Annotated in this window: 104 protein-coding genes and 1 tRNA gene (1 of these 105 only partly in view); 64 read left to right on the top strand and 41 right to left on the bottom strand. The window is 67.3% G+C overall.

Annotation, left to right across the window (positions count from 1 at the left end; genetic code table 11):
* Both BW39_RS20930 and BW39_RS20925 read left to right on the top strand, forming a co-directional pair.
* Positions 1-430, top strand: partial view of a DUF6351 family protein gene (locus BW39_RS20930; RefSeq protein ID WP_043824017.1) — the final stretch only. Its footprint begins 1,895 nt before the window's first position; only the last 430 of its 2,325 coding nucleotides appear in the window; the start codon falls outside the window, past its left edge; it ends in the stop codon at positions 428-430.
* 114 nt (positions 431-544) lie between these two features.
* Positions 545-1,237, top strand: coding sequence for a Crp/Fnr family transcriptional regulator (locus BW39_RS20925; RefSeq protein ID WP_043824016.1), 693 nt, complete (start codon positions 545-547; stop codon positions 1,235-1,237).
* A gap of 16 nt (positions 1,238-1,253) precedes the next feature.
* Here the strand turns inward: BW39_RS20925 and BW39_RS20920 are convergent, their stop codons facing one another.
* Together BW39_RS20920 and BW39_RS20915 are read right to left on the bottom strand one after the other, a co-directional pair.
* Entirely contained in the window at positions 1,254-3,536 is a 2,283-nt protein-coding gene (locus tag BW39_RS20920; RefSeq protein ID WP_043824014.1) for a sensor domain-containing diguanylate cyclase, read from the bottom strand.
* A 120-nt stretch (positions 3,537-3,656) separates the two neighbouring features.
* On the bottom strand, positions 3,657-4,292 hold the full coding sequence (locus BW39_RS20915) for a Crp/Fnr family transcriptional regulator (RefSeq protein ID WP_013803698.1): 636 nt from the start codon (positions 4,290-4,292) through the stop codon (positions 3,657-3,659).
* A gap of 140 nt (positions 4,293-4,432) precedes the next feature.
* On the opposite strand from BW39_RS20915, the gene BW39_RS20910 reads away from it, so the two are divergent.
* Positions 4,433-6,316 (top strand): EAL domain-containing protein, encoded by a 1,884-nt coding sequence (locus tag BW39_RS20910; protein ID WP_043824012.1) that lies wholly within the window; start codon positions 4,433-4,435, stop codon positions 6,314-6,316.
* A gap of 111 nt (positions 6,317-6,427) precedes the next feature.
* Here BW39_RS20910 and BW39_RS20905 read toward each other — a convergent pair whose 3' ends face one another.
* Together BW39_RS20905 and xdhC are read right to left on the bottom strand one after the other, a co-directional pair.
* Positions 6,428-7,759 carry a urate hydroxylase PuuD gene (locus BW39_RS20905; RefSeq protein WP_043824011.1) on the bottom strand — a complete coding sequence of 444 codons (1,332 nt, stop codon included), beginning with the start codon at positions 7,757-7,759 and terminating at the stop codon, positions 6,428-6,430.
* A 186-nt stretch (positions 7,760-7,945) separates the two neighbouring features.
* Complete coding sequence (gene xdhC, locus BW39_RS20900) at positions 7,946-8,830, bottom strand: xanthine dehydrogenase accessory protein XdhC (RefSeq protein ID WP_034391120.1); 885 nt, start codon at positions 8,828-8,830, stop codon at positions 7,946-7,948.
* Positions 8,831-8,960: 130 nt separating this feature from the next.
* Here xdhC and BW39_RS20895 point away from each other — a divergent pair, with 130 nt between their 5' ends.
* Positions 8,961-9,449, top strand: a complete 489-nt coding sequence (locus tag BW39_RS20895) for a hypothetical protein (RefSeq protein WP_043824009.1) — start codon at positions 8,961-8,963, stop codon at positions 9,447-9,449.
* A gap of 13 nt (positions 9,450-9,462) precedes the next feature.
* Here the strand turns inward: BW39_RS20895 and BW39_RS20890 are convergent, their stop codons facing one another.
* A complete protein-coding gene (locus BW39_RS20890; protein ID WP_043824006.1) occupies positions 9,463-9,852 on the bottom strand; it encodes a hypothetical protein in 390 nt (129 codons plus the stop codon).
* Between the two features lie 93 nt (positions 9,853-9,945).
* Here BW39_RS20890 and BW39_RS20885 point away from each other — a divergent pair, with 93 nt between their 5' ends.
* A complete protein-coding gene (locus BW39_RS20885) occupies positions 9,946-10,275 on the top strand; it encodes an Arc family DNA-binding protein (RefSeq protein ID WP_012204047.1) in 330 nt (109 codons plus the stop codon).
* Positions 10,276-10,340: 65 nt separating this feature from the next.
* Here BW39_RS20885 and BW39_RS20880 read toward each other — a convergent pair whose 3' ends face one another.
* On the bottom strand, positions 10,341-10,925 hold the full coding sequence (locus BW39_RS20880; protein ID WP_013803704.1) for a BPSL1445 family SYLF domain-containing lipoprotein: 585 nt from the start codon (positions 10,923-10,925) through the stop codon (positions 10,341-10,343).
* A gap of 318 nt (positions 10,926-11,243) precedes the next feature.
* On the opposite strand from BW39_RS20880, the gene BW39_RS20875 reads away from it, so the two are divergent.
* Entirely contained in the window at positions 11,244-11,633 is a 390-nt protein-coding gene (locus BW39_RS20875) for a DoxX family protein (protein WP_034391114.1), read from the top strand.
* A gap of 110 nt (positions 11,634-11,743) precedes the next feature.
* Here the strand turns inward: BW39_RS20875 and uraH are convergent, their stop codons facing one another.
* The gene (uraH, locus tag BW39_RS20870; RefSeq protein WP_012204044.1) at positions 11,744-12,094 is read right to left on the bottom strand and encodes a hydroxyisourate hydrolase; all 351 of its coding nucleotides are present in this window, start codon (positions 12,092-12,094) and stop codon (positions 11,744-11,746) included.
* A gap of 339 nt (positions 12,095-12,433) precedes the next feature.
* On the opposite strand from uraH, the gene ggt reads away from it, so the two are divergent.
* The gene (gene ggt / locus BW39_RS20865; protein WP_043824003.1) at positions 12,434-14,254 is read left to right on the top strand and encodes a gamma-glutamyltransferase; all 1,821 of its coding nucleotides are present in this window, start codon (positions 12,434-12,436) and stop codon (positions 14,252-14,254) included.
* Between the two features lie 96 nt (positions 14,255-14,350).
* Here the strand turns inward: ggt and glxR are convergent, their stop codons facing one another.
* The 3 genes from glxR to gcl form a co-directional block, all read right to left on the bottom strand.
* Positions 14,351-15,265 (bottom strand): 2-hydroxy-3-oxopropionate reductase, encoded by a 915-nt coding sequence (gene glxR, locus BW39_RS20860; RefSeq protein ID WP_043824000.1) that lies wholly within the window; start codon positions 15,263-15,265, stop codon positions 14,351-14,353.
* A 52-nt stretch (positions 15,266-15,317) separates the two neighbouring features.
* On the bottom strand, positions 15,318-16,118 hold the full coding sequence (gene hyi / locus BW39_RS20855) for a hydroxypyruvate isomerase (protein WP_043823997.1): 801 nt from the start codon (positions 16,116-16,118) through the stop codon (positions 15,318-15,320).
* Between the two features lie 241 nt (positions 16,119-16,359).
* Positions 16,360-18,150: a glyoxylate carboligase gene (gene gcl, locus BW39_RS20850; RefSeq protein ID WP_012204040.1), complete on the bottom strand. Its 1,791-nt coding sequence runs from the start codon at positions 18,148-18,150 to the stop codon at positions 16,360-16,362.
* A 121-nt stretch (positions 18,151-18,271) separates the two neighbouring features.
* Between gcl and BW39_RS20845 the strand changes: the two genes are divergently transcribed.
* Complete coding sequence (locus tag BW39_RS20845) at positions 18,272-19,189, top strand: LysR family transcriptional regulator (protein WP_043823995.1); 918 nt, start codon at positions 18,272-18,274, stop codon at positions 19,187-19,189.
* 83 nt (positions 19,190-19,272) lie between these two features.
* On the opposite strand, the gene BW39_RS20840 is transcribed toward BW39_RS20845, so the two are convergent.
* The 3 genes from BW39_RS20840 to BW39_RS20830 form a co-directional block, all read right to left on the bottom strand.
* Positions 19,273-20,595 carry a glycerate kinase type-2 family protein gene (locus BW39_RS20840; RefSeq protein ID WP_043823993.1) on the bottom strand — a complete coding sequence of 441 codons (1,323 nt, stop codon included), beginning with the start codon at positions 20,593-20,595 and terminating at the stop codon, positions 19,273-19,275.
* Between the two features lie 104 nt (positions 20,596-20,699).
* Positions 20,700-21,680: a tripartite tricarboxylate transporter substrate binding protein gene (locus BW39_RS20835; protein ID WP_013803711.1), complete on the bottom strand. Its 981-nt coding sequence runs from the start codon at positions 21,678-21,680 to the stop codon at positions 20,700-20,702.
* Positions 21,681-21,732: 52 nt separating this feature from the next.
* The gene (locus BW39_RS20830; protein ID WP_043823991.1) at positions 21,733-22,839 is read right to left on the bottom strand and encodes a tartrate dehydrogenase; all 1,107 of its coding nucleotides are present in this window, start codon (positions 22,837-22,839) and stop codon (positions 21,733-21,735) included.
* 124 nt (positions 22,840-22,963) lie between these two features.
* Between BW39_RS20830 and BW39_RS20825 the strand changes: the two genes are divergently transcribed.
* From BW39_RS20825 to BW39_RS29900, 13 genes are all read left to right on the top strand, one after another.
* A complete protein-coding gene (locus BW39_RS20825) occupies positions 22,964-23,887 on the top strand; it encodes a LysR family transcriptional regulator (protein ID WP_043823989.1) in 924 nt (307 codons plus the stop codon).
* A gap of 86 nt (positions 23,888-23,973) precedes the next feature.
* Entirely contained in the window at positions 23,974-24,651 is a 678-nt protein-coding gene (locus BW39_RS20820) for a GntR family transcriptional regulator (RefSeq protein WP_012204034.1), read from the top strand.
* Positions 24,648-25,604, top strand: coding sequence for an allantoinase PuuE (gene puuE, locus BW39_RS20815; RefSeq protein WP_043823987.1), 957 nt, complete (start codon positions 24,648-24,650; stop codon positions 25,602-25,604). Before BW39_RS20820 ends, puuE begins: the two co-directional genes overlap by 4 nt.
* A 6-nt stretch (positions 25,605-25,610) precedes the next feature.
* A complete protein-coding gene (gene uraD / locus BW39_RS20810; RefSeq protein ID WP_043823985.1) occupies positions 25,611-27,386 on the top strand; it encodes a 2-oxo-4-hydroxy-4-carboxy-5-ureidoimidazoline decarboxylase in 1,776 nt (591 codons plus the stop codon).
* Positions 27,383-28,672 carry a M20 family metallopeptidase gene (locus BW39_RS20805; RefSeq protein ID WP_043823982.1) on the top strand — a complete coding sequence of 430 codons (1,290 nt, stop codon included), beginning with the start codon at positions 27,383-27,385 and terminating at the stop codon, positions 28,670-28,672. The genes uraD and BW39_RS20805 overlap by 4 nt, the downstream gene beginning before the upstream one ends.
* 414 nt (positions 28,673-29,086) lie before the next feature.
* On the top strand, positions 29,087-30,574 hold the full coding sequence (locus tag BW39_RS20800; RefSeq protein WP_013803717.1) for a nucleobase:cation symporter-2 family protein: 1,488 nt from the start codon (positions 29,087-29,089) through the stop codon (positions 30,572-30,574).
* 185 nt (positions 30,575-30,759) lie between these two features.
* Entirely contained in the window at positions 30,760-33,057 is a 2,298-nt protein-coding gene (locus BW39_RS20795) for an NADP-dependent malic enzyme (RefSeq protein ID WP_012204029.1), read from the top strand.
* A gap of 100 nt (positions 33,058-33,157) precedes the next feature.
* Positions 33,158-33,245 (top strand) — tRNA-Ser (locus BW39_RS20790).
* 63 nt (positions 33,246-33,308) lie between these two features.
* A complete protein-coding gene (locus BW39_RS20785; protein ID WP_235264256.1) occupies positions 33,309-33,842 on the top strand; it encodes a hypothetical protein in 534 nt (177 codons plus the stop codon).
* A 273-nt stretch (positions 33,843-34,115) separates the two neighbouring features.
* Complete coding sequence (locus BW39_RS30555; protein WP_081816272.1) at positions 34,116-34,583, top strand: Panacea domain-containing protein; 468 nt, start codon at positions 34,116-34,118, stop codon at positions 34,581-34,583.
* A 2-nt stretch (positions 34,584-34,585) separates the two neighbouring features.
* Positions 34,586-34,963 (top strand): hypothetical protein, encoded by a 378-nt coding sequence (locus BW39_RS31265; protein ID WP_152547290.1) that lies wholly within the window; start codon positions 34,586-34,588, stop codon positions 34,961-34,963.
* 399 nt (positions 34,964-35,362) lie between these two features.
* Positions 35,363-35,575, top strand: a complete 213-nt coding sequence (locus BW39_RS31760) for a hypothetical protein (RefSeq protein ID WP_043823976.1) — start codon at positions 35,363-35,365, stop codon at positions 35,573-35,575.
* The gene (locus tag BW39_RS29900) at positions 35,572-36,012 is read left to right on the top strand and encodes a BRCT domain-containing protein (protein WP_200871536.1); all 441 of its coding nucleotides are present in this window, start codon (positions 35,572-35,574) and stop codon (positions 36,010-36,012) included. The genes BW39_RS31760 and BW39_RS29900 overlap by 4 nt, the downstream gene beginning before the upstream one ends.
* 275 nt (positions 36,013-36,287) lie before the next feature.
* On the opposite strand, the gene BW39_RS29895 is transcribed toward BW39_RS29900, so the two are convergent.
* From BW39_RS29895 to BW39_RS20675, 21 genes are all read right to left on the bottom strand, one after another.
* A complete protein-coding gene (locus BW39_RS29895; RefSeq protein WP_152547289.1) occupies positions 36,288-39,197 on the bottom strand; it encodes a hypothetical protein in 2,910 nt (969 codons plus the stop codon).
* A gap of 375 nt (positions 39,198-39,572) precedes the next feature.
* Entirely contained in the window at positions 39,573-39,764 is a 192-nt protein-coding gene (locus BW39_RS31260) for a hypothetical protein (RefSeq protein WP_152547288.1), read from the bottom strand.
* A complete protein-coding gene (locus BW39_RS20760) occupies positions 39,761-40,090 on the bottom strand; it encodes a carbohydrate-binding protein (protein ID WP_200871535.1) in 330 nt (109 codons plus the stop codon). Before BW39_RS20760 ends, BW39_RS31260 begins: the two co-directional genes overlap by 4 nt.
* A gap of 8 nt (positions 40,091-40,098) precedes the next feature.
* Positions 40,099-41,202, bottom strand: coding sequence for a phage major capsid protein (locus BW39_RS20755; RefSeq protein WP_052155402.1), 1,104 nt, complete (start codon positions 41,200-41,202; stop codon positions 40,099-40,101).
* A gap of 93 nt (positions 41,203-41,295) precedes the next feature.
* A complete protein-coding gene (locus BW39_RS20750) occupies positions 41,296-41,595 on the bottom strand; it encodes a helix-turn-helix transcriptional regulator (protein WP_017406401.1) in 300 nt (99 codons plus the stop codon).
* Between the two features lie 16 nt (positions 41,596-41,611).
* The gene (locus BW39_RS20745; RefSeq protein WP_043823973.1) at positions 41,612-41,875 is read right to left on the bottom strand and encodes a hypothetical protein; all 264 of its coding nucleotides are present in this window, start codon (positions 41,873-41,875) and stop codon (positions 41,612-41,614) included.
* Positions 41,876-41,885: 10 nt separating this feature from the next.
* The gene (locus tag BW39_RS20740) at positions 41,886-42,242 is read right to left on the bottom strand and encodes a hypothetical protein (RefSeq protein WP_017406399.1); all 357 of its coding nucleotides are present in this window, start codon (positions 42,240-42,242) and stop codon (positions 41,886-41,888) included.
* A complete protein-coding gene (locus BW39_RS20735) occupies positions 42,239-43,603 on the bottom strand; it encodes an AAA family ATPase (protein ID WP_200871534.1) in 1,365 nt (454 codons plus the stop codon). Before BW39_RS20735 ends, BW39_RS20740 begins: the two co-directional genes overlap by 4 nt.
* Positions 43,600-44,058: a CHC2 zinc finger domain-containing protein gene (locus tag BW39_RS20730; protein ID WP_043823969.1), complete on the bottom strand. Its 459-nt coding sequence runs from the start codon at positions 44,056-44,058 to the stop codon at positions 43,600-43,602. The genes BW39_RS20735 and BW39_RS20730 overlap by 4 nt, the downstream gene beginning before the upstream one ends.
* Before the next feature lies 1 nt (position 44,059).
* A complete protein-coding gene (locus tag BW39_RS20725; RefSeq protein ID WP_043823967.1) occupies positions 44,060-44,239 on the bottom strand; it encodes a hypothetical protein in 180 nt (59 codons plus the stop codon).
* Entirely contained in the window at positions 44,229-44,717 is a 489-nt protein-coding gene (locus tag BW39_RS20720) for a hypothetical protein (RefSeq protein ID WP_152547287.1), read from the bottom strand. The genes BW39_RS20725 and BW39_RS20720 overlap by 11 nt, the downstream gene beginning before the upstream one ends.
* Positions 44,718-44,720: 3 nt before the next feature.
* On the bottom strand, positions 44,721-44,972 hold the full coding sequence (locus BW39_RS20715) for a DUF3077 domain-containing protein (RefSeq protein ID WP_081816271.1): 252 nt from the start codon (positions 44,970-44,972) through the stop codon (positions 44,721-44,723).
* A gap of 3 nt (positions 44,973-44,975) precedes the next feature.
* A complete protein-coding gene (locus tag BW39_RS32055) occupies positions 44,976-45,422 on the bottom strand; it encodes a hypothetical protein (RefSeq protein WP_235264255.1) in 447 nt (148 codons plus the stop codon).
* Positions 45,423-45,484: 62 nt separating this feature from the next.
* Complete coding sequence (locus BW39_RS20705) at positions 45,485-45,673, bottom strand: helix-turn-helix transcriptional regulator (protein ID WP_043823960.1); 189 nt, start codon at positions 45,671-45,673, stop codon at positions 45,485-45,487.
* 82 nt (positions 45,674-45,755) lie between these two features.
* Positions 45,756-46,469, bottom strand: a complete 714-nt coding sequence (locus tag BW39_RS31255; RefSeq protein WP_152547286.1) for a hypothetical protein — start codon at positions 46,467-46,469, stop codon at positions 45,756-45,758.
* Between the two features lie 9 nt (positions 46,470-46,478).
* Positions 46,479-47,702, bottom strand: coding sequence for a tyrosine-type recombinase/integrase (locus tag BW39_RS20700; RefSeq protein ID WP_043823959.1), 1,224 nt, complete (start codon positions 47,700-47,702; stop codon positions 46,479-46,481).
* Between the two features lie 294 nt (positions 47,703-47,996).
* Positions 47,997-48,974: a VOC family protein gene (locus tag BW39_RS20695; RefSeq protein ID WP_043823957.1), complete on the bottom strand. Its 978-nt coding sequence runs from the start codon at positions 48,972-48,974 to the stop codon at positions 47,997-47,999.
* Between the two features lie 76 nt (positions 48,975-49,050).
* The gene (locus BW39_RS20690) at positions 49,051-49,887 is read right to left on the bottom strand and encodes a fumarylacetoacetate hydrolase family protein (protein ID WP_043823948.1); all 837 of its coding nucleotides are present in this window, start codon (positions 49,885-49,887) and stop codon (positions 49,051-49,053) included.
* Positions 49,888-49,964: 77 nt separating this feature from the next.
* Positions 49,965-51,080, bottom strand: coding sequence for a porin (locus BW39_RS20685; protein WP_043823945.1), 1,116 nt, complete (start codon positions 51,078-51,080; stop codon positions 49,965-49,967).
* A 145-nt stretch (positions 51,081-51,225) separates the two neighbouring features.
* On the bottom strand, positions 51,226-52,896 hold the full coding sequence (locus BW39_RS20680; RefSeq protein ID WP_043823944.1) for an FAD-dependent monooxygenase: 1,671 nt from the start codon (positions 52,894-52,896) through the stop codon (positions 51,226-51,228).
* A gap of 16 nt (positions 52,897-52,912) precedes the next feature.
* Positions 52,913-53,881: a Bug family tripartite tricarboxylate transporter substrate binding protein gene (locus BW39_RS20675; protein WP_043823943.1), complete on the bottom strand. Its 969-nt coding sequence runs from the start codon at positions 53,879-53,881 to the stop codon at positions 52,913-52,915.
* Between the two features lie 227 nt (positions 53,882-54,108).
* Here BW39_RS20675 and BW39_RS20670 point away from each other — a divergent pair, with 227 nt between their 5' ends.
* Together BW39_RS20670 and BW39_RS20665 are read left to right on the top strand one after the other, a co-directional pair.
* The gene (locus tag BW39_RS20670; RefSeq protein WP_043823942.1) at positions 54,109-55,026 is read left to right on the top strand and encodes a LysR substrate-binding domain-containing protein; all 918 of its coding nucleotides are present in this window, start codon (positions 54,109-54,111) and stop codon (positions 55,024-55,026) included.
* 251 nt (positions 55,027-55,277) lie between these two features.
* Positions 55,278-56,750 (top strand): glycosyltransferase family 39 protein, encoded by a 1,473-nt coding sequence (locus BW39_RS20665; protein ID WP_043823941.1) that lies wholly within the window; start codon positions 55,278-55,280, stop codon positions 56,748-56,750.
* Positions 56,751-56,779: 29 nt separating this feature from the next.
* Here the strand turns inward: BW39_RS20665 and BW39_RS20660 are convergent, their stop codons facing one another.
* Together BW39_RS20660 and BW39_RS20655 are read right to left on the bottom strand one after the other, a co-directional pair.
* The gene (locus tag BW39_RS20660; RefSeq protein WP_043823940.1) at positions 56,780-57,307 is read right to left on the bottom strand and encodes a hypothetical protein; all 528 of its coding nucleotides are present in this window, start codon (positions 57,305-57,307) and stop codon (positions 56,780-56,782) included.
* 21 nt (positions 57,308-57,328) lie between these two features.
* Positions 57,329-57,673: a hypothetical protein gene (locus tag BW39_RS20655; protein WP_043823939.1), complete on the bottom strand. Its 345-nt coding sequence runs from the start codon at positions 57,671-57,673 to the stop codon at positions 57,329-57,331.
* Positions 57,674-57,831: 158 nt separating this feature from the next.
* Between BW39_RS20655 and BW39_RS20650 the strand changes: the two genes are divergently transcribed.
* A complete protein-coding gene (locus BW39_RS20650) occupies positions 57,832-58,380 on the top strand; it encodes a hypothetical protein (protein WP_043824136.1) in 549 nt (182 codons plus the stop codon).
* A gap of 31 nt (positions 58,381-58,411) precedes the next feature.
* Here the strand turns inward: BW39_RS20650 and BW39_RS20645 are convergent, their stop codons facing one another.
* Entirely contained in the window at positions 58,412-59,071 is a 660-nt protein-coding gene (locus BW39_RS20645; protein ID WP_043823937.1) for a TetR/AcrR family transcriptional regulator, read from the bottom strand.
* 60 nt (positions 59,072-59,131) lie between these two features.
* Here BW39_RS20645 and BW39_RS20640 point away from each other — a divergent pair, with 60 nt between their 5' ends.
* From BW39_RS20640 to BW39_RS20585, 12 genes are all read left to right on the top strand, one after another.
* Positions 59,132-60,340: an arabinose transporter gene (locus tag BW39_RS20640; protein WP_043824134.1), complete on the top strand. Its 1,209-nt coding sequence runs from the start codon at positions 59,132-59,134 to the stop codon at positions 60,338-60,340.
* Positions 60,333-61,115 carry a siderophore-interacting protein gene (locus tag BW39_RS20635; RefSeq protein ID WP_043823936.1) on the top strand — a complete coding sequence of 261 codons (783 nt, stop codon included), beginning with the start codon at positions 60,333-60,335 and terminating at the stop codon, positions 61,113-61,115. Before BW39_RS20640 ends, BW39_RS20635 begins: the two co-directional genes overlap by 8 nt.
* A 123-nt stretch (positions 61,116-61,238) precedes the next feature.
* Complete coding sequence (locus BW39_RS20630) at positions 61,239-62,672, top strand: amidase (protein ID WP_043823935.1); 1,434 nt, start codon at positions 61,239-61,241, stop codon at positions 62,670-62,672.
* Between the two features lies 1 nt (position 62,673).
* Entirely contained in the window at positions 62,674-63,549 is an 876-nt protein-coding gene (locus BW39_RS20625; protein WP_013803733.1) for a polysaccharide deacetylase family protein, read from the top strand.
* 28 nt (positions 63,550-63,577) lie between these two features.
* On the top strand, positions 63,578-65,023 hold the full coding sequence (locus BW39_RS20620) for an MFS transporter (RefSeq protein WP_043823934.1): 1,446 nt from the start codon (positions 63,578-63,580) through the stop codon (positions 65,021-65,023).
* Between the two features lie 7 nt (positions 65,024-65,030).
* Positions 65,031-65,807: an SDR family NAD(P)-dependent oxidoreductase gene (locus BW39_RS20615; RefSeq protein ID WP_043823933.1), complete on the top strand. Its 777-nt coding sequence runs from the start codon at positions 65,031-65,033 to the stop codon at positions 65,805-65,807.
* A gap of 11 nt (positions 65,808-65,818) precedes the next feature.
* Positions 65,819-66,577 (top strand): SDR family NAD(P)-dependent oxidoreductase, encoded by a 759-nt coding sequence (locus BW39_RS20610; RefSeq protein ID WP_043823932.1) that lies wholly within the window; start codon positions 65,819-65,821, stop codon positions 66,575-66,577.
* Between the two features lie 182 nt (positions 66,578-66,759).
* Positions 66,760-67,089, top strand: coding sequence for a hypothetical protein (locus tag BW39_RS20605; RefSeq protein WP_043823931.1), 330 nt, complete (start codon positions 66,760-66,762; stop codon positions 67,087-67,089).
* Positions 67,086-68,210: a CobW family GTP-binding protein gene (locus BW39_RS20600; RefSeq protein ID WP_043823930.1), complete on the top strand. Its 1,125-nt coding sequence runs from the start codon at positions 67,086-67,088 to the stop codon at positions 68,208-68,210. The genes BW39_RS20605 and BW39_RS20600 overlap by 4 nt, the downstream gene beginning before the upstream one ends.
* Positions 68,211-68,233: 23 nt before the next feature.
* Positions 68,234-69,424: an ABC transporter substrate-binding protein gene (locus tag BW39_RS20595; protein WP_013803739.1), complete on the top strand. Its 1,191-nt coding sequence runs from the start codon at positions 68,234-68,236 to the stop codon at positions 69,422-69,424.
* A gap of 75 nt (positions 69,425-69,499) precedes the next feature.
* A complete protein-coding gene (locus BW39_RS20590; RefSeq protein ID WP_043823929.1) occupies positions 69,500-70,576 on the top strand; it encodes a GntR family transcriptional regulator in 1,077 nt (358 codons plus the stop codon).
* Between the two features lie 128 nt (positions 70,577-70,704).
* A complete protein-coding gene (locus tag BW39_RS20585; protein ID WP_013803741.1) occupies positions 70,705-71,094 on the top strand; it encodes a hypothetical protein in 390 nt (129 codons plus the stop codon).
* A 71-nt stretch (positions 71,095-71,165) separates the two neighbouring features.
* Here BW39_RS20585 and BW39_RS20580 read toward each other — a convergent pair whose 3' ends face one another.
* Both BW39_RS20580 and BW39_RS20575 read right to left on the bottom strand, forming a co-directional pair.
* A complete protein-coding gene (locus tag BW39_RS20580; RefSeq protein ID WP_043823928.1) occupies positions 71,166-72,680 on the bottom strand; it encodes a L,D-transpeptidase family protein in 1,515 nt (504 codons plus the stop codon).
* On the bottom strand, positions 72,680-74,023 hold the full coding sequence (locus tag BW39_RS20575) for a L,D-transpeptidase Cds6 family protein (RefSeq protein ID WP_404827613.1): 1,344 nt from the start codon (positions 74,021-74,023) through the stop codon (positions 72,680-72,682). The genes BW39_RS20580 and BW39_RS20575 overlap by 1 nt, the downstream gene beginning before the upstream one ends.
* A 478-nt stretch (positions 74,024-74,501) precedes the next feature.
* On the opposite strand from BW39_RS20575, the gene BW39_RS20570 reads away from it, so the two are divergent.
* The 22 genes from BW39_RS20570 to BW39_RS20465 all read left to right on the top strand — a co-directional run bounded on the left by BW39_RS20570 (position 74,502) and on the right by BW39_RS20465 (position 104,622).
* Positions 74,502-79,130, top strand: a complete 4,629-nt coding sequence (locus BW39_RS20570) for a hypothetical protein (protein WP_043823926.1) — start codon at positions 74,502-74,504, stop codon at positions 79,128-79,130.
* Positions 79,131-79,212: 82 nt separating this feature from the next.
* The gene (locus tag BW39_RS20565; protein ID WP_012204004.1) at positions 79,213-79,737 is read left to right on the top strand and encodes an OmpA family protein; all 525 of its coding nucleotides are present in this window, start codon (positions 79,213-79,215) and stop codon (positions 79,735-79,737) included.
* 112 nt (positions 79,738-79,849) lie between these two features.
* Entirely contained in the window at positions 79,850-83,065 is a 3,216-nt protein-coding gene (locus BW39_RS20560) for a Mur ligase (protein ID WP_235264254.1), read from the top strand.
* 99 nt (positions 83,066-83,164) lie between these two features.
* Positions 83,165-85,027: a peptidase domain-containing ABC transporter gene (locus tag BW39_RS20555; RefSeq protein ID WP_043823925.1), complete on the top strand. Its 1,863-nt coding sequence runs from the start codon at positions 83,165-83,167 to the stop codon at positions 85,025-85,027.
* Positions 85,024-86,400: an HlyD family type I secretion periplasmic adaptor subunit gene (locus BW39_RS20550; protein WP_043823924.1), complete on the top strand. Its 1,377-nt coding sequence runs from the start codon at positions 85,024-85,026 to the stop codon at positions 86,398-86,400. Before BW39_RS20555 ends, BW39_RS20550 begins: the two co-directional genes overlap by 4 nt.
* Positions 86,400-88,136: a TolC family protein gene (locus BW39_RS20545; RefSeq protein WP_043823923.1), complete on the top strand. Its 1,737-nt coding sequence runs from the start codon at positions 86,400-86,402 to the stop codon at positions 88,134-88,136. Before BW39_RS20550 ends, BW39_RS20545 begins: the two co-directional genes overlap by 1 nt.
* Before the next feature lie 105 nt (positions 88,137-88,241).
* Positions 88,242-88,418, top strand: a complete 177-nt coding sequence (locus BW39_RS20540) for a Flp family type IVb pilin (RefSeq protein WP_013803749.1) — start codon at positions 88,242-88,244, stop codon at positions 88,416-88,418.
* 92 nt (positions 88,419-88,510) lie between these two features.
* Entirely contained in the window at positions 88,511-88,687 is a 177-nt protein-coding gene (locus BW39_RS20535; protein ID WP_013803750.1) for a Flp family type IVb pilin, read from the top strand.
* 2 nt (positions 88,688-88,689) lie between these two features.
* Positions 88,690-89,259 carry an A24 family peptidase gene (locus tag BW39_RS20530; RefSeq protein WP_081816268.1) on the top strand — a complete coding sequence of 190 codons (570 nt, stop codon included), beginning with the start codon at positions 88,690-88,692 and terminating at the stop codon, positions 89,257-89,259.
* Between the two features lie 192 nt (positions 89,260-89,451).
* Complete coding sequence (gene cpaB, locus BW39_RS20525; RefSeq protein WP_043823922.1) at positions 89,452-90,498, top strand: Flp pilus assembly protein CpaB; 1,047 nt, start codon at positions 89,452-89,454, stop codon at positions 90,496-90,498.
* Positions 90,499-90,523: 25 nt separating this feature from the next.
* Entirely contained in the window at positions 90,524-92,023 is a 1,500-nt protein-coding gene (locus BW39_RS20520; protein WP_043823921.1) for a type II and III secretion system protein family protein, read from the top strand.
* A 4-nt stretch (positions 92,024-92,027) separates the two neighbouring features.
* Positions 92,028-93,533: an AAA family ATPase gene (locus BW39_RS20515; RefSeq protein ID WP_043823920.1), complete on the top strand. Its 1,506-nt coding sequence runs from the start codon at positions 92,028-92,030 to the stop codon at positions 93,531-93,533.
* Between the two features lie 7 nt (positions 93,534-93,540).
* Complete coding sequence (locus tag BW39_RS20510) at positions 93,541-94,863, top strand: CpaF family protein (RefSeq protein ID WP_012203993.1); 1,323 nt, start codon at positions 93,541-93,543, stop codon at positions 94,861-94,863.
* Positions 94,860-95,822: a type II secretion system F family protein gene (locus BW39_RS20505; RefSeq protein ID WP_013803755.1), complete on the top strand. Its 963-nt coding sequence runs from the start codon at positions 94,860-94,862 to the stop codon at positions 95,820-95,822. The genes BW39_RS20510 and BW39_RS20505 overlap by 4 nt, the downstream gene beginning before the upstream one ends.
* Positions 95,823-95,906: 84 nt before the next feature.
* On the top strand, positions 95,907-96,911 hold the full coding sequence (locus BW39_RS20500; RefSeq protein WP_043823919.1) for a type II secretion system F family protein: 1,005 nt from the start codon (positions 95,907-95,909) through the stop codon (positions 96,909-96,911).
* 2 nt (positions 96,912-96,913) lie between these two features.
* On the top strand, positions 96,914-97,939 hold the full coding sequence (locus BW39_RS20495; RefSeq protein WP_043823918.1) for a tetratricopeptide repeat protein: 1,026 nt from the start codon (positions 96,914-96,916) through the stop codon (positions 97,937-97,939).
* Positions 97,940-97,949: 10 nt separating this feature from the next.
* Entirely contained in the window at positions 97,950-98,390 is a 441-nt protein-coding gene (locus BW39_RS20490; RefSeq protein ID WP_043823917.1) for a DUF3613 domain-containing protein, read from the top strand.
* Between the two features lie 33 nt (positions 98,391-98,423).
* Entirely contained in the window at positions 98,424-98,939 is a 516-nt protein-coding gene (locus BW39_RS20485) for a TadE/TadG family type IV pilus assembly protein (RefSeq protein WP_043823916.1), read from the top strand.
* 113 nt (positions 98,940-99,052) lie between these two features.
* Positions 99,053-99,574: a TadE family protein gene (locus tag BW39_RS20480; protein WP_043824131.1), complete on the top strand. Its 522-nt coding sequence runs from the start codon at positions 99,053-99,055 to the stop codon at positions 99,572-99,574.
* A 16-nt stretch (positions 99,575-99,590) separates the two neighbouring features.
* Positions 99,591-101,867, top strand: a complete 2,277-nt coding sequence (locus BW39_RS20475) for a TadG family pilus assembly protein (protein ID WP_043823915.1) — start codon at positions 99,591-99,593, stop codon at positions 101,865-101,867.
* Positions 101,868-101,917: 50 nt separating this feature from the next.
* Positions 101,918-103,312 carry a sigma 54-interacting transcriptional regulator gene (locus tag BW39_RS20470; RefSeq protein WP_013803762.1) on the top strand — a complete coding sequence of 465 codons (1,395 nt, stop codon included), beginning with the start codon at positions 101,918-101,920 and terminating at the stop codon, positions 103,310-103,312.
* Positions 103,313-103,347: 35 nt separating this feature from the next.
* Complete coding sequence (locus BW39_RS20465) at positions 103,348-104,622, top strand: glycosyltransferase (RefSeq protein ID WP_175403303.1); 1,275 nt, start codon at positions 103,348-103,350, stop codon at positions 104,620-104,622.
* A 64-nt stretch (positions 104,623-104,686) separates the two neighbouring features.
* On the opposite strand, the gene BW39_RS20460 is transcribed toward BW39_RS20465, so the two are convergent.
* Both BW39_RS20460 and BW39_RS20455 read right to left on the bottom strand, forming a co-directional pair.
* Entirely contained in the window at positions 104,687-106,126 is a 1,440-nt protein-coding gene (locus BW39_RS20460; protein WP_043824128.1) for an EAL domain-containing protein, read from the bottom strand.
* 15 nt (positions 106,127-106,141) lie between these two features.
* Positions 106,142-106,699, bottom strand: a complete 558-nt coding sequence (locus BW39_RS20455) for a hypothetical protein (RefSeq protein WP_043781120.1) — start codon at positions 106,697-106,699, stop codon at positions 106,142-106,144.
* A gap of 300 nt (positions 106,700-106,999) precedes the next feature.
* Between BW39_RS20455 and BW39_RS20450 the strand changes: the two genes are divergently transcribed.
* From BW39_RS20450 to BW39_RS20425, 6 genes are all read left to right on the top strand, one after another.
* Positions 107,000-108,424, top strand: a complete 1,425-nt coding sequence (locus tag BW39_RS20450) for a sensor histidine kinase (protein WP_200871533.1) — start codon at positions 107,000-107,002, stop codon at positions 108,422-108,424.
* Positions 108,409-109,755: a sigma-54-dependent transcriptional regulator gene (locus BW39_RS20445; protein ID WP_043823914.1), complete on the top strand. Its 1,347-nt coding sequence runs from the start codon at positions 108,409-108,411 to the stop codon at positions 109,753-109,755. Before BW39_RS20450 ends, BW39_RS20445 begins: the two co-directional genes overlap by 16 nt.
* Before the next feature lie 215 nt (positions 109,756-109,970).
* On the top strand, positions 109,971-110,648 hold the full coding sequence (locus tag BW39_RS20440) for a hypothetical protein (protein WP_043824124.1): 678 nt from the start codon (positions 109,971-109,973) through the stop codon (positions 110,646-110,648).
* Between the two features lie 81 nt (positions 110,649-110,729).
* Positions 110,730-111,077: a DMT family protein gene (locus tag BW39_RS20435; protein ID WP_012203978.1), complete on the top strand. Its 348-nt coding sequence runs from the start codon at positions 110,730-110,732 to the stop codon at positions 111,075-111,077.
* Positions 111,078-111,088: 11 nt separating this feature from the next.
* Positions 111,089-112,300 carry an MFS transporter gene (locus tag BW39_RS20430; protein WP_043823913.1) on the top strand — a complete coding sequence of 404 codons (1,212 nt, stop codon included), beginning with the start codon at positions 111,089-111,091 and terminating at the stop codon, positions 112,298-112,300.
* Positions 112,301-112,440: 140 nt separating this feature from the next.
* Positions 112,441-113,406 (top strand): DNA/RNA non-specific endonuclease, encoded by a 966-nt coding sequence (locus BW39_RS20425; RefSeq protein ID WP_043823912.1) that lies wholly within the window; start codon positions 112,441-112,443, stop codon positions 113,404-113,406.
* The last annotated feature ends 132 nt before the right edge of the window (positions 113,407-113,538 follow it).

Raw genomic sequence — 113,538 nt, 5'->3', positions numbered from 1 at the left:
CGTGGAGCGCGACACCACCGGCGCTGCGCTGGCACAGAAAGTGGTGCGCAACAGGCCTTCGGATGTCAGGGATGGATGCATCGCCGCAACGGGAGCCGCCCCTTCGGATCTGGACAAAGTCCTGGCCCTGGACGACCCAGCCTGTCCCCTCAAGCCGACCCTGTCGCCACGCCAGGTGGCCGGAGGTCCGCTCGCGGAGGACATCTACCAGTGCCAGCTCAAGCCCCTTTCGTTCTCCAGCCCGGAGTACGCCGGCATCACCTTCAGCCCGGCCCAGCAAAAGCGCCTTGCCGCAGTGTTTGCGGCGGGAGTGTGCGACTGGAGCCAGGCCGGAACGGGCCAGAGCCGGGAGGCGGCCTTCCTGACCGATTTCAGTGCCGGCCCGGCGGGCACCAAGGCCGGGCCTGCGCCGGTCTCGCGCAACGATTGAGTTGCGCCCTGCGCGAAGTCCCGCAGGGGTCCGGGGGCCGGTGATCAGGGTTTGCAGCGTGCCAATTCATGCAATGAAGCAGCAGACTTTCATTGAAGATTTGCATCAAGCACCATGCAGCCGCCCACGATCAACGCCGTCCTCAAGTCCGCGCCCTTTGCGCCCCACCTGAGCAGGGCCCACCTGCTCAGGTTGCGGCGGGAGGTGCTGTTGCGGCACATACCGGCCGGCACCCCGCTTTGCCACAAGACGCACCGGGCCGGCCACTGGGCCGGCGTCGTCCAGGGAGCGGTCAAGATCCATGCGCTGTCGCCTACCGGGCGCAGCACCACGCTGGCCACCTTTACCCCGGGTTGCTGGTTCGGCGAGGGCACACTGCTCAAGCACGAATGCTGGCCGTTCGACGCGACGGCGATCGAGGATACGCTGGTGGCACTGATGCCGGCCAGCACCTTTCACTGGCTGCTGGAGCGCAGCCTCGGCTTCAACCGCTTCCTGCTGGACCAGCTCAATGCGCGCCTGGGCCAGTTCATCGGCCGCTGCGAGCATGCACGGCTGCACCATTCCAGCCGCCATGTGGCGCACTGCATCTCGGAGCTGACCGATTCGAGGCTGTATCCGGACACCGGCAACCGGCACCTGGGCATGTCGCAGGAGGAGTTGGCCAGCCTGGCCGGCGTGTCGCGCCAGATCGTCAATCGCACCCTGGGGGAGCTGGAGGACATCGGAGCCGTCCGCGTCTCCTATGGCGCATTGACCCTGATCGATCCCGAAGGACTGCGGCGCTTCAGCGAATCCTTCGAGTGAGGCACGGCCCCGGCGCTCAGGCGGCCTCCAGCACCTCGACGCGGTTGCGGCCCTTGCGCTTGGCCGCATAGCAGGCCATGTCGGCCGAGCGCAGCGCGCTGCTGACCGTGTGCTGGCGGGCATCGAGCACCACCATGCCGACGCTGGCGCCCATCAGGTAGCGCTGGCCCTCGTGCGCGCCTTCCCAGTCCTGCACGGCCATGCACAGGCTTTGCGCCAGCAGCATGCCCTGCTCCGCCGAGGTGCCCGCCAGCAGCACGGCGAATTCATCACCGCCCAGGCGCGCCACCCAGCCCAGCGGCCGGACCACGCTGTCGATCAGCCGGGCCATGTGGCACAGCACCTCGTCGCCCGCCGCATGGCCGCCCTGCTGGTTGACGTGGGCGAAGTGGTCCAGGTCCAGGAACAGGATCACGCCATGCTGCTGCAGGCCGACGGTCTCCTCCGCCGCCTCTTCCTCCGCCTCTTGCGCCTCCTCGATCGTGGCGACGGCGGTGTTGTCGCTCTGCTGCAAGGCGGATTCACCCTGCTGCAGCGCCTCGGCCGGCAGGCGCTGGGCGGCACTGCATTCCTGCAGCCATTCATGCAGGCGCATGGCAAAGGCCTCGCGGTTGGGCAGCAGGGTCAGCGGATCGTGCATGGCCTTCCAGCCCGGCTGCTCGCGCACCAGTCGCTGCATGGTCACGTCCTCGACCACCCAGACCAGGGTGGGGTCTGCCGGCACCACGGCGCGCGGCTCCAGGCCGCGCTGCAGGCGCTGCAAGCTCTGGCCGTGCAGGCGCACCCAGATGGGGCGGCCGTCCTTGCGGACAAAGCACTGCTCGCTGTCGAACTGGCCGTACATGTCCAGGTCCTTGCGCACGCGCTCCAGCAATTGGATGTGCGCCGCGTCGGAGGCGCACAGCTGGCGTATCGCCTGCCCCTGCAGCTCGCGCGGCGGGTAGCCGAGCATGCGCGCGGCCTGCAGGCCCACCAGCTCCAGATGCGCCGACCGCGTGACCACCAGGCCCACGGGCGCGTAGTCCATCAGCGTCTGCAGCTGCAGTTGCAACCGGCCGACCTCGTGCGCCTGCTCCTGCCCCATCTGCCCCAGGCGATGCAGGGCCTGCCACAGCGTGGAGGCTTCGCCCCAGGCATGGGTCCAGGGCATGCGCCAGCCGCCTTCCTCGGCATGGCCCGGCTCGGGTTCGGGCGCGGGATCGGGCTCCTCGGCCATCAGCCTGCCCTGGCTCGCCAGCCATTGGCGTGCAGTGCGGTGCAGGGCCGCCATGGGTTCGGTGACCAGGATCAGAAGCAGGACCAGCAGGCCAGCGACACCGGCCACGGCGGCCAGCAGCCACCACAGCACGCGCGGCGCCAGGCTGGGCGCGATGGCTTCCTCGGGGGTGATCCTGACCACCAGCCACTGCGGCAGCGGCATGCCTGCCGTCGTCACCAGGTAGCCCGCGCGCCGCTGGGTGTCGGGGCCCACCTGCACTGCGCCGGCCGCGGGGTCCTGCAGCCAGTCCGCGCCCAGGCCGGGCTCGGCCTCGGCGCGCGCCGACCAGCGCGAGGGGTCGGAGTGGGCCAGGATCTGCCCGTCGCGCTGCATGACCAGCAGGCGCCCGCCGGAGCGCGAGGGATCGATGCTGGGCGGCAGCAGTGCCTGGGCGGACATGCGCACGCCGGCCGACAGCACGCCGCTGACCGTGCCGTTGCCAGTGCGCAGCGGCACGGCGTACAGCAACTCCATCATTCCGGGATCAGCCCCCTTGCGCACCATGGTGGAGACCACGGGCCGGCCATCGGCCAGGCTGCGCCGCATCACGTCGCGCACGCCTTCGTCCAGATCGACCAGGGGCTCGGAACGGCCGCCGCGCAGGCTGAGCTGCAACTGGCCACGCGCGTCGGCCAGTTGCAGGGTGTCGAACAGCCGCACGGATGCGTCTCCGCGCAGCATCTCGCCCATCAGCCGGCTCGGGTCGCTGCCCTGGTCGGCAATGCCCTGGGCCAGCACCCACAGCAGGCGCTGCTGCTGCTCCAGCCGCGCGGCCAGCATGCGCGCCACGGTATCGACCTCGTCGGCCTGCCGGGCCATGGCGCGCTCCAGTGTCTGCTGGCGCATGTTGTGCGAGACCCACCAGGCACTGCCAAGGCCCGCCAGCAGCACGGCCGCAGCGGCCAGCGCCAGCACCGTGCAGCGCATGGCGCCCCAGCCTGTGGCCGCGCGCGGCCGCGAGGGTGAATCCGGCAGCTGCGGAGCATCCTGGGATGCCAGCAGTGCCTGGAAAAAGGGAGATCGGCGGGCGTCCAGTGACATGACGCCATCAATATATGCAGGCCCGAAAGCCGTCCCACTGGGTGGAACCCGCGAACCAGTGGATACCCCGCCCCGCAAGGCCCGGCGCTTGCAGGCCGGCACCCGTCAGCGGCGTGGGAATCAGCCTACTGCGAGCACTTCGAGGGCCGCCGGCTTGGGCAGATCGATGACATTGCCCCGGCCCGCGATGAGCCCGTGCTCACGCAACTGGCGCAGCACGCGCGAGAAGGTCTCGGGCGCAATGCCGAGCTGGGCGGCGATCAGCCGCTTGCGCAGGTGCAGCGTCACGCGCAGGCCACCAGCTTCGTGCGGCATGGCATGGCGCAGCAGCCACTGGGCGCAGCGCGCCTCGGCGTCCTTGGACAGGCGGCTCACCGCCAGCTCGGTCTGCGCGCAGTAGGCCTGGGCCATGTCCTGCAGCAGTTGCTGGGCGGGCGAAGGCAGCTGCGAGACGGCCTTCAGGAAGTCGGCCTGGGGAAGTTGCTGCACGCGGACATCGCTGTCGGCCAGCATGTCCAGGCTGCTGCCGCGCCGCTGCAGCACAAAGGCGGCATCCAGCCAGGCAGGCCCCTCCACGACACCGAGCTGGTGGCGCATCTGCCCACCCTGGCCTATGCCCAGGAGCACGCGACCGCGCTCCAGATACATCACCGTATCCGGCGACTGCCGACGCAGCCTGAGCCAGGTACCCGCGGCCAACACCTGGGCGGAACCCGGCGCGAAGGCGAAAGCTTGCAAGGAAGACAGGGCGAACATGCATGCAACTTTGCCGGCTTTGCTCCCGCCGCGTTTTGAGCCATGTCAATCCACCGCCAGCACACCGGTCCGCAGGCGGCATACTTGTCACAAGAATGTCACCAGTGAAACGTAATGTATCCAACTGAAAAGTTGAGCCCATGATCGATCCCCAGATGCTCGCCAGCCTGCCCGCTGCCGCGGCCGTGCTCTCCGCCGCCGTGCGGTCCGGCGCAGGCCCCGTGGCGCAGCTCATGCGCGCGGGCGGCCTGTACTGCGTCTTCCAGCCGCTGGCCGACTTGCGCAGCGGCAGCATCTACGCGCATGAGGCGCTGATCCGCGGCCCCCATGGAACGCCGCTGCACACGCCCGATGCCCTGCTCAAGGGCGCGGCGGCCGAGGGCATTCTTCGGGAATTCGAGCTGCTGGCGGTCTGCGTGGCGCTGCAGGACTGGGGCCGGCAGAGTGCGCCGGGCCGGCTGTTCGTCAACCTCAGCGCCCAGGCGCTGGTGCAGGCCGTGGGGGTCTGCGGCCCCGGCATGGTCGGGGACACGGTGCGCAGCTTCGGCGTGCAGGCCCGCTCCCTGGTGGTGGAGATCACCGAACACGACCATGTGACCGACATGCCCGCCGTCTGCGCCGCCGTGAAGGCCGTGCATGCCACGGGCGCGCGCCTGGCGCTCGATGACTTTGGCGACGGCCGCTCCAGCCTGCGCCTGTGGTCCGAGGCCAAGCCCGACTTCGTCAAAATCGACAAATACTTCATCCACCAGATCGAGCAGCGCCCGGCCACGCTGCAGCTGCTGCAGGCCATCAAGGGCATTGCCGAGGTCTTCGGCACCACGCTGATCGCAGAAGGCATAGAGACCGAGGACGAGCTGCGCACCCTGCGCGACCTGGGCATTCCGTATGGCCAGGGCTGGCTGCTGGGCCGCCCTGCCGAAACCGCCCAGCCCCAGATCAGCACGCAGGCGCGCAGCGTGGCCCAGGACCCGCGCGTGGCCGTGCTGCCCCACCAGGGACACAGCGCGCGCCCGGGGGTGCTGCGCAATCTGATGGTGATGCAGGCGCCCTGCGTGGTGCCCACGGCCAGCAACGACGAGGTGGCCGAGCTGTTCAAGGCCGGCCAGCAGCTGCATGCCATTGCCGTCGTGGAGGCCGGCCGGCCGCTGGCGCTCATCAACCGCCAGCAGTTCATGAACCACTACGCCACGCTGTACTTCCGCGAAGTGCACGGGCGCAAGCCCTGCCTGGCCTTTGCCAACGTGCAGCCGCGCATCGTGGAGCTCGATTGCGATGTGGACCAGCTCGTGGGCATCCTGACCTCGCAGGACCAGCGCTACCTGAGCGACGGCTTCATCGTCACCGACAACGGCCGCTATGTGGGCCTGGGCACGGGCGAGCAGCTGGTGCGCCGCGTGACCGAGGCCCGCATCGAGGCCGCGCGCCACGCCAACCCGCTGACCTTCCTGCCCGGCAACATCCCCATCAGCCTGCACATGCAGCGACTGCTGGACAGCGGCGCCGGCTTCGTGGCCTGCTACGCCGACCTCAACCACTTCAAGCCCTTCAACGACCACTACGGCTACTGGCGCGGCGACCAGATGATCCGCCTGGTGGCGCGGCTGGCCGTGGCGCACTGCGATGCGCGGCGCGACTTCGTGGGCCATGTGGGCGGGGACGACTTCATGCTGTTGCTGCAAAGCGAGGACTGGCAGCGGCGCTGCGAAGGCATTGTGGGCGCCTTCACCAGCGAGGCGCGCCAGCTGTTCGACGACCAGGCGCGCGAGGCCGGAGGCATCTGGGCCGAGGACCGCCACGGCATCCGGCGATTCTTTGCCTGCACCACGCTGTCCATCGGCGTGGTGCGCGTCGCGCCGGGCAGCGTGCTGGCACCCGAGGACATCGCCAACCTGGCGGCCCTGGCCAAGCAGCAGGCCAAGGCACAAAGCCTGCCGGGGCGCGGCGCCATCGCGCTGCACACGCCGCGCGATGAAGCGCGGCGCCCGGCCCTGCACGGCACCGCAGCAGCCTGGCCTGCCTGAAACAGAAAGCCCGCAGGCTCTTGCGAGGCTGCGGGCTGGTGGCTGGTGGCTGGTGGCTGGCCGCCGAACGCTGACAGCAAACGCCGACAGCGTCTGGGCGCGGCCCAGCGATCAATTCACCGATGCACCAGACTCGTACCAGCGCTTGACCATGCTGCGCTCGTCATCGTTCAGGGCACCCGGATTGCCAAAGGGCATCTTGCGCAGTTGCACCACCTGCTGGTAGATCTGCTGGGCGTGGGCCTTGACCTGCTCGGGCGAGTCCAGGCGCACATTCTTTTGCTGCAGGGCGGCACCGTGGCAGACCACGCAATGCTGCTGGAAGAAGGGCGCCATCTGGGCGTAGCCCACGGCGCCGTCGGCGGCGGGAGCAGCGGCCGCAACGGGTGCAGCAGCTTCGGCACCGGGCGCCGCCGTCGCAGCGGGCTCGGCACCAGCAGGCGCCTGCACGGCGGCGGGAGCCGGTGCGGGGGCTGCGGCAGGCGCAGACACAGGGGCGGCGGCAGGCGCCGGTGCAGGCTTGAGCCAGACGGCCGTGCCGATCAGCACCAGCACGCCGACCAAGGCGTAGGGCCAGGGATGGGCATTGCGGCCCAGCTTGAAGCCGTGGCGCATCACGAAGAACTGGCGGATGGCAGCGCCCGCGAACATCATCAGGATCAGCACCAGCCAGTTCAGCTCATGGCTGTACAGCCAGCCATAGTGGTTGGACAGCATGGCGAACAGCACCGGCAGCGTGAAGTACGTGTTGTGCACGCTGCGCTGCTTGCCGCGCTTGCCGTGGATGGGGTCCACGGGCTGCCCTTCCTTCAGGGCCTTCACCACCGTGCGCTGGCCGGGGATGATCCAGAAGAACACGTTGGCGCTCATCGAGGTCGCCAGCATGGCGCCCATCAGCAGGAAGGCGGCCTGGCCCGGGAAGATGTGGCAGGCCAGGAAGGCCGCAATGCACACCAGCACCAGCACCATGGCGCCCACCGTGGCGTCGCCGTTCTTCTTCTGGCCGAAGACGCGGCAGATGCCGTCGTACAGCAGCCAGAAAACGACCAGGAAGGCCAGGGCCGAGGCAATGGCCGCAGCCGAGCCCATGGCATTGGGATCGGCCGGATTGACGAGGTAGATCTTGGCGTTCCACAGATACGACACCGTCAGCAGCGCAAAACCGCTGAGCCAGGTGGTGTAGCTTTCCCAGTAGAACCAGTGCAGGTGGTCCGGCAGCTTGGGCGGGGAGACATTGAACTTGACGGGGTGGTAGAACCCACCGCCGTGCACGGCCCAGAGTTCGCCGCTGACGCCCTGCTTCTTGAGGTCGTCATCGACAGGCGGCGTCAGGCTGCTGTCGAGGAAGACGAAATAGAAGGAGGAACCGACCCAGGCGATGGCCGTAATGACGTGGAGCCACCGCAACAGCAGGTTGGCCCAGTCGAGAATGTAGCTTTCCATAGCTCTCAACCTTGGCAGCGTGGGGGCCGCCGGTGTTCAACCTGCTCACCACTGCGGGCGCTCTGAGCAGAAGAAAAAGGCCGCGCACCCGGTAGATATACCGCCGGTGCACCGCTGCGACCATTTCGTAGACACAAAGTGTATGCAATTTTTCGACAGCCAGCCGTCTTGCGCGACATCAATTCACTAGAGATTTCCCTGATTCTGCGCGGGCGCGGCGCTGCGCCGCTGCAGCAGCTGCGCCGCCACGGCCACCGCGATCACCTCAGGCTCCTTGCCCTTGATGCCGGGCACGCCGATGGGGCAGGTCACATGGTCCAGCTCCGCATCGCTGAAGCCGCGCTCGCGCAGCCTGCGCCGGAAGGTGGCCCATTTGGTGGCGCTGCCGATCAGGCCCACATAGGGCAGGTCGCCGTGCTGGCGCTGGCGGCTCAGGCATTGGGCGACCACCTCCAGGTCCTCGGCATGGCTGAAGCTCATGATCAGCACCTGGGAGCCGGTGGGCAGGTCGGCCACGGCGGACTGCACGGGATCGGAGTATTCACACTGCACGAGCTCGTGCTCCTCCTCGGGGAAGACCGAATCGCGGCTGTCCACCCACATCACGCGGTAGGGAAGATTGCACAGCAGGCGCACCAGCGCATGGCCGACGTGGCCTGCACCGAACAGGGCCACGCAGTCGCGCGGCGGCTGCAGCCGCTCGCGCAGCATGTCCATGCGGCCCTGGGGAACCAGCACGAACCTCAGCATCACCACGCCGCCGCAGCACTGGCCCAGGCTGGGTCCCAGCGGATAGCGGTGCTGGTGCTCGGCAAGGGCGGGACCGGCCTGCCCAGGCTGTCCGGGCAATCCGGCCTGAAGCGCAGCGTCGCGCAGCAGGCTGCGCGCGCGGTCGATGGCGTCGAACTCCAGGTGCCCGCCGCCAATGGTGCCGGCCACGCGGTCGGCAAACACGGCCATCCAGGCGCCACGCTCGCGCGGCACCGAGCCGCGCGACTCCATCACCTCGACCCAGCACAGCGGCCCCTGCGCAAGGCCCTGCTCGACTTTCTTGAACGTGTCACTCCACATGGGCGCACCTGACAGCCCGTCGTGGCGCCTGCGGGCTTCGTTGGAATTTGTTGCGGGATTTTCCGCTGCGGCACTTGAGTTTTGCGCTCCGACTGCCGGTGCCGCAGCGTTTCAGGATACGCTCGCAATCATGCCCGATTCCCCCGATTCCTCTCAGCACAGTTCCGTGCAAAAGCCACGTTCCGGCCGTCCCTGGCTGTGGGCGGGACTGATGGCCGCCATTGCCTCCCTGGTCACGGCCTGCAAGTCGCCACCCGGCCCCGGCCCGCGCCCCGACGAGGCCACCTCCAGCGCACAGCTGCAGTACCGCAAGGTGGCGGCCAACCATCTGTACGCGCGCAATGCCGAGCGCATCTACAAGGGCCAGCTGCCGCCCATGCTCTACGCGATCGGCGTGCTGCAGGTGCAGATCGACCGCAACGGCCAGGTCCAGCGCCTGCACTGGATGCGCGCGCCCAGCCATGCCCCCGAAGTGGTGAACGAGATCGAGCGCCTGGTGCGCGCCGCCGCGCCCTTCCCCGCCCCGGCCGGCGCCGCCCGCATCACCTATACCGATACCTGGCTCTGGGACAAGTCCGGCCGCTTCCAGCTCGACACGCTGACCGAAGGCCAGCTCTGAGCTTCAGCACGGTTCAGGCAGATTCACGCGGCTGGCCGTCGGCAAAGCTCCTGGCGCTTCTGAGCAGGCAGGTCACGGCATACAGCACCAGGTCCTCCGGGGCATCGTCGTTCACGCGGTCGATGACCTCGATGGCATAGCCCAGGTCCTGCGACATCTGCGGCAGCACGCCTGCCGCACGGTCGCCGGCCTGCAGGCTGGCCACCGCCTGGTCAGCGCTGGCGTGGTAGCCGCGCAGCAAATCACGCGCGGCACACACCATGGCCGAGCCGGCGCGCTCTGCATGCAGCTCCAGCACGCCCAGGGCCGCGCCCATGTGGCACAGCGCATCGACCGCCAGCACCTCCTGGTGCTGTGGTGAGTATCTTCGGTGGCTGCGGCCCGATGGGTTGACTGTCTTCATGGCTCCCCTTGCGCGGGACCGTGCTGGTCCCGCAGCAACAATACCTTTCAGGTCCCTTGCAGTCAATACCTTTCCGGTCCATGATTGCCGGCGATGAAACAGACCGATCCTCAGTACAAGCTGCGCCTGCCGCAGGAACTCAAGGACCTCGTCGAGGAGGCAGCCAAGCGCACCGGCCGTTCCATGAACGCCGAAGTCGTGGCCCGGCTGCAGACCACGTTCGAGGCCCCTCTGCTCGGCCGCCTGTCGGCCGCGACGGACCCTGCGCTGGAATGCGAGGAGCCCGTGAGCATCTACGACATCAAGATGAGCGCCGAAGCCGTGGAGCGCATCGAAAAGCGCCTCGAACGCATAGAGCAGGCCGTGCTCCCGCCCGCTGCGCCGGGCAGCGCCAATGAAGACGGCGCCGCTGGCGCCGACTGAGACGATCGCACAAAGAAAAACCGGCCCGCAGGCCGGTTTCGTTCAAAGGCCCCTCAGGGCCGGGATCACTCGACCACCTTGGTGATCTTCGAGCCCTGCAGCGACACGCCGGCTTCCAGGCCCGCATTGGTCAGCACATAGCTGGTCACGGGGCCCTGGGCGGTCGTGGTGTCCACGCTGCCATTGGCGCCCACCTTGCCTGCGGCAACCGTGGCATCGGCGCCCACGGACCAGCCCTCGCTGGCCAGGAACTTGTCCAGCGCTTCCTGGGTGTTGAACACATAGATCACAGCCTTGGACTGGCCACCGGCCTGCCAGCCCACCGAGGCGCCGGTCGTGCTGTAGTAGCCCTTGTTCTGGCCGCCGACGCGCAGCACGCCGCGGCCATGCTCGACACCGATGACGAAGCTGCCGCCGATCACCGAGGGGAAGATCAGCACGCCCTTGGAGCGGGCCACCATTTCCTTGGAGCCTGGCGCCGTCTGGTACAGCCGCTCCAGCGCGGCGTTGGCTCGCGCATTGACGGTGGTGGCATCAGCGCGCGGCGCGGACTGGGTTTCCGGCTTGGTGGTGGTGCAGCCGACCATGGCAATGCTGCCGGCCGCCAGTGCAGTGGCCATCACGACGGTACGCAAAGAAAACTGACGCATGGGAAAACCTGCCTTTCTTGATTGGACGTTTTGGGGAGACCCCATCGGTTCATTGGATTGATCACCTTGCCTCACGGTCCCGGGCACCCCTTCCAGTGCTCGCAAACCGTTTCCGAGACAGGCTGGGGATGATGCTAGGCGGCTTTGCGGTACTTGTGATGAGACATGTCACAAGTTGCGCCATAGGACTACAGGCCCGCAGGAAATGTCTGAAAATCCCGTGCCGGGCCGCCACAGCCGACACCGAAAGCGCGCTGATGCCAGAATGCACGCACAGCAACACCCGGCCCACCGGGCCTATCCACACCGAGGGAGTTCATGAAGTTCTGGAGCCACTTTCACCATCCCCAGGCAGCCATGGTGCTGCTGCGCGTCACGCTCGCGGTCCTGTTGCTTTTTCACGGCTGGGCCAAGCTGCGCTACGGCATAGGCAGCATCGAGCGCATGGTGGAGTCCACGGGCGCACCGGGCTGGCTGGCCTATGCGGTCTATCTGGGTGAGGTGGTGGCGCCGCTGCTGCTGCTGGTCGGCCTGTGGGTGGTGCCTGCGGCGCTGGTGATTGCGATCAACATGGTCGTGGCCTTTGCGCTGGTGCACACGGGCCAGGTGATGCAGCTGCACAGCTCGGGAGGCTGGGCGCTGGAGCTGCAGGCCTTCTTCTTCATCACGGCCCTGGTCGTGGCCATGGGGCACGCCAAGGGCAAGTAGCCCGCCCTCTTGCTCAAGCAGCAAAAGCAACGGCCCGCAATGCGGGCCGTTCGTCATTTCAGGTTTCACTCCAGGCCATCCCCCGACAGCCTGCGCCTGCAGTCCAGGGCTCAGGAGCCCCGGTACGTGGAATAGCTCCAGGGGCTGACCAGCAGGGGCACATGGTAATGCTGGTCGGCATGGGCCACGCCGAAGTCCAGGCTCACCTTGTTGAGGAAGTTGGGCTCGGGCAGTTGCACGCCACGGGCCTTGAAGTAGGCCGCCACGTCGAAGGTCAGGCGGTAGGTGCCGGTCCTGAGGCTGTTGTTGTCGAACAGCGGCGCATCGGTGCGGCCGTCGTGGTTGAGCACCAGGCTCTTGATCAGCGTGGCCTGGTCGCCATCGGTGGAATACAGCGCGACAGCCATGCCGGCTGCGGGGCAGCCATTCATGGTGTCGAGGACGTGGGTGCTCAGGCCCATGGAAATCTCCTGTGCGGCGGGAGCTGGCCCGCCCGGTTGTCATTGGTTGGTCAATGCACGGAGCGCGGCGCGCGACAGCACTCGCGGCCCTGCCCTGCATTCTCAAAGTGTATACAGTTTTTGTACGCCCTTGAAGGGCGTTGCACGGCCGACGCCTAGGCAGATACCCGCACTTTCGGCGCCCGGGCCGGCGCGCGGGAAGGCTGCCGACGCCATGCTTCTACACTGTGGTCCGCCGCCGCCCCGGCCGCAGGACCATCCGGCCAGCGCACACAGGGCGGCACAGGACGCGCGCTCTTTTTCCACTGTTCCACTGTTTCATCTGCCAAGGAGATACCGATGCAACTTCGCTCCCCCTTGCTTGCAACCAGCCTGGCGCTGGCCATTGCCAGCCTGGCCGCCTGCAGCAGCACGCAGCCGCCCGCGGCTTCGGCGGCGCCAGCACCCGTGGCCGCAGCGCCTACCCCGGCAGCGGCGCCCATCACGCAGAGCAGCGCGGCCCAGGCCGCCAGCGCCGCCTATGACTTCGACATGGATGTGTTCCATCCCGTCGTGGGCAGGAGCGGCATGGTGGCCAGCGAGCAGGAGCTGGCCTCGCGCATCGGCCTGCAGATCCTGAAGTCCGGCGGCAATGCGGTGGACGCCGCCGTGGCCATGGGCTTTGCGCTGGCCGTGGCCCTGCCCAACGCAGGCAACATCGGCGGCGGCGGCTTCATGGTGGTGCATGACGCCAAGAGCGGCAAGAACATTGCGCTGGACTTCCGCGAGGTCGCGCCCTCCAAGGCCACGCGCGACATGTACGTGGGTGCGGATGGCAAGGTCATCGACGGCAAATCGCTCTACACCCACTACGCCGTGGGCGTGCCCGGCACCGTGGCCGGCATGGAGCATGCATTGAAGAAATGGGGATCGCTGCCCTTGTCCACGGTGATTGCGCCGGCCGCAAAGCTGGCCGACAAGGGCTTTACGGTCAGCGAGACCCTGGCCAAGATCCTGGAGCAGGAAAAGAAGAACATGGGCCAGTGGCCCGCCACCCAGGCCATCTTCTGGCGCAACGGCGAGCCCCTCAAGCGCGGCGACCGCCTGGTGCAAAAGGACCTGGCGCAGTCGCTGCGCCTGATCGGCCAGCAGGGCTCCAAGGTGTTCTACGAAGGCTCCATCGCCCGCAAGATCGCGGCCGAGATGGCGCCGCATGCAGGCGCCCTCTCGCTGCAGGACCTCAAGAGCTACAAGGTCGCCGAGCGCGAGCCGCTGCGCGGCACCTACCGCGGCTACGAGATCGTGACCATGCCGCCTCCGTCCTCCGGCGGCGCCCACCTGATCCAGATCCTCAACATGATGGAACGCTGGCCCATGAACCAGTGGGGCGTCAACAGCGCGCAGAGCATCCACTACATGGCGGAAAGCATGAAGCTGGCCTATGCCGACCGTGCCGAATACCTGGGTGATCCCGACTTCGTGACCGTGCCGCTCAAGGGCCTGACCTCCAAGCGCTATGCCGAGGCACTGGCCGCCGGCATCGACCCCTACCAGGCGCGCGCCGGCAAGGACATCCGGCCCGGCAAGCCCCAGCCCTACGAGAGCGACCAGACCACGCACTACTCGGTGGTGGACAAGGCGGGCAACGCCGTGGCCGTGACCTATACGCTGAACACCAACTTCGGCAGCGGCATCGTGGCCAAGGGCACGGGCATCCTGCTCAACAACGAGATGGACGATTTCTCGGCCAAGCCCGGCGTGGCCAACGCCTACGGCCTGGTCGGCGGCGATGCCAATGCGGTGGCCGCAGGCAAGCGCCCTCTGTCGTCGATGACGCCGACCATGGTGCTCAAGGGCGGCAAGCCCGTTCTGGTCACCGGCAGCCCCGGCGGCGCACGCATCATCACCACCGTGCTGCAGACCGTGGTCAACACCATCGACTTCGGCATGAACCCGGCCGAGGCCGCCGCCACGCCGCGCTTTCACCACCAGTGGACGCCCGATGAGCTGCGCGTGGAAAAGGGCATCAGCCCCGACACCGTGGCCCTGCTCAAGTCGCGCGGCCACAACGTTGCCGTGAAGGCGTCGATGGGCCGCACGCAGACCATCGAGCTGCGCGACGGCATGCTCTACGGCGCCTCCGACCCGCGCAACCCCGACGGGCAGACACTGGGCTATTGAAGCAAGAAAAAGCCGCGCCCGTTGCCGAGCGCGGCTTTTCACAACAGGGCGGCGCAAGGCCGCCCTCCCACCAATCGTTGTCTCAAAGGCCGGCCATCAGTCCTGGACCTTCTGGCCCACTTCGAAGTTGGCCTGGATCTCCAGCGCACGCACCATGCCCGAGTGATCCCAGTTCGCGCCGCCGTGGGCCACGCAGCTGTTGAACAGCTCCTGGGCCTGGGCCGTGTTGGGCAGGGACACACCGAGCTGGCGCGCGCTGCTCAGGGCCAGGTTCAGGTCCTTCTGGTGCAGCGAGATGCGGAAGCCCGGGTCGAACGTGCGCTTGATCATGCGCTCGGCATGCACTTCCAGGATCTTGGACGAGGCAAAGCCGCCCAGCAGCGCCTCGCGCACGCGGGCCGGGTCGGCACCGGCGCGCGACGCGAACAGCAGGGCCTCGGCCACGGCCTCGATGTTCAGCGCCACGATGATCTGGTTGGCCACCTTGGCGGTCTGGCCGTCGCCGTTGCCGCCCACCAGGGTGATGTTCTTGCCCATGCGCTCGAACAGCGGCTTGACGCGCGCGAACACGTCCTCGGGGCCGCCGACCATGATGGACAGGGTGGCGTTCTTGGCGCCCACCTCGCCGCCGGAGACCGGCGCATCCAGGTACTGGGCGCCGATGGCCTCGATGCGGCGAGCGAAGTCCTTGGTGGCCACGGGAGAGATGGAGCTCATGTCCACCACCACCTTGCCGCTGCTGCCCTTGAGGCCGGCGGCCACGCCGTCCTCGCCGAACAGCACCTTCTCGACATCGGGCGTGTCGGGCAGCATCAGGAAGATGATGTCGGCACGCTCGGCCACGCCGCGCGCGGTGGTGCACTGGGTGGCGCTGCTTTCGGCGATCTGCGCGGGGATCTTGCCCAGGGTGTTCACGAACAGCTGGTGGCCTGCCGTGAGCAGGTGGCCCGCCATGGGCGCGCCCATGATGCCCAGGCCCACGAAACCAAGCTTGAGAGAGGATGCATTCATGCTGTGTACTCCTTGTCGTTTTTGAAAAGCTGAGAAAAAACTCCGGCGGCGCTCAGGCGGCGACTGCCGCGCGCACGCTGGTGTGGGCGTCCAGCCAGCCCAGGCCCGATTCGGTATCGCGCGCGGGCTTGTACTCGCAGCCCACCCAGCCCTGGTAGCCGATGCGGTCCAGGTGCGCGAACAGGAAGGGGTAGTTGATCTCGCCCGTGCCCGGCTCGTTGCGGCCCGGGTTGTCGGCCAGCTGCACGTGGCCGATGCGCGCCAGGTGCTTTTGCAGCGTGGCCGCCAGCTCGCCCTCGGTGCGCTGCGCGTGGTAGATGTCGTACTGCACGAAGGCGTTGGGCGCGCCCACCTCGTCGAGGATGGACAGGGCCTCGTCCGTGCGGTTCAGGTAGAAGCCGGGAATGTCGAAGGGGTTGATGGGCTCGATCAGCAGGCGCAGATTGGCCGCGCTCAGCGCCGATGCGGCAAAGCGCAGGTTGTCCACGAAGGTGCGGCGCAGCAGCGCGGCATCGGCATCGGCAGGCGCCTTGCCGGCCAGGCAGTTGAGCTGGGGCACGCCCAGCGCATGGCCATAGGTCACGGCCTTGGCCACGCCGGCGCGGAACTCGTCCACGCGGTCGGGGTGGCAGGCAATGCCGCGCTCGCCCGCATCCCAGTCGCCGGCAGGCAGGTTGTGCAGCACGATCTGCAGGCCGTGGGCGTCCACGCGCTCCTTGATCTCTTCGACCGTATGGGCGTAGGGAAACAGGAATTCCACGGCCTCGAAGCCGGCGCGCGCCGCGCGCTCGAAGCGGTCGAGGAAGGGCACCTCGGTGAACAGCATGCTGAGGTTGGCAGCAAAACGGGGCATGTCAGAAGTCTCCGGTAGTCGTTTGGTGGGTGGGTGGCGGCAGGGCAAGCAAGGCGCCCCGCCGGTAAAAATGCCCAAGGGGCAATGGAAATCGGAACCCCCGAGTGCCTGCACCGCCCGCCATGCAGGCATTGGCGCAGCGCCAGCCAGGGATGCCAGGCAAGGGCCGCCCCGCAGCGATGGCGTCGTCCCCCTCCGAAGAGAGGGGAAAGCGGCGCAGCCGCTCAGGGGGTGCCTTGCTTCAATCCAGCAGGGCCAGGGCGCTGGGCACGTCGGCCGGCGCTGCGGCCAGGTCCTCGAACTCGATCACGTTGTCGATCTCGGCGCCCATGGAGATGTTGGTCACGCGCTCCAGGATGACCTCGACGACGACCGGCGTGCGGTGCTCTGCCATCCAGGCCTCGGCCTGCTGCATGGCGGGCGCGAAGTCCTCAGGACGGTGCACGCGGATGGCCTTGCAGCCCAGGCCCTCGACCACCTTGACGTGGTCCACGCCATAGCCCTTGGACTCTTCCTTGTCGTCGACATTGATGTTGTCGAAGGCCAGTTGCACGCAGTAGTCGATGGAGAAGGCACGCTGCGCCTGGCGGATCAGGCCCAGGTAGCTGTTGTTGACCAGCACATGGATGTAGGGCAGCTTGAACTGCGCACCCACGGCCAGCTCCTCGATCATGAACTGGAAGTCATAGTCGCCCGACAGCGCCACGATCTTGCGGGCCGGGTCGGCCACGCGCACGCCCAGGGCGGCCGGCACGGTCCAGCCCAGCGGACCGGCCTGGCCGCAGTTGATCCAGTTGCGCGGCTTGTAGACATGCAGGAACTGCGCGCCGGCAATCTGCGACAGGCCGATGGTGGAGACATAGCAGGTGTCCTTGTCCAGGCTGCGGTTCATGCACTGGTAGACGCGCTGCGGCTTCATGGGCACGTTGTCGAAATTGGTCTTGCGCAGGTACTCCACATTGTTCTTGCGGGCCTGGCATTCGGCCACCCAGCCGCTGCGGTCCTTCAGGCGGCCGGCCGCCTTCCACTCGCGCGCCACCTCCACGAAGAGCTTGAGCGCAGCGCCGGCATCCGAGACGATGCCGTAGTCGGGCGCGAACACGCGGCCGATCTGAGTGGGCTCGATGTCCACGTGCACGAACTTGCGGCCCTTGGTGTAGACCTCGACCGAGCCCGTGTGGCGGTTGGCCCAGCGGTTGCCGATGCCCAGCACGAAGTCGGAGGCCAGCATGGTGGCATTGCCGTAGCGGTGGCTGGTCTGCAGGCCGCACATGCCGGCCATCAGGCGGTGGTCGTCAGGGATGGTGCCCCAGCCCATCAGCGTGGGAATCACGGGCACGTCCAGCAGCTCGGCGAACTCCACCAGCAGCTCGGACGCATCGGCGTTGATCACGCCGCCGCCCGAGACCAGCAGCGGGCGCTCGGACTCGTTGAGCATGGCGATGGCCTTTTCCACCTGCTTGCGCGTGGCAGCCGGCTTGTAGACCGGCAGGGGCTCGTAGGTGTCGATGTCGAACTCGATCTCGGCCAGCTGCACGTCGATGGGCAGGTCGATCAGCACGGGGCCGGGGCGGCCCGAGCGCATCAGGTGGAAGGCCTGCTGGAAGGCGCGCGGCACCTGGGCCGGCTCCAGCACCGTGGTGGCCCACTTGGTCACTGTCTTGGCGATGGAGGCAATGTCCACGGCCTGGAAATCTTCCTTGTGCAAACGCGAGCGCGGCGCCTGGCCGGTGATGCAGAGAATCGGAATCGAATCCGCGCTGGCCGAGTACAGGCCCGTGATCATGTCCGTGCCGGCCGGGCCGCTGGTGCCGATGCACACGCCGATGTTGCCGGCCACGGCGCGGGTGTAGCCCTCGGCCATGTGGCTTGCGCCTTCGACGTGGCGCGCCAGGATGTGGCCGATGCCGCCATGGTCCTTGAGCGCTGCGTACAGCGGGTTGATGGCGGCACCGGGAACGCCGAATGCGACGGTCACGCCTTCTTTTTCCAGCACGCGGACTGCGGCTTCGATTGCTTTCATTTTTGCCATGGGAGGTCTCCTTCAAATTGGAGTCAACTCTAGGCAGACAGGCCGATTGGCGGAACGCCTGCGCAGACCATAAAATTTATTCCGTACAGGAATAACTACCAATGAAAAAGGAGACAGCGCCATGGACAGACTCGATGCCATGCACATGTTCGTGCGCGTGGTGGAGACCAGCAGCTTCACCAAGGTCGCGCACGAATTCGCCACCACCCAGCCCACAGTCACCAAGCAGATCGCAGCCATGGAAGCGCGCCTGAAGGTGCGCCTGCTCAACCGCAACACGCGCGGCGTGAGCCTGACCGAAGCGGGCGCGCTGTACTACGAGAAATGCAAGGCCATCGTCAACGACGTGGCCGAGGCCGACAAGGTGGTCCAGGTGCGCCAGACCCAGGTGCAGGGCCAGCTGCGCATTGGCAGCTCGGTGGCCTTTGGCCGGCGCGTGCTGATACCGCTGGCGTTGGAATTCATGGCGCATAACCCCCAGGTGCAGGTCGACCTCAGCTTCGAGGACCGCTACACCGACCTAGTGGCCAACGGCATCGACGTGGCCCTGCGCCTGGGCAAGCTGGCCGACTCCAGCCTGGGCGCACGCACGCTGGGTGTGAACCCCTGGGTGCTGGTGGCCTCGCCCACCTACCTGCGCAAGCGCGGCACGCCGCGCCGCCCCTCCGACCTCAAGGAACATGCCACGCTGATCTACAGCAGCGTGCAGGGCAACGACATCTGGCGTCTGCGCAACGCCAGCGGAGAACCGGTCTCGGTGGCGGTCACGGGCCGGCTGCGCTCCAACAACCTCTCGGCCCTGCTGGCGGCCTCACGCTCGCACATGGGCATTGCCGCCCTGCCCCGCTACGTGGCCCATGACTCGCTGCAGGCCGGCCGCGTGGTCGAAGTCCTCAAGACCTGCCGCCTGCCCGAGCAGGAAATCCACGCCGTCTACCCCTCGCCGCGCATGGTGCCACAGAAGGTGCAGTCCTTCATCGCCTTCCTGCAGGGGCGGTTCGATGCCGAATGGTGGGAGATGCTGCCGCGCGGGGCGTGAGCGCCTGAAACAGGCGAGCCTGAAACAAGTGGCCGGGCGCACGCCCCGGCCTCGAAAAACAAGCACCCGGCAGGAGCAAAAACCTAGAGAACCAGAATCGCCCGGAAGTCATTCACGTTGGTATGCGTGGGCCCGGTCACCACCAGATCCCCCAGCGCCTCAAAGAACCCATACGCATCATTGCGGTCCAGATACTCGGCAATCCGCATGCCCTGGTCCTGGGCCCGCGCCAACGTATCCGGTGACACCCGCGCCCCCGCGTTGTCTTCCACGCCATCGATGCCATCGGTATCGGCTGCCAGCGCCCAGACCTTCTCCTGCCCCTGCAGGGCCTGGGCCAGGCCCATGCAGAACTCGCCCGCGCGGCCGCCGCGTCCCTTGGGCGTGCCGGCCGGGCGCTGCCGGATGGTGACCGTGGTCTCGCCGCCGGACAGGATCACGCAGGGCTTTGCAAACGGCTGGCCGTGGCGGGCCACGGCGCGCGCCAGGGCGGCGTGGACCTTGGCGACTTCGCGCGATTCGCCCTCGATCTCGTCGGACAGCACGTGGGTGCGCAGGCCTGCGGCCTCGGCCACGCGTGCGGCCGCCTCCAGCGAGTGCTGGGGCGTGGCGATCATGTGGACCTCGTGGCCCGCAAAGCGCGCGTCGCCGGGCTTGGGTGTTTCCAGCTCGCCCGCCTCCAGCGCGCGGCGCACGGATTCAGGCACGTCGATGCGGTAGCGCGCGAGGATGGCCAGCGCGTCGGCGCAGCTGCTGGCATCGGGCACGGTGGGGCCGCTGGCGATGATGGAGGGATCGTCGCCCGGCACGTCGCTGATGGTCAGCGTGACCACGCGCGCAGGCGCGCAGGCCGCGCCCAGGCGCCCGCCCTTGATACGCGACAGGTGCTTGCGCACGCAGTTCATCTCGCCGATGGCGGCGCCGCTTTCCAGCAGGGCGCGGTTGATGCGCTGCTTTTCCTCCAGGTCGATGCCTTCGGCCGGCAGGGTCAGCAGGGCCGAGCCGCCGCCCGAGATCAGGCACAGCACGAGGTCGTCCTCGGTCAGCCCTTCGGTCAGCGCGAGGATGCGCTCGGCGGCGGCCAGGCCTGCCGCATCGGGCACGGGGTGGGCAGCCTCGACCACTTCGATGCGCTGCGCCAGCCCTTCGGGGCGCGGCGGGATGTGGTGGTAGCGCGTGACCACGAGGCCGGACAGCGGCGCGTCCGCTGGCCACAGCGCCTCCAGCGCCTGGGCCATGGAGCCGCCGGCCTTGCCCGCGCCCAGCACCAGGGTGCGGCCCTTGGGAGGCTTTGGCAGGCATTGGGCCATGCTGTACAGGGGCTGCGCATCCTTGACCGCAGCGCGGTAGAGGTCGAGCAGAAAGGCTTGGGGATCGGTGAGGTGCAGGTCCGTGGTGCTGGTCATGGTGTGTTGTCTCCGCCGGGCATTATGGAATTTCCTGCGCCGGCGGTGGCATGCGGTCAAGTCACAACTGATTCGCCCGGCCTCGTTCCTCGTGCCAACCCAACTCAATCCAGGGCCACCTTGGCATCCTTCACCAGCCTGGCGAAGCGGTCGGTGTCGTCGCGGATCTGGCGCGCCATCTGCTCGGGCGATCCGCCGATGGGCTCGGCGCCTATCTCTTCCATCTTCCTGCGGAACTGCGGGGACTCGATGATGCGGTTCATGTCCGCGCCCAGCCGCGCCAGTACCTCGCGGGGCGTGGCGGCCGGTGCCAGCACGCCGAACCAGGTGCCCATGTCGAAGCCCTTGAGCCCGGCCTCGTCCAGCGTGGGCACATCGGGCAGGGCCACCGAGCGCCTGGCCGTGGTCACGGCCAGCGCGCGCAGCTTGCCGGCCTTGATGTGGGGCAGCACAGGCGTGACGGTATCGAAGGACATGGCGATCTGCCCGCCCAGCAGGTCCGTGGTCAGCGGGCCGCTGCCCTTGTAGGGCACGTGCAGCAGCTCCACGCCGCCCATGGACTCGAACTGCGCGCCGATCAGGTGCTGGCCCGTGCCCGCGCCATTGGAGCCATAGGCCAGCTTGCCGGGCTGGGCCCGGGCCTGGGCCAGCAGCTCCTGCACGGTTTTGGCGGGCACCTGCGGATTGACCACCAGCACATTGGGGACCACGGCCACCACGGTGATGGGCGCCAGGTCCTTCTGGAAGTCATAGCCCAGCCTGCGGTAGACGCTGGTGGCAATGGTGTGGTGCACAGCGCCCATGAGCAGGGTGTAGCCGTCAGGTTTCGCCTTGGCCACATGGTCGGCGCCCAGGGTGGCGCCTGCGCCGGGGCGGTTTTCCACGACCACGGGCTGGCCCAGACTCTTGGACAGCTCCTGGCCCAGCGCACGTGCCAGCACATCGGTGGTACCGCCTGCGGGAAACGGCACGATGAGGTTGACGGGGCGCGCCGGCCAGGCCTGGGCCCAGGCCGAAGACATGGCGGCTGCAATGGTGGCGGCGGCCAGCGCGCACGCTGCGGCAACCCTGGTGATGCGGTTCATGGCTTGTCTCCTGTCTGTTCTTTTGTGGGTTATCGGACCATGCAGCGCGCGCTCAGGCAGGCACGGGCTCGGCCTGGGCCTCGGCGGTCTGCGCGCGCAGCCGTGCGCAGACCGCGTCGGTGACCTGGCGCGTGGTGGCCTTGCCGCCCAGGTCGCGCGTGTGCAGCGCGGCATCGGCCGTCACCTGCTCCACGGCCTGCATCAACCGCTGCGCGGCGCGGTGCTCGTCCAGGTGCTCCAGCAGCATCACGCAGCTCCAGAACGTGCCCACGGGGTTGGCCAGGCCCTGGCCCATGATGTCGAAGGCCGATCCGTGGATGGGCTCGAACATGCTGGGGTAGCGGCGCTCCGGATCGATGTTGCCTGTGGGCGCAATGCCCAGGCTGCCGGCCAGCGCGGCCGCCAGGTCGCTGAGGATGTCGGCATGCAGGTTGGTGGCGACCAGGGTGTCCAGCGAGGCCGGGCGGTTGACCATGCGCGCCGTGGCCGCGTCCACCAGCTCCTTGTCCCAGCGCACGTCGGGGAACTCGGCGGCCACCTGCACCGCGATCTCGTCCCACATCACCATGGCGTGGCGCTGGGCGTTGGACTTGGTGATCACCGTCAGCAGCTTGCGCGGCCGCGACTGCGCCAGGCGGAAGGCAAAGCGCATGATGCGCTCCACGCCCGCGCGGGTCATCATGCTCACGTCGGTGGCCACCTCGAGGGGATGGCCCTGGTGGGCGCGGCCGCCCACGCCCGCGTATTCGCCTTCGGAGTTCTCGCGCACGATGATCCAGTCCAGGTCCTCGCGCGCGCAGCGCTTGAGCGGCGCATCGATGCCCGGCAGGATGCGCGTGGGCCGCACATTGGCGTACTGATCGAACCCCTGACAGATCTTCAGGCGCAGGCCCCACAGCGTGACATGGTCGGGAATGTGCGGGTCGCCGGCCGAGCCGAACAGGATGGCGTCCTGGCCGCGCAGCGCGTCCAGCCCGTCGGCCGGCATCATCTCGCCGTGCGCGCGGTACCAGTCGCCGCCCCAGCCGAAACTGGTGAAGGCAAAGCCCAGGCCGGGCTGGGTTTCGGCCAGCGCCTGCAGCACCTCCTGCCCTGCGGGCACCACTTCCTTGCCGATGCCATCGCCGGGAATGCAGGCGATGCGGTATGTCTTTGTCATGAGGGCTCCTTGGATTGCGGTGGATGAAGCGCCATGCGGATCCATGGCCTTGTCCGTGAATCTATCGATGGAACAACGCCGCGCGCGCCTCTAGAGTGATGGCATCGTTCACTTTGATTCAACAATGAGCACTCCCGTCTCAGCGCCATCGGAGATGGCCTTCTTCTGCCTGCTGGCCCGCAGCGCCAGCCTGTCGGCCACGGCCCGCGAGCTGGGCATCACCACGCCGGCGGCCAGCAAGCGCCTGTCCCAGATGGAGGCGCGGCTGGGCGTGCAACTGGTCAGCCGCACGACGCGGCGCCTGGGCCTGACCGACGAGGGCCAGACCTACCTGGCCCATGCGCGGCGCATCCTGGACGACATTGCCGCCATGGAGCAGGCCGTGGCCGGCATGCCCGGGCAGCCGCAGGGCCTGCTGCGCATCAATGCCACGCTGGGATTCGGACGCAGCCATATCGCGCCGCTGATCGCCAGCTTCGTGCGCAGGCACCCGCAGATCCAGGTGCAGCTGCAGCTGTCGGCCTCGCCGCCGCCGTTGGTGGATGACAGCTTCGACCTGTGCATACGCTTTGGCGAGCCGCCGGACGCGCGCATCATCGCGCGGCGCCTGGCGCCCAACCGGCGGCTGCTGTGCGCGTCTGCCGCCTACCTGGCACGGCGCGGCACGCCGGCCACCCCGCGCGAGCTGATGCAGCACGACTGCATCGACATCCGCCAGGGCGACGACACCCACGGCGTCTGGCGCTTCACCCACAACGGCCCCGGCCGCAAGACCGAGGCCATCCGCCTGCGCGACAGCCTGAGCACCAACGATGGCGAGATCGCCGTGGGCTGGGCCCTGGCCGGCCTGGGCATCGTCATGCGCGCCGAATGGGATGTCGCCCGCTACCTGCGCAGCGGCCGCCTGGTGCAGGTGCTGGCCGACCATGCCACGGCGCCGGCCGACATCCATGTGGTCTATCCGCAGCGGCATGCGGCAACCCAGCGCGTGCAGCGCTTTGTGGAGCACCTGGCACGGCACTTCGATACGGCCGCGCCCGGTTTCTGAAAAGGGATGCCGTATGCGGGGAAACGCCAATAAGCAGTAGACAGAAACTGTATACAACTCTTGTGACCAGCCGCTATGATGGCTGAATGGAGACTTCCACCACCAGTTTCATTGTCGAGAGCCTGACCCGGGCCATCGTCGAACACCGTCTTCTGCCCGGCACCAAGCTGGCCGAGCAGAAATTGGCAGACCATTTCGGCGTCTCGCGCACCCTGGTGCGCCAGGCGCTGTTCCAGCTGTCGCAAAACCGCCTGATCCGGCTCGAACCCGCGCGCGGGGCCTTCGTGGCTACGCCCTCGGTGGACGAGGCGCGCCAGGTCTTCGCCGTGCGCCGCATGCTCGAAGCCGAGATGGTGCGCGCCTTCATCGCCCAGAGCACGCCGGCCAAGATCCGCGCGCTGCGGCAGCACGTGGCGGCCGAGAAAAAGGCCATGGACGGCAACGACGTCGGCCAGCGTACCGAGCTGCTGGGCGACTTCCACGTGCGCATGGCCGAGCTCATGGGCAACGAGGTGCTGGCCCAGCTGCTGGGCGAGCTGATCTCGCGCTGCGCGCTGATCACGCTGATGTACCAGTCCAGCACGGCTGCCGAGCATTCCCATGACGAGCATGCCGAAATCGTCACGGCCCTGGCCGGCGGCGACGCCGACCACGCCGTGCAGCTCATGCAGCAGCACCTGGACCACGTGGAAGCCGGCCTGACCTTCGACCGCGACATGCCGACCAGCGATCTTTCGATGGCCCTTTCCTCCGTATCCGCATGACCTACGACGCCACTGCCCCCTATCCCCGCGACCTGATCGGCTACGGTCGCACGCCCCCCCACGCCCGCTGGCCAGGCCAGGCCCGCGTGGCCGTGCAGTTCGTCCTCAACTATGAAGAGGGCGGCGAGAACTGCGTGCTGCACGGCGACGCCGCCAGCGAGCAGTTCCTGTCCGAAATGTTCAACCCGGCCGCCTACCCCGAGCGCCACATGAGCATGGAAGGCATCTATGAATACGGCTCGCGCGCAGGCGGCTGGCGCATCCTGCGCGAGGTCGAGAAGCGCGGCCTGCCGCTGACCGTGTTCGGCGTGGCCACGGCCCTGCAAAAGCACCGCGAGCTGGCCCAGGCCTTCGACGAGCTGGGCCATGAAGTGGCCTGCCACGGCCTCAAGTGGATCCACTACCAGGGCGTGCCCGCCGAGGTGGAACGCGCCCACATGCAGCAGTGCATGGAGATCTTCGGCGAGCTGTACGGCCACGATGGCGACCACGGCCTGGGCTGGTACACGGGCCGCGACAGCCCCAACACCCACCGCCTGGTGGCCGACGACGGCCGCTTCGCCTACGACAGCGACTACTACGGCGACGACCTGCCCTTCTGGATGAAGGTCGGCAAGAGCGACGGCAGCACCCGCAGCCAGCTCATCGTGCCCTACACGCTGGACTGCAACGACATGCGCTTTGCCCTGCCCCAGGGCTACTCGCACGCCGACCCGTTCTTCCAATACCTGAAGGACACGTTCGACGCCCTCTACGCCGAGGGCGATCCGGCCGGCGATGACTCCCCCAAGATGATGAGCATTGGCATGCACTGCCGCCTGCTGGGCCGCCCCGGCCGCATCACGGCACTGCAGCGCTTTCTGGACCACATTCAGCGGCACGACAAGGTCTGGGTCTGCCGCCGCATCGACCTCGCGCGCCACTGGGCGCACCACCATCCCGACAAGGAATAACGCAGCATGGCTCTGACGCTGGAACAACTCAACGCCGCCGACCTGGCCACCGCCGCCGGTCTGCTCGACGGCCTCTACGAACACTCGCCCTGGATTGCCGAGGCCGCGCTGGCCCAGCGCCCCTTCCGCTCGCTGGCACAGATCAAGTACGCCATGGCCCAGGTGCTGGACAAGGCACCCGTGCAGGCCAAGCTCGACCTGATCCGCGCCCACCCGGAGCTGGCCGGCAAAGCCATGGAGACCAACACGCTCACGGCCGAATCCACCAACGAGCAGAACAAGGCGGGCCTGACCCGCTGCACGCCCGAGGAGCTGGAGCACATCCGCAAGCTCAACGCCGAGTACGGCAAGCGCTTCGGCTTTCCCTTCATCCTGGCCGTGCGCGGTCCGCGCGGCGCGGGCCTGGCCAAGGCCGAGATCATCGAGACCTTCGAGCGCCGCCTGCACAACCACCCCGACTTCGAGCTGGGCGAGGCGCTGCGCAACATCCACCGCATTGCCGAGATCCGCCTGAACGACAAGTTCGGCTACACGCCCGAGCTGGGCAACGATGTCTGGGACTGGCAGGAAAAGCTGGCCCAGCACAGCGACCCCGGCTATGCCGAAAAGGGCCAGCTCACCGTCACCTACCTGACCGATGCCCACCGCGCCTGCGCCCAGCGCATCAGCCACTGGATGCGCGACTGCGGCTTCGACGAGGTCGAGATCGACGCCGTGGGCAACGTCGTGGGCCGCTACAAGGCGGCCACCGAGGACGCCAAGACCCTGCTGACCGGCAGCCACTACGACACCGTGCGCAACGGCGGCAAGTACGACGGCCGCCTGGGCATCTTCGTGCCCATGGCCTGCGTGCGCGAGCTGCACCGCCAGGGCAAGCGCCTGCCGTTCCACATCGAGGTCGTGGGCTTTTCCGAAGAGGAAGGCCAGCGCTACAAGGCCACCTTCCTGGGCTCGGGCGCACTGATCGGCGACTTCAGGCAGGAATGGCTGGAGCAAAAGGACGCCGACGGCATCACCCTGCGCGAGGCCATGCAGCACGCCGGCCTGTGCATTGACGACATTCCGAAGCTGCAGCGCGATCCGGCCCGCTACCTGGGCTTCATCGAAGTGCACATCGAACAGGGCCCGGTGCTCAACGAGCTGGACATCCCGCTGGGCATCGTCACCTCCATCAACGGCAGCGCGCGCTACATCTGCGAGATGATCGGCATGGCCAGCCACGCCGGCACCACGCCCATGGACCGCCGCCGCGATGCCGCCTGCGGCGTGGCCGAGCTGGCGCTGTACATCGAAAAGCGCGCCGCGCGCGACGGCACCTCGGTGGCCACCATGGGCCAGCTCAATGTGCCCAGCGGCTCGGTCAACGTGGTCCCCGGCCGCTGCCAGTTCAGCCTGGACCTGCGCGCGCCCACCAACGAACAGCGCGACGCCATGGTGGCCGACATCCTGGCCGAGATCGAGGCCATCGCCCAGCGCCGTGGCCTGCGCTACAGCACCGAGCTGGCCATGAAGGCCGCCGCCGCTCCCAGCGCCCCCGAATGGCAGCAGCGCTGGGAAGCCGCCGTGGACGCCCTGGGCGTGCCCCTGTACCGCATGCCCAGCGGCGCCGGCCACGACGCCATGAAGCTGCACGAAATCATGCCCCAGGCCATGCTGTTCGTGCGCGGCCTGAACGCCGGCATCAGCCACAACCCGCTGGAAAGCTCCACCGCCGACGACATGCAACTGTCCGTCGATGCCTTCTCCCACGTACTGAACCAGCTGGCCCAAGAGCAGCAATGACCGACATGAACCAAGACAAGCAAGCCACCTACGCCGCCCTGGACGCCTGGATCGACCAGCATTTCGATGAAGAGGTGCAATTCCTGCAGGCCCTGGTCCAGGTTCCGACCGACACCCCGCCCGGCAACAACGCACCCCACGCCGAGCGCACGGCCGAGCTGCTCAAGACCCTGGGCTACGAGGCCGAGAAGCACACCGTGCCCGAGGCCGACGTCAAGGCCTACGGCATGGAGTCCATCACCAACCTGATCGTGCGCCGCCCCTACGGCAGCGCAGGTGACGCCGGCGGCCTGACCATCGCGCTGAACGCCCACGGCGACGTGGTGCCGCCCGGTGAAGGCTGGACCCAGGACCCCTATGGCGCCGCCATCGAGGACGGCAAGCTCTACGGCCGCGCCGCCGCCGTGAGCAAGAGCGACTTCGCCACCTTCACCTACGCCGTGCGTGCGCTCGAAGCCGTGGCCCGGCCCTCCAAGGGCGCGGTGGAACTGCACTTCACCTATGACGAGGAATTCGGCGGCATCCTGGGCCCCGGCTGGCTGCTGGCCAACAACCTCACCAAGCCCGACCTCATGGTCGCGGCCGGCTTCAGCTACGAAGTCGTCACCGCCCACAACGGCTGCCTGCAGATGGAAGTGACCGTGCAGGGCAAGATGGCCCACGCCGCCGTGCCCCACACGGGCGTGGACGCGCTGCAGGCCGCCGTGGTGCTGATGAATGCGCTGTACGCCGAGAACACCAAGTACCAGCAGGTGACCTCCAAGGTGCCGGGCATCAAGCACCCCTACCTGAACATCGGCCGCATCGAAGGCGGCACCAACACCAACGTGGTGCCCGGCAAGGTCGTGCTCAAGATCGACCGCCGCATGATCCCCGAGGAGAACCCGGCCGAGGTCGAGGCCAGCATCCGCGCCGTCATCGCCCAGGCCATTGCCGACTTCAACGCCAAGGGCGGCTACACGGGCGAGGATGCCGTGCGCGTGGACATCAAGCGCCTGCTGCTGGCCAATGCCATGACGCCGCTGGCGGGCAACAAGCCCCTTGTGGACGCCATCCAGGCCCATGGCGAAGCCGTGTTCGGCGAGAAGCCCCCGGCCGTGGGCACGCCGCTGTACACCGACGTGCGCCTGTATGTGGAGCGCGGCATTCCCGGCGTGATCTACGGCGCCGGCCCGCGCACCGTGCTGGAATCCCACGCCAAGCGCGCCGACGAGCGCCTGGTGCTGGAGGACCTGCGCCGTGCCACCAAGGTCATCGCGCGCATGCTGTGCGACCTGACGGCCTGACCATCTGACGGCCCGCATCAAGGCCTGACACCCAAGCCCGGCGCCGCCGGGCTTTTTTGCGCCCGGGCACCGCATCGGGGCGCATGCACCACCGCAGCCCATGCCGTGCGCCAGAGCCGCGCACGAGCCGCGCACGAGCCGCGCCCAAGCCGCGCCAAGCCGCGCGGTAGCGGCCGCCAGGCACCAGCACGGTGCCTGGTGCTTGCCAGGCGGCTGGCATCCATCTTGCAATGCACCATGGCACTCCCGCCCTGGCAGGCGATGCGCACCAAAACGGGTTGGCGCGACTGCCGCAACAGGGTTTACCGGGAGCAGAAATTTCCCATGATCTGTATACACTTTTTGTATGGATGTTGGCGCCGAACCCTGCCACGCCGGCGTCCGTTCCCATAAATCCCGAGGAGACAAATCCCCATGCAATCTTCCGTTCATCCCGTCGATGAGATGCTGCCCGCAGGCAAGCTCACGGCGCTGGGCCTGCAGCACGTTCTCGTGATGTATGCGGGCGCCGTGGCCGTGCCCCTGATCGTCGGCCGCGCACTCAACCTGCCGCCCGAGCAGGTGGCCCACCTGATCTCGGCCGACCTGTTTTGCTGCGGCCTGATCACGCTGATCCAGGCCATGGGCGCGACCCAGTGGTTCGGCATCAAGCTGCCCGTGATGATGGGCGTGACCTTCGCCAGCGTGGCGCCCATGGTGTCCATGGCGCAGAGCACGGGCGGCTCGGCGGGGGCGGGGCTGATCTTCGGCTCGGTGATCGGGGCGGGGATCGTGTCCATCCTCATCGCCCCGCTGATCAGCCGCATGCTGCGCTTTTTCCCGCCCGTGGTGACCGGCACCATCATTGCCGTCATCGGCATCAGCCTGATGCGCGTGGGCGTGAACTGGATCTTCGGCAACCCCGTCGGCCCCACCGCTCCCAGCGTGCCCAACCCCGAGCACCTGAAATGGCTGGCCGACGCCCAGGCCACGGCCGGCGCGCCAGGCTCCTCGCTGCCGCCCGTGCCCAAGGGTTTCGCGGTCGTGCCCACCATTCCCAATCCCAAGTACGGCGACCTGACCGGCGTGGGCATCTCGGCCATCGTGCTGCTGTCCATCCTGCTGATCGCGCGCTTTGCCAAGGGCTTCCTGGCCAACGTCTCGGTGCTCATGGGCATCCTGATCGGTGGCGTGCTGTCCGTGGCCATGGGCCTGATGGACTTCAGCAAGGTCGCCAAGGCCGAATGGTTCACGATGGTGCTGCCCTTCGAGATCGCCACGCCGGTGTTCGACCCCATCCTCATCCTCACCATGAGCCTGGTGATGGTGGTGGTGATGATCGAGTCCACCGGCATGTTCCTGGCCCTGGGTGACATGACCGATCGCAAGATCAGCCAGGACGAGCTGACGCGCGGCCTGCGCACCGACGGCCTGGGCACGCTGATCGGCGGCATCTTCAACACCTTCCCCTACACCAGCTTCTCGCAGAACGTGGGCCTGGTCGCCGTCACCGGCGTCAAGAGCCGCTGGGTCTGCGTGGCCGGCGGCGTGATCCTGATCGTGCTGGGCGTGCTGCCCAAGATGGGCGCCCTGGTCGAGTCCCTGCCCACCGTGGTGCTGGGCGGCGCGGGCCTGGTGATGTTCGGCATGGTGGCCTCCACCGGCATCCGCATCCTGAGCAACGTGGATTTCCAGACCAACCGCAACAACGCCATGATCGTTGCCGTGTCCATCGGCGTGGGCATGATTCCGCTGGTGGCGCCGAATTTCCGCCAATGGATGCCCCACGGCATTCATCCGTTGATCGAATCCGGTATCCTGCTGGCCTCGATTACCGCGGTGGCATTGAACATTTTCTTCAACGGAGCCAGCAGCGATACCTCTGCTGCCGTCCGGGCCGCACGCCAGGCAGACGCCCACTGATGAAACAGTGCCCGCCCTGGCGGGCACGCCCAACAATCGCCCGGCCTACCCGCCGGGCTGTGCGCCCCCTGCCGTCCATAGGCGCCAGGGGGCTTGTTGTCGAAATCCCTGAGGCAAAACTGTCCTGACCCTCATAGGCTGTAGCTATCCGGTAAGCTCCGAGAGCATTTGCAGAGAATTCCTGTATGACCCAAAACCTGTCCAACGCCGAACAAGCCCTGCGCGACGCAGCCCGCGAATACCATCGCAGCCCCAACAAGGGCAAGATCTCCGTCACGCCCACCAAGCCCTTGTCCAACCAGCGCGACCTGTCGCTGGCCTATTCGCCCGGCGTGGCCTACCCCTGCCTGGACATCCAGGCCGACCCCTCGCTGGCCGCCGAATACACGGCGCGCGGCAACCTGGTCGGCGTCATCACCAACGGCACGGCCGTGCTGGGCCTGGGTGACATCGGCCCGCTGGCCGGCAAGCCGGTGATGGAAGGCAAGGGCTGCCTGTTCAAGAAGTTCGCCGGCGTCGACGTGTTCGACATCGAACTGGCCGAGCGCGATCCGGACAAGCTGATCGAGATCATCGCCTCGCTCGAACCCACGCTGGGCGGCATCAACCTTGAGGACATCAAGGCGCCCGAGTGCTTCTACATCGAGCAGGAGCTGTCCAAGCGCATGAACATCCCCGTGTTCCATGACGACCAGCACGGCACGGCCATCATCTCCAGCGCCGCCCTGCTCAACGGGCTGGAGCTGGTGGACAAGCAGATCGGCAACGTCAAGATCGCCGTCTCCGGTGCCGGCGCCGCTGCCATCGCCTGCGTGAACGTGATGGTGGGCCTGGGCGTCAAGCGCGAAAACGTCTTCATGTGCGACTCCAAGGGCGTGATCTACGAAGGCCGCCCCGGTGGCCTGGATGCCTCCAAGGCCCAGTACGCGCAAAAGACGGACGCCCGCACCCTGGCCGATGCCGTCAAGGACGCCGACGTCTTCCTGGGCTGCTCGGCTCCCGGCGTGCTCACTGCCGACATGGTCAAGACCATGGCCGACAAGCCCATCATCCTGGCCCTGGCCAACCCCGAACCCGAGATCCGCCCCGAGCTGGCCAAGGCCGTGCGCCCGGACTGCATCATGGCCACGGGCCGTTCGGACTACCCCAACCAGGTCAACAACGTCCTGTGCTTCCCCTACATCTTCCGTGGCGCGCTGGACTGCGGCGCCACCAAGATCACCGAAGCCATGAAGCTGGCCTGCGTGCGCGAAATCGCCGCACTGGCCAAGCAGGACGTCAGCGATGAAGTCGCCGCCGCCTACCAGGGCAAGGAGCTGAAGTTCGGCCCCGACTACCTGATCCCCACGCCCTTCGACACCCGCCTGATCCTGCGCATCGCGCCGGCCGTGGCCAAGGCTGCCGAAGAGTCCGGCGTCGCCACCCGCCCCATCGCCGACTACGACGCCTACCGCGAGAGCCTGACCCGCTTCGTCTACCAGACCAGCATGTTCATGCGTCCGGTGTTCGCCGCTGCCAAGGCCAACCAGCAGCGCGTGGCCTATGCCGAAGGCGAGGACGAGCGCGTGCTGCGCGCCGCCCAGGTCGCCGTCGATGACGGCCTGGCCAAGCCCATCCTGATCGGCCGACCCGCCGTGATCGAGGCCCGCATCGCCAAGGCCGGCCTGCGCCTGGTGCTGGGCAAGGACGTGGAGATCTGCAACCCCGAGGACGATCCGCGCTTCCGCCAGTACTGGGAAACCTACCACCGCCTGATGGGCCGCAACGGCGTCACGCCCGAGACCGCCAAGGCCGCCGTGCGCCGCTCCAACACGTTGATCGCCGCGCTCATGGTCCACCTGGGCGATGCCGACGCCATGCTCTGCGGCCTGGTCGGCAAGTTCGACAGCCACCTGGCCCATGTGCGCGACGTGCTCGGCCTCAAGCAAGGCGCCGGCGAGTTCGCCACCGTCAACGCCGTGATGCTGGACAGCGGCACGCTGTTCATCGCCGACACCTACATCAACGAGGCGCCCAACGCCACCGAGCTGGCCGACATCGCCCGCCTGGCGGCCGAGGAAGTGGCCCGCTTCGGCCTGCCGCCCAAGGTGGCCTTCCTGTCGCACAGCAACTACGGTTCGTCCAGCCGCCCCTCGGCGCTGAAGATGCGCGCCGCGCGCGACCTGTTCGCCGCCGCCAACCCCGACGTGGAATGCGATGGCGAAATGCACGGCGACTCCGCCCTGTCCGAAGCCATCCGCGACCGCGCCCTGCTCGAGTCCTCGCTGCACGGCGAGGCCAACGTGCTGATCTGCCCCAACCTCGACGCCGCGAACATCCTGTTCAACGTGCTCAAGACCACGGGCGGCCACGGCACGACCATCGGCCCCATCCTGCTGGGCGGCGCCGCGGCAGCCCATGTGCTGACCCCCTCCGCCACCGTGCGCCGCGTGGTCAACATGACGGCCCTGGCCGCAGCCCAGGCCATCGCTGCCCGCGGCTGATTCGCGCCGCACCCAAAAAAGGCGCCCCTTCACAGGGGCGTTTTTTTACGCCCCCTGCCCCGGCAGGAGCGGCATAAGCCCGGCTAGAATACGCAGCTTCGGAGACTTGGGTGAGCGGTTTAAACCAGCAGTCTTGAAAACTGCCGACGGGCAACCGTCCGTGAGTTCGAATCTCACAGTCTCCGCCAGATGACTAGGAAACAAGCGCTTTGCAAGGCGCTTTTTTCTTGTACCCATCAATGGACCGGGTGATGGCAAGCGTAGGCAGATCGCATCCCAAGGATGATCCGGAGCGAACCACGCCAATCGGTATGGTTCGCTACGGGCATGAGTTTTTGGTTTCTGCCTTCATTCTGTATAGAAATGCAGCTGAAGCAGACCACCGGATGGTCATACCTCCTGTACCTGCCATGTACCTTCTAGGTCATGGTCTGGAGTTGACCTTCAAGGCATATCTGTTAGCCAACGATGTTAGCCTCGCTCATCTTCGGCAGGCGGTGGGCCACGACCTGGAGAAGGCCCTCCTCGAAAGCAGGGCGCAAGGCTTAGACAGTTTGGTCCAGTGGAGCGCCTGTGAGGAGGCGGCCTTAACACTGTTAAACAGGCTCTACCGCTCGAAGGAGCTAGAGTACATCGTGACTGGAACCAAGCTCATTCCGCACTATCCATGGTTGCAGAATTTCGCAGTTCACACTTTCGACGCTGTAGCGAGCATGCTTGGCTTCCGGGAACGACTAACTTCTTGGAGCTTGTCAGACCCAAGAGCCTGGCAGCATCCCTGCTGAAGCAGCCAACTGTGCTATGTGCTTAGCGAGAGAACCTATGCCACATGATCTTGAACCCGTGCAGTGGATCGCCACATGCAGTGCATCTTCATGCTGAGCCACCAAGGGTTCCTAAAGTTTTCAAACACATCTTGGACTGGTACAATCCCCAAGACAACTGGATGTCCATCCAGTACTCTCACGGAGCAAGGCGATAAAAGTGCGAATTTACATCAATGGATAATATCTTTCATATAAAAGAGGTTTTATTTATTTCGCAGAAGGAGGCGCTAAATGAATGAAAAAAGTTTGGCTGTTGCACAATACATCCTATCCCAACGCATTCAAGTTGGCGATCAGGTTACTCCAATGCAATTAATTAAGCTCGTTTATATTGCAGAAGGAATTATGCTTGGACGCAATGGCAGATCACTAATAAATGAGCGAGTCGAGGCCTGGGAATATGGCCCAGTCATACGCAGCGTTTATCACGCCGTAAGAGAGTTTCGCAGCAATCCTGTTAGCTATGTTCCAGGCGCAAACCCAAATTATCCATTCAATCATGATGAGATTGAGGTAATGAATGCTGTCGCCCGCTCTTATGGACCTCATGATGGCATAAGACTTTCTGCCGCAACACATCAGCCCGGCACACCATGGTCTCAAACATGGGAAGGTCTTGGAAGAAATGGCACGATCTCTACAGATATAATCGAAAATCACTATAGCCGTTTGCTTAATGGCAACACTACGGGACTTTAAAAGTGGCTGCCACTCGTGAACCACTGGAGCTTGGTGATGGACTCGGACTTCCTTCCGATGGCGTCGGCCAAGATGGTAAGGCAGCTGTTGAAGCGCGAATGTTTAACACTGGTGACGATTTAGAAAAGGATGGAAAGACCCGAGAGCATAATCGTTATCAAAGTTTTCGCGATCATGCTAACGTGGCTGCAATTATGGTCTTCTGGACAGTAGTTCTGATGCTGCTGTGGGGTGTTGTGGTTTATGCAGCGCATATGTTGATGCCTAATCTGGTGAATTTTTTATCAGAAAAACAGCTTTCTCGTCTCGAATCTTTACTTGGGACCGCTCTACTTTCAAGTGCTTTGACTGGCTATGTAAATAAGCGCATGACAGACTGACAAATGATTTAGCGAAGTTATGGAAATAGATCTCTTCCTATCAGAGCTGATTGTTCCTTGGTTAGTTTTCTCTGTCGCAGTTGGCGTTCTTTGTCAATCTTTTGGCTGTCGTGGTATAGCGTGGTTCTTTGTTTCTCTAGCCATTTCCCCCCCCATTGCGGCCGTTTTAGCCATCGTGAGAAAACCTGTTTGGAATAGTCTACGTTCTTCATTCGAGAGATTTAGAGAAAAAAATAAAAAACCTTCTTTAACAGATAACAAGAATCCAGAAAACTCTCGATCTGCGCCATAACAGATTCCAGAAAGACTTCACCTGCCTAGCCAAGTTTAGGTGGCATAGGGGCGCAACATCTATCGCTCCATCTGTTCCGTTATGCCACTCTTCCAAGGAGGGAGGTGATGATGATGGACGCGCAGTCTCTGTACACACGCCAAGCTGCCGCTTTCCGCAGCGATATGAAGCAGACGTGCGCCGCGCTGGTCGGCATTGTTCAAGGGGTGCTTGCCGACGGCGAGCTGCACGACCGGGAAATCCAGTTCCTCGATGAGTGGTTGACCAAGGCAGAGAGCGTGCTCTCCTGTGGCCAGGCACCGTCATCGACGCCCAGGTGAAGCACATCCTTGCTGATGGCTTGGTCACACCTGAGGAGCGAGCCCAACTCATTGCCACGCTCAATGTGCTCATCGGAGGCGCTTTGGAACATTTGGCCGGGACGCCCCGCATCACCACACTAGCCTTTGACGACGATGTGGCGATCGAGCACCGCGAACGCCTGTTCTGCTTCACGGGAGACTTTGCATTCGGTCCGAGGAGCATCTGCGAGAAAGCAGTCATTGCCCGCGGTGGGAGTGTTGCCAACGTCACCAAAAAGATTCACTACTTGGTCATCGGCGGCCTTGGCAGTGCTGAATGGAAGCACGGATCTTTCGGTACGAAGATCGAGAAGGCCATGGAGCTAAAACAGAAGGGACTGGATCTCAAGATCGTCCCAGAAGGTGCATGGGCCATGGCGCTTGGCGCCACGCCAGTGCATTCGATCTACAGCTAGCGCCGTGTTGTACAGGCTGGAAGCCGTCTATCAATGCTATGGCCAAGGCCCTGGGTTTTGATGCCAGATAATCCGACATCAAAGGCGACCGGAATCATGGCCGCTTGTGCGCACGTCGTGTGAGAAGGGGGTGTCAGTTTCGACACCCCCTTTTTGGGACACGGTCCATGGCTCTCATGCATGGCAAGCGCCCGCCTATGGCTTTATTTCAGATGCAGTACCCGGCTCAGATTTGAGCCGGGCCTCATGTCACCAGTTCGAACAAGAGTAAGTGCTCAGCTGAGCCTCGCTACTGCAGTGTTGGTGCGGCGTCGTGTCTCGTCCGCCAGTTGGTTCTGGGTCCTGCGGTCGATACGGCCTTGCACCACGAACTGGTTGTGCTGGGTGAATCCGCCGCCACCCCTCCTGATAGGGTCCACTCTGCCGTTGCCAGAGCTCATCAGGAACGTCCTGCCGCCCTGGGTGAGTAGCTCATCATCTTTCTCATTCACCTCGTAGAACTTGCCGGCCTGGACAGGTCCGCCATTTGCACGCGCGCCTCCGAAGAGCCCGCCCAGGAAGTCCAGGATGCCGCCCCCAGAGGTCACCGCTTGGCCTCCCAAGCCGGTTGTAGCGCTCGCCGCTGCTGCTGCCAGTGCGGATATCGATGCCGCTGCCGTGGCCGCGCTCGTGGCAAGGGCTGCCGTCGATGCAGAAGCGCCTGCCGCAACCCCGTCCCCAGAGTTGCTACCCAGCCCCAGAACATTGCTCAGGAAGCCCTCAATCTGGCTGTTGGCGGTGCTGGCTGCCTTGGCAGTGCCAAGAACGTTTTGGGAGAACCAGCTCCCCACGCCACCAGGCCCTATCTCACTGAAGAGGGACTTCATGAGGTTCTCGCCCAGCCTCTGGGCCACGAGATTGTTGAAGGTCTGGAACACCGTGTTGCCCAGGTCCAGCACGGCGTCCTTGGCACTTTTAGAGCCACTGGAGATGTCACGGAAGAAGCTGCCGGCAGCAGTGTTCAAGTCCTTGTTGATCATGTTCGCGATGGGGTCTGCTGAAGCCAGCAGCTCGGCCATCTGCTGCCTCAACTGACCAATGGCCAGGCTCTGTTCGGGCGTCAGTTTCCCGATCTGCGAGAGCTTGTCGATCTCCTGCTGCATCAGGCCCAGGCGAGCGCGACGTGCCTCTCCGGTCTTCTGCAGGGCTTCCAGTTCGCCGACGGCGCCCGTCTCACGATCCAATGCGATCCGCTGCTCGGACAGGTGCAGGTCTCCCAGGATGCGGTTGAAATCCTGAGTCACTTTGTTAATGGAGGCCTGGCCCATCTCATACTGGCGCAGCTCCTCGATCTGTTTGATCTGGCCGCTCATGTTGTTGGCCTCGAGCATCTTGCGCAGACTCTCGTTCTGGGCATCGAAGCGAATGGCAGCGGCGCCCGCCAGGTTCCCTTTCATCTCCTGATACCTGGCGTTCAGGTCTTCCACCGATCGCGTGAGATCCTTCAGGGACTCTTGCTGCTTGATATCCATCTCGATACCCGTCAAGCCAGCGTCCTGCAGCAGCTTGCGGCGCTTGTCGAGCAGCTCATTGATCTTGCCCTCAGCATCTGCACGATCAGTCTTCTTGTCGGCCTTGGATTGGTACTCCTGCAGCGCCTTGACCTGGGCGTCATAGGCTTTTACCTGGGCCTGGGTGGACTCATCGACAATGGCCCGCTGCACGTCGTAGTAGTCCTTGATCGAGATGAGGCCCTGGCTGTTGTAGAGATCCAGCATGCGGTTGCGGTCTGCCATCAAGCTGGTTTCGGCCGCGATCATCCGCTCGATGCCTTTCAGTTCGTTGTCCAGCAGCTTGGACGTGGGGTCGTCAGACCCACCGCCCTTGGCGAACTTCTTGCGGATGTCAGCCGCCTTGCGGTTGTATGCCTCCAGAGCCGATGTGTACTGCGCACTTCCCTTGACCAGACCTTGAGTCGCTGACTCGAAGGCGACCTTCTCCGCGGACAGCTCGGCATTCATCTTCGCGGAGTCAGACCTTCGATCGGCAAGGTACTTGTCGAGGAAGTTGCCGCTGCCGGTGTTGGGCGCGCTCACCGAGGGCTTGGATCCGTCAGCAGACACAGCGAACTGTTTGAGAGCTTCGGATGCTGCCGACGCCTCCTGGCTGACCGAAGCAATGCGCTGCCGCAGCTTGTCCAGGCTTTGCTGATTCCTACCCACGTTGTCGCCGCGGTCAATAGCGACCTGGTAGCGCTCGGCCATATCGGTCAGCCGTTTGAGGTTGTCCTGTGCCGCCTGGGAACGTTGCTGCAGCTGGCCGAACTCATCGCTGCCCGTTAGCCCAGCAACCACGCGGCCGAAGGTGATCAGCGAAGCACGGGCGATCCCTTCTGTCTCAGACACCTTCAACAAGTATTTGTTTAGCTCAGCGAGTGCGGAGATGCCTGGGCCTGCAATCTTTGCTGCAAGGCCTGTGGTGGCCTTGTCGAGTTGCTCCAGGTCATCACGCAGTTGCTTGGAGGCAGCAATCGTCTCGCTGCTCAGGATCGATCCCAGACGCTGCGCCCGGTCGCCCAGTTCCTGAAGCCCTTTGCCGCCATCACGCAGCAGCGGGATAAGGGCAGTGGTGTCGCTGGCCATGGACTCCAGGTAGAAGCTCATCTCCTTCTGACCGAGGCCCGCCTTCTCCAAGCTGTTGTAGTACAGCTGGAGCGCCTCGGGGCCAGAGAGATTGCGGAAGGCATCAGCAGTGATGTCGATCCTTGGCGCGATCTGCTCGAAGAAGTCCTTCATGCCGCCGCCACCGGTCTGCTGGAACTCGCCCACCTTCTCGTTGAAGTCCTTCAACTGGTCGGCCAACTTCTCCTGCGAGATACCGACGGTCTGCGAGGCGCTGGCCCATCGCTGGAACTCCGTGACGCCGGCATTGGCCAGTTCGCTGGAGCGCGCGATCTCCGCTCCAGCACTGACGGCGCGGGATGTGAAGACACTCAATGCGCCGGCCGCTGCAGTCGATGCGACGGTCGCGGCGCTCACAGCTTTGCTCCAGGCCGCGTCAATCGACTTGGCCAGCTTTTCGTGCTCTTCTTTGAGCTTCTTCGCTGTCTTGTCCGTCTGCCGTTCGGCCTGGTTCATGCCAGCAGTGAAGCCGCCTACACGGGCGATCAGATCGAGCGTCAATACGCCGAGGCTACGTGATGCCATGATCGTTCTCCTTTGTTCATTGGTTGGATGCTTGTCTGCCTACCATCGGAGGATGGAAGGCATGGTGGAGAGGGCAGCCCCCAAAACGGGGGCCTGCAACCTTTTTTTGTGGACGTTTAGAAAAGGAAGACTGGGGGCGCGGTGTCCGTCGCGGCATGCCCAGATTCGGCAGCATCCCCCCCTCCCATCAGCACCATGCAGGGCGTGTCCTCTTGAGCAACTGCACAAACCTGTGCAGTTACCGTCGTCCCCGCCGCAAGTGCTTGCCCACGCACTAGCAAATTCCATATTTCGCGGCGGTAAAAATCCTCCTGGGGGCGCGGTGTCCTGTTCGAGAAGCCTTGGACAATTTCCAGCCCCCCCGGGGCTACCGGATCAATGCACCTCCACCGGAGGAGCCGCACCAGTCATGCGGTCGATGCATGCGGCCTGCTCTTCATGCATCTCTGCAGTCGCGCCCATCAGCATGTCTACCGTTGCTGCGGGGACTCCCTCAGCCAGCAACTTGGCGCGTGCCTTCGCTCGTTCCTGGGCCAGCCAGGCACGGGGGTTGTCCAGTGGATTCATCGTGCATCCCTTCCTCGCTTCACTGCGAGAGTCCAAGCGGGGCCATCGCCGGGGCGGCTGGTGGTCTCCCTGTTGCAATGCCAGAGGCTGCCGTCGTGCGTGACGAACGTTCCTTTGACATAGCTCTTGCCCTGTTCATGCGGGCCGTCGTACTGAATCGGGGTAGCCTCCAGTGCCTCAACCCTTTTCTGCAGGTCGGCCAAGAGATCGCGGTCCCGCCGAAACATCTTCTTGATGGAGTCGAGCACCTCAGCCAGCATTCCAACCCGCACCACCACGTTGCTCTCGGCCAATGCGGCCAGTGCTGCGTCTTTCTGCTCTTGCATGACGCACCTCACGCGACGACGGGCTCATCACCCACGGTCACGGGTTCGCCACCCGCGGTGACAAAACTGCTGAACGATTCCGTTGAGAAGCCCGTGATGGTCACCACAGCATTTGCACGACCTACGGTCCAATTGACGGTGCGCTCCACCCGCAGAGCAATCGAATTGGTCTGCCACAGTGACACCATCTGAGCCGGTCCAGATCCGGGTGTATCGCTCATCAGGATGGCGGTCTGGTCCGATCGAGCCCCCTGAATGCCGTCCTCTGCATAAAGGATGGAGGCAGCATCCAGCAGGGTGATGCTGGTGCCGCTCGAGTCGTAAGGGACCCCTTCACTGGTGATGACCGGCAGCCCGGCCAGGGTGCCGCCCAGGGCGCCGAGGTCATTGGCTTCCCCGCTGGAACTCAATGTCATTCCGATAGCCACTGCAGCACGGGGATGCATCACCCAAGCGGCCGTCATCAGGCTGCCTGCAAATGCTGCAATGGCGCGCTCCACATCAGCGCGGATCGCTTCGGCCGTGGATCCTGAGGATGGGATGGAGACAGCGCCGGCAGTGACTGCAGCAGGCTGTTGGTTGGGGATACCTGCGTTTCCCGGATCAATGAAGGCACTGTCCGTCGCCACAGCGATGGCATTGGCGAGGTCATCACGCAAGGTGATCTCCGCGGTTGGGCCGAATGTGATGAGCTCCTCACTCACCACCAGCAGGCCTGCGACCTTGGTGGGGCCGAGGCGCGTACGGTTGAACGCAGCAGAAGTGACGGGCTTGATCTTTCCCTCGCCGACCCAGTAGGAAACAGCTCCTGCAGACTGCGTCGCAACGGGCGCTTTGACGGGCACCCTGCGCAGGTTCGCCAGCCGGCCGACGATGGTCAACGGACGCACGACCTCCAGGAATTCCAGCTGTGCACCGCGGCTCTCGGCCAGGCTTCCAGCCCAGAGGTCGTCATGCAGAGAGCCCGCTGCGACGGCTGCCTTCATGAGCGTGACCACCTGGCTTGTTGCACCCCACCTGCGCTGTGCCACCGTGAGCGCATTGCGGACACCGGGGCTCTCGGCGAGAGCGATGACGCTTCGGACAAAGGTGGACCCTCGATATTGACTCATGGTGAACCTTCCAAATGTTTTGATGCTTTGATTTCATCTGCGACGCCGCTTTTGCGCGAGGCCGTAGAGGGGAGTTACGGGAACTTCAGTGGCCTAACATGGGCCGTCATCGCGTGTGGACTCGATCCAGCGCGCGAGATCATCCAGGCGGTAGGTCACGCGGCCACCTTTGATGCCAATGCGGTAGTGCCGTGGGCCTTTGCCCTCGGCGCGCCAATTCGCCAGCGTGTCTTTGGCAATGCCCAGCAATCCGGCTACGGCCTCATCGGTGACGCGACCATCTCCAGTGATGAAGTGCCCGGCCTCACGGCATGCGGCTTCCAACATGCGGAAGCTGCTGGCTGCGCGCTCCTCGGGCGTCGGCTCCTCGGACGTGCTGAAGGTGCGTTCCATGGGGGTTCTCGCCTCCTCAAACCGGGCCAACCGTCGATCCCACCAGCAAATCTGTGCCGTCTATGCAGGCGATGAAGCATGTGACTGTCGGCAGTGCTCCCTGGCGCATACGAACGCGCAGCTCCATCTCCCCGCCTTCCAGGATGCGAGCCAGGAGCGATGGATGCCGGCTTTTGTCTGTGCCGTTCATGCAGCGCTTGGTGATCTCTAGTGCATCGAGGAGGAACCGCTGGGCCAGTTCTTTCGCATCGGTCTTCTGGGTGTCTTGTTCGCTCGTCATGACGGTTCCTTCAATGTTTGGTGTTGGACTGGCCAAGGACATAGGCCGGATATGCCTGTTGCAGATGGGCAAGCAGGTCGGCGCGCAGATGTGGTGGAGTGGAGAGGCAGTCCTGGCGCATCTGCTCGCGGGCTGCAGGGCTGTCGTTCCAGTGGTCGCAGACATGCATGGCGACCTGGTGCAGTTGGACCGTCACGCGGCGCAGCTGTTTCACCAGGCCAATGAGCTCGGACTTGTGGAGGACGACCAGTGCACGCTGCTCGGACGTGAGGGCATTTGCAGGCACGGACAGCGACTCGCCATCGGCCGTGCACTGCAGATCAATGCCGCTGGCCAGCAGGTCGGCGAAGAGCTCGGCGGCGGTCATATGACCTCCCGGGCATCGCCAGCTTGAACATGCCCAACCAGCGAAGATGCCCCGAAGGTGCCCAAGATGCCCTGTTTTAAAAGTTGGGCACCTTGGGCATCTTCGAGGGCATCTTCGCGCACACCCACCGCTGCGAGCCATTCCGGCTTGGGCACAAATCCGTCCGGAAGCGACCAGTACCAGCCGGCACCCATGCCGCTTTTTTGGGGCTTTACGCCCATCTTTTCGCGGGCCGTCCGGATCTGCTTTTTGCTGTAGCCCATGCTCACGAGGGCCGTTTCGACCCCCTTGCTGGGCGTCGAACCATCGCGCAGTTCCGCCCACAACAGCATCGGCAGATCGCTCTTCTCGGCTGGGACCTCGTCCTGGTCCTCATCCGGGTCCGTGAGCAGGTCACGGGCCGAGCCCTGTACAGCACCACCCCATCCGATGCGCGAGGCCTGGATGCCGGGCAGTGGCTCGCATTGCTGGAGGTGATAGGAGAACCCACCATCGTCAGGACCAATGTTGGATTTGGTGCGGGCCAGAATGCGGGCGTCCTGCCCGTCCTCCAGACTCTTGACCTTGGCCGCGACCATTACCACCCGGGCGACTGCGGTGAAGGCAACACTGCCAACAACCCGCTGCGCAGGATCCACGCCCTGGCCACCCTTGGCGAAGTGCGTGATGCCCAGGACGGCGCAATCACAGGCTGCGGCCAGATTCACCAAAGGCTGCAGCGCGCGGCGGACCTCGGTGTTCTTGTGGCTGTCTCCCGTGACCGCAGAGACCACGGGATCGATCACCAGCAGACGGATGCCACCAATTCCCTGGATGGCCTCCAGCAGCCCTTGCAGGTCGCGCGCTGGATCAAAGGGCTGGACCTCTCCCTCTTCGCTGCGTGCGCCCTCGATGAAGAAACACCGCCCCCGCTCGGCGCCGGCAGCGAGCAGGCGGGGCAGCAAGGTGTCTGCAGGGTCGTCCTCACAGCTCCAGATCAGGATGTTGCCGGCATCACAGCGGCTCTTGTCCGGCCAGTAGCCACCAATGGTCACGGTCGCCGCCATCGTCAGCGCGAGCGTGGTCTTGCCCTGGCCAGGAGCGCCGGCCAGGATATGCAGCTTGCCCAGGGCCAGCCAGTGCTCCCACAGCCAGCGAATGGGCTCGGGGTTCAGTTCGGTGCCGCAGGTCAGCACCACCGTGCTTCCATGCGTACCGGGGCGCGTACCAGGCTGCGTACCGAAGTCCTCCGAGTAGCTCTCCAGCGGGGGGAAGGTCGGATCTGGGGGCGCCTGGGGTGCCCTGGCCGGCGGGCGGTAGGCCAATGCTGCGGCGACGTTAGCGTCCACCGCCGCAACGGCCGCGTTGTTTCGTCCATTCATGCATACACCTCCGCAATGCGCAGCACCCGACCCGCTGCCTGCAGGAGGCGCGTGCGCTCTGTTTCGGAAAGCACCACGCCGCGGCCGATGTTCCCTGCGACAACGGCGATGAGGTTCACCTCCGTCATCAGGACTTCGAGGGCTTGGCGCGGCGTGAACGGGGCCGGAGCCGTGGGCGGTTGCTTGCCGTCATCCACCCAGGCCCCCAGATCCTTGGCCGCCTCGATGAACTCCAGGCCATGAACGGCCATGCAATAAGCCAGCACATCACCACCACGCGCACCACAGCCAGCCATGCAGACGAACGCGCCGCTCTGCAGGTTGATGCGCATGGAGTCGCTGCCTTGGTGGAACTGGCAAGCCGTGGTGACCCACTTCTTGCCCTTGCTGAGGACCAGGCCCTGAGCCTCGTAGTAGCTGCGTGGGTCTGGGAGACGATCGCGTTCAAACGTCATGTCAGCAGCCCTCCAACAACTTTTGGATGCCCTCAGTTTTGAGGACGTCATCACCACCGAGCACAGACATCACCACGCTGTTCAGATGCCGGCCGACGACTTCCAATTCATAGGAGTCCTGCAGTGCGAACTCCAGGCGCTTGCTTTGCGCCTTAGCGGTGGAAGAGCGGTTAGTCGGCATGACCCACCTCCGCTCCAAAGAAATCCAGCAATTCAAAAAGCACTTCGAACTGGCGTCGTGCTGCAATCAACCTGCGGTAGTACAGGGAATCGGGTCGGCTGAAGGTCTTCGCGGCCAGATTCACGGCAGCTCCAGCCATGAACCATTTGCTCTCGAAAGTGCTGCGATCCAAAGGAATCTCCGCACGGAGCAGGCGAACATGGGTCAGCGCCAAGTCCACAGCGAAGTCCACGTCTACGTCCTTGTCGTCCCAACCGACGTCCTTGCAGCGCTCTTTAATCACCTCCTCGAGACTCCACTCCACATACGAAGTGACAAGCAGCATCGTCTGCTGCAACGTGGGCATGGGCTGCGCCACCGCAGACAGAGGCAGACCCAAAGCAATGCAGTCCAGAGCATCACGCGGCTGCATGTCAGACTTTTTTTGGCAAGGCTTCGCCTTCACTGCCACGCGGGCAGCGTTTTTCTGAGTAGCCATGGTTTAGACCTCCGTCTTCCGGATGAGGGCGGGATTAGTCGAGGTGGCGTCCAGGATGGACTTTCCGATTTCGATCAGATGGAATACTCCCCAGAGCTTGTCATCCGTGGAATCCGCTGCCATTCCATACAGCAGGTCTTTGGCAGATGCCAAATAGCAGGAAGCCTTTTCCAGAGCGTCGCGGGGGGGCGTGTTGGAGTCAATGACCAGCTGGCAACCATTGAAATCGCCGAGTTGCGTTTGCATTGCAGACATGGTTCAACCCTCCAGGCTCAGATCGAGGCCGCGCAGGGCAGCCAGGGCTTGCACAGCTTTGCGGCGGGCACCAGGCACATTGGCCTTGGGCTGACGCAGGTAGAAGACAGCCATGCTCAGCGCGTTGTGAGCATCAGCGAAGGCCTGGATGGGGTCAGAGGTGCCCGTGGCGGGCGTGGGTGCAGCAGTGTGCGCACGATGGGATGCAGACATGGTCTTGGTTCCTTCGGGAGAAACAAGGAAGACCACCATTTGTGTTTTGAAGCACAGCAGGTGGACGAGATGTTCAAAACACGCCCGAAGTCGTGCGGCCGTCCTCGCGGATAGGCCCATCTCGCCCGTAACCATGAGGCGATGCACCAACCAGTGCATCGACCAAAATTTGGGCGTGACAAAACCCCGCTTGCAGGTGGGGGTTGCGACCTCTTCAGGTTTGGTGTTTTGAAGCACCGGGCCTCTCGGCTTGCCGTCAGTGTAGCGGCTCCGCAGGGAAGTGCAATACATGTCGCACCTCACTTCTTGGCCTGAGCGTCGCGCCACGCGATCAGCTGATCACCCGGGATGACAGTGCAGCGAGCGGACAGCCGGATGGGCTTGGGGAAGTCCGGGCGACTCTTGATCCAGCGCCAGAGAGTGGCGGTGCCGATGCCCAACAGATCTGCGGCTTGCTTGGGTCGGTAGGACTGGGGAAATGAGGTCAATGTTCACTCCATTTGGTCCCGCGTTGCATCAAGTGCTGCGGTATGGAGCGAACGGTATGAGCCTGTCAGGACACAAAGCTACCTAGGTGTCCTCAGCCTTCAAGTACCGCTTAAAAAAACTCGCCTTTTTTAGCTGGTCAGTTGCCCCATCGCCGCAGCGGACGGCATGCAGCGTGTCGCCGTGAATAGAGCAATCAAAACTCTGGCCATCCACTCCTCCACAATCGACTTCAACCTCGCCGGCATCACGAAGAGAAGTCCATAAATTTTCCTTGCTGTAGCCTGGCCAACGTGCTCGTGCCTTTCGGGCTAGCTCAACTGCCCAAGCTTTCTTTTTCTCAGCCTCTCCACCTTTTCTTCCCCCTGCCACCTGCGCACGGTAAGTTGTCTCAGTAACGATGCGAAGGGCTTCTGCATCCCCTCTTCCAGCGAGAAGTCCCGTGAGAGTCGCAGCCATCTGGCCTGCATCGAATGCGCAGTGCCAGGCTGCGGCAACATGACCGGTTTCATCCTTTCGTATGGCTTCCATGGCGTAAGCTGTCGCACACCACAGTAAACGCACTTCAGAAGGAATCCCGTCTATCGACATGAAGCCAGCGTGCGCTTCGTCTCCAGACAGATTTCCTTGCAACAGGACTTGGTCTGTGACCACAGCCAAGTCTTGTCCAATCACGCTGTGTGACAACGCTGCCAAGTCCTGCAGCACCGCATTGGCCCGCAATGCAGCTGTCGCGCTTTCCCTGAAATGGCTTGCCAACTCCAGGAATTTTTTTGCGTCCGGCGAGTAGGTATCCATGGGTAAGTCTCACGCCTCCCGTGCCGTAGGATCTGCGTCATACAGCGAAATCACGTACTGAGCCCAAGCGGCCATCATCTCAGCCCGCTTCGCGAACAAGTCGCCGCGCCGGTAGGCCGCCTCCACTGCGTTGCCGATGGTGTGGGCCAGTGCCATCTCTGCGACCTCTCTGGGGAAGTCCGTTCGCTCAGCCGCCCAGTCGCGGAAGCTGGACCGCATACCGTGGGGCACAGCGTCAACCTCCATTCGCCGCATCAGGGCCGTCATGGTCATATCGGACAGCACTCCACCACGAGGTGCGGGGAAGACGAGGTCATTGCCTTCAATCCGCGGGAGACTCGCCAGCAAGGCCAGCGCTTGGGGCGAGAGCGGAACCCTGTGCTCTTTGTGGGCCTTCATGCGCTCGGCCGGCACGGTCCACACAGCAGCGTCCATGTCGATCTCAGACCAAGTCGCGCCCCGTACCTCGCCGGAGCGTGCCGCCGTCAGTACAAGGAACTCCAGAGCCCGGGCGGTCACTCCCTTGCGTTGCCGTAGAGCCGCCACGAAGCCAGGTATGGCATCGATGGGGAGAGCCTTGTGATGGACCACGCGGGCAATCTTGGTAGGAGCCGGCAGCAGCTTGTCGAGGTGGCCACGCCAGCGCGCAGGGTTCTCGCCGTCACGAAAGCCGCGCACGCGGGACCAGTCAAGCACCTGCTCAATGCGTCCGCGCAAACGGTTGGCGGTCTCGGTCTTGTCTTTCCATATGGGCTGCAGCACGTTGAGCACCTGGGCCTGTCCCACGTCACCTACCTGCAGCTTTCCAATGATCGGAAATGCGTAGGTCTCCAAGGACGCAGACCATTGCGCGCGATGCTTGGCATTGCGCCATTCATCACTCTTTGCGTCGATCAACGCGAGGCACGCAGCCTCGAAGGTCATGCTCTTCGCCTGCTCGGCGCGCAGAAGGCTCACGGCACGTTCACGCTCCAAGATAGGGTCGAGGCCTTGCTCAATCTTGGCCCGCGCCTCGCGTGCCTTTTCTCGTGCGATCGCGAGCGTCACATCGGGGAAGCCGCCCAGGCCCATGTCTCGGCGTTTGCCTCCAACCATGGCCCGCAGGATCCATGAGCGGGCTCCGCTGGAGGTGACTTGAAGGTAGAGCCCAGACACTCCACCAACGGCGTGCAAGCCAGGCTCGCGCAGCCGGCTGACAGCCAGCGCGCCCAGCTCAGTTGCTTTTCGTGACATTTACTCTCCGTCGAACTCAAGGCGAGTTTGTATACCCATCAACGTACCCATCATAGGGCTTGAGATTGATCGAGTCTATGAGAGGTCACGTGAGACAAAAGCATAGCAAGCAAGCCTTGCCAGACTTGAAAAATGAGACTACCCGAGGTTATGCGCCACCCTATCTCGTCGGTCACAGCCTCCGCCAGATCCTCGTATCAACCGACAGGCGGCCAAAGAGCCGGTCATGTTGCACAGCGCCCCGATGCCGCAAGGCAGCGGGGCGTTCCTGCGTCTGGGGCATTGGCGGGCACCTCAGCGTGGCGGCTCGTGGTTGGTGACGAAGTCGGCGGGCACGTCCGGCCCCCAGACGTAGAGCGAATCCTCGGGAGGATGGTCGGCCGCAGGCCACACCGCGCCCGCCTCGACAAAGTCGATGTCGCAGGAGTACTCGGCGAAGCTGCCCCAGGGATCGCGCACATAGCGAAAGAAGTTGGAGCCCAGCACATGCCTGCCCACGCCCCAGCCCTGCGCATAGCCCGCCTCGGCCATCTGCCGGGCGCCGCTGCCCACGGCGTCGACAGAAGGCACGCACCAGCTGCTGTGGTGCAGGCCGGGTCCATGCGATGCGGCCAGTGCCAGCAGGTGGTGGTCGCTGCCGTGCGGGCTGTGCAGGAAGGCGATGACCGAGCCCGAGCGGTCCGAGAGCCTGAGTCCCAGCACATCGGTGTAGAACGCCAGCGCGGCATTCACGTCGGCGCAGAACAAAAGCACATGCGACAGGTGCAGCGGCCGGATCTGCGGCATGAGGCTGCGAGCCGGCGCGCGGCCGGCATTGCGGCAGGCCGGCGGCAGCACGTGCGGTGCGGGCGCCGACGGAGAGCTCTTGGCGGCTGCACGCAACTGGATGGGCACCCCGTCGGGGCTGGCGATCCAGATACCGTCGGTCTGCGCACCGGCCGGCGCAGGAATGCGTGCGATCCCCGCGCCGTCGATCCGGCGCGAGAAGGCATCGAGATCGGCCGCATGGATGCCCAGGCTCAGCCACTGCAGCCGCTTGTGCGTTGCGGCCTCCAGCACCCGCGCCCAGCGGTGGGGGTGCCCGTAGGTGTGCAGCGCCAGCGCGCCGTCGATGTCGCGCACCTCGAGCCCGAAACTGGCGTAGAAATGCCGCGCCGCTTCGAGATCGGGCACGCTGAAGACGAACTCATCGATCGAATGCACGGCCGGCTGCCCGGCCGCGCCGGACGGCGTTCCAGGTGTCGTTCCAGATGGCGTGGGAAGGCTGCTCATGGTGTCCCCTCCTTTGCATGTTCACTGTGCGAAGACCGGCGGACGCCGCCACGCGGCCGGTGGGCGGGCGAGGCCATCACCGCACCCGCTGGAGCTGCCGCCCAAGAACCCCGCCGTCCAGCGTCATGACATCGCCGGACTTCAGGAAGCGGGGCGGCTTCATGCCCAGGCCGACACCTGCGGGCGTGCCGGTGATGACAAGGTCGCCGGGCAGCAGCGTCATGAACTGGCTCAGATAGGACACGAGACAGGCCACCGGAAAAATCATGTCTGCCGTGCTGCTGCGCTGCATGACCTCGCCATTGACGGACAGCGTCAGTTCGATGGCCTGGGGGTCGGGCAGCTCGTCGGCCGTGACCAGCCACGGCCCGACCGGGCCGAAGCCATCGAAGCTCTTGCCCTTGCCCCACTGGCCGTTGCGCTTGATCTGCCAGTCACGCTCGGAGATGTCGTTGGCCAGCAGGTAGCCGGCCACATGCGCGAGCGCACCTTCCACGGGGATGCGGCTTGCGCGCGTGCCGATCACAAAGCCCAGTTCGATCTCCCAGTCGGTGGCAACCGACGCTTCGGGCAGGCGCACCTCGTCGTCCGGCCCGGCCAGCGATGAAAGCGCCTTGTGAAAGACCACGGGCTCCTTCGGAATGTCGAGACCCGACTCCTCGGCATGCCGCCGGTAGTTGAGCCCGATGGCAACGAACTGGCGCGTGCCGGCGACAGGGGCGCCCAGGCGGCTGCCTTGCGCCACCAGCGGCAACCGCTGCAGATCGACGGCGGCCAGCGCGGCCAGCCTGCCGGGCGCCATCCACTCGGGCGTGAAATCGGGCACCAGGTCCGACAGGTCGCGCGCCTGGCCTTGGGAATCGATGGCGCCGGGCTTCTCGCAGCCGCTGGCGCCGTGGCGTATCAGTTTCATGTTCTGTCTCCTGGAACGGGAAGTGGAAAGTGGGAAGGAAATGGATCGGGACGCGGACCCCGCATGCGGGTTGAGCCTCAGAAGCTATGCCGCACGCCGGCAGCGAAGCCGTTCTGCGAACGCCCGGGGGCGGGCGCGGCGCCTGGCGCCGCATTGCTGACCGACAGCGCAAGTGCTCCCTCGTTGGACAGATGCCCTGCGGTCGCATACAGCGTGGTGCGCTTGGACAGCGAGTACCGGGCCCGCAGGGCAAAGAGCCGGGCCCCGTCGTCGCTTCGCCTGAAACGCAGATCCAAGGCCTGCGCGTCGAGGGTCAGGGCCGGTGTGGCGGCGACACTGGCGCCCAGGTACCAGAGATCGCTGCGTGGCGCGTCGGGACGGCCGTCGTTGTGGCGGGCAATGACCCCGGCGCCGAGCTTCCATGCTCCCCAGCGCACCCATCCCGCGGCGGTGGAGCGACGGTCCTTGCGCGCGCTGCTGGTCAGGCCTGCGAAGGCGCCGGGGCCTCCACGGATTTCATCGACGGCCAGCGCGATGCCCCAGGCCTTGGCCTCGTACTTGAGCATTGCCGACCATTGCCGGCAGGTGCTGGAGTCGCCCGGCTGCTCGCCGGGGCAGTTGGTTCCCGCGGGACCGGGGCCCGCATTGACGGCATCACGCCCCAGGCTGTAGGTCGCGCCGACGGTGAAGCCGCCAAGGCCGGCACGCCACGCAAGCGCGTTGTCCGCGCGCGCATTGGGCAGGTAGCTGTCCAGCGAGGCCGCACCGTAGGCATTCGGGCCGAGGATGTCCGCATCGAGCTGGGACCAGTACAGCATGGTGTACTGGCGCCCCAGTGTGAGGCTGCCCCAGTCGCCGGACAGGCCGACGAAGGCCTGGCGCCCCCAGGCGCGCCCGCCCTGGTTCAGCACGCCCGCGTCGAGCGCCAGGCCCTGCTCCATCGTGAACAGGGCACGCAGGCCGCCGCCCAGGTCCTCCGAGCCGCGCAGGCCGATGCGCGACGGCACGCTGCCGGTGAGGCCCGGCATGCGGTTCAGCGAAGCGCCTCCCTGGCCCACATCGGTCAGGTGCTCGACGGATGCATCGAGCAGGCCATAGAGCGTGACGCCCTGGGCCAGGGCGGGTGCCGAGGGCACGGCAGCGGCACCGGCCAGGCATAGCGCGGCGCGAACAGGAAAGGAGGGGTGTGGCATGTTGTCTCCTGAAAGTGATGGATGTCGGCAAGGACGGCGAAGCCTCAGTCCCAGGCGCGGGCCGGCGTCCCCCGGCCGGACTGGCCAGGGTCACGAAAGCGCAAGGCCGGACGGCCCGGGGAGCAGGCGGCCGGATGGGCCGGGGCTAGCCGGGCCCCACCGGCGGGGTGCGATGGCCCAGTGCCAGCGCCATGACCTCGGTCGGCTGCGCCGCACCATCGCCGCGCCAGGCGATGTGGTGGTCCGGGCGGATCAGGACGCGGTCGGCGCCATACAGCGCACGCGTCTGCCCGTCTTCGCTCCTCACCACATCCAGCCGGATGCCGTATTGCGCAGCAGCCTGCCTCCAGGGCTCCAGCCCGTCCGGGCCGTCCGGGCCGAATGCAAGCAGTGTGAAATCGCGTCCGAAGTCATCGAGCAGGGACAGGTCCGGCCCCGTTGCCACATGCGGAGCGCGCGTGCCGGGATAACCTCCAGGCAGGTAGCGATTGGGCTCGTCCGGCGGGGGCTCGGCCAACTCCCGGGCGACGACGGGGCTGTCGGCATAGCGCAGGCCCAGTTGCAGCCCCGGGATGTTGAACTCGCGCGCCACATGCTCCGAAAGTGCCTGCCCGAGCGCATGGCGGGCGCCGTCGCCCGCGGGCCCCTCCTGCTCCACTGCGGCCGTGACCGGCAGGCATCCGATGCTGTCGGCCATGCTGCGTGCAAAACTGGTGTTGCGCTGGGCGATCGGCCGCCGCTCGGCCTCATAGCTGTCCAGCAGCGCCGGGCCGGCCGCCCCCTGGATGGCCGCCGCCAGCTTCCAGCCCAGGTTCACGACGTCGTCCACGCTGGTGTTGTAGCCCATGCCGCCCGTGGGCGTGAACAGGTGCGCCGCATCGCCGGCGATGAACATCCTGCCGTGCCGCAGGCGCTCGGCCACCAGGGCATAGCCAGCGTTCCAGGGGGTCAGCGCGATCAGCTCGTGCGCAAAAGGCCGGCCGACGACGGCCTGCAGCGCCTGCTGCGGATGGAAATCGGCAGGCTGGGTGCCTTGGGGCAGCTGCACGATCAGCACGAACCGGTCCACGCCGTCGATGGCGCACAGCAGGCCGCGCTGCCCGGGACCGACGGCCCAGTACTGCCAGGCCCTGGGCTTGCCGATCAGCCCGTACAGACCGGGAGCGCGGAAGTAGATGGACATCATCTGGCCGCCCAGGAAGTCCCGCCGCTCGCGGCCATGGCCTGCGTAGACGACGCCCATGGCCTGACGGACCAGGCTGCGCGGCCCGTCGCAGCCGACCACATAGGCGGCCTGCAGCAACTCGGTACGGCCCGTGTCCGGCTCGCGGCATTCGATCTGGACTGCGCAACCGGTGTCCTGCACCGCCTCGGCCCTCAGGCCAAAACGCAGCACGGCGCTGGCATGGCGTTCGGCCTGCGCCCTGAGCACGGGCTCGATGAACATCTGCTGCGCCCGATGCGGCAGCTCGGGCGTGGGCCAGGCCTGTTCTCCGTAGTCGCCATAGGCCGTGCCCGAGGCGGCCTCCTCGGCCGAGGGAATGCGAAAGCGCGCCAGCTCGGGCCCCGTGAGCCGCGTGCAATAGACGACGTCCTGGGGGTGCGAGGGCGGCAGGCCCAGCCTGCGCACCTGGTCGGCAAAACCCCGGCGGCGGTAATGCTCCATGGTCCGGGACGAGGTGGCATTGGCCTTGGGCAGCGTCGGCGGCCCGCTGCGCTCCTCGATCAGCACGCACGGTATGTCCCTGCAGCCCAGCTCGATGGCCAGCATCAGCCCTGCGGGCCCTCCTCCGATGATCGCAACTTCGGTCTTCATGGCGTCTCCCCGGGGCTCAATCGACGGTCACCTTGACGCGGCGCAGCACTTCGGCATAGCGCTCGCGGTCGGCCTGCATGAGGTCGGCGACCTGCCTTGCGGGGCCGATGCTGGTGAAGAAGCCGAAACCGGCCAGGCGATCCCTGACGTCAGGCGCGGACAGGGCCCGGTTCACCGCCTCGTTGACGCGCTCGGCGACGGCCGGCGGCGTGCCCTTGGGCGCCATGAGCGCAACCCAGGTCAGCGCATCGATGCCGGCCGGGCCACCGGCCTCCTGCACGGTCGGCACATCGGGCAGCGCCGGGGAACGCTGGCTGTCCGCCACGGCAAGAAAACGCAGCTTGCCAGCCTGCTGCAGGGGGCCGGACGTCGCAATGCTGCCGTAAGCCCAGTCCACCTCGCCCGTCGACACGGAGGCGTACAACTGCGAAGTCTCCTTGTAGGGGACATGCATCATTTCGACACCCATGGCGGTCGCGGCCCGGGCCGCGCCCAGATGCAGCGGCCCGCCCACCGCATTGGAGCCATAGGTCATGCCGGGCTTGCGCCGCGCCGCCGCCATCAGTTCGGCCAGACTGTGGAAGGGGCTTTGCGCGCCGACCACCATAAAGAAAGCGGTCTTGTAGAGCAGCGCCACCGGCGTCAGCTCGCTTTGCGGGTCATAGGCCAGCTTGCGCAAGACCAGCGGATTGATGGACAAGTGGCCTACGTCCACCACCACCAGGTCGTTGCCCGTGGGCGGCGCGTTCTTCATCGAATTGATGGCCACCACGCCGGCCCCACCCGGCCGGGGATCGACGACGACCGGCTGTCTCCATTGCGCCGAGAGCTTGTCGGCGACCAGCCGGGCCACCACGTCAGGGCCGCTGCCCGCGGGAAAGGCGCTGGTGATGCGCACCGTGCCGCCGGCGGCCGTCTGCGCGGCGACGGAGCCCGCCGCCAGGGTTGCCAGTGCACAGGCGCCGGCCCATTTCCTCATGCTCATGCTGCTTGTCTCCTATGGGGTCGCCGGGCTGTGCCGACGTTATGGAGGGCATGCTAGGTCTGGCAGGCCGGCTGCGGCAGAGGGCAGAAACGCCTCAGCGATGCATGGCTGTTATCACTGGAGCGTTCTGCGGCGGCTCAGGCGCGGCGGAGCCCGCGTGCACGGCCCCTGCGGGAAATCCCCTGGCCTTGGCGCGCTCGGAAACGGGCATAAACACGCTCCGACCGATGCCCAAACTTCATCACCTTCGCAATTTCGTCGCCGTTGCCCGGGCACGCAGCCTGCGCAGCGCCGCCCGCAGCCTGGGCCTGACCCAGCCGGCACTGACGCGCAGCGTGCGCGAGCTGGAAGCCGAGCTCGGCGTGGCGCTGTTCCAGCGCCATGCGCGCGGGGTATCGCTGACCGTGGCGGGCGAGCGATTCCTGCTGCGCGCGCAGGCCGCGCTCGAGGAACTGCGTCGCGGCAGCGAGGAGGCCGCCCAGGCGCGCGGCGAAATGCAGGGCCATGTCGCCGTCGCTCTGTCCAGCGCGCCCGTGCTGTCGCTGCTGGCCCGCGCCTATGCCCAGTTCCGGCGCGACTGGCCGGATGTGCACCTGCGTTTCGTCGAAGGCCTGTTTCCGGCCGTCGAGCCGGCGCTGCGCGACGGCCGGCTGGACTTCTATCTGGGGCCTCGGCCCGAGAGGCAATTGAGCGCCAGCTACCAGGTGGCCCTGGTTCACCGCAACGAGCGTGTCGTGCTGGCCCGCCGCGGCCATCCGCTGCGCAGCGCCGGCAGCCTGCAGGCGCTGCTGGACGCGGACTGGATCGTCACCGGCCTGCGCGAGCGCCGCGAGGAAGAGTTCGAGGAGCAGTTCTCCGCGCTCGGCCTGCGCAGCCCGCGCGTGGTGACGGTCGCCGAATCGTTGATGGCCCTGCTGGCGCTGCTGGCCAGCAGCGACGCCCTCGCCTTCTTGCCGCGCCAGTGGGCCGATACGCCTCTCTTCAACGGTGTACTGGAGCCCATTGCCGTGCGCGAGAACCTGATGGCGCCCGACATCGTGCAGGTCACGCGTGCTGCGCTGCCTCTGACGCCCGCCGCGGAACGCCTGTCGATGCTGCTGCTGCGCGCGGCAGTCCACGACTTCGGCGAGCCGGCCGGCGCCTGAGCCGCAGCCGGCGTCTCCACAGTATCTTCATACAATCTTTACATTGTATTGACCAGGCAGACATATTCTGCCGGACTCATAGCGCCTCGCGTAAGCCAAGAGTCCGTAGCCAACGCTGAAGCTCCCGTTCGACCGCCTTCCTGGGAATTTCCCCTGTGCCAGCGCACTTGTCATCGCCGCTGGCATTTCCTATGACCCATCCCGTCCCCTCACAATCAGCGAGCGCGATCACGCGAAGCGCTCCGCTGGCCATGCCCGCACCGTCGCTTTCCCTGGACATCAAGGTCCTCATCGGCCTCTTTCTCTTCTCGGTGGTCTGGCTGCTGCAGATCGACAGCTCCAGCCTCACGGCACCCAAGGACAACCTCGAACAACTGACCTGGGTGCACAGCCTGGAGTGGGGCTACTACAAGCACCCGCCCCTGCCGACCTGGCTGCTTTCGGTGCCGGTCCATTTGTTCGGCCTGTCTGCGCGCACCAGCTACGCCACCGGCGCGCTTTTCACGCTGGCGGGCCTGTTCCTTTTCTGGAAGCTGCTGAATGACTTGCGCGGCAGCCGCTACGCCACGCTGGCCCTGTTGGCGGCCATGTGCATCACCTACTACAACGAGCGGATGCACTTCTTCAACCATGAAGTCGTGCTGATGCCCTTCTTCGCGACCAGCGCCCTGCTGGTGTGGCGTGCGGTGGGCAGCAGGCAGCTGCGCTGGTGGGCCGCCCTGGGCTGCTGCCTGGGGCTGGGCGCACTGGCCAAGTACCAGATGATCCTGGCCGCCGTGGCGGTATTCCTGTTCTGGCTGGCGTCAGGCGCCTGGCGCGAGCGGGTCCACATGATCGGCCTGGTGCTGGCGGCAGCCATCTCGCTGGCCATCATCTCGCCGCACCTGTACTGGCTTTTCCTGAACGACTTCGGCCCCATCCGCTATGCCACCGAATCCTCGCTGGGCGCCAGCCTGGGCGGTGGCGCAAGACTGCTCAATACGCTGCACTGGCTGGCCGACCAGCTGCTCAACCGTGCATTGCTCGCCTGGGTGCTGCTGGGACTGGTGATGGCCCTGCACCGCCGCAGCCGCCGTGCGCCGCAGGACACACCGCAGCGTCCCGGGACAGCCGATGCATCGCGCGCGCTGATCCTGTGCTTTGGCCTCACGCCCATCGTGCTGACCTGCGCCATCGGCATCTTTGCGGGCTCGTCGCTGCAGTTGCACTGGGGCACGCCCTTTCTGCTGCTGGCCATTCCCGTCGCCCTGGAGCTGGCCGGTGCCAGGCTGCACGCGTCGCACATATCGATCACCACCGCCATCAAGTGCTTCGTGGCACTTCAACTGGCCTTGCTGCTCGTGGCCCAGATGACCTCGGCGCGCAGTGAACTGCGGCTTAACAGCCGGCACTGGAGAAACTTCGATTCAAAGGCCTTGAGCCAGGCGCTTGCCGAACCCGCGCGCGAAGCGCTGGGCGGCGATATCCGCGTGATCGCAGGCCCCACGGCCGAGGCCAAGGCCCTGGCCCTGAAGCTGCGCGAAAAGCCGCTGGTGCTGATCGATGGCCGCATGGACATCAGCCCCTGGATTTCCCAGCACATGGTGGATGCCTGCGGCGTGCTGCACCTGCAGCTGGCGGCATCGCAGCCGCCCGGCCATCAGCCGGTGGGCGAAGGCTTTCCATCCCTCTTCTGGCGTGTCACCCCGCCGGAGGAAGATGCGGGCAACTGCGTCCCAAGCTGAACAGGGTGATGGCTGAGCCGGGCCGGGCACTAGCGAACCAGCACGTGCCGCACATCGATGGCAAAGCCGCTCAAACCCTTGCCCGGGGTTTCGCCGTCTTCGACGTCCACATCGAACAACTGCCAGTGCGCTTGCCTGCCTTGCGGCAAAGGCAGACAGGAGATCTGCGGCCCCATGTCGATCATGGCTGCGATGTCATTGACAGCATGCGCCTGTGCCGCGCGCACCAGGGGCATCAGCAAGTCGTCGGCAATGCCCAACGCGCGCAGGCGGCCCAGCGCCTGCTGCGCATCGCTGAGCAACGGGCCTTCGTTGACGTTCAGATCTCCTTGGTGCAACTGCTCCAGCCAGCGGCTGTCTCCGGCAGCCGATACCTCGCTGCACAACCCGTGAACCAGTGCCGCCATTGCCACGGTGGGCTCTCCGCGGCTTTCGCTCAGAGCCCATAGCACGGGCTCGGCAAAACCCAGGGATTCGTAGTACGGAAAAAGCGCGTGCAGCTCGGGATGCTGTTCGAGCAAGTATTCGCTGTAAGTCTTCTTGGGCTTCTTGGACATGGACGCGCTATGTGTTTCAAATCAAGGCTTGTCAATTTTCTGCTGTCTGGGCTGAATCACGGTCACATATCCAATGACCATTCCACCGATCAAGGCGATGGGCCAACCCAAAAGAAACACCACCACATAGGCCATGGATGCACCGCCGCCTGCATAGGGCGCGCATTCTTGTGCATTGGCCCACAGACTGAAAATCAGCACCGTTGCCGCAGAAACCAGGCAAGGCCAGGAACTGGGCCAGGCCAGCATGCCCAGCGGCACCAGCATCACGAGTGCATTGGCAAGCCAGAAACGGGTCAGACCTGCATGGCACCAGATCTGTGTGAACAGGGATTGAATGGGAAAGCTGGCAAGCAGGGCCAGCATGCCAAGCCGTCTGACCGCGTAATGGCGACGCAAAAATCCAGGCCTCATGTCACATTGCCTTGCTCGAGAAATGATGGGCAGAAAGAATACGCTGCCTGCGGGCCGCGCCTGTCCGCATTGCGTGATTGCACCCCTTGTTGAGAACCACCGCCGTGCCCATGAAATCCCCCTGCGAAGAACTCATCGACATGCTGGGCCAGCCCTATGACGCCGGCAAAGTGGCCCGACTGCTTGGCCCATTGGGTGTCAAGCGAATGCCCAGGCCGTCGAGCCATTTTGACGATGACATCATCTGGTCCGCCAAGTCCTCGCTGCGCATCGATGTCTATCGTCCCCGGGCACTTTCCAGGCGGACGGGGAGAGACTGGGAGGATGGCGATGTCTGGCTCATTGGCTCCGTGCATTTTCTTGCGCCGGGGGCAGACAGCAGAATCCGGGCCGTATTTGCGGGCAGCCTGCCTTCGGGGCTGAGCATGCGATCCCCACCTGAAGCGCTGGTGGCGGTTTTTGGGCCGCCGCAAATGGATGATGGGATCGAGCGACCGGGACATGGCGGACGTCTGCTGGCCTGGCGCAAGCCGCAGGTCAACATCGTGGCCGAGTATGAGAACGCGGGCGAAGCTGGCTCCATCACCAGCTTTGTGGTGTGCCTCATCGGCTGCATAGGCGCCTGGCGCCACGACGATCCGGAGGTCTTCGCGCCCTGAGGACCTGGCGGCCAAATCGCGCTTCGCATCCTCAACCCAGGGCAGGCGCTCGCAGATACCCCATCAGCACCTGCACGATGCCATCCTCCAGGGCCTGGGGGGTGAACATGGCCGGCGGATCGATGACGGCGGCATGCACCAGGGACTCCATGGTCTGCAGCAGCATCCAGGTGGCCAGGTCCAGATCGCGGTGGGCGAGCTGACTGCGGTGCAGCTCCAGGAGCTGGCGCACCTGGCGGAAGATGCCGCCGTCGGCCGCGCTTTGCTCGCGCGGCGCGTCGAAGAAGGGGAACTCCTTTTCCAGCACCCGGTGCAGATCGGGCTCGACCCGGTGCGCCGCCAGCAGCGCGCGGACCATGGCCTGCACATGGCCTTGCAGGCCCTGCGGCCGCTCGGCCGCAAGCACGGCGGCAATGGCCGCGTACATCTGCGCCGCGTGGCGCTCGTGCAAGGCCGTGATCAGCGAGTCCTTGTTGGGAAAGTACTGGTAGAGCGAACCCACGCTCACACCTGCGCGCTCGGCCACCAGATTGGTGTTGGTGGCGGCGTAGCCGCGTTCTGCAAGAACGCGAGCCGCGGCCTCCAGAATGGCCTCGACCGTGGCAAGGGAACGCGCCTGCCGTGGCTGCTTGCGGGGCTGGGGCGGCTGCCGCTGCGCCGACTGCGAATGCGAGTTTTCAATGCGAGCCATGGCTCATATTCTCCTGAACATGTGATCTGAGTTTTTACTCGTATTTGAAAGGGAATGCACATGTCTTCCGGAATTTCGCCATCCGCGGCCGCGTCGCCGCCGGTGAACGCATTTGCGCGGCTGCTGCCGCTGACGCTGGCGGTCTTCGTCAGCTTTCTCTGCCTGGGCATGCCCATGCCCGTGCTGCCCCTGCACCTGAGCCAGACCCTGGGACTGGGCACGCTGGGCGTGGGCACGGTGATGGGCTGCCAGTTCGCGGCGGCCCTGCTGTCGCGGGCCTGGGCCGGCTCTCTGGCCGACACGCGCGGCGCCAGGCGTGCCGTGGTGCTGGGTATGTTGCTGGCCGCCGCTTCGGGCGTGGCCTACCTGATGTCCCGCGCCTTCGAGGGCGGACAGGCCGCAGTCTGGGTGCTGGCCGCCGGCCGCGTGATGCTGGGCTGCGCCGAGAGCCTGATCATCACCGGCGCCCTGAGCTGGGGCATGGCAATGATCGGCCCGCAACATGCCGGCAAGGTGATGGCCTGGGTGGGCATTGCCATGTACGGCGCCTATGCGGCGGGCGCGCCGGCCGGCGTGGCAGTGCAGGCCGTCTGGGGCTTCTCGGGCATTGCCGTGGCCACCATCGTGCTGCCGCTGGCCGCCCTGGCCATGGTCTGGGGCCTGCGCGCCACGCCGGCTGCGGCCCAGCGCCGCACACCGTTCTACAAGGTGCTGGGCACGGTGTGGCTGCCCGGCCTGGGGCTGGCCCTGTCCAGCGCGGGCTTTGGCGTGATCACCACTTTTGCGGCGCTGCTGTTCGCGTCGCGCGGGTGGGGCGCGTCCTCGCTGGCCTTCACGGCCTTCGGCTTGGCCTTCATAGGGGCGCGTTTGTTCTTCGGCCATCTGCCTGACAAGCTGGGCGGCGTGCGGGTGGCGCTGGCCAGCATTCCGCTGGAGGCGGCGGGCCTGCTGCTGATCTGGGGCGGCGGCGATGCGGCCTGGGCCTATGCGGGAGCCGCACTCACCGGCTTCGGCTATTCGCTGGCCTTCCCGGCCTTCGGCGTGGAGGCCGTCCGCCGTGCGCCACCCCAGGCGCGCGGTGCGGCCATGGGCGCCTATGTGGCCTTCTTCGACCTGTCCATGGGATTGACGGCCCCCGCCGCCGGGCTGCTGGCCAGCGTCACGGGCGTCGGAGACGTGTATTTCGCCGCCGCCGTGAGCGTGGCGCTGTCCATTGCCGTGGCCCTGCTGCTGCGCGTGAACGCAGCCCGGGGAGCCTCCCATGGCTGAGCCGCTTCACACCCCCGCCGGCACGCAGCGCGCCCTGGGCACCGTGGTGAACGTGCAGTCCATCACCCCGCGCATGCGCCGCATCACGCTGGGCGGCGAGCAGATTGCTGCCTTCTCCCGAGCGCCCGCAGCGGATGCGCCCGCCGCCTGGGTCAAGCTGTTCCTGCCGTCCGGCGAAGGCCGGGCCTATACGCTGCGCAGCGTGGACCGCCAGGCCGGCACGCTGGACATTGACCTGGTGCTGCATGGCGATGCGTTCAATGCCAACCATCAGAACAACACCTCCGCTGGCGGCGACGGCCCCGCCTCCCGCTGGGCCGCCCAGGCCCGCGTGGGCGAGCAGGTGGCCATTGCCGGTCCGCGCAGTGGCGGCTTCGCTCCACCAGCCGACACCGATTGGATGATGCTGGCAGGCGATGCCTCGGCCCTGCCGGCCATGCAGTCCATCGCCGCGAGTCTGCCGGCCTCCGCCCGGGTCAAGGCCTATGTGGAAATCGTCGACGACGGCGAATGCCAACCCATGGACAGCACCGCCAACTGGCGCACCGAGTGGATCACCGCTGCGCCAGGCCAGCCCGGCCAGAGGCTGTGCCAGCGGCTCATGTACCGGCCGCTGCCGCTGGGCACCGGCTATCTGTGGATGGCTGGCGAGTCCGGCGCCATGCGCACGTTGAAGATGCACTTCCTGGACCGTGGCATCGCCCGCACCCAGCTGAGCACCAAGGGCTACTGGAAATCCGGCGAGGCGGACCACAAGGATCGCCAGGATCGCTAGGGCCGCGCACGCAGCTTTCTCCCCCCATCAACAGCGCCACATCCCCCGGGTAACCACCCGGACGCGGGATGCAGGCGCTCACTAGAATCAAAAAATGAACTTTGACATCAACATTCAAATTCAATGAAAACCAATGGCTGCCAAACGGCGCCTCCCTCGGCCTCCGAACTGCATGCGGCGTATGCAGCCGGCACGCTGACGCCCATGCAAGCCACGGAGCACTGCCTGCGCGTTGCCTGCGCAAGCCAGTCCGTGTTCACGCGCATCACGGCGGACCGCGCGCTCGAAGAGGCCCGGCAGTCCACCGAGCGCTGGCGCACGGGCCGGCCGCTGGGGCCGCTGGACGGCATCCCCATCAGCTGGAAGGACTTGTTCGACGTGCGCGGCACGCCGACCACGGCGGCCTCGGCCCTGCTGCAGTCGGCCGCGCCAGCCCGGGCCGACGCCGCCGTGGTAGCGCGTGCCGCAGAGGCCGGCATGGTCTGCCTGGGCAAGACCAATCTCAGTGAGTTCGCCTACTCGGGCCTGGGGCTCAATCCCTGCTTCGGCACGCCGGTGTTTGCACATGAGGGAGGCCACGACCGGGCGCCCGGGGGCTCGTCCAGCGGCGCTGCGCTGGCCGTGGCCCTGGGGTGCGGGCCGCTGGCCATGGGCACGGACACGGCGGGGTCCGTTCGCATTCCCGCCGCCTTCAACGGGCTGGTGGGCTATCGCGCCAGCAGGGGGCGCTATTGCCTGCAGGGCGTGTTTGCGCTGGCGCCGTCCCTGGACACCCTGGGGCCGCTGGCCCTGAGCGTGGGCGACTGCATGGCGCTGGACCGCGTGCTGCGCGGGCTGACCGACGGCGGCCATGCCAACGCATCCCCCGCCGCGGACCTGCGCAATCAGGTGTTCTGCACGGACCTCAGCCTGCTGGATGACGACCGCGTGCAAGCTCCCGTGCGCAACAACCTCCTGTCCTCCCTGGCCTTGCTGGAGACCCGGGGTGCCCGCGTGGAGCGCCGCACGCTGCGCAGCCTGCGCGCCGTACGGACGCTGACCCGGCGCCATGGCTGGCTGGGCGCCCATGAAGCCTTTGCCACCCACCGCGCACGCCTGGACGATGCCGATCAGGCCGCACGCATGGACCCGCGCGTGCGCCAGCGCCTGGAGGCGGCCAGGCATCTGAGTCCTGACAGCTACCGGACATTGATCGCCCAGCGCGCACCACTGATGGCCTTGTTTGCGCAGGAGCTGGGCGATGCCACCCTGGTGCTGCCCACCACGGGCCACATCGCCCCCCTGCTGCTGCCGTTGCTGGACGACGACAGGCTGTTTGCCGAAACCAACCTCGCCACGCTGCGGCTGACCATGCCCGGCAGCTACCTGGACACGCCGGCCGTGGCCCTGCCCAGCGGCGTGCAGCGCATTCCCGGCCTGGACGGCAGGCCTGCGTTTCTGCCCACGGGCCTGCAGCTCATGCGCCCCCGGGGCGATGACGACCGGCTGCTGAGCATTGCGCTGAGCGTCGAACAGGTTCTTTCCCCCTCCACCGTTCCCATTGATAGGAGTGCATGACATGAGCAAGGAAATCCAGATCACGTTTGGCGTGGACGTCGATGCCGTCGGCGGCTGGCTCGGTTCGTATGGCGGGGAGGACTCGCCCGACGACATCTCGCGCGGCATGTTCGCGGGCGAGGTCGGCTCGCTGCGGCTGCTCAAGCTGTTCCACAAATACGGCCTGAAGACCACCTGGTTCATTCCGGGTCACTCCGCCGAGACCTTTCCCGAGCAGATGAAGGCCGTTGTGGACGCGGGCCACGAAATCGGCATCCACGGCTACAGCCATGAGAACCCGATTGCCATGACGCCCGAGCAGGAAGAGGCCGTGCTGGACCGCAGCATCGAAGTCATCACGCGGCTGGCCGGCCGCGCGCCCACGGGCTACGTCGCTCCGTGGTGGGAATTCAGCCCGGTCACCAACGAACTGCTGCTCAAGAAAGGCATCAAGTACGACCACAGCCTGATGCACAACGACTTCCACCCGTACTACGTGCGCGTGGGCGACCAGTGGACCCGCATCGACTACAGCAAGCATCCGGACACCTGGATGAAGCCCCTGGTGCGCGGCAAGGAGACACGGCTGGTCGAGATCCCCGCCAACTGGTATCTGGACGACCTGCCGCCCATGATGTTCATCAAGAAGTCGCCCAACAGCCACGGCTTCGTCAACCCGCGCGACATAGAGCAGATGTGGCGCGACCAGTTCGACTGGGTCTACCGCGAGCACGACTACGCGGTCTTCCCCATCACCATCCACCCCGATGTCTCCGGCCGCCCCCAGGTGCTGCTGATGCTGGAGCGCCTGATCGAGCATTTCCAGTCGCATGAGGGCGTGCGCTTCATGACGTGCGACCAGATCGCCGACGACTTCCTGCGCCGCCAGCCGCGTTGATGCCGCATCCCAACTCAGCGAGGACACCATGAATACCTCCGCCATTGCCTCCGACGCCCCAGGCGCCGGCCATCCGGCCCCGGCCGGCATCGATGCCCCCTGGACCGCGCCCACCGTGACGCGCAGGCAGGTCAGCTACGCCACCTGGGTCTGCTTTTTCGCCTGGGTCTTTGCCGTCTACGACTTCATCCTCTTCGGCACCCTGCTGCCGCAACTGGGCGAGCACTTCCAGTGGAGCGCCGAGCAGCAGGCGCGGCTGAACACCTGGGTGACGCTGGGCACGGTGATCGTGGCCTTCGGCATCGGCCCCATTGCCGACCGGCTGGGGCGACGCAAGGGCATCATCATCGCCGTGGCGGGCGCCGCGCTGTGCTCGGGCCTGACGGCGCTGGCCGGCTGGGTGATCGGGCTGTCGGCGGGCCTGGGCTTCGTGCTGCTGATCGTGGTGCGCTCGCTGGCGGGCCTGGGCTATGCCGAGCAAAGCATCAACGCCACCTACCTGAGCGAGCTGTTCTCCCTGGTCTATACCGACCCGGCCTCGCTGCGCCGGCGTGGCTTCATCTACTCGCTGGTGCAGGGTGGCTGGCCCGTGGGCGCCGTGCTCACCGCCGTGCTGGTGGCCCTGCTGTATCCGCTGGGAGAGCGCTGGTTCGGCCAGGGCGGCGGCTGGGCGCTGTCCTTCGTGTTCGCCATGTTCCCGGCCCTGGTGATCGCCGTGCTGGGCCGCCGGCTGGTGGAAACGCCCCAGTTCCTGACCGCGCGGCGCGTGGCCGATCTGCGCCGCGCCGGGCGCGAGGCAGAGGCCATGCGCCTGGCGCAGGAGCATGGCGCCAGCCCACAGCAGGAGCAGCACACCGGCCTGTCGGCCATGTTCCGCGGCGCCTCGCTGCGGCCCACGCTGTCGCTGGCCCTGGGCTTTTTCCTGAACTGGTTCGCCATCGTGATCTTCGCGGTGCTGGGCACCTCGGTGCTGGGCGGCGCGGGTGGCACGCCGGGCAAGGGCGTGGATTTCTCCAGCGCGCTGCAGGTGCTCATCATCTCCAATCTCGCGGGCTTTCTGGGCTATGTCTTCCATGGCTGGCTCGGTGACCGCATAGGCCGGCGCAACGCCGTGGCCATAGGCTGGATGCTGGGTGGCCTGGCCTTCGCGCTCATGCTGAACGCGCCCTCGGGCGACTTCTGGCGCATCGTGCCGCTGTACTCGCTGGGGCTGTTCTTCCTGATCGGCCCCTATGCCGCCGCCCTGTTCCTGATCGGCGAGAGCTTTCCCAGCCACATCCGTGCCACGGCCAGCTCCTTCGTCAACGCCATGGGCCAGGTGGGCGCCATCGCGGCAGGCTTTGGCGTGACCTGGACGCTGTCGCAAGGCTCGGACTGGGTGCAGGCGGCGCTGTACTGGGGCGCCATTCCCTGCGCGGCCTCGGGCCTGCTGATGTTTCTGGCGCCCCATGTCGATCCCGAGACCGTGAAGTGAGGCCGACATGAACCCGGACACCCCCAGCAACAAGGTGGCCCTCGTCACGGGCGCCGCCAGCGGCATCGGCCAGGCGCTGGCCGTGGCCTATGCGCAGGCAGGCATTGCCGTGGCCGGCAGCTACTACCCCCGGGATCCGCACGATCCCGGCCAGACCCTGGAACTCGTCGAACGCGCGGGCGGGCGGTGCGTCATGGAGGCGGTCGATGTGGGCGATGCCGAACAGGTCGAGCACCTGGCCCGGGTCGCCGTGGGCCGCTTCGGCCGGCTGGACTTCGCCGTCGCCAATGCGGGTTTGCTGCGCCAGGCGGCCCTGGTCGAGATGAGCGATGCGCAGTGGCTGGAGGTCATCAACATCGACCTGGGCGGCGTGATGCGCACTTTCCGGGCCAGTGCGCGCCACATGGCTGCAGGCGGGGCCATGGTGGCCGTCTCCTCCATTGCAGGCGGCGTCTACGGCTGGGAGCAGCATGCCCACTATGCAGCCGCCAAGGCAGGCGTGCCCGGGCTGTGCCGCGCCGTGGCCATGGAGCTGGCACCGCGCGGCATACGCTGCAATGCCGTGATTCCGGGCCTGATCGAGACGCCGCAATCGCTGGACCCGGTCAACTCGCTGGGGCCGGATGGCTTGGCGCTGGCGGCCAGGGGCATCCCGCTGGGACGCGTGGGGCAGGCCCGCGAAATCGCCGCCCTGATCCGCTTCCTGACCAGCGACGAGGCCTCCTACATCACCGGCCAATCCATCATTGCCGACGGCGGCCTGACCGTGCGCTGGCCCAGTTGAGGACATCCGACATGAACACCTCCAAGCCCCTGGACGGCCGCCGCGCCGTCGTGACAGGCGCCGGCAGCGGCATCGGCGAGGCCATCGCCCTGGCCTATGCGCAGGCCGGCGCGCAGCTGGTGCTGGCCGACATCGATGCCGCCCGCGCCGACAGCGTGGCACAGCGCTGCCGCGCGCTGGGCGCGCAGGCCGAGACCGTCATCGGCGACGTGGGCGACGAGTCCACGGCCCACCGCATCATCGACCGCTGCGTGCAGGCCTTCGGCGGCATCGACATCCTGGTGAACAACGCCGGCATGCTCACCCAGTCGCGCTGCGCCGACATGTCCACCGCGATGTGGGACGAGATGCTGCGCGTGGACCTGCGCAGCGTCTTCCTGTGCGCGCGGCGCGCGGTGCCGCACATGCAGGCCCAGCGCTGGGGCCGCATCATCAACATCGCCTCGCAGCTGGGCATCAAGGGCGGCGTGGAGCTGAGCCACTATGCGGCGGCCAAGGCCGGCGTGATCGGCTTCACCAAGTCGCTGGCGCTGGAAGTGGCACCCGACAACGTCCTGGTCAACGCCATTGCCCCCGGCCCCATCGCCACGCCGCTGGTCGATGGCATCAGCGCGGACTGGAAGCGCGCCAAGGAGGCCAGCCTGCCGCTGGGCCGCTTCGGCCGCGCCGACGAGGTGGCGCCCACGGCCGTGCTGCTGGCCTCCGATCCCGGTGGCAATCTGTATGTGGGACAGACGCTGGGGCCCAACTCCGGCGATGTCATGCCGTGAAAAGAAGCACCCCCTGAGTCGCTTCGCGCCTTCCCCCTCTCTTCGGAGGGGGGCGTACGCCCAGCCGGCGACACCCTCGGTGCGGGGCGGCGCGGCCGGCATAGGCCCTTCCTCGGTGTCTCTGCTCTTTGGCTGCGCCAGTTTCGCAGGCGGCTCCATTCGCAACCGAAAGGGTTTCTGTCATGTGTGGAATGTGCGGTTTGCTGCAGGCCTCCGGCCACTGGAGCCAGGTGCCGGCCGGATCGGCCGGGCGACGCCAGAGGCTGATTCAGATTGCGCGCGCCAACCGGCTGCTGGCGCTGTGGCGGCTGCGGCTCAGCGACTTCCATGGCCAGTCCTATGTGCTGGCCGGCCCCACGGGGGCCAGCGTGCTGATTGCCGATTTCGGCGCGCTGTGGCCCGCCGCCGAGCAGATGCTGGGCCGAGCCCTGGATCCGCTGGCCATGCCGTGGCAGCCGGCGCAGGCACAAGTGCGTGCACCAGCACAGGAACACAGGGAGCAGGTGCCATGAGCGGCCTGACGGACCACCACGGCGAGCGGCTGCCCGTGGGCGTGCTCACGGGCTTTCTGGGCAGCGGCAAGACCACGCTGCTCAGGCAGTGGCTGCAGGACTCGCCAGCGGGCGAGACTGCGGTGCTCATCAACGAATTCGGGGCCGTGGGGCTGGACCATCTGCTGGTGGGCCGCATAGACGCCGACACGGTGCTGCTGGACAACGGCTGCGTCTGCTGCGCCATACGCGGCGAACTCAAGGACGCTCTGTGGCGCCTGCACCAGCGCCGCCTGCGCGGCGAGCTGCCGCCTTTTCAAAGGGTGCTGGTGGAGACCACGGGGCTGGCCGCGCCCGGCCCCGTGATCGCCACCCTGATCGGCGATGCGCAGCTGCGCCAGATCTTCAGGCCGGCCTTCATCTCCACCGTGGTCGATGCACTGCATGCCCCGTGGCAACAGTCCCGGCGCCCCGAATGGCTGGCCCAGGTCGCGGCGGCCGACCGGCTGTACCTGAGCAAGACCGACCTGGCCACGCCACAGCAGGCCCAGGCACAGCGCGCGCAACTGGCGCAGATCAATCCCCTGGCCAGCATCGTCACCTGCGGCCCTGGCGCAGCGGTACCGCCTGCCTGGCAAATGCAGGAATCCCATGCCCTGCAAACCGATTGGCTGGCACGCGCCATTGCCGGCACGCCGCGCGGCCGCACGGGCCAGGGCCAGGGCCAGGGCCAGGGCCAGGGCCAGCGCCAGGGCCAGGGTCTGCACGCAGGCGCCCAGGCGTTCTGCCTGGAACTCGACAGCCCGGTGGACTGGTGCGTGCTCACCCTGTGGCTGACCATGCTGCTGCACCGCCATGGCGACCGGCTGCTGCGCCTGAAGGGACTGGTGGCCGTGGCCGCAGATGGCTGGCCGCAGGGGCAGCCCACGGCGCTGCACGGCATGGGCCATCTCATGCACGCCCCCGAGCACTTGCCCGAGTGGCCGGGCGAGGACAGGCGCTCCCGCCTGGTCTTCATCACGGCCGGGCTCGATGAGCAGCAGGTCAGGGCCTCCTGGCAATCGTTCCAATCGTTCTACCGCCTCCACTCGCAGGACAATGGCAGCCAGACCCCGGCAAGTCCCTCACTCCACACTGCGTGAACCTCCACGGCAAGGACCGCAACATGCGCAAGAACGATCCCGAACTGCGTGTCCTCGGCACCTCGGTGACGCTGACCGAAGCCCTGCGCCAGCGTGCGCAGCAGGACCTGGGCATACGCATCCATTTCGAGGTGCTGGACGGCTTCGACGCCCAGCGCCAGGCCGTGATGCGCCAGGACAGCTTCGACCTGTACGACCAGTGGTTCCACAGCGTGGATTTCCTGTGGCCCACCGGCACCCTGCAGCCCATCGACACGGCGCGCCTGACCTGTTGGGACGAGGTCAACGCCCTGCCCCGCACCGGCCGCATCACGCCGCAGGCGGCCTTTGGCGCGGGCTGCAATCCTGTCACGCGCCTGTATGTGCAGGCCGATGGCAGCGTCAGCGATGTGCCCAGCGCGCATATCTCCATGCTGCCGCTCACGCACAACGTCGACAGCTTTGTCTACCTGCCCGCCGCCCTGCCCGCGCTGTTCGACCAGGCCGAGGAAAGCTGGTCCTGGCTGGTCTCCCCCGCCTGCCGAGGGCGCGCTGCGCTGCAGGCCGATGCCGCCATCGGCGCGCTGGACGCGGCCCTTGCCCTGCAGGCCAGCGGCGACATGCGTTTCGGCGACATCAGCAACCTGGGGCTGGAGGAAATCGACCGGATGATGGCCGTGCTGCTGCAGCGGCAGGAGTCCGAGCAGTTCCGGGGCTTCTGGGGCAACTACGCCGATGCGGCACGGCTGATGATCGATGCAGGCGTTGCCATCCAGAGCCACTGGTCGCCGGCCATGGGCCACTACCGCGCGGCGGGGCTGGACTACCGGCTGGCCTGTCCGCGCGAAGGCTACCGCGCCTGGTACGGCGGCCTGGGCATCTCCAGCCAGGCCAGGGGCGACACGCTGGACGCCGCCTACCGCTACCTGAACTGGTGGCAATCCGGCTGGCCCGGTGCCGCTATGGCGCGGCAGGGCTACTACATCTCCAACCCGCTGCGCACGCGCGAGCACCTGAGCGCCAGCGAATGGGACTACTGGTACGCCGGCCTGCCCGCCGCCGAAGACCTGCAGGGCACCGACGGCCAGCTCGTGGTCCCGCGCGGCAGCGTGCGCGACGGCGGCTCCTACGAGCAGCGCCTGGGCCGCATCGCCGTCTGGAACACCGTCATGGACGAGCACAACTACCTGGTGCGCCAGTGGGCCACGCTGCTGCGCCGTGCGCGCGCCTTATAGTCCTGCCCGATGACGGCCCCGCCGGCGGCGGCACACGCACACGCACACGCACACGCACACGCAAATGAAGCAGGAATGAGAAGAGCCACACAAGCATCCACGCAGACTGCGCGGGACGAAGAGACCGGCGAGAGCGGCGAATCTGGCGATTCCGAGCGCCGGCTGCGCTATGAACTGATACGCCAGCGCCTGCGCCAGGCCATCGTCGAGCAGCGGGTGGCGCCCGGCCTGGTGCTGCTGGAGGGGCCGGTGGCCAAGGTCTTCGGCACCAGCCGCATTCCCGTGCGCAAGGCCTTCGAGCTGCTGCATGCCGAAGGACTGCTGAGCACCTTCGACGGACGCGGCTACCTGGTCGCCCGGCCCGGGCAGGCCGTGCAGCCCCAGCGCCTGACACTGGACGCGCAGGCCCTGGGCCTGGAGGCGGGCCAGGCCACGATCCACATTCCATCGGAAAGCGAGCGCATCCACGACGAGCTGGAGCAGTCCATCTCCATCGCCATGATTTTCGGGCGCTTTCAGATCGATGAGAGCGCCGCCATGGACCACTTCAACGTCAACCGCGTGGCCCTGCGCGAGGTGCTGAGCCGGCTGGTAGATAGAGGGCTGGTGGAGAAAAGCACCTACGCCGCCTGGCGTGTGGCCGCGCTGACGGCACGCGCGGTGAATCAGGACTTCGAACTGCTCGCCTTGCTGGCGCCCGCAGCGCTGCGCGAAAGCGGGCCGCGCCTGGACAGGGACATGCTCGCCAGCCTGCGCCACGGCCTGCAAGGCGCGACGGCGCCGGGGATTCCGGACACGCAGGAACCATTGCGCCTGGAGCAGCGCCTGGAACAGCGCGTGGAGCAGCACCTGCATGGCGACTTCCTGGCCCGGCATCCCAACGACAAGCTGGTGGGCATGCTGCAGCAGTGCCAGATGCCCTGGCTGATCCACAGCACCTTCTGCCGCATGTTTCCGCAATCGCCCAACCCGCCGCTGACGGAGAACTGCCGGCAGATCGTCGATGCCTTGTGGGAGGGGGAGTACGAGCGGGCCGCACAGGCGCTGCAGGACTATCTGGCCCAGGCGCGCAAGCGCGCCCAGCTGCAGCTCAAGGTGCTGGCCGTGCTGCCTGAGACGCAGCTGCCCGCCTACCTGGTGCGGCAGACCTGATCTTGTGATTGCTGCAGTCGGCTGCCGCAGGCCGGCGCGGCTGGTTGCATGTGGAACCGCTGGTTTGCCTGCCGTTCACCGGGCGTTTACGCAAGCACGGCATATTGGTCGCCCAAAGGACCGCACCGATGAACGCCTTGCGCATCAGCACCACCGTCTTCACCGAAGCCAGATTCTGGAGCCTGGTGGTTTTCTCGGTCGTTCTTCCCTGCGCCATCTACGCGGCCCTGCTGGCCAAGCGCAGCATCTCGCGCACCACGGTGCTGCTGTTCGGGCTGGCCCTGGTGGCCATGGCGGGGGTGGATGTCTACCTGCTGCAAAGCCTGGCATCGGCGGCCCGGCAGACGCCGTCGCTGTCGGACAACGCCATCTTCGTCTCGGAGCTGTCCACGGCGCTGTACCTGCTGCCGGCCATGATTGGCGGGATCGGCGTGAACATGACCTCGCATGTGCTGATACAGCATCTGTTCGATGCGGAGCGCCGGTTCGACAGCAACCGCAAGAACGAGACCACCTGAGCCGGCCGGGCCCCGCCTGGCGCTATCGGACGCTATCGGGCGCTATCGGGAGCAACCGGACTCGGCCCGGTTCAGCCCATCACGTCTTCGGAAAAGAGCTGCCAGCGCCCGCCCGTCTTGCGCCAGTACTGGCGCAGCGGCAGGCCTTCGGCGAAGGCCTTGCTGCTGGCGCGCAGGTTGACCACGCGGATCTCTCCCTTGGCATCTTTCCAGGAATAGATGGACAGGTCCTGCAGCGTCACGCCGGGGCGGTTCAGGTAGGCGGCCAGCCGTTCCTGCGATGCGCGCGAGGCGGGCGACTGCAGCAGGTCCGGCGCGTAAAGCGCGGCCAGCTTGCGCGGGTCGGCCCCGTCCCAGGCGCTCTTCCATTCCTCGACGACACGCACAAAGGCATCTGCCGCCTTCTGCTGGGCCTGGGCCTTGGGGGCCACCCACTGCAGCTTCTCGCGGATCAGCACCGGCGTCTGCCGGTCCACGGTCTGCATGAGCAAGGTGAGGTCGGGGTTGGCCAGCACCAGGCAGCCATCGCTGGCCTCGGGCGCGCGCGAGAACTGGTCGGGCGGCGAGCCATGCAGCCAGATGCCGCTGCCCGAGCGGCCCACGGCCTTGTCCCAGTCGTTGGGAAAGTTGACCGTGAGCGCGCCCTTGCCATAGAACTCCGGCAGCCGGGGTCCAGGGATGTGGCGGCCCACGAAGTAGATGCCCAGCGGCGTGCGCTGGTCGCCTTCCTGCCATTTGTCCGTGCCCAGCTTGCCCACGGAGACATAGAAATCCCCCACCAGCCGCAGCCCGCCCGCCTCATGGGCGAACAGGTACAGCCGTGACTTGCTGGCGTCGATGGCAATCGCATGCCGCACCGACGCGCCCAGCATCAGGAACTCGCCGGGAACGGAGCCCGCGGGCGGCGCGCCGCTGTCGGCCTGCAGGCGGCGCTTGAGTTCGTTTTGCAGATCCTGCAGTTGGGCCTGCGTGGGACTGGCCGGGCCTTCCAGCCGCGCGACACTGCCCACGGACAGGTTGTGCCGCACCAGCACGCCCTGGCCCGGATGGCCGGGAGCAGAGGAGGCGGCGACGGGCGTGCCCGCCAGCACCTCGCCGGCACGGCCGGTCTTGAAGCGCAGCAGGTCGGCATACACCAGCTGGGCTGCACGGAAATTGGGAACCTCGGCGGTGAGATCGCCGGCGGCCTTCAGCGCGCCGTCCAGATCCCGCTGCTCCACCTGGCGGATGATGGCCAGCAGGCGGGCCTCCGCCTGGCTTTGCTGTGCGGGGGCGGCGGCCTTGGCATGGGTGGCTGCCACGGCAACGGCACCGCCCGCCGTGGCCACCGCAGCGGCGGCCAGGGCGGGCTTGCCCGATGCCGCGCGCAGCCTGGCTGCGCCCGCCTTGCCGGAGGCAGGCTTGGAGGAGACAGGCTTGGCAGCTGCCGTTTTGGAGGACTTGGCCTTGGCCTGCCTGGCATGGGCCACCGGGCTGAAGGACACCGCGGACAGCGCGACCAGCAGCACGGCCACCCCGGCGGCCCGCGCATGCAGGCGCAGCAGGCCGTTGGGTGGCAGTGCCAGGGGACGCGCTTTTTCAGGCATCAGGAGCCGGTTCCTTCATGGGTGATGCGCCATTGTCCCTTTTCGCGCTGCATGCGCAGGGTCTTGCGGGTAGTGGTCTTGAGCGCGCCCGATGCGTAGTACTGGCGGAACTGGGCCGTGGCCTTGTCGCCATCCACGGTCACCTTCAGGTCGCGCACGTTGACGACGATGGCGGTGCGGCCAACGATGCGCTGGCGGCGCTGTTCCTTCCACTTGGCCAGGCTGCTGCCATCGGCCGGGGAGAAGTGGTCGCTGTAGGCGTCCAAGTAGCGGTCCATGTCCTGGCCGGCCCATGCGGTGGACCAGGCCTTGACGGCGGCTTCCACTTCCTGCGCGGCAGCCGATTGTGCGGCCTTCTTCTCATCGACGGCAGGCGCTGCCTTGGCAGGCTCGGCGGCGGCCACGGCGGTGGCGGCGGCTGCGGTGGCCGGAGCAGCGGCCTTGGCCGCTGCCTGCCTGGCTTCCTCGGCCGCGCGGGCCTTGTCCTGTGCTGCCTGAGCTGCCTGAGCTGTCTTTTCCTGGGCCAGCTTGGCCTCTGCCGCCTTGGCTTCCGCCGCCTTGGCCTGGGCCAGCTTGGCTTCTGCAGCCTTGGCCTCGGCGGCCTTGGCTTCTGCAGCCTTGGCCTCCGCCGCCTTGGCCTGGGCGGCCTTGGCATCGGCGGCCTTCACTTCAGCGGCCTTGAATTCGGCAGCCTTGGCCTCTGCGGCCTTGGCTTCGGCGGCGCGGGTCTCGGCCAGCTTGGCGTCCGCTTCGCGGGCCTGGGCTGCCTTGGCATCGGCCACCTTGGTCGAAGCGGCCGTTGCTGTGGCCGTGGTCTGGGCCGTCTTGACCTGGGCGCCGCCCTGCTTGGGGAAGATCTGCGTGATCAGGGCCAGCTTGGGCTGGATGGCCTGGCGCGATCCGTCCAGCTGCAAGGCCTTGGCATAGGCATCGCTGGCCATGCGCGCATACAGGTCGCCCAGGTTCTCATGCGCCGTGGCGTAGCTGGGGTTGGTGCGAATGGCCTGCTCCAGCACTTCCGAGGCCTTGCGCTCCTGGCCCTCGGCGGCGTAGAGCACGGCCAGGTTGTTGTAGGGCTCGGGCAGGCTGGGGTAATCACGGGTCAGCGCCGTGAAGATCTTGATGGCCTGGGCGTTCTGGCGCTGCTCCGCGGCGATCACGCCCTGCAGAAAGCGCATCTGCACATCGGCCGGGTTCTGCTTGAGGTAGGCCTCGGCCTGCTTGGCGGCCTGGGGCGCCTTGCCCTGCTCCAGCAGCCGGGAGACCTCGTCCACCGCCTCCTGCGACGCATGGGCAAACGCCCCGCACAAAGCGGCCCCCAGGCTGAAGGCGGCAATGGCCACAGGTCGGGCTATCCGCAAATAGGTACGACCCGGCACTCGCGACGGAACTCTGGACGAAATCAGCATATGGGCGCTCTCTACGCAATGAAAGTTGGAAGACGGGCCTGTTCGCTTTTGGGCTTCTTGCACACGCCGATATGCGCCTGCAGCCAAAAGCCAGCGATTTTATAGGCGAAAGCCACCTTGCCCCGCTGCATGGGTCCTTGAGACAAGGGCCATGAAACACGGCGCAAAGCCTGCTCCGAGGTAACGGAGCGGACCGGGCGGCGTTACGTAACGTGTGCCGTAACAGACCGTTGCTGAGACATTGTGATCAATAACAAAAACCATACAAATCAATATCTTAGGAAGATTCCTAGGCCATCCAGACCTGCCACCGGCACATGGCATGCATGTTGCACAAAAGGGCTCGACAGATTTCACGGCTTCCAAGCCACCGTCTGACCTTGTCGTTTCAACCCTTGTCTGGAGAGAGCAAATGACCGCCCAATCGATGCAGCCCACTGGCAACACCACCGTCAGCCCCGTGCAGTTTGCTGACCAGCAGCCCTCCACCGTTGTGCTTGCACAGCTGGGCACATCGAACACGCAGCCCGGCGCGGCTGCGGTGCTCATGCCCCGGGGCGCCGGCCCCGCCACGATGTCCCAGGTCAGCCCGGGCGTGCAGATCGTGCGCAACGGAGAAACCCTGATGGCCCAGCCCGGCAGCGCGCTGCAGGTGGGCGACAAGATCATCGTGCCCTCCGACGGCAGCGCCAAGGCGCTGTTCCAGGGCAAGGACGGCCAGACCCTGGTCGGCACCTTCGAGGGGGGCACGCAGGCCACGCTGACCCAGCGTGATGGCGACGGCGCAGGGGCCATGGTGCTGGACCTGGCCTCTGGCAACGTCCAGGTGGCACCCGCCAATGACGGCGACGCCCTGGGCCTGATCGTCACCAAGGAAAGCGCCGCGGCCGCAGCCGGTGGCTCCGTGCTCAGCGACTTCCTGCTGGCCGGCCTGATCGGCGCGGGCGGCGTGGGCCTGATCGCAGCAGCCAACAGCAGCGACGACGATCCGGCGCCCCCGCGCCCGACCGACCCCACCAACCCGACGAATCCGACGGATCCCACGAATCCGACCAACCCCACGAACCCGACAAACCCCACCAATCCGACCAACCCCACGGAGCCCACCAACCCGACCAACCCGACGAATCCGACCAACCCCACGGATCCCACGAACCCAACCAACCCCACGAACCCGACCAATCCGACCAACCCCACGGATCCTACGAACCCGACCAATCCCACGAACCCCACCAATCCGACCAACCCCACGGATCCTACGAACCCGACCAATCCCACGAACCCCACCAATCCGACCAACCCCACGGATCCTACGAACCCGACCAACCCCACCAATCCCACGGATCCGACGAACCCGACCAACCCGACCAACCCGACCAATCCCACGGACCCCACCAATCCGACGGATCCCACGGACGGCCATGGCCTGATCACCTCGGTGCAGGACGTGGTGGGCGCACTGGCAGGCGGCACGGTGGCCGGCCCGGTGGGCAACCTGATCGATACGCTGGTCAATCCCGGCAGCGGCACGCTGTCCGGGGTGACAGGCCTGCTGGAGAGCCTGACCAGCACCAATGGCGGGCCGCTGGGCGTGCTCACCGAGCTGGTGGACGGCCTGGTCAATATCCAGAATCAGGGCCTGGAGCCCCTGATCAGCACGCTCAATGAGCTGCTCAAGGGCCTGGACGAAGCGGGTTCCGGCGGCTCCATCGGTACGGTAGTGGACAACGTGCTCGGCGGTCTGCTCGACGAAGACGGTGCGCTGGGCGGCCTGCTGGCCGGCGTGGGTGGACTGCTGGGCGGCCTGGTGGGCGGCGGAACGGGCAATCCTCCCGGCACGCCGGACAGCGGCGTGGTCACCTCCGTGCAGGACGTCGTGGACGGCCTGCTGGGCGGCACCGTGGCGGCCCCCGTGGGCCAGTTGCTCGATGCGCTGACCAATCCCACGGACGGACTGCTGTCCACCGTGACCGGCGCGCTGGAGAACCTGACCAATGTCGAGGGCGGCCCGCTGGGCGTGCTGACCGAGCTGGTCAACGGCCTCACCCAGGTGGACGGCGAAGGCCTGGCCCCGGTGATCGGCACGCTCAACGAGCTGATTGCCGGTCTGGGCAACGGCCTGGGCGAAGATGGGCTGGGCGGACTGGTCGGCAGCCTGCTGGGCGGCCTGGTGCCCGGTGGCGGCACGGGCGGTGGCACGGGTGAAGGCCTGGTCACCACGGTGCAGGATGTGGTGGACGGCCTGCTTGGCGGCACCGTCGCAGCCCCTGTGGGCCAACTGCTGGATGCGCTTACCAATCCCACCGATGGAACGGCCTCGGTCGTCACCGGCCTGCTGGAAGGCCTGACCAGCGTGGACGGCGGCCCCCTGGGCGTGCTGACCGAACTGGTCAATGGCCTGACCCAGGTCGATGGCCAGGCCCTGCAGCCGGTGATCGGCACCCTCAACGGCCTGATTGCCGGCCTCGGCAACGGCCTGGGCGAGGGCGGCATCGGCGAGCTGGTGGACGGCCTGCTGGGCGGCCTGATCCCCGGCGGCACGGGCGGCGGCAGCGGCGACGGCCTGGTCACCACGGTCCAGGACGTGGTGGACGGCCTGCTCGGCGGCACCGTCGCAGCCCCTGTGGGCCAACTGCTGGACGCGCTGGCCAATCCCACCGATGGCACGGCCTCGGTCGTGACCGGCCTGCTGGAAGGCCTGACCAGCGTGGACGGCGGCCCTCTGGGCGTGCTGACCGAACTGGTCAATGGCCTGACCCAGGTGGACGGCCAGGCCCTGCAGCCGGTGATCGGCACCCTCAACGGCCTGATTGCCGGCCTGGGCAGCGGCCTGGGTGAAGGCGGCATTGGCGAGCTGGTCAGCGGTCTGCTGGGTGGCGATGGCGGCCTGCTGGGCGGCGTGATCGGCGGCGACGGTGGCTTGCTGGGCGGCGTGCTTGGCGATGACGGCCTGGTCGGCGGTCTGTTGGGCGGCGATGGTGGCCTGCTGGGCGGTGTCCTTGGCGGCGATGGAGGCCTGCTGGGTGGCGTGCTTGGCGAAGACGGCCTGGTCGGCGGTCTGCTGGGCGGCCTGGTTCCGGGCGGCGGCACAGGCAGCGGCGACGGCCTTGTCACCACGGTGCAGGACACCGTTGGCGACCTGCTCGGCGGCACGGCTGGAGCGCCTGTGGGCCAGGTACTGGATGCGCTGATCGACCCCGGCACCGGCGCCCTGTCCGTGGTCACGGGCCTGGTGGAAGGCGTGACCCAGGTCAACGGTGGTCCGCTGGGTGTGGTGACGGACCTGGCCAACGGTCTGACGCAGGTCCCGGGCCAGGCACTGCAGCCGGTGATCGGCACCGTCAACGGCGTGCTGGCCGGCCTGACGGGCGGCGATGGCCTTCTGGGTGGCGTGGTCGGCGGTGACGGCGGCCTGCTGGGTGGCGTGCTCGGCGACAACGGCCTCGTCGGCGGTCTGCTGGGCGGCGACGGTGGCCTGCTGGGCGGCGTGATCGGCGGCGATGGCGGCCTGCTGGGTGGCGTGCTTGGCGAAGACGGCCTGGTCGGCGGTCTGCTGGGCGGCGACGGTGGCCTGCTGGGCGGCGTGGTCGGCGGCGATGGCGGCCTGCTGGGTGGCGTGCTTGGCGATGATGGCCTGGTCGGCGGTCTGCTGGGCGGCGACGGTGGCCTGCTGGGTGGCGTGCTTGGCGAAGACGGCCTGGTCGGCGGCCTGCTGGGCGGCCTGGTTCCGGGCGGCGGCACAGGCAGCGGCGACGGCCTTGTCACCACGGTGCAGGACACCGTTGGCGACCTGCTCGGCGGCACGGCCGGCGCCCCTGTGGGCCAGGTACTGGATGCGCTGATCGACCCCGGCACCGGCGCCCTGTCCGTGGTCACGGGCCTGGTGGAAGGCGTGACCCAGGTCAACGGTGGTCCGCTGGGTGTGGTGACGGACCTGGCCAACGGTCTGACGCAGGTCCCGGGCCAGGCACTGCAGCCGGTGATCGGCACCGTCAACGGCGTGCTGGCCGGCCTGACCGGCGGCGATGGCCTGCTGGGTGGTGTGGTCGGCGGCGACGGCGGCTTGCTGGGTGGCGTGCTCGGCGATGACGGCCTGGTCGGCGGTCTGCTGGGTGGCGACGGCGGCCTGCTGGGCGGCGTCCTTGGCGGCGATGGCGGCCTGCTGGGTGGCCTCACGGGCGGACTGACGGGCGGCTCCGGCCTGGTCGGCGGCCTGCTCGATACGGTAGTGGGCGACAACGGCATCGTTGGCGGACTGCTGGGCGGCGACGGCGGCCTGCTGGGCGGCCTCACTGGCGGTCTGACGGGCGGCTCCGGCCTGGTCGGCGGGCTGCTCGACACGGTGGTGGGCGACAACGGCATCGTTGGCGGACTGCTGGGCGGTGACGGCGGCCTGCTGGGTGGCCTCACTGGCGGATCGGGCCTGGTCGGTGGCCTGCTGAACACCGTGACGGGCGACAACGGCGTCGTCGGCGGGGTGCTCAACACCGTGGCAGGTGACAACGGCGTCGTCAGCGGCGTTCTGGACACGGTGGCAGGCAACAACGGCATCGTCAGCGGCGTGCTCGACACCGTGGCCGGTGGCAGCGGCATCGTCAGCGGCGTGGTCAATACCGTGGCGGGCGACAACGGTGTCGTCAGCGGGCTGGTGAACACGGTGGCTGGTGACCACGGCATCGTCAGCGGCGTGGTCAATACCGTGGCCGGCGACAACGGTGTCGTCAGCGGGCTGGTGAACACCGTGGCTGGCGACAACGGAATCGTCAGCGGCGTGGTCAACACGGTGGCCGGCAACAACGGCATCGTCAGCGGCCTGCTGGGTGGCGGCAGCAGCGGCGGCGGCCTGCTGGGCGGGCTGCTGGGGGGATCGTCCGGCGGCGGGCTGCTCGGTGGCCTGCTGGGTGGCACATCGCACGCGGCAGCGGCCTCGGTCGCCGAGCTGGATCCGATTGCCACCTCCATCAGCAGCCATGCCAGCAGCACGGCCGATGCAGCAGCCAGCGTGCTGACGCAGCAACTGCACCACAACACCCTGCTCTGAGCGGCCGCGGCGCCTGCGGGCGCCGCATCCATACCCTGCGCCGCCGCCCCACGGTGGCGGCGCACGTCCCAGGAGACCCTCCATGTCACACACTTTCAGGCTGTGCACCATCGTGCTGCTGGCCGCAGGGCTGGCCGCCTGCGGATCCACCGCCACCACCAGCACGCAGCGTTCCGAGCACCACTACGCCTTCGGCAAGGCCCCGGCCCCGGCGCCGGCAAGCTCCGGCGTCGCGCCCGTGGTGGCCACCACGCAGGCCGACCAGCGCGGGCCCGCCAACGTCGCCCACATCGTCTACTTCGACTTCGACGCCTACACCATCCGCAACAGCGACCGGGCCATCGTGGAAAGCCATGCGCAGTGGCTGCGCAGCAATCCCGGGCGCTCGGTGATGCTGCGCGGCCATACGGACAGGCGCGGCGGCATCGAATACAACCTGGCGCTCGGCCAAAAACGTGCCGACGCGGTGCGCAACAGCCTGCAGCTGCTGGGCGTGAACCCGGCCCGCGTGGAGTCCGTCAGCTACGGCAAGGAGCGGCTGGCCGACGAAGGCACGAGCGAAGAAGCCCACCAGCGCAACCGGCGCGTGGAATTCGACTACCGCTGAGCCGCCGCGCTCCGCATCCGCCTGCCGCCGGGCCGCCATGAAGGAACAGATCCGCACGCGGTCGGTGCACCGCAGCCCGGCGTCCCGTCCCCACGGGAAGAGCAGCCTCCCAATGACCCTGACCGAGGCCGAGAGCATGTTGTCGCAGCAATTGGCAAATGGCCTGGAGTACCTGGCACGGCACATGGTGCTGCTGCCCGAACCCTACCCCGGCTGCATTCTTTTCTTCACGGTGTCGGCCGAGAACAAGGTTGCCTCCGTCTTCCATGTGCGCGCCACCACGCTGGAGGCTGCCTGGCGCGAGGGTGCGACACGCGTGCGCCAATGGGCCTGGGCCCGCAAGCGTGACGAGGTCGATCTGCGCATCGACTGGGCGCAGGACATCACGCCCCTGAAGGCGGACAGTCCGCTGCCGGACTGCAGCGCCTGGACCCAGGCGCCCATGCGCTCCCTGGCCCTGGCAGATGCCAGCCTGGAGCGTGCGCAGCTGCTGCAGCCCCTGCTGCCAGATCCGCACCCGCTGGGCAGTGAAACAGGCAGCGCCCAACGGCCCCTGCACCCGCCCTGCCTGCTGCTGCACCTGCGCGGCATCTATATCAGCGGGGAGCAGCCCGCCCTGGCCGTGCCGCGCACCGACCCGCCCGAGCAGCGCCTTTGGCCCCACCTCGTGCCCGTGCACGCTGCGCTGCAGCAACTTCTGGCGCAGCAGGGCACGGACGGAAGCTGGCCCGGTTGCGGGGATGTCTGCGACCACCTGGGCGTGACCTACGCCCTGCTGCAGGCCCAGCGCCATGCGGGCAGCGCCGCGCTGGCGCAGGCCATTGCGCTGGCCGTGGACCATGTGGAGCAACGGCTGCAGCCATTGCCCGGCGACTGCATGCCCAGCGCGCTGGCCATGCTGGTGCTGGCCCGCCACCTGCGCAACAGCTTTGTCCTGGGGCAGGGAGCCGACAGCCAGGCCCGCGCCCGCATTCCGGCGCTGATGGATCCGCTGGCGGAAAGCCTGCTGTCCATGGCTGCCGCTTCGGCCAGCACCACCAAGGCTGCCTCCGCTGCCGCCAATGCCGCTGAAGCCGGCACACCCCGCTCCGGCCAGCCCATGCTGACCTGGGCCGAGCTGGCCATGCATGTCTACGCAAGCTCGCGCCCCCCCACCAGCGACAGCCCCACGCTGCGCGCGGCGCGCAGCGCCCTGCCCGACACGGCGGCCCTGCCTGCCGCCTTCCTGCAGGCCGCGCTGCCGCAGCTGCTGGGCATGGATGGCGGCAATGACGGCAATGACGGCAATGACGGCAATCGCGACGATGGCGAAAGTGTCGACAAGGCAGGCGCCCTTTGTGCACGCTGGATAGGCATTGCCCTGGTCGAGAGCCTGCAGCTCGACGCAGGCCTGGAGCCGCAGCCCACCGACCTGCTGCGCCAATGGCAGATCAGCCTGCAGCGCCATCTGCAAGGCATGGCCCAGCGCGCCATCTGGCCTGAGCAGGCGCTGTACCTGCCACCCGCCCGGCGCCGCCATGCAGCCTTTGCCGATGGCAGCCTGCGCCAGGTCCTGCAGTCCCCGCGCGAAATCGCCTGGCTGCTGGCATCCAGCCTGGCAGGCCTGGAACTGCTGGACGCTCTGACCCAGGCACTGCGCGCGGCCACCAGCCATGCCGCTGCCGAATCCGGGGAAGACGCACTGCCTGCGCAGGCAGGCCATGGCTTGAGCGCGGGTGACAGCCTCGCCAAAGCTTCCCCGCCCTCGCCATCACTCTCCCTCGCGTCGCGGGCCGATGAGGCTGCGGGCCAGCCGGCTTTTCCGCCCACAGCGGGCTCCATGTACCCGTCCATGTCCTGGGACAGAGCTTCCCTGGCTGAACTGATGAACGGGTGCTGGCTGGATGCCACGACAGAGCCCGGCACAGATCCCAGCACTGATAGCGGCACCGGCTGCGCGGGATTGGACGCCAGCCGCCTGCACCACCAGCCCGGCGCCGCCGTGCTGGTGCGGCGTGCGGGCATGGCCCTGGGCGTGCAGGCTGCGGCCCTGCCCACGCTGCGCGCCTCGGCGCTGATCAGCAGCAGCCCGCAGGGCCTGCTGGACCACGGCGTGCCGGTGCTGCATGTGCCTGATATGGAAGAGGGCCTGCGCAATCTGGCGCAGGCGGCCCGCCGCCGCATCCAGTCGCCCGTGGTCGCCGTCAGCGGCTGCGTGGGCAAGACCTCCACCCTGGGCATGATGCGCCAGTGCCTGCAGGACGGGGGAGACGCGCGTGGCGATGCCCTGCTGTCCCAGGGCACGGCGCTGCAGATGATCAATTGGAGCGAGGCCTCGCCCTGCGCCCTGCTGGAGCTGCCATTGCAGGCACTGCGTGGCGACCTGCCGCTGATTGACCCAGATATTCTGGTTATTACTAATCTTTCAATAAATAACACCCCCCATTCAGGGGAGTCCGAGCCCTCCGGACAGGCCGGTCTGTCCGGTGAAAGAAAATACGAAGCATTGCAGGAAGTGCTTGAAGCCATGCAGCTCATGCACAAAGGCAGTGCGCTGGTGACCGATCAGGACATAGGTGGAAACCCCAGTGTTATTGAGCATGCTAGGCGCATGGGACTGCGCCTGATCACGTTTGGCCCCCATTGCAATGCACAGGTCCGTGAAATGGGGTTTCACAATGGAAATCTTCAAATAGGCATGGGCAGCCTGCGCCTGGGCATTTCCCTGCAATCCGACGGCCACCACATGGCACTCAATGCGCAGGCGGCCCTGGCGGCCCTGCATGCATTGGGCTATGCGCCCGCACAGGTGCAGGCCTCACTGGCCCATTGGCAGCCCATGATCGGAGCCGGGCAGCCGCAGCTCCTGCCCAGTGGAATCTGCCTGCTGGACCACAGCCTGAGCAACCACTTACTGTCCATGACGGCTGCATTTTCCCAGCTGCAGTCGGTCGCTCCCCATGTGAGCAGAAGGCTGATCGTGCTGGCGGGCATACAGCCCGGCCAGGCCAGCATAGACGCTGCGCAGCTGGCCCTGGAGCCGCTGGTGCGGGATGCCCAGGCCCGGCGCGTGCTGCTGTACGGGGAGCCGCTCAGGCCGCTGGCGGCAGCCTTGGGCGATCTTTTGCACGTCAATTGGTATGACGATCTGAATCAGCTGATTTGCTCGCTGCTGAGAACAACCCATAAAGGCGATACGGTTTTGTTGGCCGGCCGCGCCACGACCAATCTTGCCCTGGCGGCCGATGCCATACGGGATAGTTTCAGTGGCCACGGGGGCCATTTAATAGCGTCTATTCAGGCTCCCTGCTTTGATCCACATCAAAAACAAATGAACATGCATTCTTGATTGAATAAAACTTATAGAGGGCTGTATATAACTCGCTACAGTGTTTGTGAAACGAGTACCTTTACATTTTGTAAAGATGCTTACTAAGCCCATCAGAACATGATCCGATACCTTCTTCCCCGTCAGTTGGCCAAGGCCACGGCGATGCCGTCGGGAACGGAGACGGTGGGGGCTTTTGCATCTGCCATCGCCGAGTCCTTCGACCGGGCTGCGCACCAGCTGCGCCGGGCTGGCTGGCTGTCGCTGCCCATCAGTCTGCTGGGCCTGCTGCCGTCCATCTTCCTGCTGCAGGTCTACAACCGCGTCATTGCGCGTGGCGGCACCGCCACCCTCACGGCCATGGTGGCGGGCGTGCTGTTCTTCCTGGGTGTGGAATGGTGGCTGCGGCGCAGGCGCGCCCGCGCCCTGCGCGAAGCCGGCGCCATGATCGACCGCGACGTGTCCCAGGCGCTGATGCACTCCATGCTGCGCCACCCGCTGGCCGCGCTGGAGCAGCGCTCCTCCAGCCAGTGGCTGCAGCTGTTCCGCGACGTGAGCGCCATGCGCTCGGGCATGTCCGGGGGCCTGGCGACCTCGCTGCTGGACCTGCCCATGGCCCTGCTGGCCCTGGTGGTCATCGGCATCATTGCCTGGCCCGTGCTGCCGGTGATTCTGGTGGCCATGCTCATCATGGGCGTGCTGGCCTGGTGGTGGGCCGACGAGGTGCGCAGCGGCCGCGTGGAGGAAATCGCCCAGGCCCGCATGTTGGACCGGGGCACGGCCGAGATCTGCAATGCCCGCGCCACGCTCAAGGTGCTGGGCTACGACGCCGCCGCACGCCAGAACTGGCAAAGCGGCTATGACCGCTGGCTGGCCGAGAGCTTTGGCAAGAACGGCGAGATGGAAAACGCACGCGAGGCCAGCACCGTGCTGCTGACGCTGTTCTCCATTGCCGTGATCACCGTGGGCGCCATTGCCATCAATGCGCAGTGGATGAGCATCGGCAGCCTGATGGCCGTGAACCTGCTGTCGGGCAAGGCGCTGGGCCCCATCTCGCAACTGGCCAGCAACTGGCGCTCGCTGGCCCATGCCAACGAGGCCGCACGACGCCTGCAGGCCGTGCTGGAGGAACCCGTCGAGGCCATGACCGACACCGTGGACCTGCCCCGGCCCCAGGGCCGGCTGCGCCTGGACCAGGCAAGCTTCCACTACCCGGGCGGCCATGTGGCGCTGGAGCAGGCATCGCTGGAGATCGGCCCCGGCGGGCTGCACGCCATCGTGGGGCGCAACGGCGCCGGCAAGTCCACCCTGGCCAAGCTGCTGGCCGGCCTCTACCAGCCCACGCAGGGGCGCATCTTCATCGATGAATACGACATGGCCCAGTTCCCGCGCGCCGAGCTGGGCCGCTGGATAGGCTGCCTGGCCCAGCAGGTGTACTGGTTCAGCGGCCCCATCGTGGACGGGCTGCGCATGGTCAACCCCGATGCCGACGACCACAAGATCGTCACCGCCTGCCAGATCTCGGGCGCGCACGGCTTCATCAGCCGCCTGCCCCAGGGCTACCAGACCGTGCTGGGCGAAGGCGGCGCGGGCCTGTCGGCCGGCGAGCTGCGCAAGCTGGCCCTGGCCCAGCTGTTCCTGCGCAACCCCTCGGTGCTGATCCTGGACGAGCCCAGCAACGACCTGGACTTCGAGAGCGAAACCGCGCTGCTGCAGACGCTGCGGCAGATTGCGCTCAAGCACACGGTCATCGTCGTCACGCACTCGCTGCGCGTGGCCTCCATGGCCCAGCATCTCTACCACGTGCGCGGCGACGGCGGCATCGAGCATGGCTCGCCCCAGCTGCTGCTGCCCCAGCTGTTCGGCACGGCGCGCGAGCCTGCGGCCCCCGCAGCACCCGCAGCGTCCGCAGCCCCCGCAACGCCGGCCGACCCGGCCCCGCATGCCGATCACCCCGCCGTGGCGCAGGAGCTTGCCTCATGAGGGCCGGGCGCTACGACGACCTCCCCCTGGTGCTGCGCCAGTCGAGCGAAGCGCAGGCGGCCGTGCACGGCCAGCCGCCTGCGGACGCGTCCGGCGCAACGCCCCCCACCCCTGGCCGAACCGCCCTGGCGCGGGGCAAGTGGCTGCTCGTCATCCCCGTCGCCGCCCTGGTGGTCACCGGCCTGTTCTATCCGGTGGAGAACGTGGTGGTCGCCAGCGGCCAGGTCATCCCTTCCGACCGCGTGCAGACCGTGCAGCATCTGGAAGGCGGCATCGTCACCGCCGTCCATGTGCGCGAAGGCCAGGCCGTGACCCAGGGCCAGCCGCTGCTGGAAATCGACCTGGGCAGCAACAGCCTCAACCTCGAACAGCTCACCGCCCGCATGGCCACGGCCCAGGCCGTCAAGGCGCGTCTGGGCGCGGAAAGCCAGGGCCGGCCGCTGCAGCGCACCGCCTTCCCCGCCGACCTGGACGCGCAGGTGGTCCAGGCCGAACTGGGCGCCTTCTCGGCGCGCGCGCTGGAGCACCAGGGCAGCCTTGCCGCAGCCCAGGCCCAGCTGCAGCAGGCGCGCGGCGACGTGGCCCAGGTGCAGGCGCGCATCGAGGGGCTGGAGACCAATCTGCGCCTGCACCAGCAGGAGGCCTCCATTGCCGGCCAGCTCGCCTCCGAGCAGCTGATAGGCCAGCTGGAAGTGCTGGACAAGCAGCGGGCGCTGGAGCAGGTGCGGGCCGAGCTGGCTGCCTCGCGCCAGACGCTTTTCAGCAACCGCGCCAAGATCGAGCAGGCCCAGGCCAAGCTGCAGGAGACCCAGGGCGCCTTCCGCCGCCGCGCCTCCGACGAGCTGGCCCAGACCGAACGCGAGCTGGCCAGCCTCAACGAAGACCTGGTCCGCGCCCGCACCCAGCGCACGCGCACGGCCGTGCTGGCGCCCACCAGCGGCTTCGTCAAGGGCCTGCGCAGCTCGGGCGCAGGCTGGGTGGTCAAGCCCGGCGAGCCCATCCTCGAAATCGTTCCGGACAAGGACGAAGTCATCGTCGAGGCGCGCCTGAGCCCCGCCGACCGTGGCTATGTGCACCCCGGCCAGGCCACCCGGGTGAAGATCTCGGCCTACGACTTCCTGCGCTACGGCTCGGTGCCCGGCCAGGTCACCCTGGTGGCGGCCGATGCCGACCGCGATCCCAACCTGGCCGACTCGCCCTCGTACTTCCGCATCCAGGCCAGCCTGGAGCAGCCCTGGGTGGGCCGCACCGACAACCGCATCACCACCGGCATGCAGGCCGAACTCGACCTGCTGCTGGGCCACGAACCCTTTATCTGGTATTTGCTGCGGCCCGTGCTGCGCATCCAGAGCGAAGCCTTCCGGGAGCCCTGATGCCAGGCCGCCCGACCTCCCCTTCCATGGGCTGGCACGCCCGCTGCCACACCCGGCTGCGCCAGCTGCTGGCCGCTGCCTGCTGCCTGTCCGCACTGCAGGCGCTGCAGGCCGCTGCCGCGCCCGTGGCTGCGGCGGACAGGGACCTTGATACGGACATCGGCATGGTTGCCGCAGCCGCACCCGCACCCGCATCCACATCCGCAAACACGGCCGCAGCCGCACCGGACCCCGTGGTCCTGCGCCTGGCCCAGCACCTCACGCCCGGCACGCTGGCCAGCGACGGCGGGCAGCGCCGCCTGCTCGATGCCCTCTACGCCCTGATCGACGAATACCCCGACGTGCGCAAGGCGCGCGCCGCGCTGGAATCGGCCGGGCATGACGTGAACACCGCGCGCGGCGCGCGCTGGCCCACCTTCAAGGTCGGCACCAACACGGGCGATGCCAAGCTGCGCCGGGGCCGCGAGTCCTACACCGCCGTCAACGCCGAAGTGCGCATGGCCCTGCTGGACGGCGGCGCCATCGGCGCGGGCATCCGCTCGGCCGAATCGCAGGAAGCGGCCCAGGGCAGCGTGCTCTACGGCACGCGCCAGAACGTGCTGCTGGAGGCGCTGACCGCCCTGCTGGAGCTGCACCGCTTCGAGGACAAGGCGCGCGTGGCGGCCGAGTCGGCGCGCATCATCGGCCAGCTCGCGCGCATCGAGGAGCGCCGCGCCGAACTGGGCGCCGTGGGCCGCAACGACCTGCGCCAGGCCGCCTCGCGCCAGGCCGGCGCCCTGGCACAGCAGCACGCGCTGGAGTCGCAGCGCATGGATGCGCAGGCCCGATTCACGCGCTACTTCGGCTTCACGCCCCAGCCCGGCTGGCTGCCCCAGCTCAACGTGCCCGTGCAATGGATGCCGGCGAACGAGGACTCGGCCCTGCAGGCCTCCGAAACCGTCAGCCCCGAGCTGCAGGAGATGGAGCAGCAGATCGAGAAGGCCCGCGCCGAAGTGGACCGCAGCAAGTCCCAGCGCTTTCCCACGCTGGCCGCCGTGGTGGCCCACACGCGCGACCCCAGCGGCGTGCTCTATGCCGAGGGCACGCGCTACGGCGTGGAGCTGAGCTGGAACTTCGGCAACGGCTTCGAGCTGCGCGACCGCATCCTCAAGGCCATCAACGAACTGCAGGCCCAGGAAGCGCAGCAGGAAACCGTGCGCCGCCAGGTGCGCGAAACCGCCTCCGCCGCCTGGGGACGCACCCAGTCCGGCCGCCAGCGCGAAAGCCAGCTGGCCGACGCCGTGCGCGAGGCGCGCGCCGCCTTCGAGGGGCGCCGCCGCCTGCTCGAAGTCGGGCGCGGCAGCCTGGCCCAGGTGCTGGACGCCCAGCTGGACATGCAGCGCCTGCTGCTGGACGAGGCCGACGCCATCTACGACCAGCGCATCAACGAACTGCGCCTGGCACGCACCACCGGCCGCCTCCTGCCCCAGGACCCGCCCGATCAATGGCTGAACGCGCTGTTCACCCCGCAAAAACCGATTCCGGCAGGTGGTGGTGCGCCAGGCACTGCCCCCATGGACGAGCCCGGGAACGCGCCCGGCCCTGCGCCCTCGCGCATCCGCCCCGAACCCCAGGACGCTGCCGTGGCCACCCTGTCCGCCAGCGCCATGCCCCAACGAATACAGCTGCGCCTTGAGCAGCAGTTGCGCCCCGTTTCAGACGCTTTTCCAACCACCGCCTCGCGACAGCAGTGGTGAAGTGAGAAGCGGCAAGTGAGGTTTCCCGTGCAGCGGCCGGCTTCTGCCCATCGCCAGCCGCCGCCATCGACAACGATGGGCTTTTGCAACCGAAAGGACGATGCCATGACCGACATCATCAAGAACTTCTGGAAAGACGAAGAAGGCGCCACCGCCATCGAGTACGGCTTGATCGCCGGCCTCATCGCCGTGGGGATCGTGGTGGGCGCCACCGCGCTCGGCACCAATCTGAATGGGCTGTTCACCCGGATCGCCACCAAGCTCACCGGCTTCGTTCCCTGAGCGCCGGCTCCGGCGCGATCTGGCCGGGCTCGGGCGGGGCTTGCCTCCGCCCCCCGGCGCCAAGGCATTTTGCAAACCGAAAGGACCATGCCATGACCGAAATGATCAAGAACTTCTGGAAAGACGAGGAAGGCGCCACCGCCATCGAATACGGGCTGATTGCCGGCCTGATTGCCGTGGGCATCGTCGTGGGCGCCACCGCGCTGGGTACCGATCTGAACGGACTGTTCAGCCGGCTTGCCACCAAGCTCAACGGACTTGCCCCCTGAAGATGGAGTGGGCCTCGCTATGGCTGTGCGTCTGCATCACATGGCTCGCAACGATTGCGGTCATGGATCTGCGCATTCGGCGCGTGCGCAACTGGATGGTGCTGCTCGGCCTGGCCACAGGCGCGGCGGCGCTGGCCAGTGGGGCGCAGCCGTTCCAGGTCTCGGCCTGGAACGCGCTGGCCGGACTGCTGGCGGGGTTTGTCGTGCTGCTTCCTTTCTATGCACTGCGCTGGATGGGAGCGGGCGACGTCAAGTTCGGCGCGGTCGCAGGGCTGTGGTTCGGGCTGAGCTTCGACCTGCTGCTGATCTGGACCGGCGGCAGCCTGCTGGCCGGCCTGCACGGCCTTCTGGTGCTGTCATTGCGCCACCTGAGCCACAGCCCCACCGGCCTGTGGCTGCAGGCCCGGCTGCCCCTGGCCTGGGCGGCCCGCCTGGCACCGCTGGGCGCTGCGTCTCAGCCCGCAGGCGCCACCGATGGACCGCGCCAGCCCCAGCGCTCCATTCCCTATGCCGGCTACATGGCCATTGCGGCCATCGCCCTGGCCTGGCGCCACAGCCAGCCGCCTGCCTGAACGGGAGATGCCCATGCAGATCGCTTTCCCCTCGCCACGCACCCCACGGCCCGGCCCCGCCGCAAGCCGCCGCCGTGCGCTATCCGGACGCTTTCCTGCCCTGGCGGACCCTCTGCGCCATGGCAGGAAAGCGCCAGGGCAGCCCCCATGCCTGAACACCGTCGCCACCCACTTGCACCAGGAGCCCCAGCCATGAACCTCACCAAGATTCTTGCCGGACTGCTGGTGGGGCTGGCCATCGTGCTCGCAGGCCTTGCCTGGCTGCTGGGCAGCCAGCCCGCACGCCCCGTGGCCCAGCCCTCACCGGCCGCCTCGGCGCAGCCGGCCCCCGAGCCCGTGCCGCAGCATGCCGTCGTGGTCGTGGCCCAGGCCATTGCCGCAGGCCAGCGCATCGGCAGCGAGGATGTGAAGCTGGCCCAGTTGCCCGCCCCCGTACCCGGCAGCTTTGCCGCGACCGACGATGTACTGGGCCGCACCACGCTGATGGCGCTCACCCCGGGCACCCCGCTGTTCGAGCAGCAACTGCTCAGCGGCCTGGCCCTGCAGCTGGAGCCGGGACAGCGCGCCCTGGCGATCGCCATCCGGGAGCAGATGGCCGCGGGCCACCATGTGCGCCCCGGCGACTTCGTGGATGTCTACTTCACGCTGGACGGCAAGTCCGACCAGGCCCCCGTGGACGCGCAGACCCGGCTGCTGCTGGCGCGCAGCCGCGTGCTCGCCTACGGCTCCGGCAGCGTGGAACGCCCACCCATGCCGGCCGTCCAGCGCCAGGCGCAGCAGGACAAGGAATCGGCAGGCTCGTCGCTGCGCCGCGCCAGCGCTGCGGATCAGACGGGCCAGCGCCCTGAGAACGTGCAATCGGCCGTGCTCGCCGTGCCGCTGGACGATGTGGAGCGCCTCACGCTGGCCGAGAAATTCGGCCAGCTCACCCTGGCGCTGCGCAACCCGGACGACCTGTCCGTGCCCGATCCCAAGCTCTTCGCCGCCCTGCCCAGCGCACTGCAGCCGGTGGCGGGCCGCCTCCGGAAAGACCAGGCACTGGAGGGTGCAGACCGCGCCTTCGCCGGCCTGCGCATGCAGGACCTGGCCACCGGCGCCGACGCCAAAAACATCCGCAAGCCTGCCGCCCAGCCCATGACGGCCTTCGCACCCGCCGTGCGGCCGCCGCCGCAGCGGGCCCCGCGCGAACGCACCGTGGAGCTGCACAACGGAGCCGCGGTGCAGATGGTGAACTACTGAAAACACACAACAAGAGGGAGATGCCATGAAGTGCAAGAACATCTCGACGGCCGGAGCAACCCCGCTGCAGCGCGCGGTCTGGACGCTGTGCGGCAGCATGGCCTTGCTGGCATTGCCGCCAGCGGTGTCGGCGCCTGCGGACACCGCTGCCGTCCAAGGCATGCACAACCCCGGCGCCGGGGACATGCCCTCTGGCGATTCCCTGCAGCTGGTGGCCGGACGCCAGCACCTGATGCCGCTGGCCAGCACTCCGGGCCGCATCGCCGTGGGCGACCCCAATGTGCTGGACGTGAAACTGCTGCGCGCCACGCCGGGCTCCGGCGCCAGTGCCGGCTCCGGCTCCGGCGGCACCGAGCTGCTGCTCACGCCCAAGGCCCAGGGCAGCACCACGTTGGTGGTGTGGCCCCAGAAAGGTGGCGCGCCCCAGCGCTGGGAGGTCCAGGTCCGCGGCCAGCACCTGCTGCTGGAAAAGCGCCTGACCTCGGTTCCAGAACATGCCCAGGCCGTGGCCGAACTGCGCCAGTACGCGCCCGCCCAGACGCTGCTGGTGGACAACTCGCAGATCGACGTCAAGAGCAACACCGTCCAGGTGGACGTGCAGGTGGTGGAGTTCAAGAAATCCGCGATGAAGCGCATCGGCGTCAACATCTACAGCGGCGGGCGCAACAACCAGGGCTTCAGCTTCGGCAGCTTCAGCCCCGGCGTGGTGGGCAGCATCAGCACCAATACCAACGGCACGGGGACAGGAACGGGAACGGGCAATACCGGCTCGGGCGGCACGGGAGGCACGGGCTCGGGCGGCGTGTCCAACAACACCTCGTCGGCCATTGCCAGCGCCATGAGCCTGGTGATGACCTTCGGCAAGGCCTTCAGCGGCGCCGGCATCGTCACGCAGCTGAGCATCCTCGAAGGCAATGGCATGGCGCGCGTGCTGGCCCGGCCCACCCTGCTGGCACAGACCGGCCAGAACGCCAGCTTCCTGGCCGGCGGCGAGCTGCCGATCCCGGTGCCCGCGCGCGACGGCAACATCGCCATCCAGTACAAGGAATTCGGCATCAAGCTGCAGCTGACGCCCACCATCCTGTCGGACGATCGCATCGCCCTGAAGGTCTCGCCCGAGGCCAGCGACCTGGACTTCAACAGCGGCGTGACCATCAGCGGCGTCACCGTGCCCGCCATCCGCACGCGCCGCGCCGACACCTCGGTGGAGCTGGCCGATGGCGAGAGCTTCGTCATCGGCGGGCTGGTCAGCCGTGCCACCACCTCCAACGTCAGCAAGGTGCCGGTGCTGGGCGATCTGCCCATCCTGGGCACCTTCTTCAAGAACCTCAACTACACGCAGGAAGAGTCCGAGCTGGTGATCATCGTCACCCCGCGCCTGGTCCACCCGCTTCCCGCCAGCACCAATCTCGAAGCCCTGCTGCCCGGTGCGCAATCCGAGCAGCGCAACGCCGGCAAGGTCTGGCTGCCCTACCTCGCCGGCGGAATGAGCACCCAGACCGCCGTACCCGGCTTCTCGTACTGACGACATGACAAGCAAGCCCACCGCAACCGATTCGTCTGTGGACGCCACAGGCTCGCCGGCCATCGGCTCACCCACCTCGCTGGAGACCCTGCTGGGGCTGCGTTCCTCGGCCTCGCTGGCCGGCAAGCCGCAGCCCGGCACCGATGCGCTCGCGCAGGACAAGTCACCGCTTGCACAGGACAAATCACCACTGGACAGGATGCCCGCGCCCGCCGCGCCCCGCCCGACGCCGCAGCCGCTCGACAACGACCTGCAGGTGGAGCTGCTCTTCATCCACGCAGGCACCCCCGAAAGCTCGCTGGCCCAGGCCTGGCTGCAGCACATGCTGGACGGCGCACGGCTGCATGTGGCGCGGTTCCAGGACAACGTCACCGAGCAGGTGCAGCGCTACATGCCGCATGCCGTGCTCGTGCATTTCGACCCGCTGTCCACCGACGAGGCGGCCCACCTGGCCTCCCAGCTGCACATCTCCCACCCTCACCTGCCCTGCCTGGCCGTGGGCCGCACCAAGTACCCGCAGTGCATGCTGGCCGCGCTGCGCGCCGGGGTGCAGGACTTCCTCGACGTGGACGGCCCCGTGCAGGCCGCGCACCAGACGGTGATCGATCTGATCAAGCGCGTGCCCCCCTCGGCCTCGGGCATGCCCAACGCGCCGCTGACCGCCATCATGTCGGCCCGCGCCGGCCTGGGCAGCAGCCTCATGGCATCGCACCTGGCCTGGTACCTGCAAAAGCGCCTGCATGGCACGACGGCCGTGCCGGGCAAGGACGCCACGCCCCGCGAGATCAGCAACGAGACGCTGGACGGCCTGCTCATCGACCTGGGCTTTCCCAGCGGCGACTGCGGGCTGTACCTGGGCACGCTGGGCGACTTCGACTTCATCGAGGCCGTCAACAACCTGCGCCGCTTCGACCGGCGCCTGGCATCGACGGGACTGGCCCGCCATGAAAGCGGCCTGCGCCTGCTCACGCTGCCGCGCCAGCCCGCCCGCCTGCGCGACGTCTCCTATGCCGATGCCGACGCGCTGCTGCTGCGCCTGCGCCAGTACTTCCGCCACATCGTGGCCGACCTGGGGGCCGTCGTGCCCACGCAGCTGGCCATGCGCGTGGCGCTGCGCGCCAGCCAGATCTGGGTGGTCTGCGACCAGAGCGTGGCCAGCGTGGTCTCCACCACCGAGCTGCTGCGCCAGCTCGACGAGCAAAAGGTCGATCGCGAGCGCGTGCAGCTCATCGTCAGCCGGCACGACAGCCAGCTGGAGCTGGAGGCCCCGCAGATCGCCAGGCAACTGCAGTTGCCGCTGCTGGCCACCATTCCCGAGCGCCGGCGCGAACTGGTCCAGGCCGTCAACCAGGGCCAGCTGCTGCCCAGCCGGCTGCAGCGCGAGCCCTATGTGCAGGCCGTGGACAAGCTCGCCACCTTGCTGATCACCACCCACCACCAGGCCCATGCGGGCGATCAGGCCGCGCCCGCCCGGGGCCTGAACCGTTTCTTCCACCGAACAAGAAGCTGAACGCACCATGACGACCACGGCTTATTCCCATCTGGCCGACGCCCAGGCCAGCGAGTTCGAGCGAAGCGCGCTGTTCCTCGACCTGAAGAACCGCACGCACGAGCATTTGCTCAGCCGCATCGAGGAGCTGGGTGCCGAGTTCGGCCGTTGGTCGCAGGCCGCCATCGCGCAGTTCGTGCTGATGGAGCTGGACAGCTTCATCCGCCTGCACTCCGTGCCCGTCAACGAGCAGGAGGCGCTGCAGGTGGCGCGCGCCCTCACGCGCGAGCTCACGGGACTGGGGCCGCTGCAGCCGCTGCTGGAAGACCCGCTGGTCGAGGACATCCTCATCAACGGCCACGGCAACATCTACGTCTCGCGCGGCGGCGTGCTGCAGCGCGAGACGCTGCACTTCAAGGACGACGAGCATGTGCTGCGCATCGTGCGCCGCATCCTGGCGCCGCTGGGCCGGCGCCTGGACGAGTCCAGCCCCATGGTCGATGCCCGCCTGCCCGATGGCGGGCGCATCAACGTCATCATCGAGCCGCTGTCCATCGACGGTCCCTCGGTCTCCATCCGCAAGTTCCGCAAGGACCCGCTGACACCGCCCGAACTGGTGCAGCTGGGCACCTTCAACCAGGACATCTGCCGCATCCTGGAGATGGCCGTGCAGGCGCGCTGCAACATCCTGGTCAGCGGCGGCACCAGCTCGGGCAAGACATCCCTGCTCAATGCGCTGGCCAGCTTCATCCCGGGCAGCGAGCGCATCGTCTCCATCGAGGACACGGCCGAGCTGGCCCTCAACCACAACCACGTGGTACGGCTGGAAAGCCGCCCCGGCGGCTTTGACGGCTCGGGCCACGTCAGCATCCGCGACCTGCTGCGCAACAGCCTGCGCATGCGGCCCGACCGCATCATCGTCGGCGAGGTGCGCGGCGGCGAGGTGCTGGAGCTACTGCAGGCCATGAACACCGGCCACGACGGCTCCATGGGCACCATCCACGCCAGCTCGCCGCGCGAATGCCTGTACCGCGCCGAAATGCTGGCCGGCTTCGCGGGCTTTCAGGGCAGCGAGGTCAGCCTGCGCCGCCAGATCGCCAATGCCGTGGACTTCATCGTGCAGATCGGCCGCCTGTCCAACGGCCGCCGCCGCCTGCTGTCGCTGACCGAGGTCACGGGCATGACGGACAACATGATCTCCATGCAGGAGCTGTACCGCTACGAGCCCCAGGTGGGCCCTGACGGGCAGGAGATCGACCAGTGGGTGTCGCTGGGCATCTCGCCGCACTCGCCCAAGCTGCTGAGCTGGTGGCGCATGCAGCAGCAGACCGGCCACGGAGGCGTGCGATGACAGGCCTGGCACCCGCCGTCCTCATCCTCGGCGCGCTGGCCTGCCTGCTGCTGGCACTGGCGCTGTGGGTGATCATGCGCGGGCGCCGCAAGGAGCATGAGCAGTCGATCAACCTGCACATGAAGCGCAGCGTGGACGGCCACCGGGAGGTGATCTCGCCCTCGCCGCCCATGGCCGAGCCCGCGTTCCGCGCCCCCGCGGCGCAGCCCGCGCCCTCACCCGCTGCCGTGCAGTGGCTGGCCCAGCGGCTGGGCGTCCAGTCCTGGGGAATCTCGTCCAACACCCTGGCCCTGTTCGCCATCACCGGCCTGGTGCTGGCCTTGCTGGCGACCAGCCAGGCAGGTGCTGCCGCGGGGCTGGTGGTGGCCGTGCTGTATGCCGTGGTGCTGGCCTTCGGCATCTGGCGGCGGCAGGCCAAGCGCCGCGAAAGACTGCTGCAGCAACTGCCCGGCTTCCTGGACAACATGGTCCGCCTGATCTCCATCGGCAACTCGCCGCACGCGGCCTTCCAGATGGCGCTGAACAACGTCCCCGATCCGCTGGGCGACGCGCTGCAGCAGGCGGCGGCCATGCTCAGCGCATCGCCCGACCTGGGGCAGGCCATGGGCCAGCTGGAGCGCAACTGGCGCCTGCCCGAATTCGGCCTGCTGGCCGCCGTGTTCCGCATGAGCGTGCGCTATGGCGGCCGCGCCGACCTGGTGCTGGAGCGTGTCTCGGCCTACATCCGCGACCGCCAGTCCGCCGAGCGCGAGCTGCATGCGCTGTCCTCCGAGATCCGCATGTCGGCCTGGGTGCTGGCCCTGCTGCCCCTGGTGGTGGGGGCGCTGATCATGGTGATCAACCGCGGCTACTTCATGCGCATGTGGAACGACGACAGCGGCCAGACCATGGTCCTGGTCGCCGCCGCCCTGGAGGCCCTGGGCGCCTTTCTTCTCTACCGGCTGGCCAAGCTGAGGTGAACCCATGACAGCACAGGCACAGGCACAGGCACAGGCACAGGTACAGGTACAGCCCCACCCATCCGTCTGCGGAAGGAGCCACCGATGACCACGCAGCAACTGTGGATCGCCAGCATCAGCCTGGGCGCGCTGGGACTGGTGCTGTGGGCCTGCGCCCTGGTGTGGAAGCTGTGGCGCTCTGCCCGCGCCTCCAGCCAGGTCGCCAAGATATTGCAGGCGCGAGATACCGCATCGACCCCGAAGGCCGCCACGAAGAGCGCCCTGCAGGCCAACGACGCGCAGCTGCTCAACCCGCTGTCCATCAACGTGCGCTCCTCCGATTCGCCACAGGCGGTGGCCGCCAACCTCCCGCCCCCGGCCTGGCTGCAATGGGGCGTGGCCAAGGCCTTGCTGGCCGATGAGGACCGCAAGCTGCTGGACCAGGCCGGCGTGGGCACGCGCAACGGCAGCATGGCCTATGTGGCCAGCCGCATGGTGCTGTGCGTCGTCCTGCCCCTGCTGGCGCTGGGTGTGCTGCGCCCCGGCGAGAACGCGGCGCTGATCTACGGCTTTCTCGGGGTGAGCCTGGGGCTCATGCTTCCCAAATGGTTTCTGCGCTCGCGGGCCAAGGGCCGGCGCGAGCAGGTGGTCGAGGAACTGCCGCTGTTCGTCGACCTGCTGCGGCTGCTGCAGGGCGTGGGCCTGAGCGTGGACCAGAGCCTGCAGATCCTGGCCTCGGAATTCAAAAGCGTGCTGCGCGTCATCAGCGGAGAACTGGCCCTGGCCAACCAGCTCTACAACACCGGGCGCACGCGCGAGCAATCCTTCCAGCGCATGGTCAACATGAGCGCCGACGACGACATGAGCGCCATCGTCAACCTGCTGGTGCAGGTGGACAAGCATGGCGGTGCCGTGCAGGAGCCGCTGCGGGAATTCAGCATCCGGCTGCGCGAAAAGCGCCAGGCCAGCTTCAAGGAAAAGATAGGTTCCATCACCGTCAAGATGACGGGCGTCATGGTCCTCACGCTGCTGCCCGCCCTGCTCGTCATCACGGCGGGCCCCGGCTTCCTGGCCGTGATCAGGGCATTGACCACCATGGGAGGACGCTAGGCATGCGACACCAGGAAAACACCCGCGCAGGGCGGACGCCAGCGCCGGCACCCCTTGCAACCCTGGCAGCCCTGGCGACTCTGGCCTTTGCCCTGGCCGGCTGCGCCAGCAAGGGACCGCAGGGCTACGGCGCCCCTTCCGCGCAGCAGGAAACCGCCGCCCAGGCCCAGCAGCAATTGCAGAACGCCCAGCAGGCCACCCAGGTGGACAACGCCCAGACCTATCTGGACCTGATCACGCAGATGCAGCAGGCGGGCCAGTGGTATGCCTCGCTGGCGCACACCGAAGCCTTCGAGCAGCAGTACGGCGTGAACCCGGAGTCGCGCCTGATGCGGGCCGACGCGCTGCGCAACACCGGCCAGGTCGAGCAGGCCCGCCAGGCCTACCTGGCGCTGCTGCAGGGCGCCACCACGGCGCGGGCGCGGCGCGGCCTGGGCCTGCTGTACGCAAGCCAGGGCCAGTATGGCCAGGCCGTGGAGCAGCTGGACAAGGCGCGCCAGCTCAACCCCATCGACGCCAACGTGCTCAGTGACCTGGCCTACGCCCACATGCTCGACGGCCGGCTGGCCGCCGCGCAGATGCCCATCATGCAGGCCTCGCAACTCGCCCCGGCCAACGCGCGGGTGCAGCTGAACATGGCGCTGTTCTGGCTGGCCAGCGGCAACCAGGCCCAGGCGTCGCAGCTGCTGCGCCAGCTGGCCCAGCCCCAGGCAAAGGGCGCCCTGCCCATGATCGACCAGACCTCGCTGCAGACCCTGCAGGCACAGCTGACCAGCGTGCGCGATGCCGTGCGCCTGCGCGGCGACAGCCTGCCCGCCGAGGTCGGTGCCGGTGCCGCTGTGTCCAGCGCCCCTGTGCTGCCTTCTGTGCTGCCCCCTGCACTACCCCCTGTGCCAACCCTGGGCACCCGCCCCGAAGCACGCGCCACCGAGGCCCTGCCCGAGACCCTGCCGGCCGGCATCACCCGGCGCATTCTTCTTTCCGAGCCGCCCGGCGCCGCAGGCGCAGCACCGGCCTCGCCACTTTGAGGAGCACGACATGCCAGACACACACCGCATGGACCCACCGCGCCGCACTGCAGTCGCCAACGCTCTGGCCCCCTGGCTGCTGGCCGCCGGCCTGGCCCTGCTTCCCACGGCCGCGCTGCATGCCCAGGCCTTCGGCGAAGTGCAGAGCCCGCCCGAGCAGGTGGATGCACGGCCGCATGTGTTCGCCGAGCCCTCCACCGACTCCATCCTGGTCGGCTACACGCTCTACACCAACCCCGATGGAACCGTGATGTACCTGCCCCGGCGCGAGATCGACATCGGCGGGGGCACCCTGCGGCTGCTGGGAATGCAGCACAGCCAGCCGGGCCAGCGTGCGCGCCCCATCGCGGGCGAGCAGGCGCGGCGCAGCTATGCGCGCTACCTCAAGAGCTTCGAGACGGAAATCCCCGCCCTGTACAAGACCGGCGTCGAAGCCGGCGGCAAGAACTGAGGCCGGCCCCGGCCACGGCTTGCAGGAACGACCATGACCCGGCGCCAACCCCGCGCTCACCGCTCCCACCGATCTGCCAGCCTGCGGCAGCGGGGGGTGTATGCGCTGGAGTGGGCCATCATCTTCCCGGTGTTCTTTGCCCTGCTGTATGCCTGCATCAGCTACGGGCTGGCGTTCCTGGTGCGCGAATCCATGCAGGCCGCCGCCGAAGACGCCGCGCGGGCCACGCTGCGCTACCAGACCAGCCGCAGCGCCCGCCTGGACGCGGCCCGCAGCCTGGTGCAGCAGCGGCTCGACTGGCTGCCCGCCGACCTTCGGCCCACGGCTGGCAGCATCGACGTTCGCATCTGCAGGCTGCAGAACAGCGAACTGTGCTCGGCCACGCTGACCTGCGGCGTGCTGGTTGCCGAACGCTGCATGGTGCGCGTGGGCTTCACCATCCCTTATGGAACCAGCCCGATAGCGCCCGCCCTGCCGGGCTTCGGCCTGGTCATGCCCACCACGTTGACGGCCAGCGCCAACATCATGGTGGACAGGGGGGGTATATGAAGCACCCCCTGAGCGGCTGCGCCGCTTCCCCCTTGAAGGGGGACGACACCCTCGCTGCGGGGCGGCGCGGCCGGCTTAGGCCCTTGCTCGGTGTCCCTGGGTTGGGGCATGCCGTGCGTGAGACGGCGCCCTATGCATCGTCCCGCACTGCAACTTGCCGCGAGAAGACAGTTCAGGACACCTCTGCTGCGCGGCGGCAGCGCGGCGTGGCGGCGGTGGAGTTCGCGCTGATCGCCGGGGTGATGGTGATGCTGCTGATGGGCATGTTCGTGTACTGGCGCGTGCTGCAGGCCCAGCAGTCGCTGGCGCGTGCCACGGGCGATGGTGCGCGCATGGTCCAGCATCTGGCGTTTGGCGGGATGGCGGGCTACAACCCGGCCAAGCCGGCCGAACGCGCCAACATCCTGCAGGCCACCAGCGATGTGGTGAACCAGAGCCTGGCGGCCAGCGGCATTCCGGCGGGCACGGCGCCCACCCAGATACAGATCGACTGGGGCACTTCCCAGGCCACGCTGAGCGTGGTGTACATGCTTCCCCCCGTGCTGGGCCAGGGCCTGCAGGTGGGCAGCCAGACCTTGGGCGAACCCACGCGCCTGGAGTCCCGCAGCCTGATCAGGCTTGCGCCCGGCAGCTAGACAGGAGGACCAGAGCATGCTCACCCACCTCCCCGCATCCGCACACCGCCCCCGAACGCGCCGGCAAGGGCGCCGACAAGGGCGCCGGCAAGGCGGCAGCCTGCTCGTGCAGTTCGCCCTGCTGGGCTCGGTGCTGTTTCTGTTGCTCGGCGTCGTGGACCTGGGCTACATGTACTACGCCAAGCGCGACCTGCAGCGCATTGCCGATCTGGCGGCCACCCAGGCGGCCCAGGCCATCAATGCCGAGCGCAGCAACCGCGCTGCCTGCGTGACGGCGGGCGAGGACAGCATCACGGCCAACTGGCCGGTTCCACTGACCCGCAACAGCAGCCAGACCGTGGTCAGCTGCGGCAACTGGAACCCGGCGGACCCGGCGCGCCAATCGAGCGGCGGCCGCTTCTTCGACGCCAGCTCCGGCCCGCTCAACGCGGCGCGCGTGACGGTGGGCGGCACCTCGCCCACCATCTTCCCCGGTCCCTGGAGCCGTGCCGTGGTGGCCGAGGCCATTGCCATGCGCAACGACTCGGTGGCGTCCTTCCAGGTGGGCTCGCAGCTGCTGCGCTTCAACAAGGACACGCCGCTGGGCGGGCTGCTGGGCCTGGTGGGGCTGGACGTGGGCATGCTGACCCTGCTGGACTCCAAGGGCCTGGCCGATGCCAAGATCAGCCCGGCCGGCCTGCTCAAGGCCCTGGGCGTGAACCTGGGCATAGAGCAGTTGCGCGCGCTGTCGCCCGAGGGCCTGGCCAACATCGCCAGCGTCACCCTGCTGAACGTGATCGACGCCTCCATCAGCGCCATCACCGACAACGCGCTGGCCGTGCAGCTCAATGCGCTCAAGACCCAGATCATCAACGCGGGCCTGAGCACCATCAAGATCCCGCTGGGCAGCCTGGACGATCAGAAGGGCCTGTTCGCCTTCCTGGGCGCCGGCCGCACCGATCCGCTGAACGCGGCCATGGACGTGCAGCTGGGCATTGGCGACCTCTTGAAGACGGCCATTGCCATCGGCGCCAACGGCCATGCGCTGCAGGCCAACCAGCTGGATGTGGCCGGGCTCATCAAGGGCCAGCTGACCATCGTGCAGCCGCCCACCATTGCCGTGGGCCCCGTCGGCACGCAGGGCTACAGCGCGCAGATCCGCCTGAACCTGAACGTGGACACGGACCAGCTGCTGGGCGGCGCACTCAAATGGCTGGTCAAGGACATCCTGGGCACCCAGGTCAAGCTGCCCATTGCCGTGGACATCACCAACGCCACGGGCACGCTGACGGCGCTGCAGTGCAGCGCCAGCCCGCAGACCATGGACCTGTCGGTCAAGTCCTCCATCCTCAACGCCTGCGTGGGCAAGATGGACCCCAACAACAAGCAAAGCTGCGAGAAGGGCCTGCAAAATGAGCAGCTCATCACCCTGCTGCACCTGCCCGTGCTGAACGGCAAGCTGTGGGTACCGGCCCTGGAGTACACGGACTCCACCACGGGCCTGGGCATGGAGCCGGGCTACGAAGATCCGGCCGACCCCAACTGGTCCAAGACCAACCGCTCCACACAGGTGAACCAGCTGGCGCTGGGCGACACGGTCAACAACATCGTCACGGGACTGCTCAACCTGCTCAGCGGCCTGTTGCAGCCACCGAACAGCACGCCCACCGACATCACCACGCGCCTGCTGGGCTCCTACCTGGACGCCTCCATGGTGAACGGGCTCTACAACGTGACCAGCCTCACCAACCTGCTGCTCAGCGGGCGCGGCGTGGCCGGCGACAAGGACTACATGCCGCCGCTGCTCACGTCCAACTTCACGTTCAACAACGCCATCGCCAAGTCCTGCCTGCTGGTGGCCTGCCCGTCCTCCACCTGGAACAGCGGCACGTTCTCGGCCGCCCTCAACTCCTACACCAGCGTGCCCGGCGGCCTGCTGGATGTGCTGGGCATCTCCACCTACGACAACGGCTACCAGAGCTGCGCGGGCCTGCTCAGCTCGCTGCTCAACTGGAATGGCTGCGTCAAGAACAACGTGACCAAGCTGCTGACCTCGCACCCGCAGTACCTGTACGCGATCAACCCGAACAGCCCCGAGATCCAGTCCCTGCTCAACCGCGACAACAACCTCACCTGCACCGGTGCCCTGTGCACCTTGCTCAAGCCGCTGGTCACCACCGTGCTCAAGCCCATCCTCAACGGCGTGGGCACGCTGCTGACCAGCGTGCTCAAGGACACGCTGGGGCTGGAGGTGGGCCGCACCGACATCAAGGCCCTGTCCATCGGCTGCGACACGGCGCAACTGGTTTTCTGAACGGCAGGCAAGGCCATCCAATCCATGAATCGACAACGAGGGAATGCAACGTGAATCTGGACGAGCTCGTCATCTATGTCTGGGAAGGCCAGGCCGACATCGCCGAGCGGGTGGAGCGCTGCGTGCTCAACCTGGGCGTGGACGTGGTGCGCGCCGACGGGCTGACCCTGCCCGCCGACACCAGCGAGCTGGGCAATGCGATTGCCGTGGTCAGCGTCTCGGTGCTGGAGGGCGCGCGCTTCACGCGCCAGGGCGTGGAGGGCACCTTCGGCATGCCCGTGCTGTGGGTCAGCGCCAAGCAGCGCGACGCCAACGCCGGCACCTATGCCATGGAGTACTCGCATGTGCTGCCCTTCGACTTCACGGGGGCCGAGCTGCGCGCCATGCTGGTGCGCATCCTGCGGCGCATGCAGAGCAACCAGCGCCAGGTGCAGCGCTCGGAGGACATCATCGCCGTGGCCGACTGCATGCAGCGCCTGCTGCGCGACGTGGACACCTTTGCCGACTGCGAGCACAGCGTGCTCATCATCGGCGAGACCGGCGTGGGCAAGGAGCGCATTGCCGAGCGGCTGCACGAGCGCAACAACCGCTACGGCCAGGGCCCCTTCGTGGTGGTCAACTGCGGCGCCATCCCGGACGGGCTGTTCGAGTCCCTGTTCTTCGGCCATGCCAAGGGCTCGTTCACGGGCGCGGTGAATGCCCACAAGGGCTATCTGGAGCAGGCCAACGGCGGCACGCTGTTCCTGGACGAGATCGCGGACCTGCCGCTGTACCAGCAGGTCAAGCTGCTGCGCGTGCTGGAAGAGCGCGCCATCACGCGGCTGGGCTCGGCCGCCGCCGTGCGGCTGGACTTCCGGCTGGTGGCGGCCACCAACAAGCCGCTGCGCGGGCTGGTGCGCGAGGGGCGCTTTCGGGCCGACCTGTTCTTCCGCCTGGCCGTGATCGAGCTGCAGATCCCCAGCCTGGAGGAGCGCGGCGAGGCCGACAAGCTGGCCATCTTCCACGCCATCCTGCGCAAGGTGGTGGGCGAGGCCACGATGAAGGAACTGGGCGAGGCGCCCTTCTTCATCCTCGACGCCGTGGCCCAGATGTACTTCCCCGGCAATGTGCGCGAGCTGCGCAACCTGGCCGAGCGCATCGGCGTGGCCGCCCGCCAGACGCGCGACTGGAACGCCGACGGCGCAACGCAGCGCATCCTGCAGCACGCCCAGGCCCTGTCGGCCACCACCTTCCCGCCGGACGCGGGCGCCGCCGAGCCCCTGCTGGCCGACCGCAGCAACTGGGACATGGACGAGCGCAACCGCATCATCGCGGCGCTCAACACCAACGACTGGAAGCGCCAGAACACGGCCCAGCACCTGGGCATCAGCCGCAAGGTGCTCTGGGAAAAGATGCGCAAGTACCAGATCAGCGACGGCGAGCCCGAAGTGCCCGTGCCGGGCTGAGCACGCCCTCCGACACATCCCCATCCCCCCACGCCATGGAGACCTCCACGAACATGCAGGACAAGCCGGTCATCATCTTCGTCAGCGCCGTCTACCCCAGCCAGTACAGCCTGCTGTGCAGCCACCTTCGCGCCAGCGGCGCGGCCGACAGCTGGTTCATGACCATGCCCGGCCATGCCGAGAACTACGCCAGCCAGTGCGACCACCTGCTGTCGTTCCGGCCCGATGGCGACATCGTCGGCCCGCAAAGCTACTACTACTCCAGCAAGGTGGAGCGCTCGGCACGCATAGGCCGCGGCCTGCTGCAGGGCCTGCAGGCCTTCGAGAAGGAAAAGGGCAAGCGCATCGACGTGGTGGTCGCCCACTCGCTGTGGGCCGCGCCCAACCTGCTGTACGGCGAGATCGATGCCGCCATCGTCAGCTACATCGAATTCCCCAGCTACCGCGTGCACGGCAACGAGCCCGACTACCCGCCCGACCTGTCCCAGCGCCTGGCCGACCGCAACATGGAAATGCTGCACTACCACCAGGTGCTGTGCAGCGACCTGACCATCACGCCCAGCGCCCATGCACGCTCGCTGTTCCCGCCGCTGCTGCAGGAGCGCGTGGCCGTGCAGTTCGAGGGCTTCGACATCCAGGCGCCCGACGAGCAGGCCGAGCCGCCGCCGCGCCAGGACACGCGCTTCACCGTGGCCTTCTCATCGCGCGACCTGTCCAGCTCCAAGGGCTTCGAGACCTTCATGCGCCTGGTCGATCGACTGGTGCGCGAGGGCGATGGCCAGCAGATGCGCTTCATCGCCCTGGGCGACCCCACGGCCGTGACCTACGGTTACGAACAGCAGTGGGTGGAGCGCCGCTACCAGGGCAAGGTGGCCAGTTTCCGCGACCATCTTCTGCAGATCCACCCGGCCGCCCAGGTGGTGGAGTTCCCGGGCAAGCTGCCGTATGACGAGTTCGCGCGCACGCTGGCCTCGGTGGACCTGTTCCTCTACCCGCTGCGCTATGGAGTGGCCAACTGGGGCCTGATGGAGATCCTGGCGCGCGGCGGCTGCGTGATCGGATCGAACTGGGGCTTTGTGCCGGAGCTGGTGCAAAACGATGTCAACGGCCTGCTGCTGCCCGACAGCGACGACGCCTGGATCGGCGCCATCCGCCAGCTGCGCGACGACCCGGCCCGGCGCCAGCGCTACGGCCGGGCCGCGCGCGAGACGGGCAAGCGCTTTCACATCTCCAACGTGGCTCCGCGCTTCATGGACCTGTTCCGCCTGGCCATGGCGCGGCGCAGGGCCGCCCCGCTGATGCTGGAGTGAGGTGCCGCCCCGGCCCGGTCAGGCGCGACCCAGGGACGGCCCAGGGCCAGGATCGGTCCAGGCCTCAGGCCCGCGCCTGCAGGAAAAATCCCGTGCCCATGCCGGTCTCGGCGGCCGACACCTCGGCTCCACCAGACACGGTGGAGGCCGCCACAAGAGCAGACATGCGCTCCATGCCGCTCCAGCTCAGGGCCATGTCCAGCTCGTCGCCGTCCTGCACCTCGGTCGCCTCCAGCACCTCCAGCACGTCTTCCACGCGCACCACCTGGTCCAGCAGGCCATGCAGCGAGGGCCGGGCGATGAAGAAGCCCTGCGCGCCATGGGCGCCCGCCAGCGCCACGGCCTCCAGGCCCTGGGCGGACTCGATGCCTTCCACGATCACGCAGGCGCCCCGGTCGGCGCACAGGCTGACCAGGCCCTGCATCATCCGGGCCGAAGGCCGGGCCTGCAGGCTCTGGTCCAGCACGGACTTGTCGATCTTGACGATGTTGGCGCGCAGCTTGCCCAGAATGTCCAGGCCGCCGCGCCGGGGCACGATGTCGTCCAGCGCCACGCGCACGCCCAGGATCTGCAGGTGCCGCACCAGGCCCAGCGCGGCCTTCTCGCAGGGGAAGGCGCCGGTCTCGGTGATCTCCAGCACCAGGCGCTGGGCGATCTCGGGCCGGTCCTCCAGGTAGTCGAACACGCCATCCCACCAAGCGTCGTCGCAGAACGAGGCGGCCGACAGATTGCAGCCCAGGCTGTGGCCAGTCTTCATCTCCAGCGCGCCTATCACCGACCACAGCACGCTGCGGTCCAGCCGCGCGGCCAGGCCCAGGCGCTCCAGCGCCTCGATGGCATGGGGCACGGCATAGTTGTCGTAGGCAGAGAACACGCTGCGGCGCAGCAGGCACTCGTGGTAGAGCGTGCGGCCCGCGCCGGCCCCACTGCCCCCGCCTGCCATGCCTGCGGGCTCCAGCAGCGTCACGGGCTGGAATGCCAGCGCCAGGTGGCCCAGCCGCAGATCGTCCAGCAGGCGGCCCGCCAACTGCATGTCGGCCTGGTAGGCCTTGATCAGCCTGGGGTGCATCCTGCGCACCGCCATGTCCTGGACGCCCGCCGTGGCGTGGCCCTTGCCGCGTATCTCGTGCAGGCCCGTCAGGGAGACGCAGCCCAGCGCCTGCACCTCGGCGCGCAGATAGGCCTGGCGCGCGCCGTCCACCACCGGGTCGCGCACCAGGGCGGACTCCAGCGCATGCATCCAGCCATGCCGGGCCTGATTGCCGGGCAGCACCGTGTCTGCCATCGTGCGGGGATCGAACCCCCGAACCAGCACCGTGTCGCCCGCACGCTCCAACGATTCGGCATCGATGCCCAGGCCCGTGAGCCGCTCCACGCAGACCCGCATGGCCTCGTCGCAGAAGCCGTTGCCGTAGACGCTGCGCCAGGTCTGCAGAGGCGACAGCCAGATGGCCAGGTCCACGGGGGTGTCGCCGGGCGGAGCTTCGATGATGTCGTCGTGCATGGTGTGCTCCTTCATTCAACGGCCTGCAATGGGTTGTGAATAGCAGTGAAATCCGATCGCCCTGCGCCCCCGGCCGGACGGCCCGCCGCCGAGCACGCCGGCATCCACGGCCGACAGTGCCAGGTCCACATGGCCGGCCACCAGGTCAAAGACCACCGAGCAGGCATCCGCCTTGCGGCTGAAATACGCCAGCGTGGCGTCCGTGCCACCTGCGAAGCTGCCCAGCAGCGCCTGCCCGTCCTGCTCCTGGAACACGGCCTGCGCGCCGCCCTGCTGAGGCACGATGACGCGGTCGCCCTGCTGCAGCACGGCGCCGGCCTGGGCCGCGATCACATCGTTGCGCCGCACGATGCGCACGCCCTCGCTCACGCGCGTCAGCATTGCCACCGGCGCCATCTGTGCATGCGCGCCTCCATCACCGGCCTCGCGCGCTGAGGCAAAGCCAGAAGCGCGCGGCACCGCCGCAGACGCAAACGAGGCGGGCACGTTCAACGGCTTGCTGCGCGCCCTGTCCGGGTGGGCGCGCAGTCGCGGCAGGGGCACGCCTGCAAACGACAACGAGACAGCGGCCATGGTTTCTCCTCCGAAAGACTGCGATCAATGGGGCGGGTGGCGCAGCGCCCGGTTTTCCAGACACTGCGACAAGCTTTTTGCATCCTGTTGCAACAAGCGTGCCATGGGCCTGGCCGTCTTCACCCAACGCAAAGCCATCTGTAACCTATTGATTTATTTGAACACCCACGCACAGCCGCCGCCATGTCACCGCGCGGCGTTACGGGCGATGTCACGTAACGCCGGCGCGCCACGGCGTTACTTTCACGGCGGCCGCGCGGGCCGACGCGGCCCTGGCTGCCAGGCGCGGCCCCCCTTTCGGTGTATGTTCCAGCGCATCACTTTCAGGAGCCGGCCCTGTCCCCGCAAAAGTCCATCCAACGGGATCTGGTGATCCTCTGGCTCACCATCTCGGCCGTCGCCCTGGTGCTGGCGTGGCTGCTGCTGCTGCTGAGCCGGCAGGGCACCGACCAGCAGGTTGCCCGCGCCCGCGACGCCGCAGGCGTCAGCTGCAGCGCACTGCAAGCCGGGGCCGCGCGCATGGGGCTGGCGGGGCTGATGGCGGACACGCCCAGCGCACAGGCCCGGTCCGCCGCGCAGGCCGTGCTGGACCTGGCGCTGCGCGACCGCCCCGGCATGGAAGGCGGCTTCTGGCGCGAGGGCCCCGGTGTCGTGGCCTATGCCTTTCCCACCTATGACGGCTCGGGCATCAAGCGTGATGCGCCCAGTGCGGAGATGGAGCGCATCGCCTCCACCGCCCAGCGCGCACGGGACAGCGCAGGCCTGGTGACCGACCTGCGCCCCGGCCTGCGCGAGGCGGTGGTCTTTGCCGCCTGCCCGGCCCAGGCCGATGCGCCCGCCCTGGTGGCCTGGACGCTGATGCGCGTTCCCCTCATCAGCGCCGACGTGGTCAACCCCCTCATCCTTGCCGTCAGCCTGCTGCTGGGCATGGTCCTGGTCTCGGGCCTGTGGCTGGGCAGAATGCTCCGGCGCTGGCAGCGGCAGTCGGCTCAGATGGAGCAGCAACTGCTCAGTGCCGAACGGCTGGCCACCCTGGGCCGGCTGTCCGCAGGCCTGGCGCACGAGATCCGCAACCCGCTGGGCACCATGCGCATGAAGGCCGAGACCGCGCTGGCAGCGCCCGCGCCACTGCGCGAAGCGCGCAGCCAGGGCGCCCTGGAGGCCGTGCTGGCCCAGACCGCGCGCCTGGAAGACCTGGTATCGAGCCTGCTGGCCTTGACCCAGCCCTTCCGGGTGCAACCGGAGCCGGTGGACCTGCAGCAGCTGCTGGACGAAAGGCTGCAGGCACATGCCGAGCTGGCCCAGGCCAGGGGCGTGCAACTGGCAACGGCGGTTTCCGCCGGCCTTGCCCGGGACCTGCAGGATGGGCGCCGCCCGCTGCTGGACCCCGTGCAGATGGCCAGGGCGCTGGACAATCTGCTGCTCAACGCACTGGCGCACACGGCGGCCGGCGGCCGGGTGGAACTGGGCGCGGACCGCAGCGGCACCACCGTTTCCCACCGCAACAGCCCGCTGCAACTGTGGGTGGCCGATGACGGCACGGGCATTGCGCCCGAGTTGCGCGACACGCTGTTCGAGCCCTTCACCACCGCGCGCCCCGGCGGCACCGGGCTGGGATTGGCGCTGGTGCGCGAAATCGTGCTGGCCCATGGCGGCCGCATCGCGCTGGGCAAGACAACACAAGGCACCCGCATAGAAATGGAATTTCCATGGCCCGCATCCTGATCGTTGACGATGACACGGCCTTCCGCGAAAGCCTGGCCGAGATGCTGGGCGACCTGGGCCACGCGGTCAGTGCGGCGCCCACGGTGGCGGCGGGGCTGCAGGTGCTGCAGGCCGGTTCGGTGGATGTGGCCATCGTCGATCTGCGCATGCCCGGCGAGGACGGGCTGGCCTTCCTGCGCAAGGCCCGCGGCCTCTCGCGGGCGCCCTGCATCATGCTGACGGCCTATGCCAGCGGCAGCAACACCATCGAGGCCATGCGCCTGGGCGCCTTCGACCACCTGACCAAGCCCATTGCCAGAACCTCGCTGGTCGAGGTGCTGGAGCGCGCCTTGCTCAGTGCCGGCCAGGCCGGCAGCCCCGAGAACGCGGCACAGCACCCGGCGCAGAACCCGGAGCAGGAAGGCGATGAAGCCGAGCTGGTCAGCGGCAGCGAGGCCATGCGGCAGGTCTTCAAGCGCATCGGCCTGGCGGCGGACAGCGACGCCACCGTGCTGGTGCTGGGCGAGACCGGCACGGGCAAAGAACTGGTGGCCCGAGCCCTGCACCGCAACAGCGCCCGGGCGGAGCGCCCCTTCGTGGCCGTCAACTGCGCGGCCATTCCCGCCGACCTGATGGAAAGCGAACTCTTCGGCCATGTGAAGGGCGCCTTCACAGGCGCCGTCAGCGACCGCGCCGGGCGCTTTCGCGAGGCGCAGGGCGGCACGCTGTTCCTCGATGAAGTGGGCGACATGCCGCTGCCCACGCAGGCCAAGATCCTCCGGGCGCTGCAGGAGCGCGAGATCACGCCAGTGGGCGCCAGCCGGGCGCTGCCGGTGAACGTGCGCATCATCGCGGCCACGCACCGCGACCTGCCCGCAGCCGTCAAGGAGGGTCGCTTTCGCGAGGATCTCTGGTACCGGCTCCAGGTCGTGCCCGTGCACCTGCCGCCGCTGCGCGAGCGCCTGGGCGACGTGCTGCTGCTGGCCGAGCATTTCCTGCGCCAAGGCGGCAGCGCCTCGCCCAAACGCCTGGGTGCCGACGCCGCGCGCCTGCTGCTGGCGCACGACTGGCCCGGCAATGTGCGCGAGCTGCGCAACGCCATGGAGCGCGCGGCCCTGCTGTGCCCCGGGCCGGTCATCGGGGCCGAGCACATCGGCCTGCAGCCTGCAGCGGCACACGGGCCCGCCATCGACTGGAACGGCCCGCTGGCCGCCGCCGTCGCCCAGCTGGAGCGCGAAATGGTCACGCGTTCCCTGGCCGCCGCCACGGGCAACCGTGCCGAGGCCGCACGCCGCCTGGGACTGTCGCGCCAGCAGCTGTACCGCAAGCTGGCGGAGTTCGGGCTGGGCTGAGGCCGCAATGGGCGCATGGGCGCATGGGCGCATGGACGCACGGACGCGCGGACGCGCGGACGGCACCGCATGTGTCCGATACGGTGACACCGGCTGTCTCCACATCGGACACCGGGCTCGCAGCGCCCGCTGCAAGCCCTTGATTTCATGAAGATTCCTGATGGCATGGCACTTGCATTGACGGATGCGTGTCCATTGCCAACCAAGGAGCCCTCATGTCCCGATTTGTTCTTACCTCCGCCGTTCTGTGGCTGGGTTCCAGCGCATTGAATGCGCATGCCGTGCCGCCCGGCGGCTTCGCCTCTTCGGCCCCTTCAGCCCCTGCAGGGCCTGGCGCGCCGCACGCACAGGCCGTGCTCGAAAGCGCCGTCGCCCGGCTGCTGACCAATCCGTATGGAGAGGTGGACGGCCTGCGCCTGACCGACGGCACGGTGGTCCGGTTCCCGCCGCATATGTCCGACGCGCTCACGGCAGCCGTGAAGGTGGGCGACACGGTGCGCATCATCGGCCGCAGCGAAGCCGGTGGTGCGGTCAAGGCAGATGCCATCGTGAACTCGGCCAGCGGCCAGACCGTGTACGACCAGCCGCCCGCCCGCGACGGCGCGCGCCCCATGCCGCCGCACCTGCGCATGGCCGGACTGCAGACGCAGCAGGCCCAGGGCCGCATCGAGGCTGTTCTCACCGGCCCGCGCGGCGATGCCAACGGCGTCATCCTGTCCGACGGCGCCATCGTGCGCTTTGCCCCCCATGCGCTGCAGCAGCCGCTGCAGCCGGGGCAGCTGTTTGCCGCCTCGGGTCTGGGCACGCGCAACGCGCACGGCACCTCGCTGGAGGCCACCAGCATGGGTGCCAGCCTGTCGGACCTGCAGCCGCTGTACGACGGCGCGCGCTGACACCACCGCCCGGTCCCCGGGGCCGGGCGGGCTCCTGTCCCTTCCTGCTGTTCTGCTTTCCCGCCTTCACCGAACCCCACCATGTCCCCCAAGATCGCCCCCGTCCTGCTGCTGCTGATCTCCAACGTCTTCATGACCTTCGCCTGGTACGGGCACCTGAAGTTCGAGAACCGGCCGCTGTACCTCGTCATCCTGGTGAGCTGGCTGATCGCGCTGGCCGAGTACTGCTTTGCCGTGCCCGCGAACCGGCTCGGCCATGAGGTCTACAGCGCGGCCGAGCTCAAGACCATCCAGGAGGTGATCACGCTGGTGGTGTTTGCCGTCTTCTCCGTGCTCTACCTGGGCGAGAAGCTCACCCTCAACCACCTGGTGGGCTTCGGCTTCATCTGCCTGGGCGCCTTCTTCGTGTTCAAGGGCCCCCTGCGCTGAAGGAAGCCTCCATGCACCGCACACACCACCATGCGCGGCGCTGGCTGCCGGGGCTCAACTTCTTCCTGGCCGATGTGCGCGACGGCCTGGGACCGTTCCTGAGCGTGTTCCTGCTCGCCCAGGGCTGGCGGCTGGACGACATCGGCTACGTCATGGCCCTGGGCGGCATCGCGGGCATGCTGGCCACCACGCCGCTGGGCGCGCTGGTCGATGCCTCGCGCCGCAAGCGCAGGCTGCTGGCAGCGGCCATCGCCCTGCTGCTGGCGGGCAACCTGGCCATCTGGATCGCACCATCGCTGGCCGTGACGGCGGCATCGCAGGTCATCACCGGCGTGGTCGCGGCCCTGATCGCACCCTGCCTGCTGGGCATCACGCTGCAGATCACCGGCCATGCGGACCTGCCCCGGCAGCTGGGCATCAACGAAGCCTGGAACCACGCAGGCAACGTGGCCACGGCCGCACTGGCGGGGGCCATGGGCCTGCGCTGGGGACTGCCTTCCGTCTTCGTGCTCATGGCCCTGATGGGCTGCGCCTCGCTGGCCTGCCTGGCGCTGATGCGGCTGGATGAAACCCCGCAAGACACGCCGCCCCCAGAGCAGACCGGGCCTTGCGCACCCGGCCTGCTGCACGTGCTCACGGGCACGCCGGCGCTGCGGGTGCTGGCCGTGGCCATGCTGCTGTTTCACCTGGGCAATGCCGCCATGCTGCCGCTGCTGGGCCAGGCCGCCGTGGCGCGCGGCCATGCCAATCCCAGCGGCTTCACGGCGCTGACCATCATCGTGGCGCAACTGGTCATGATCCCCATGGCCCTGCTCGCCGGGCGCCACGCCCAGCGCAGCGGCTACTGGCTGCTGGTCAAGGCGGCCCTGCTGTCGCTGCCGCTGCGCGGCCTGGTCGCCGCCACCTGGGATTCGGACTGGGCGCTGATTCCCGTGCAGGTGCTCGACGGCGTGGGCGCGGGGCTGCTGGGCGTTGCCCTGCCGGGCCTGGTCGCGCAGACGCTGCGCGGCACCGGCCACGTCAACGCGGGCCTGGGCGCCGTGATGACGCTGCAAGGCCTGGGCGCGGCCGCCAGCCCGGCACTGGCGGGCTGGATTGCGCAGCGCTTCGGCTTTGATGCGGCCTTTCTTTCGCTGGGCGGCATCGCGGTGCTGGCGCTGGCGCTGTGCTGGTTCGGCGCGCCTGCCGAACCAAGGGCCCCACACCTCCAGCCCAAGACCTGACATCAGGCCATGCGCGGCCCGCTTTCAGGGCATCTGGAAACATTTGGGGGCCTGGAAACATAGGAGAATTCCTAGGACCCGAATCAGAACCCGCGCCATCGCGGACTTGCCTCCCAGCGGCCAGCGCCTGCCGCCCCCGAATGACTGTCAAGAACAAGAAGCCTTCCGCGCGCAAGCGCAGTTCCTCCCCCGCCTCCAAGAAGAAAGCCTCCGGCCGCAGCGGCCTGTGGCGCTCCATGTTCGCCGCCCTTGTGGCGGCAGCGGGCACCTTCCAGATCGCCAGTTGCAGCCTGGACCCGAACTGGCACCCCAAGCTTCCCGAGCCGCCCTTCCTTTCCACCCTGCCCATCCCTGGGCTGGAGCACCTGCGCAAGCAGCCGGAGACAGGTTCGGGCACGGCCTCCGGTGGCGGCAGCCCGCCAGCCGGCAGCATGGCCACGGGCTTTTCGCACTGCCGCGACTTCTTCCCCGGTGGCGAGCCCCCTGCCCTGCAGATCCAGCCCCAGCAGCGCGAGCTGTGCTTCAGCGCCTTTGCCGTGCTGCACAGCGGCCAGACCAAGACGCCCGTCTTCGTGGTGGAGCGCCTGAACCGCAAACTGCTGGACCAGGGCCAGGGCCTCAAGCGCAGCGACAAGTTCTATGCCGATGCCCGCCTGCCCCGCGCCGAGCGCGCCGAACTGGACGACTACCGCCGCTCCGGCTACTCGCGCGGACACATGGCGCCGGCCGGCGACATGTACTCGCCCGAGGCCATGGCCCAGAGCTTCAGCCTGGCCAACATGGTTCCGCAGGACCAGACCCACAACGGCGGCGTCTGGAGCAAGGTCGAGCAGGACACGCGCCGCTACGCCCAGCGCGCCCAGGGCGATGTCTATGTGTTCACCGGGCCGGTGTTCGACGGCCAGCCCCTGACCATCGGGCCGGGCAAGGTCCATGTGCCCAGCCACATTTTCAAGCTGGTCTACGACGCGAGCACGGGGCGTGCCTGGGCGCACTGGCAGGCCAATAGCCCGGATACGCGGATGAGTGCGCCGATCAGTTATGAGGAATTCACTCGGAGGACGGGGATGCCGTTGTTGGCGGGGGTGATGAGGGGGCGCAGCTAGTCTTCTGGCGTGGGCCAGGGGGGCTGTTTCTTGCCCCTGCCGGGGGGTTGTTTTTCGAGGCCGGGTCTCGGCCCGGCGGCCGACTGCCCTTTCTTGATTCGCCAAGAAAGGTCAGATCAAAGAAGGCGACCC

It is taken from the genome of Delftia sp. RIT313, from assembly GCF_000632165.1.
Classification (GTDB): Bacteria; Pseudomonadota; Gammaproteobacteria; order Burkholderiales; family Burkholderiaceae_C; genus Comamonas; species Comamonas acidovorans.
This window is presented reverse-complemented; position numbering and strand designations above follow the sequence as displayed.

What these genes read in the sequence shown, in the direction of transcription:
- BW39_RS20925 (WP_043824016.1), top strand. Translation starts at nt 545, where the DNA reads ATGCAGCCGCCCACGATCAACGCCGTCCTCAAGTCCGCGCCCTTTGCG.
- BW39_RS20920 (WP_043824014.1), bottom strand. Translation starts at nt 3,536, where the DNA reads ATGTCACTGGACGCCCGCCGATCTCCCTTTTTCCAGGCACTGCTGGCA.
- BW39_RS20915 (WP_013803698.1), bottom strand. Translation starts at nt 4,292, where the DNA reads ATGTTCGCCCTGTCTTCCTTGCAAGCTTTCGCCTTCGCGCCGGGTTCC.
- BW39_RS20910 (WP_043824012.1), top strand. Translation starts at nt 4,433, where the DNA reads ATGATCGATCCCCAGATGCTCGCCAGCCTGCCCGCTGCCGCGGCCGTG.
- BW39_RS20905 (WP_043824011.1), bottom strand. Translation starts at nt 7,759, where the DNA reads ATGGAAAGCTACATTCTCGACTGGGCCAACCTGCTGTTGCGGTGGCTC.
- xdhC (WP_034391120.1), bottom strand. Translation starts at nt 8,830, where the DNA reads ATGTGGAGTGACACGTTCAAGAAAGTCGAGCAGGGCCTTGCGCAGGGG.
- BW39_RS20895 (WP_043824009.1), top strand. Translation starts at nt 8,961, where the DNA reads ATGCCCGATTCCCCCGATTCCTCTCAGCACAGTTCCGTGCAAAAGCCA.
- BW39_RS20890 (WP_043824006.1), bottom strand. Translation starts at nt 9,852, where the DNA reads ATGAAGACAGTCAACCCATCGGGCCGCAGCCACCGAAGATACTCACCA.
- BW39_RS20885 (WP_012204047.1), top strand. Translation starts at nt 9,946, where the DNA reads ATGAAACAGACCGATCCTCAGTACAAGCTGCGCCTGCCGCAGGAACTC.
- BW39_RS20880 (WP_013803704.1), bottom strand. Translation starts at nt 10,925, where the DNA reads ATGCGTCAGTTTTCTTTGCGTACCGTCGTGATGGCCACTGCACTGGCG.
- BW39_RS20875 (WP_034391114.1), top strand. Translation starts at nt 11,244, where the DNA reads ATGAAGTTCTGGAGCCACTTTCACCATCCCCAGGCAGCCATGGTGCTG.
- uraH (WP_012204044.1), bottom strand. Translation starts at nt 12,094, where the DNA reads ATGGGCCTGAGCACCCACGTCCTCGACACCATGAATGGCTGCCCCGCA.
- ggt (WP_043824003.1), top strand. Translation starts at nt 12,434, where the DNA reads ATGCAACTTCGCTCCCCCTTGCTTGCAACCAGCCTGGCGCTGGCCATT.
- glxR (WP_043824000.1), bottom strand. Translation starts at nt 15,265, where the DNA reads ATGAATGCATCCTCTCTCAAGCTTGGTTTCGTGGGCCTGGGCATCATG.
- hyi (WP_043823997.1), bottom strand. Translation starts at nt 16,118, where the DNA reads ATGCCCCGTTTTGCTGCCAACCTCAGCATGCTGTTCACCGAGGTGCCC.
- gcl (WP_012204040.1), bottom strand. Translation starts at nt 18,150, where the DNA reads ATGGCAAAAATGAAAGCAATCGAAGCCGCAGTCCGCGTGCTGGAAAAA.
- BW39_RS20845 (WP_043823995.1), top strand. Translation starts at nt 18,272, where the DNA reads ATGGACAGACTCGATGCCATGCACATGTTCGTGCGCGTGGTGGAGACC.
- BW39_RS20840 (WP_043823993.1), bottom strand. Translation starts at nt 20,595, where the DNA reads ATGACCAGCACCACGGACCTGCACCTCACCGATCCCCAAGCCTTTCTG.
- BW39_RS20835 (WP_013803711.1), bottom strand. Translation starts at nt 21,680, where the DNA reads ATGAACCGCATCACCAGGGTTGCCGCAGCGTGCGCGCTGGCCGCCGCC.
- BW39_RS20830 (WP_043823991.1), bottom strand. Translation starts at nt 22,839, where the DNA reads ATGACAAAGACATACCGCATCGCCTGCATTCCCGGCGATGGCATCGGC.
- BW39_RS20825 (WP_043823989.1), top strand. Translation starts at nt 22,964, where the DNA reads ATGAGCACTCCCGTCTCAGCGCCATCGGAGATGGCCTTCTTCTGCCTG.
- BW39_RS20820 (WP_012204034.1), top strand. Translation starts at nt 23,974, where the DNA reads ATGGAGACTTCCACCACCAGTTTCATTGTCGAGAGCCTGACCCGGGCC.
- puuE (WP_043823987.1), top strand. Translation starts at nt 24,648, where the DNA reads ATGACCTACGACGCCACTGCCCCCTATCCCCGCGACCTGATCGGCTAC.
- uraD (WP_043823985.1), top strand. Translation starts at nt 25,611, where the DNA reads ATGGCTCTGACGCTGGAACAACTCAACGCCGCCGACCTGGCCACCGCC.
- BW39_RS20805 (WP_043823982.1), top strand. Translation starts at nt 27,383, where the DNA reads ATGACCGACATGAACCAAGACAAGCAAGCCACCTACGCCGCCCTGGAC.
- BW39_RS20800 (WP_013803717.1), top strand. Translation starts at nt 29,087, where the DNA reads ATGCAATCTTCCGTTCATCCCGTCGATGAGATGCTGCCCGCAGGCAAG.
- BW39_RS20795 (WP_012204029.1), top strand. Translation starts at nt 30,760, where the DNA reads ATGACCCAAAACCTGTCCAACGCCGAACAAGCCCTGCGCGACGCAGCC.
- BW39_RS20785 (WP_235264256.1), top strand. Translation starts at nt 33,309, where the DNA reads ATGGCAAGCGTAGGCAGATCGCATCCCAAGGATGATCCGGAGCGAACC.
- BW39_RS30555 (WP_081816272.1), top strand. Translation starts at nt 34,116, where the DNA reads ATGAATGAAAAAAGTTTGGCTGTTGCACAATACATCCTATCCCAACGC.
- BW39_RS31760 (WP_043823976.1), top strand. Translation starts at nt 35,363, where the DNA reads ATGATGATGGACGCGCAGTCTCTGTACACACGCCAAGCTGCCGCTTTC.
- BW39_RS29895 (WP_152547289.1), bottom strand. Translation starts at nt 39,197, where the DNA reads ATGGCATCACGTAGCCTCGGCGTATTGACGCTCGATCTGATCGCCCGT.
- BW39_RS31260 (WP_152547288.1), bottom strand. Translation starts at nt 39,764, where the DNA reads ATGAATCCACTGGACAACCCCCGTGCCTGGCTGGCCCAGGAACGAGCG.
- BW39_RS20760 (WP_200871535.1), bottom strand. Translation starts at nt 40,090, where the DNA reads ATGCAAGAGCAGAAAGACGCAGCACTGGCCGCATTGGCCGAGAGCAAC.
- BW39_RS20755 (WP_052155402.1), bottom strand. Translation starts at nt 41,202, where the DNA reads ATGAGTCAATATCGAGGGTCCACCTTTGTCCGAAGCGTCATCGCTCTC.
- BW39_RS20750 (WP_017406401.1), bottom strand. Translation starts at nt 41,595, where the DNA reads ATGGAACGCACCTTCAGCACGTCCGAGGAGCCGACGCCCGAGGAGCGC.
- BW39_RS20745 (WP_043823973.1), bottom strand. Translation starts at nt 41,875, where the DNA reads ATGACGAGCGAACAAGACACCCAGAAGACCGATGCGAAAGAACTGGCC.
- BW39_RS20740 (WP_017406399.1), bottom strand. Translation starts at nt 42,242, where the DNA reads ATGACCGCCGCCGAGCTCTTCGCCGACCTGCTGGCCAGCGGCATTGAT.
- BW39_RS20735 (WP_200871534.1), bottom strand. Translation starts at nt 43,603, where the DNA reads ATGAATGGACGAAACAACGCGGCCGTTGCGGCGGTGGACGCTAACGTC.
- BW39_RS20730 (WP_043823969.1), bottom strand. Translation starts at nt 44,058, where the DNA reads ATGACGTTTGAACGCGATCGTCTCCCAGACCCACGCAGCTACTACGAG.
- BW39_RS20725 (WP_043823967.1), bottom strand. Translation starts at nt 44,239, where the DNA reads ATGCCGACTAACCGCTCTTCCACCGCTAAGGCGCAAAGCAAGCGCCTG.
- BW39_RS20720 (WP_152547287.1), bottom strand. Translation starts at nt 44,717, where the DNA reads ATGGCTACTCAGAAAAACGCTGCCCGCGTGGCAGTGAAGGCGAAGCCT.
- BW39_RS20715 (WP_081816271.1), bottom strand. Translation starts at nt 44,972, where the DNA reads ATGTCTGCAATGCAAACGCAACTCGGCGATTTCAATGGTTGCCAGCTG.
- BW39_RS31255 (WP_152547286.1), bottom strand. Translation starts at nt 46,469, where the DNA reads ATGGATACCTACTCGCCGGACGCAAAAAAATTCCTGGAGTTGGCAAGC.
- BW39_RS20700 (WP_043823959.1), bottom strand. Translation starts at nt 47,702, where the DNA reads ATGTCACGAAAAGCAACTGAGCTGGGCGCGCTGGCTGTCAGCCGGCTG.
- BW39_RS20695 (WP_043823957.1), bottom strand. Translation starts at nt 48,974, where the DNA reads ATGAGCAGCCTTCCCACGCCATCTGGAACGACACCTGGAACGCCGTCC.
- BW39_RS20690 (WP_043823948.1), bottom strand. Translation starts at nt 49,887, where the DNA reads ATGAAACTGATACGCCACGGCGCCAGCGGCTGCGAGAAGCCCGGCGCC.
- BW39_RS20685 (WP_043823945.1), bottom strand. Translation starts at nt 51,080, where the DNA reads ATGCCACACCCCTCCTTTCCTGTTCGCGCCGCGCTATGCCTGGCCGGT.
- BW39_RS20680 (WP_043823944.1), bottom strand. Translation starts at nt 52,896, where the DNA reads ATGAAGACCGAAGTTGCGATCATCGGAGGAGGGCCCGCAGGGCTGATG.
- BW39_RS20675 (WP_043823943.1), bottom strand. Translation starts at nt 53,881, where the DNA reads ATGAGCATGAGGAAATGGGCCGGCGCCTGTGCACTGGCAACCCTGGCG.
- BW39_RS20670 (WP_043823942.1), top strand. Translation starts at nt 54,109, where the DNA reads ATGCCCAAACTTCATCACCTTCGCAATTTCGTCGCCGTTGCCCGGGCA.
- BW39_RS20665 (WP_043823941.1), top strand. Translation starts at nt 55,278, where the DNA reads ATGCCCGCACCGTCGCTTTCCCTGGACATCAAGGTCCTCATCGGCCTC.
- BW39_RS20660 (WP_043823940.1), bottom strand. Translation starts at nt 57,307, where the DNA reads ATGTCCAAGAAGCCCAAGAAGACTTACAGCGAATACTTGCTCGAACAG.
- BW39_RS20655 (WP_043823939.1), bottom strand. Translation starts at nt 57,673, where the DNA reads ATGCTGGCCCTGCTTGCCAGCTTTCCCATTCAATCCCTGTTCACACAG.
- BW39_RS20650 (WP_043824136.1), top strand. Translation starts at nt 57,832, where the DNA reads ATGAAATCCCCCTGCGAAGAACTCATCGACATGCTGGGCCAGCCCTAT.
- BW39_RS20645 (WP_043823937.1), bottom strand. Translation starts at nt 59,071, where the DNA reads ATGGCTCGCATTGAAAACTCGCATTCGCAGTCGGCGCAGCGGCAGCCG.
- BW39_RS20640 (WP_043824134.1), top strand. Translation starts at nt 59,132, where the DNA reads ATGTCTTCCGGAATTTCGCCATCCGCGGCCGCGTCGCCGCCGGTGAAC.
- BW39_RS20635 (WP_043823936.1), top strand. Translation starts at nt 60,333, where the DNA reads ATGGCTGAGCCGCTTCACACCCCCGCCGGCACGCAGCGCGCCCTGGGC.
- BW39_RS20630 (WP_043823935.1), top strand. Translation starts at nt 61,239, where the DNA reads ATGAAAACCAATGGCTGCCAAACGGCGCCTCCCTCGGCCTCCGAACTG.
- BW39_RS20625 (WP_013803733.1), top strand. Translation starts at nt 62,674, where the DNA reads ATGAGCAAGGAAATCCAGATCACGTTTGGCGTGGACGTCGATGCCGTC.
- BW39_RS20620 (WP_043823934.1), top strand. Translation starts at nt 63,578, where the DNA reads ATGAATACCTCCGCCATTGCCTCCGACGCCCCAGGCGCCGGCCATCCG.
- BW39_RS20615 (WP_043823933.1), top strand. Translation starts at nt 65,031, where the DNA reads ATGAACCCGGACACCCCCAGCAACAAGGTGGCCCTCGTCACGGGCGCC.
- BW39_RS20610 (WP_043823932.1), top strand. Translation starts at nt 65,819, where the DNA reads ATGAACACCTCCAAGCCCCTGGACGGCCGCCGCGCCGTCGTGACAGGC.
- BW39_RS20605 (WP_043823931.1), top strand. Translation starts at nt 66,760, where the DNA reads ATGTGTGGAATGTGCGGTTTGCTGCAGGCCTCCGGCCACTGGAGCCAG.
- BW39_RS20600 (WP_043823930.1), top strand. Translation starts at nt 67,086, where the DNA reads ATGAGCGGCCTGACGGACCACCACGGCGAGCGGCTGCCCGTGGGCGTG.
- BW39_RS20595 (WP_013803739.1), top strand. Translation starts at nt 68,234, where the DNA reads ATGCGCAAGAACGATCCCGAACTGCGTGTCCTCGGCACCTCGGTGACG.
- BW39_RS20590 (WP_043823929.1), top strand. Translation starts at nt 69,500, where the DNA reads ATGAGAAGAGCCACACAAGCATCCACGCAGACTGCGCGGGACGAAGAG.
- BW39_RS20585 (WP_013803741.1), top strand. Translation starts at nt 70,705, where the DNA reads ATGAACGCCTTGCGCATCAGCACCACCGTCTTCACCGAAGCCAGATTC.
- BW39_RS20580 (WP_043823928.1), bottom strand. Translation starts at nt 72,680, where the DNA reads ATGCCTGAAAAAGCGCGTCCCCTGGCACTGCCACCCAACGGCCTGCTG.
- BW39_RS20570 (WP_043823926.1), top strand. Translation starts at nt 74,502, where the DNA reads ATGACCGCCCAATCGATGCAGCCCACTGGCAACACCACCGTCAGCCCC.
- BW39_RS20565 (WP_012204004.1), top strand. Translation starts at nt 79,213, where the DNA reads ATGTCACACACTTTCAGGCTGTGCACCATCGTGCTGCTGGCCGCAGGG.
- BW39_RS20560 (WP_235264254.1), top strand. Translation starts at nt 79,850, where the DNA reads ATGACCCTGACCGAGGCCGAGAGCATGTTGTCGCAGCAATTGGCAAAT.
- BW39_RS20555 (WP_043823925.1), top strand. Translation starts at nt 83,165, where the DNA reads ATGATCCGATACCTTCTTCCCCGTCAGTTGGCCAAGGCCACGGCGATG.
- BW39_RS20550 (WP_043823924.1), top strand. Translation starts at nt 85,024, where the DNA reads ATGAGGGCCGGGCGCTACGACGACCTCCCCCTGGTGCTGCGCCAGTCG.
- BW39_RS20545 (WP_043823923.1), top strand. Translation starts at nt 86,400, where the DNA reads ATGCCAGGCCGCCCGACCTCCCCTTCCATGGGCTGGCACGCCCGCTGC.
- BW39_RS20540 (WP_013803749.1), top strand. Translation starts at nt 88,242, where the DNA reads ATGACCGACATCATCAAGAACTTCTGGAAAGACGAAGAAGGCGCCACC.
- BW39_RS20535 (WP_013803750.1), top strand. Translation starts at nt 88,511, where the DNA reads ATGACCGAAATGATCAAGAACTTCTGGAAAGACGAGGAAGGCGCCACC.
- BW39_RS20530 (WP_081816268.1), top strand. Translation starts at nt 88,690, where the DNA reads ATGGAGTGGGCCTCGCTATGGCTGTGCGTCTGCATCACATGGCTCGCA.
- cpaB (WP_043823922.1), top strand. Translation starts at nt 89,452, where the DNA reads ATGAACCTCACCAAGATTCTTGCCGGACTGCTGGTGGGGCTGGCCATC.
- BW39_RS20520 (WP_043823921.1), top strand. Translation starts at nt 90,524, where the DNA reads ATGAAGTGCAAGAACATCTCGACGGCCGGAGCAACCCCGCTGCAGCGC.
- BW39_RS20515 (WP_043823920.1), top strand. Translation starts at nt 92,028, where the DNA reads ATGACAAGCAAGCCCACCGCAACCGATTCGTCTGTGGACGCCACAGGC.
- BW39_RS20510 (WP_012203993.1), top strand. Translation starts at nt 93,541, where the DNA reads ATGACGACCACGGCTTATTCCCATCTGGCCGACGCCCAGGCCAGCGAG.
- BW39_RS20505 (WP_013803755.1), top strand. Translation starts at nt 94,860, where the DNA reads ATGACAGGCCTGGCACCCGCCGTCCTCATCCTCGGCGCGCTGGCCTGC.
- BW39_RS20500 (WP_043823919.1), top strand. Translation starts at nt 95,907, where the DNA reads ATGACCACGCAGCAACTGTGGATCGCCAGCATCAGCCTGGGCGCGCTG.
- BW39_RS20495 (WP_043823918.1), top strand. Translation starts at nt 96,914, where the DNA reads ATGCGACACCAGGAAAACACCCGCGCAGGGCGGACGCCAGCGCCGGCA.
- BW39_RS20490 (WP_043823917.1), top strand. Translation starts at nt 97,950, where the DNA reads ATGCCAGACACACACCGCATGGACCCACCGCGCCGCACTGCAGTCGCC.
- BW39_RS20485 (WP_043823916.1), top strand. Translation starts at nt 98,424, where the DNA reads ATGACCCGGCGCCAACCCCGCGCTCACCGCTCCCACCGATCTGCCAGC.
- BW39_RS20475 (WP_043823915.1), top strand. Translation starts at nt 99,591, where the DNA reads ATGCTCACCCACCTCCCCGCATCCGCACACCGCCCCCGAACGCGCCGG.
- BW39_RS20465 (WP_175403303.1), top strand. Translation starts at nt 103,348, where the DNA reads ATGGAGACCTCCACGAACATGCAGGACAAGCCGGTCATCATCTTCGTC.
- BW39_RS20460 (WP_043824128.1), bottom strand. Translation starts at nt 106,126, where the DNA reads ATGCACGACGACATCATCGAAGCTCCGCCCGGCGACACCCCCGTGGAC.
- BW39_RS20455 (WP_043781120.1), bottom strand. Translation starts at nt 106,699, where the DNA reads ATGGCCGCTGTCTCGTTGTCGTTTGCAGGCGTGCCCCTGCCGCGACTG.
- BW39_RS20445 (WP_043823914.1), top strand. Translation starts at nt 108,409, where the DNA reads ATGGCCCGCATCCTGATCGTTGACGATGACACGGCCTTCCGCGAAAGC.
- BW39_RS20440 (WP_043824124.1), top strand. Translation starts at nt 109,971, where the DNA reads ATGTCCCGATTTGTTCTTACCTCCGCCGTTCTGTGGCTGGGTTCCAGC.
- BW39_RS20435 (WP_012203978.1), top strand. Translation starts at nt 110,730, where the DNA reads ATGTCCCCCAAGATCGCCCCCGTCCTGCTGCTGCTGATCTCCAACGTC.
- BW39_RS20430 (WP_043823913.1), top strand. Translation starts at nt 111,089, where the DNA reads ATGCACCGCACACACCACCATGCGCGGCGCTGGCTGCCGGGGCTCAAC.
- BW39_RS20425 (WP_043823912.1), top strand. Translation starts at nt 112,441, where the DNA reads ATGACTGTCAAGAACAAGAAGCCTTCCGCGCGCAAGCGCAGTTCCTCC.